The organism is Streptomyces sp. NPDC088762 (genome assembly GCF_044750905.1).
In the GTDB taxonomy this organism is placed as follows: domain Bacteria; phylum Actinomycetota; class Actinomycetes; order Streptomycetales; family Streptomycetaceae; genus Streptomyces.
This window is the reverse complement of the sequence record NZ_JBIVKT010000008.1, coordinates 54,202-168,688: the sequence shown is the minus strand read 5'-3', so window position 1 is coordinate 168,688 and position 114,487 is coordinate 54,202. Positions and strand designations below refer to the sequence as shown.

The 114,487-nt window shown below is 72.3% G+C and carries 103 protein-coding genes and 1 pseudogene (1 of these 104 cut by a window edge); 70 read left to right on the top strand and 34 right to left on the bottom strand.

Annotated elements, in window-relative coordinates; all coding sequences use genetic code 11:
• The first annotated feature begins 9 nt into the window (after positions 1-9).
• From ACIP5M_RS20170 to ACIP5M_RS20155, 4 genes are all read left to right on the top strand, one after another.
• Positions 10-195: an SPOR domain-containing protein gene (locus tag ACIP5M_RS20170; RefSeq protein WP_401198812.1), complete on the top strand. Its 186-nt coding sequence runs from the start codon at positions 10-12 to the stop codon at positions 193-195.
• 27 nt (positions 196-222) lie between these two features.
• Positions 223-729, top strand: a complete 507-nt coding sequence (locus ACIP5M_RS20165) for a (deoxy)nucleoside triphosphate pyrophosphohydrolase (protein WP_401198810.1) — start codon at positions 223-225, stop codon at positions 727-729.
• A gap of 154 nt (positions 730-883) precedes the next feature.
• Complete coding sequence (locus ACIP5M_RS20160) at positions 884-1,312, top strand: ATP-binding protein (protein ID WP_401198808.1); 429 nt, start codon at positions 884-886, stop codon at positions 1,310-1,312.
• A gap of 157 nt (positions 1,313-1,469) precedes the next feature.
• On the top strand, positions 1,470-4,079 hold the full coding sequence (locus ACIP5M_RS20155) for a SpoIIE family protein phosphatase (protein WP_401199082.1): 2,610 nt from the start codon (positions 1,470-1,472) through the stop codon (positions 4,077-4,079).
• A 136-nt stretch (positions 4,080-4,215) separates the two neighbouring features.
• On the opposite strand, the gene ACIP5M_RS20150 is transcribed toward ACIP5M_RS20155, so the two are convergent.
• The 6 genes and pseudogenes from ACIP5M_RS20150 to ACIP5M_RS20125 all read right to left on the bottom strand — a co-directional run bounded on the left by ACIP5M_RS20150 (position 4,216) and on the right by ACIP5M_RS20125 (position 10,637).
• The gene (locus tag ACIP5M_RS20150; protein ID WP_401198806.1) at positions 4,216-4,812 is read right to left on the bottom strand and encodes a PspA/IM30 family protein; all 597 of its coding nucleotides are present in this window, start codon (positions 4,810-4,812) and stop codon (positions 4,216-4,218) included.
• A 31-nt stretch (positions 4,813-4,843) separates the two neighbouring features.
• Positions 4,844-6,693, bottom strand: a pseudogene (locus ACIP5M_RS20145) (TPM domain-containing protein).
• 97 nt (positions 6,694-6,790) lie between these two features.
• Positions 6,791-7,567: a succinate dehydrogenase/fumarate reductase iron-sulfur subunit gene (locus tag ACIP5M_RS20140; protein ID WP_401198804.1), complete on the bottom strand. Its 777-nt coding sequence runs from the start codon at positions 7,565-7,567 to the stop codon at positions 6,791-6,793.
• The gene (locus tag ACIP5M_RS20135; RefSeq protein WP_401198802.1) at positions 7,564-9,480 is read right to left on the bottom strand and encodes a fumarate reductase/succinate dehydrogenase flavoprotein subunit; all 1,917 of its coding nucleotides are present in this window, start codon (positions 9,478-9,480) and stop codon (positions 7,564-7,566) included. Before ACIP5M_RS20135 ends, ACIP5M_RS20140 begins: the two co-directional genes overlap by 4 nt.
• Before the next feature lies 1 nt (position 9,481).
• The gene (locus ACIP5M_RS20130; protein WP_401198800.1) at positions 9,482-10,306 is read right to left on the bottom strand and encodes a hypothetical protein; all 825 of its coding nucleotides are present in this window, start codon (positions 10,304-10,306) and stop codon (positions 9,482-9,484) included.
• A gap of 109 nt (positions 10,307-10,415) precedes the next feature.
• The gene (locus tag ACIP5M_RS20125; protein WP_401198798.1) at positions 10,416-10,637 is read right to left on the bottom strand and encodes a hypothetical protein; all 222 of its coding nucleotides are present in this window, start codon (positions 10,635-10,637) and stop codon (positions 10,416-10,418) included.
• 346 nt (positions 10,638-10,983) lie between these two features.
• Here ACIP5M_RS20125 and ACIP5M_RS20120 point away from each other — a divergent pair, with 346 nt between their 5' ends.
• The 21 genes from ACIP5M_RS20120 (at position 10,984) to ACIP5M_RS20020 (ending at position 36,590) form a co-directional block, all read left to right on the top strand.
• Entirely contained in the window at positions 10,984-13,428 is a 2,445-nt protein-coding gene (locus ACIP5M_RS20120) for an ABC transporter family substrate-binding protein (protein WP_401198796.1), read from the top strand.
• A gap of 343 nt (positions 13,429-13,771) precedes the next feature.
• A complete protein-coding gene (gene typA, locus ACIP5M_RS20115) occupies positions 13,772-15,676 on the top strand; it encodes a translational GTPase TypA (RefSeq protein ID WP_362594844.1) in 1,905 nt (634 codons plus the stop codon).
• Positions 15,677-16,127: 451 nt separating this feature from the next.
• A complete protein-coding gene (locus ACIP5M_RS20110) occupies positions 16,128-17,747 on the top strand; it encodes an ABC transporter substrate-binding protein (RefSeq protein ID WP_401198794.1) in 1,620 nt (539 codons plus the stop codon).
• Positions 17,748-17,843: 96 nt separating this feature from the next.
• Complete coding sequence (locus tag ACIP5M_RS20105; protein WP_401198792.1) at positions 17,844-18,791, top strand: ABC transporter permease; 948 nt, start codon at positions 17,844-17,846, stop codon at positions 18,789-18,791.
• Positions 18,784-19,740 carry an ABC transporter permease gene (locus ACIP5M_RS20100; protein WP_401198790.1) on the top strand — a complete coding sequence of 319 codons (957 nt, stop codon included), beginning with the start codon at positions 18,784-18,786 and terminating at the stop codon, positions 19,738-19,740. The genes ACIP5M_RS20105 and ACIP5M_RS20100 overlap by 8 nt, the downstream gene beginning before the upstream one ends.
• 13 nt (positions 19,741-19,753) lie before the next feature.
• A complete protein-coding gene (locus tag ACIP5M_RS20095; protein WP_401198788.1) occupies positions 19,754-20,809 on the top strand; it encodes an ABC transporter ATP-binding protein in 1,056 nt (351 codons plus the stop codon).
• On the top strand, positions 20,802-21,848 hold the full coding sequence (locus tag ACIP5M_RS20090; RefSeq protein ID WP_401198786.1) for an ABC transporter ATP-binding protein: 1,047 nt from the start codon (positions 20,802-20,804) through the stop codon (positions 21,846-21,848). Before ACIP5M_RS20095 ends, ACIP5M_RS20090 begins: the two co-directional genes overlap by 8 nt.
• Positions 21,849-21,989: 141 nt before the next feature.
• On the top strand, positions 21,990-22,934 hold the full coding sequence (locus ACIP5M_RS20085) for a GNAT family N-acetyltransferase (protein WP_401198784.1): 945 nt from the start codon (positions 21,990-21,992) through the stop codon (positions 22,932-22,934).
• Positions 22,935-23,040: 106 nt separating this feature from the next.
• Complete coding sequence (locus ACIP5M_RS20080) at positions 23,041-24,675, top strand: ABC transporter substrate-binding protein (protein ID WP_401198782.1); 1,635 nt, start codon at positions 23,041-23,043, stop codon at positions 24,673-24,675.
• 71 nt (positions 24,676-24,746) lie between these two features.
• A complete protein-coding gene (locus ACIP5M_RS20075) occupies positions 24,747-25,670 on the top strand; it encodes an ABC transporter permease (RefSeq protein ID WP_401198780.1) in 924 nt (307 codons plus the stop codon).
• A gap of 163 nt (positions 25,671-25,833) precedes the next feature.
• A complete protein-coding gene (locus tag ACIP5M_RS20070) occupies positions 25,834-26,757 on the top strand; it encodes an ABC transporter permease (RefSeq protein ID WP_401199080.1) in 924 nt (307 codons plus the stop codon).
• 12 nt (positions 26,758-26,769) lie between these two features.
• A complete protein-coding gene (locus ACIP5M_RS20065; protein WP_401198778.1) occupies positions 26,770-27,753 on the top strand; it encodes an ABC transporter ATP-binding protein in 984 nt (327 codons plus the stop codon).
• Entirely contained in the window at positions 27,746-28,822 is a 1,077-nt protein-coding gene (locus tag ACIP5M_RS20060; RefSeq protein ID WP_401198776.1) for an ABC transporter ATP-binding protein, read from the top strand. Before ACIP5M_RS20065 ends, ACIP5M_RS20060 begins: the two co-directional genes overlap by 8 nt.
• A 328-nt stretch (positions 28,823-29,150) precedes the next feature.
• The gene (locus ACIP5M_RS20055) at positions 29,151-29,345 is read left to right on the top strand and encodes a hypothetical protein (RefSeq protein WP_266934435.1); all 195 of its coding nucleotides are present in this window, start codon (positions 29,151-29,153) and stop codon (positions 29,343-29,345) included.
• 65 nt (positions 29,346-29,410) lie between these two features.
• Positions 29,411-30,307 carry an N-acetyl-1-D-myo-inositol-2-amino-2-deoxy-alpha-D-glucopyranoside deacetylase gene (gene mshB / locus ACIP5M_RS20050; protein WP_401198774.1) on the top strand — a complete coding sequence of 299 codons (897 nt, stop codon included), beginning with the start codon at positions 29,411-29,413 and terminating at the stop codon, positions 30,305-30,307.
• Positions 30,304-30,687 (top strand): DUF6113 family protein, encoded by a 384-nt coding sequence (locus ACIP5M_RS20045; RefSeq protein WP_401198772.1) that lies wholly within the window; start codon positions 30,304-30,306, stop codon positions 30,685-30,687. Before mshB ends, ACIP5M_RS20045 begins: the two co-directional genes overlap by 4 nt.
• 344 nt (positions 30,688-31,031) lie before the next feature.
• Entirely contained in the window at positions 31,032-32,963 is a 1,932-nt protein-coding gene (locus ACIP5M_RS20040; RefSeq protein ID WP_401198770.1) for a peptidoglycan binding domain-containing protein, read from the top strand.
• 151 nt (positions 32,964-33,114) lie between these two features.
• Positions 33,115-34,053, top strand: a complete 939-nt coding sequence (locus ACIP5M_RS20035; protein WP_401198768.1) for an ABC transporter ATP-binding protein — start codon at positions 33,115-33,117, stop codon at positions 34,051-34,053.
• Positions 34,050-34,790 (top strand): ABC transporter permease, encoded by a 741-nt coding sequence (locus ACIP5M_RS20030; RefSeq protein WP_401198766.1) that lies wholly within the window; start codon positions 34,050-34,052, stop codon positions 34,788-34,790. The genes ACIP5M_RS20035 and ACIP5M_RS20030 overlap by 4 nt, the downstream gene beginning before the upstream one ends.
• Positions 34,791-34,800: 10 nt before the next feature.
• On the top strand, positions 34,801-35,976 hold the full coding sequence (locus ACIP5M_RS20025; protein ID WP_401199078.1) for a sensor histidine kinase: 1,176 nt from the start codon (positions 34,801-34,803) through the stop codon (positions 35,974-35,976).
• Positions 35,973-36,590, top strand: coding sequence for a response regulator transcription factor (locus tag ACIP5M_RS20020; protein WP_401198764.1), 618 nt, complete (start codon positions 35,973-35,975; stop codon positions 36,588-36,590). Before ACIP5M_RS20025 ends, ACIP5M_RS20020 begins: the two co-directional genes overlap by 4 nt.
• A gap of 473 nt (positions 36,591-37,063) precedes the next feature.
• Here ACIP5M_RS20020 and ACIP5M_RS20015 read toward each other — a convergent pair whose 3' ends face one another.
• Entirely contained in the window at positions 37,064-37,855 is a 792-nt protein-coding gene (locus ACIP5M_RS20015) for a transglutaminase-like domain-containing protein (protein ID WP_401198762.1), read from the bottom strand.
• Positions 37,852-38,838, bottom strand: coding sequence for a GNAT family N-acetyltransferase (locus ACIP5M_RS20010; protein ID WP_401198761.1), 987 nt, complete (start codon positions 38,836-38,838; stop codon positions 37,852-37,854). The genes ACIP5M_RS20015 and ACIP5M_RS20010 overlap by 4 nt, the downstream gene beginning before the upstream one ends.
• A 117-nt stretch (positions 38,839-38,955) precedes the next feature.
• Between ACIP5M_RS20010 and fdxA the strand changes: the two genes are divergently transcribed.
• Positions 38,956-39,285 carry a ferredoxin gene (gene fdxA, locus ACIP5M_RS20005; protein ID WP_030713714.1) on the top strand — a complete coding sequence of 110 codons (330 nt, stop codon included), beginning with the start codon at positions 38,956-38,958 and terminating at the stop codon, positions 39,283-39,285.
• Positions 39,286-39,401: 116 nt separating this feature from the next.
• A complete protein-coding gene (gene dapC / locus ACIP5M_RS20000; RefSeq protein ID WP_401198759.1) occupies positions 39,402-40,520 on the top strand; it encodes a succinyldiaminopimelate transaminase in 1,119 nt (372 codons plus the stop codon).
• Between the two features lie 76 nt (positions 40,521-40,596).
• Here dapC and ACIP5M_RS19995 read toward each other — a convergent pair whose 3' ends face one another.
• Together ACIP5M_RS19995 and ACIP5M_RS19990 are read right to left on the bottom strand one after the other, a co-directional pair.
• Complete coding sequence (locus ACIP5M_RS19995; RefSeq protein WP_401198757.1) at positions 40,597-40,965, bottom strand: ATP-binding protein; 369 nt, start codon at positions 40,963-40,965, stop codon at positions 40,597-40,599.
• A gap of 365 nt (positions 40,966-41,330) precedes the next feature.
• Entirely contained in the window at positions 41,331-42,317 is a 987-nt protein-coding gene (locus ACIP5M_RS19990; protein WP_401198755.1) for a hypothetical protein, read from the bottom strand.
• An 86-nt stretch (positions 42,318-42,403) separates the two neighbouring features.
• Between ACIP5M_RS19990 and dapE the strand changes: the two genes are divergently transcribed.
• Positions 42,404-43,498: a succinyl-diaminopimelate desuccinylase gene (dapE, locus tag ACIP5M_RS19985; RefSeq protein WP_401198753.1), complete on the top strand. Its 1,095-nt coding sequence runs from the start codon at positions 42,404-42,406 to the stop codon at positions 43,496-43,498.
• Here dapE and ACIP5M_RS19980 read toward each other — a convergent pair.
• Positions 43,495-44,721 (bottom strand): RNA-guided endonuclease InsQ/TnpB family protein, encoded by a 1,227-nt coding sequence (locus tag ACIP5M_RS19980; RefSeq protein WP_401198751.1) that lies wholly within the window; start codon positions 44,719-44,721, stop codon positions 43,495-43,497. The two genes, dapE and ACIP5M_RS19980, sit on opposite strands and share 4 nt — an antisense overlap.
• Positions 44,722-44,912: 191 nt before the next feature.
• Between ACIP5M_RS19980 and ACIP5M_RS19975 the strand changes: the two genes are divergently transcribed.
• Positions 44,913-45,758, top strand: a complete 846-nt coding sequence (locus tag ACIP5M_RS19975) for a TIGR00730 family Rossman fold protein (protein WP_401198749.1) — start codon at positions 44,913-44,915, stop codon at positions 45,756-45,758.
• Positions 45,759-45,832: 74 nt separating this feature from the next.
• On the opposite strand, the gene folP is transcribed toward ACIP5M_RS19975, so the two are convergent.
• Positions 45,833-46,693: a dihydropteroate synthase gene (gene folP / locus ACIP5M_RS19970; protein WP_401198747.1), complete on the bottom strand. Its 861-nt coding sequence runs from the start codon at positions 46,691-46,693 to the stop codon at positions 45,833-45,835.
• A gap of 76 nt (positions 46,694-46,769) precedes the next feature.
• Between folP and ACIP5M_RS19965 the strand changes: the two genes are divergently transcribed.
• Together ACIP5M_RS19965 and ACIP5M_RS19960 are read left to right on the top strand one after the other, a co-directional pair.
• Entirely contained in the window at positions 46,770-47,120 is a 351-nt protein-coding gene (locus ACIP5M_RS19965; protein ID WP_401198745.1) for a DivIVA domain-containing protein, read from the top strand.
• Entirely contained in the window at positions 47,117-47,716 is a 600-nt protein-coding gene (locus tag ACIP5M_RS19960) for a DNA-3-methyladenine glycosylase I (protein WP_401198743.1), read from the top strand. Before ACIP5M_RS19965 ends, ACIP5M_RS19960 begins: the two co-directional genes overlap by 4 nt.
• On the opposite strand, the gene ACIP5M_RS19955 is transcribed toward ACIP5M_RS19960, so the two are convergent.
• On the bottom strand, positions 47,713-48,516 hold the full coding sequence (locus ACIP5M_RS19955; RefSeq protein ID WP_401198741.1) for an enoyl-CoA hydratase/isomerase family protein: 804 nt from the start codon (positions 48,514-48,516) through the stop codon (positions 47,713-47,715). The genes ACIP5M_RS19960 and ACIP5M_RS19955 overlap by 4 nt on opposite strands.
• A gap of 332 nt (positions 48,517-48,848) precedes the next feature.
• Between ACIP5M_RS19955 and ACIP5M_RS19950 the strand changes: the two genes are divergently transcribed.
• On the top strand, positions 48,849-49,016 hold the full coding sequence (locus tag ACIP5M_RS19950) for a DUF3117 domain-containing protein (RefSeq protein WP_003966491.1): 168 nt from the start codon (positions 48,849-48,851) through the stop codon (positions 49,014-49,016).
• Positions 49,017-49,683: 667 nt separating this feature from the next.
• On the opposite strand, the gene ACIP5M_RS19945 is transcribed toward ACIP5M_RS19950, so the two are convergent.
• Positions 49,684-50,346: an O-methyltransferase gene (locus ACIP5M_RS19945; protein WP_401198739.1), complete on the bottom strand. Its 663-nt coding sequence runs from the start codon at positions 50,344-50,346 to the stop codon at positions 49,684-49,686.
• 178 nt (positions 50,347-50,524) lie between these two features.
• Between ACIP5M_RS19945 and sigE the strand changes: the two genes are divergently transcribed.
• The 5 genes from sigE (at position 50,525) to ACIP5M_RS19920 (ending at position 54,904) form a co-directional block, all read left to right on the top strand.
• Positions 50,525-51,304 carry an RNA polymerase sigma factor SigE gene (gene sigE / locus ACIP5M_RS19940; protein ID WP_401198737.1) on the top strand — a complete coding sequence of 260 codons (780 nt, stop codon included), beginning with the start codon at positions 50,525-50,527 and terminating at the stop codon, positions 51,302-51,304.
• A complete protein-coding gene (locus ACIP5M_RS19935) occupies positions 51,301-51,972 on the top strand; it encodes a zf-HC2 domain-containing protein (RefSeq protein ID WP_401198735.1) in 672 nt (223 codons plus the stop codon). Before sigE ends, ACIP5M_RS19935 begins: the two co-directional genes overlap by 4 nt.
• 74 nt (positions 51,973-52,046) lie before the next feature.
• The gene (locus ACIP5M_RS19930) at positions 52,047-53,459 is read left to right on the top strand and encodes a trypsin-like peptidase domain-containing protein (protein ID WP_401198733.1); all 1,413 of its coding nucleotides are present in this window, start codon (positions 52,047-52,049) and stop codon (positions 53,457-53,459) included.
• Between the two features lie 57 nt (positions 53,460-53,516).
• Positions 53,517-53,951, top strand: a complete 435-nt coding sequence (locus ACIP5M_RS19925) for a sec-independent translocase (RefSeq protein ID WP_401198731.1) — start codon at positions 53,517-53,519, stop codon at positions 53,949-53,951.
• 137 nt (positions 53,952-54,088) lie between these two features.
• Positions 54,089-54,904 carry a hypothetical protein gene (locus ACIP5M_RS19920; RefSeq protein WP_401198729.1) on the top strand — a complete coding sequence of 272 codons (816 nt, stop codon included), beginning with the start codon at positions 54,089-54,091 and terminating at the stop codon, positions 54,902-54,904.
• Between the two features lie 89 nt (positions 54,905-54,993).
• Here the strand turns inward: ACIP5M_RS19920 and ACIP5M_RS19915 are convergent, their stop codons facing one another.
• From ACIP5M_RS19915 to ACIP5M_RS19905, 3 genes are all read right to left on the bottom strand, one after another.
• Positions 54,994-56,109, bottom strand: a complete 1,116-nt coding sequence (locus ACIP5M_RS19915) for an Mrp/NBP35 family ATP-binding protein (protein WP_401199076.1) — start codon at positions 56,107-56,109, stop codon at positions 54,994-54,996.
• A 96-nt stretch (positions 56,110-56,205) separates the two neighbouring features.
• Complete coding sequence (locus ACIP5M_RS19910) at positions 56,206-56,805, bottom strand: DUF1003 domain-containing protein (RefSeq protein ID WP_401199074.1); 600 nt, start codon at positions 56,803-56,805, stop codon at positions 56,206-56,208.
• A gap of 100 nt (positions 56,806-56,905) precedes the next feature.
• Positions 56,906-58,180, bottom strand: a complete 1,275-nt coding sequence (locus ACIP5M_RS19905; RefSeq protein ID WP_401198727.1) for a magnesium transporter MgtE N-terminal domain-containing protein — start codon at positions 58,178-58,180, stop codon at positions 56,906-56,908.
• 179 nt (positions 58,181-58,359) lie between these two features.
• Between ACIP5M_RS19905 and ACIP5M_RS19900 the strand changes: the two genes are divergently transcribed.
• Positions 58,360-59,145, top strand: coding sequence for a hypothetical protein (locus ACIP5M_RS19900; RefSeq protein ID WP_401198725.1), 786 nt, complete (start codon positions 58,360-58,362; stop codon positions 59,143-59,145).
• A gap of 160 nt (positions 59,146-59,305) precedes the next feature.
• Complete coding sequence (locus ACIP5M_RS19895; RefSeq protein ID WP_401198723.1) at positions 59,306-59,740, top strand: hypothetical protein; 435 nt, start codon at positions 59,306-59,308, stop codon at positions 59,738-59,740.
• Positions 59,741-59,793: 53 nt separating this feature from the next.
• On the opposite strand, the gene ACIP5M_RS19890 is transcribed toward ACIP5M_RS19895, so the two are convergent.
• Positions 59,794-60,306, bottom strand: coding sequence for a hypothetical protein (locus ACIP5M_RS19890; RefSeq protein ID WP_401198722.1), 513 nt, complete (start codon positions 60,304-60,306; stop codon positions 59,794-59,796).
• Between the two features lie 31 nt (positions 60,307-60,337).
• The gene (locus ACIP5M_RS19885; RefSeq protein ID WP_401198720.1) at positions 60,338-61,453 is read right to left on the bottom strand and encodes a magnesium and cobalt transport protein CorA; all 1,116 of its coding nucleotides are present in this window, start codon (positions 61,451-61,453) and stop codon (positions 60,338-60,340) included.
• 375 nt (positions 61,454-61,828) lie between these two features.
• Between ACIP5M_RS19885 and ACIP5M_RS19880 the strand changes: the two genes are divergently transcribed.
• The 4 genes from ACIP5M_RS19880 (at position 61,829) to ACIP5M_RS19865 (ending at position 64,784) form a co-directional block, all read left to right on the top strand.
• A complete protein-coding gene (locus tag ACIP5M_RS19880) occupies positions 61,829-62,413 on the top strand; it encodes a suppressor of fused domain protein (RefSeq protein ID WP_401198719.1) in 585 nt (194 codons plus the stop codon).
• A 72-nt stretch (positions 62,414-62,485) separates the two neighbouring features.
• Positions 62,486-63,130, top strand: coding sequence for a DUF6758 family protein (locus ACIP5M_RS19875; protein ID WP_401198717.1), 645 nt, complete (start codon positions 62,486-62,488; stop codon positions 63,128-63,130).
• 81 nt (positions 63,131-63,211) lie between these two features.
• A complete protein-coding gene (locus ACIP5M_RS19870; RefSeq protein ID WP_401198715.1) occupies positions 63,212-64,075 on the top strand; it encodes a PHP domain-containing protein in 864 nt (287 codons plus the stop codon).
• A gap of 103 nt (positions 64,076-64,178) precedes the next feature.
• On the top strand, positions 64,179-64,784 hold the full coding sequence (locus ACIP5M_RS19865; RefSeq protein WP_401198714.1) for a MarC family protein: 606 nt from the start codon (positions 64,179-64,181) through the stop codon (positions 64,782-64,784).
• 80 nt (positions 64,785-64,864) lie between these two features.
• Here the strand turns inward: ACIP5M_RS19865 and ACIP5M_RS19860 are convergent, their stop codons facing one another.
• From ACIP5M_RS19860 to ACIP5M_RS19850, 3 genes are all read right to left on the bottom strand, one after another.
• The gene (locus ACIP5M_RS19860) at positions 64,865-65,017 is read right to left on the bottom strand and encodes a hypothetical protein (protein ID WP_366858777.1); all 153 of its coding nucleotides are present in this window, start codon (positions 65,015-65,017) and stop codon (positions 64,865-64,867) included.
• 97 nt (positions 65,018-65,114) lie between these two features.
• Entirely contained in the window at positions 65,115-65,969 is an 855-nt protein-coding gene (locus ACIP5M_RS19855) for an alpha/beta fold hydrolase (protein ID WP_401198712.1), read from the bottom strand.
• Between the two features lie 110 nt (positions 65,970-66,079).
• A complete protein-coding gene (locus ACIP5M_RS19850) occupies positions 66,080-68,098 on the bottom strand; it encodes a DEAD/DEAH box helicase (protein ID WP_401198710.1) in 2,019 nt (672 codons plus the stop codon).
• Positions 68,099-68,545: 447 nt separating this feature from the next.
• Between ACIP5M_RS19850 and ACIP5M_RS19845 the strand changes: the two genes are divergently transcribed.
• Positions 68,546-69,304 (top strand): ferritin-like fold-containing protein, encoded by a 759-nt coding sequence (locus ACIP5M_RS19845; RefSeq protein WP_401198708.1) that lies wholly within the window; start codon positions 68,546-68,548, stop codon positions 69,302-69,304.
• 90 nt (positions 69,305-69,394) lie between these two features.
• Here the strand turns inward: ACIP5M_RS19845 and ACIP5M_RS19840 are convergent, their stop codons facing one another.
• From ACIP5M_RS19840 to ACIP5M_RS19825, 4 genes are all read right to left on the bottom strand, one after another.
• Positions 69,395-69,697: a hypothetical protein gene (locus ACIP5M_RS19840; protein ID WP_401198706.1), complete on the bottom strand. Its 303-nt coding sequence runs from the start codon at positions 69,695-69,697 to the stop codon at positions 69,395-69,397.
• Positions 69,698-69,828: 131 nt separating this feature from the next.
• A complete protein-coding gene (locus ACIP5M_RS19835; protein WP_401198704.1) occupies positions 69,829-70,056 on the bottom strand; it encodes a DUF3107 domain-containing protein in 228 nt (75 codons plus the stop codon).
• 137 nt (positions 70,057-70,193) lie between these two features.
• Entirely contained in the window at positions 70,194-70,832 is a 639-nt protein-coding gene (locus ACIP5M_RS19830; RefSeq protein ID WP_382647025.1) for a TetR/AcrR family transcriptional regulator, read from the bottom strand.
• Positions 70,833-70,957: 125 nt separating this feature from the next.
• Entirely contained in the window at positions 70,958-71,173 is a 216-nt protein-coding gene (locus tag ACIP5M_RS19825) for a hypothetical protein (protein WP_401198702.1), read from the bottom strand.
• A gap of 132 nt (positions 71,174-71,305) precedes the next feature.
• Here ACIP5M_RS19825 and ACIP5M_RS19820 point away from each other — a divergent pair, with 132 nt between their 5' ends.
• From ACIP5M_RS19820 to moeZ, 7 genes are all read left to right on the top strand, one after another.
• Complete coding sequence (locus ACIP5M_RS19820; RefSeq protein ID WP_401198700.1) at positions 71,306-72,274, top strand: alpha/beta fold hydrolase; 969 nt, start codon at positions 71,306-71,308, stop codon at positions 72,272-72,274.
• Between the two features lie 5 nt (positions 72,275-72,279).
• Positions 72,280-73,701, top strand: a complete 1,422-nt coding sequence (locus ACIP5M_RS19815; RefSeq protein WP_401198698.1) for a DUF3152 domain-containing protein — start codon at positions 72,280-72,282, stop codon at positions 73,699-73,701.
• A gap of 226 nt (positions 73,702-73,927) precedes the next feature.
• Positions 73,928-75,514 (top strand): DUF3492 domain-containing protein, encoded by a 1,587-nt coding sequence (locus ACIP5M_RS19810; protein WP_401198696.1) that lies wholly within the window; start codon positions 73,928-73,930, stop codon positions 75,512-75,514.
• Between the two features lie 167 nt (positions 75,515-75,681).
• Positions 75,682-76,737 carry a hypothetical protein gene (locus ACIP5M_RS19805; RefSeq protein WP_401198695.1) on the top strand — a complete coding sequence of 352 codons (1,056 nt, stop codon included), beginning with the start codon at positions 75,682-75,684 and terminating at the stop codon, positions 76,735-76,737.
• A complete protein-coding gene (locus ACIP5M_RS19800) occupies positions 76,734-77,747 on the top strand; it encodes an NAD-dependent epimerase/dehydratase (protein WP_401198693.1) in 1,014 nt (337 codons plus the stop codon). Before ACIP5M_RS19805 ends, ACIP5M_RS19800 begins: the two co-directional genes overlap by 4 nt.
• On the top strand, positions 77,735-78,499 hold the full coding sequence (locus ACIP5M_RS19795; RefSeq protein WP_401198691.1) for a spherulation-specific family 4 protein: 765 nt from the start codon (positions 77,735-77,737) through the stop codon (positions 78,497-78,499). Before ACIP5M_RS19800 ends, ACIP5M_RS19795 begins: the two co-directional genes overlap by 13 nt.
• Positions 78,500-78,575: 76 nt before the next feature.
• Positions 78,576-79,754 carry an adenylyltransferase/sulfurtransferase MoeZ gene (moeZ, locus tag ACIP5M_RS19790; RefSeq protein ID WP_401198689.1) on the top strand — a complete coding sequence of 393 codons (1,179 nt, stop codon included), beginning with the start codon at positions 78,576-78,578 and terminating at the stop codon, positions 79,752-79,754.
• Between the two features lie 91 nt (positions 79,755-79,845).
• Here the strand turns inward: moeZ and ACIP5M_RS19785 are convergent, their stop codons facing one another.
• On the bottom strand, positions 79,846-81,453 hold the full coding sequence (locus tag ACIP5M_RS19785) for an alpha/beta hydrolase (RefSeq protein WP_401198688.1): 1,608 nt from the start codon (positions 81,451-81,453) through the stop codon (positions 79,846-79,848).
• A gap of 379 nt (positions 81,454-81,832) precedes the next feature.
• Positions 81,833-84,625 carry a lysylphosphatidylglycerol synthase domain-containing protein gene (locus ACIP5M_RS19780; protein ID WP_401198687.1) on the bottom strand — a complete coding sequence of 931 codons (2,793 nt, stop codon included), beginning with the start codon at positions 84,623-84,625 and terminating at the stop codon, positions 81,833-81,835.
• 140 nt (positions 84,626-84,765) lie between these two features.
• Here ACIP5M_RS19780 and ACIP5M_RS19775 point away from each other — a divergent pair, with 140 nt between their 5' ends.
• The 5 genes from ACIP5M_RS19775 to nudC all read left to right on the top strand — a co-directional run bounded on the left by ACIP5M_RS19775 (position 84,766) and on the right by nudC (position 95,075).
• Complete coding sequence (locus ACIP5M_RS19775; protein ID WP_401198685.1) at positions 84,766-85,134, top strand: MGMT family protein; 369 nt, start codon at positions 84,766-84,768, stop codon at positions 85,132-85,134.
• Between the two features lie 198 nt (positions 85,135-85,332).
• Positions 85,333-88,950 carry an ATP-dependent helicase gene (locus ACIP5M_RS19770; protein WP_401198684.1) on the top strand — a complete coding sequence of 1,206 codons (3,618 nt, stop codon included), beginning with the start codon at positions 85,333-85,335 and terminating at the stop codon, positions 88,948-88,950.
• A 35-nt stretch (positions 88,951-88,985) separates the two neighbouring features.
• Positions 88,986-92,636 carry a UvrD-helicase domain-containing protein gene (locus ACIP5M_RS19765; protein WP_401198682.1) on the top strand — a complete coding sequence of 1,217 codons (3,651 nt, stop codon included), beginning with the start codon at positions 88,986-88,988 and terminating at the stop codon, positions 92,634-92,636.
• A gap of 10 nt (positions 92,637-92,646) precedes the next feature.
• Positions 92,647-94,050 carry a dipeptidase gene (locus ACIP5M_RS19760; protein ID WP_401198681.1) on the top strand — a complete coding sequence of 468 codons (1,404 nt, stop codon included), beginning with the start codon at positions 92,647-92,649 and terminating at the stop codon, positions 94,048-94,050.
• A gap of 77 nt (positions 94,051-94,127) precedes the next feature.
• A complete protein-coding gene (gene nudC / locus ACIP5M_RS19755; protein WP_401198679.1) occupies positions 94,128-95,075 on the top strand; it encodes an NAD(+) diphosphatase in 948 nt (315 codons plus the stop codon).
• A gap of 86 nt (positions 95,076-95,161) precedes the next feature.
• Here nudC and ACIP5M_RS19750 read toward each other — a convergent pair whose 3' ends face one another.
• Positions 95,162-95,422, bottom strand: a complete 261-nt coding sequence (locus ACIP5M_RS19750) for a mycoredoxin (protein ID WP_401198677.1) — start codon at positions 95,420-95,422, stop codon at positions 95,162-95,164.
• 203 nt (positions 95,423-95,625) lie between these two features.
• Between ACIP5M_RS19750 and ACIP5M_RS19745 the strand changes: the two genes are divergently transcribed.
• The 5 genes from ACIP5M_RS19745 to ACIP5M_RS19725 all read left to right on the top strand — a co-directional run bounded on the left by ACIP5M_RS19745 (position 95,626) and on the right by ACIP5M_RS19725 (position 99,496).
• Complete coding sequence (locus tag ACIP5M_RS19745; RefSeq protein ID WP_401198675.1) at positions 95,626-97,791, top strand: ATP-dependent DNA helicase UvrD2; 2,166 nt, start codon at positions 95,626-95,628, stop codon at positions 97,789-97,791.
• Positions 97,792-97,971: 180 nt separating this feature from the next.
• Positions 97,972-98,283: a hypothetical protein gene (locus ACIP5M_RS19740; protein ID WP_401199072.1), complete on the top strand. Its 312-nt coding sequence runs from the start codon at positions 97,972-97,974 to the stop codon at positions 98,281-98,283.
• A 197-nt stretch (positions 98,284-98,480) separates the two neighbouring features.
• Complete coding sequence (locus ACIP5M_RS19735; RefSeq protein ID WP_215013586.1) at positions 98,481-98,852, top strand: WhiB family transcriptional regulator; 372 nt, start codon at positions 98,481-98,483, stop codon at positions 98,850-98,852.
• Positions 98,849-99,178: a hypothetical protein gene (locus ACIP5M_RS19730; protein WP_401198674.1), complete on the top strand. Its 330-nt coding sequence runs from the start codon at positions 98,849-98,851 to the stop codon at positions 99,176-99,178. Before ACIP5M_RS19735 ends, ACIP5M_RS19730 begins: the two co-directional genes overlap by 4 nt.
• Before the next feature lie 111 nt (positions 99,179-99,289).
• Positions 99,290-99,496, top strand: coding sequence for a hypothetical protein (locus tag ACIP5M_RS19725; protein ID WP_401198672.1), 207 nt, complete (start codon positions 99,290-99,292; stop codon positions 99,494-99,496).
• A gap of 45 nt (positions 99,497-99,541) precedes the next feature.
• Here ACIP5M_RS19725 and ACIP5M_RS19720 read toward each other — a convergent pair whose 3' ends face one another.
• Both ACIP5M_RS19720 and ACIP5M_RS19715 read right to left on the bottom strand, forming a co-directional pair.
• A complete protein-coding gene (locus ACIP5M_RS19720; protein WP_401198670.1) occupies positions 99,542-100,870 on the bottom strand; it encodes an ABC1 kinase family protein in 1,329 nt (442 codons plus the stop codon).
• A gap of 82 nt (positions 100,871-100,952) precedes the next feature.
• Entirely contained in the window at positions 100,953-102,095 is a 1,143-nt protein-coding gene (locus ACIP5M_RS19715; RefSeq protein ID WP_401198668.1) for a ThiF family adenylyltransferase, read from the bottom strand.
• A gap of 154 nt (positions 102,096-102,249) precedes the next feature.
• On the opposite strand from ACIP5M_RS19715, the gene ACIP5M_RS19710 reads away from it, so the two are divergent.
• The 4 genes from ACIP5M_RS19710 (at position 102,250) to ACIP5M_RS19695 (ending at position 106,132) form a co-directional block, all read left to right on the top strand.
• Positions 102,250-102,846, top strand: a complete 597-nt coding sequence (locus tag ACIP5M_RS19710) for a M48 family metallopeptidase (protein ID WP_401198666.1) — start codon at positions 102,250-102,252, stop codon at positions 102,844-102,846.
• Between the two features lie 117 nt (positions 102,847-102,963).
• Positions 102,964-104,658, top strand: coding sequence for a TerD family protein (locus ACIP5M_RS19705; RefSeq protein WP_401198664.1), 1,695 nt, complete (start codon positions 102,964-102,966; stop codon positions 104,656-104,658).
• A gap of 20 nt (positions 104,659-104,678) precedes the next feature.
• A complete protein-coding gene (locus ACIP5M_RS19700) occupies positions 104,679-105,359 on the top strand; it encodes an AIM24 family protein (RefSeq protein WP_401199071.1) in 681 nt (226 codons plus the stop codon).
• Positions 105,360-105,376: 17 nt separating this feature from the next.
• Positions 105,377-106,132 (top strand): AIM24 family protein, encoded by a 756-nt coding sequence (locus ACIP5M_RS19695; protein WP_401198663.1) that lies wholly within the window; start codon positions 105,377-105,379, stop codon positions 106,130-106,132.
• A gap of 82 nt (positions 106,133-106,214) precedes the next feature.
• Here the strand turns inward: ACIP5M_RS19695 and ACIP5M_RS19690 are convergent, their stop codons facing one another.
• The gene (locus tag ACIP5M_RS19690; protein ID WP_401198661.1) at positions 106,215-106,745 is read right to left on the bottom strand and encodes an NUDIX hydrolase; all 531 of its coding nucleotides are present in this window, start codon (positions 106,743-106,745) and stop codon (positions 106,215-106,217) included.
• Entirely contained in the window at positions 106,742-108,151 is a 1,410-nt protein-coding gene (locus ACIP5M_RS19685; protein ID WP_401198659.1) for a zinc-dependent metalloprotease, read from the bottom strand. The genes ACIP5M_RS19690 and ACIP5M_RS19685 overlap by 4 nt, the downstream gene beginning before the upstream one ends.
• Positions 108,152-108,343: 192 nt before the next feature.
• Here ACIP5M_RS19685 and ACIP5M_RS19680 point away from each other — a divergent pair, with 192 nt between their 5' ends.
• From ACIP5M_RS19680 to ACIP5M_RS19665, 4 genes are all read left to right on the top strand, one after another.
• Entirely contained in the window at positions 108,344-109,522 is a 1,179-nt protein-coding gene (locus tag ACIP5M_RS19680; protein WP_401198657.1) for an SDR family oxidoreductase, read from the top strand.
• A 230-nt stretch (positions 109,523-109,752) separates the two neighbouring features.
• Positions 109,753-110,214, top strand: coding sequence for a molybdenum cofactor biosynthesis protein MoaE (locus tag ACIP5M_RS19675; RefSeq protein ID WP_401198655.1), 462 nt, complete (start codon positions 109,753-109,755; stop codon positions 110,212-110,214).
• A gap of 191 nt (positions 110,215-110,405) precedes the next feature.
• On the top strand, positions 110,406-110,612 hold the full coding sequence (locus tag ACIP5M_RS19670; protein ID WP_401198653.1) for a hypothetical protein: 207 nt from the start codon (positions 110,406-110,408) through the stop codon (positions 110,610-110,612).
• Positions 110,613-110,728: 116 nt separating this feature from the next.
• The gene (locus ACIP5M_RS19665) at positions 110,729-111,820 is read left to right on the top strand and encodes a PDZ domain-containing protein (protein WP_401198652.1); all 1,092 of its coding nucleotides are present in this window, start codon (positions 110,729-110,731) and stop codon (positions 111,818-111,820) included.
• A 39-nt stretch (positions 111,821-111,859) separates the two neighbouring features.
• Here the strand turns inward: ACIP5M_RS19665 and ACIP5M_RS19660 are convergent, their stop codons facing one another.
• The gene (locus ACIP5M_RS19660; protein WP_401198650.1) at positions 111,860-112,420 is read right to left on the bottom strand and encodes a PPA1309 family protein; all 561 of its coding nucleotides are present in this window, start codon (positions 112,418-112,420) and stop codon (positions 111,860-111,862) included.
• Positions 112,421-112,557: 137 nt separating this feature from the next.
• Here ACIP5M_RS19660 and ACIP5M_RS19655 point away from each other — a divergent pair, with 137 nt between their 5' ends.
• A protein-coding gene (locus ACIP5M_RS19655) for a UPF0182 family protein (protein WP_401199069.1) crosses the window boundary here: on the top strand, positions 112,558-114,487 show its 5' portion. The gene runs 962 nt beyond the window's last position; 1,930 of the gene's 2,892 nt are visible here — the first part of the coding sequence; its start codon is at positions 112,558-112,560; its stop codon lies beyond the right edge, outside the window.

The window sequence follows — 114,487 nt, the reverse complement described above, 5'->3', positions numbered from 1 at the left end:
TGAAACGCGATGAACGACAGCGGTGCCCTGCTCCCGTGGCTGGTCATACGTCAGGACGACAACGGCAACCGCTACCGGGTGGGCCGGTACGCCACCCGGGCCGAGGCCCAGAAGGTCGTCGACAGCCTCGGCGACAGAGGACACAAGCAGCTGTACTGGGTCGAGCGGATCGGTCAGACCGCCACGATGAACTGAGCATCAGCCTTGCCATAGGCTCCGCCCATGACGGTACGAGTGGTCGTGGGCGGAGCCCTTTGTCATGAGGGGCGCCTGCTGGCCGCCCGCCGCAGCGCACCCCCTGAGCTGGCCGGACGCTGGGAGCTGCCGGGCGGCAAGGCCGAGCCGGGTGAATCCGTCCCCGAGGCGCTGGTGCGCGAACTGCGCGAGGAGCTCGGCGTCGAGACCGAGCCGCTGGAGCGGATCCCGGGGGAGTGGCCCCTGAAGCCCGGTCTCGTGCTGCACGTGTGGACCGCCCGGCTGCTGTCCGGGGTGCCCGCGCCGCTGGAGGACCACGACGAGCTGCGCTGGCTCGCGCCCGAGGACCTGGAGTCCGTGGACTGGCTGGACCAGGACCGGCCCGCGGTCGCCGAGGCCGGCCGCCGGCTGCGCGCCGCCGAAGCGGGCGAAGGCGAAGCAGTCGAAGTCAAAGCAGCCGAAGCCAAAGCGGGCGAAGTGGAAGCATCCGAAGCAGCCGGTGCGGCCGACGGCGTCGGCGCCGGGGGCGCGTGACGCTCATGCTGTAGGCCGTCTGCGCCACAGTGCGCCGGTGCGTGGGGGACCGAGTGGTACGCCGCCTCGAATATCGGGTATGTCGCTATTAATCCCTATCTCGTCCCCCTTTCGTTGCAGACGAACCGGACTGGGGTCGCTGCTGGCCCGGGAAGTGATCGGCGTGATCGACACAGACGGTGAATGCGCCGAGTGGGCCTTCCCCGCCGAACCCGGTGCCGTCCGCACCGCCCGACACGCCGTGCGCGGCACCCTCAGGGCCTGGGGCCTGGAGGCCGTCGGCGATGTGACCGTCCTGCTGGTCAGCGAGCTCGTCACCAACTCCCTGCGCTACGCGTCCGGCCCCATCGGGGTGCGGATGGAACGGCGGAATCCAGCCGCCGACGACCGGGCGGGCGGCCCCGCGCTGCTCGTGGAAGTTTCCGATCCGCTTCCGGATCCGCCCCGCGAGCGCATCGCGAAGCCCAGCGACGAGGGCGGCCGCGGACTGCACCTCGTCGCCGTCTCCTCGCAGCGCTGGGGGACCCGGCACGGGAAGTCGGGCAAGACTGTGTGGTTCGAGTTGGCACTTCCTGGTGAGTAACAAGGGGAAGGGTGGCCGTCCGTCGCACGAGGTGGCTAAAAACTAACGGGACCTTTTTGTGATCGTGAACGCCGTGCCGTCAGGGGCCGTGTGCTGAATACTGCGGTCATGGCCGGTCCGGTTGCGGTGAGCTGGAGGGGACGGTCGCGTGAGCGAGATACCTGCGCAGGCACATCAGGCCGACGTGCCTCGGGAGACATGGCACGACTCCCTGTGGCACAGCAGTCCGCCTGGCTCGATATATGACTACATAAAGGTCGCGTCGTTTTCGATCGGGCCCGACGGGCTCATCGACCAGTGGAGTCTGCGCGCCGAGGACCTCTTCGGGCTGACGGCCGCACAGGCGGTGGGGCGCGATCCGGTCGAGGCCTTCATGCCGTCCGAGCTGCGTGCCGACGCCCACCGCAGGGTCTCCGAGATTCTCGACGGCAAGGAATGGACGGGCCTGATCCCCTTCCGGATCCCGGGCGGCAACGGCGCGCACGGCGTGGCCGAGATCTATGTGATGCCCACCCAGACCGAAACCGGCGAGCGGGCCGCGCTGTGCGTCGTCGTCGACGTCCGCGCCCTGCGGCAGATCGAATCCGATCTGGCGGCCTCGCAGGCCATATTCGGCCAATCCCCTTTCGGCTTCCTGCTCTTCGGTACCGACCTCACCGTGCAGCGGGCCAACCGCCGCTTCGCCACCGTCTTCGGCGGATCCGCCGAAGAGCACCGGGGCCGTACGGTCCACGACTACCTGCCGCCGCACGAGGCCGACCGGATGGCCGAGGCCCTGCGCCGCGTGCTGGAGACCGGGGACTCGGTCACCGACCTGAGGATCACCGGAGCCGCCCCCGGCAGCCGGGAGGACCGGCACTGGTCCATCAACCTCTACCGCGTGCACGGCGGCACCGGCCGCCCCGTGGGCATCGCCGGCATCGGCACCGACGTCACCCGCCGCCACCTCGCCGCCCGCGAGGCCGCCGGAGTCCGCCGCAACCTCGCCCTGCTCAACGAGGCCGGGCACCGCATCGGCAACTCCCTGGACCTGGAGACCACCGCCCGCGAACTCCTCGACGTCACCGTCCCGGGCTTCTGCGACCTGGCCGCCGTCGACCTCTACCAGGGCCTGCTGCTCGGCGACGACGACCGGCCCGCCCGGCCGCAGGGCCCCGGGGTCCCCTCCCTGCCCGGGCAGGGCGCCGGACGGGCCCCGTCCGCGCCCCTGCGCAGGGTCGCCTTCGCCTCGGCCGTCTCGGACGCCCCCCTGTCGGGGACGGGCGCCCCGGTCTCCGTGGGGGACATCCACCGCTACCCGGCGGCGTCGCCCGGTGCGCTCGCGCTGCGGACGGCGCGCCCGCGGCTGATCGAGGGCGGCGGACCGGACGGGCTCGTCCAGTCCACGCTGGTCGTACCGATGGTCGCCCACGACACGGTGGTCGGGCTCGCCCAGTTCTCCCGTACGAAGGGCAGCGAGCCCTTCGGCGAACGGGACCGGGCCGTCGCGGTCGAGCTGGCCGCGCGGGCCGCCGTCTGCATCGACAACGCCCGGCTGTACCGGCGCGAGCACGAGCGGGCGCTGATCCTCCAGCGCAGCCTGCTGCCGCCCGGGGATCCCGAGGCCGCCGGCCTGGACATCGCCTGCCGCTACCTGCCGGGCAACGCGGCCACCGAGGTCGGCGGGGACTGGTTCGACGTCATCGAGCTGCCCGGGCACCGTACGGCGCTGGTCGTCGGCGACGTGATGGGGCGCGGGCTGCGGGCCGCCGTCGCGATGGGCGAACTGCGGACCGCGGTACGGACCCTCGCGCTGCTGGACCTCGAACCGGCGGAGGTGCTGTCGGCACTGGACGAGATCGCCCGCGGGCTCGGCGCCCCCGGCGGCTCCCAGCAGGCCTCCCGGGCCGCCCTGCACTCGCGGGACGCGGACCGCTCGGAGGTGTACCTCGCCACCTGCGTGTACGCCGTCTACGACCCGGTGACCCGGCGCTGCACGATCGCCAACGCCGGCCACATGCCGCCGGTGCTGGTGGAACCCCCGGAGGAGGGCGGCGCCCCGCGGCCCGCACTGCTGCTGGAGGTGCCGCCCGGGATGCCGCTGGGGGTGGGCGGGGAGCCGTTCGAAGAGGTCGAGGTGGAACTGCCGGAGGGGGCGCTGCTCGCCCTCTACACCGACGGGCTGGTGGAGTCCCGCGACCACCCGCTGGAGGAGGGTCTGCGCGGTCTCCGCGAGGCCCTCGCGGACCCGGTCCGGCCGCTGGAGGACGTCTGCGACCACGTACTGAACACCCTGGACACCCGGCACGGGGAAGACGACATCGCGCTGCTGATGGCGCGGGTCCAGGGCCTGCCAGTGGACGCCGTCGGCGACTGGCAGCTGCCGCGCGAGGCCCGCTCGGTGGGCCGGGCGCGGGAGCTGGCACGGGCCAAGCTGCCGGCGTGGGGCCTGGAGGGGCTGCTGGACACGACGGAACTGCTGGTCAGCGAGCTGGTGACGAACGCCCTGCGGTACGGGGAGGGGGAGATCAGGCTGCGGCTGCTGCTGGACCGCACCCTGGTGTGCGAGGTGTGGGACGCGAACCTGGTCCAGCCGCGGCGCAGGCGCGCCCGTGACACGGATGAGGGCGGGCGCGGGCTGCAGCTGGTCGGGCTCCTCTCCGCCGGCTGGGGCACCCGCCGCACCCACCGCGGCAAAACGGTCTGGTTCGAACTCCCGCTCCCCGGCGCCACGGCGGAGTCGGTCACCGAACTCTCGGCGGAGCAACTCCTGGACATGTACGGCTGACCCCCGGCGCCCGGCGCGCCCGGGCACATCCGGCCCCGCCGGCGTTCGAGGCGCGGGTCCGGGCAGGGCCCGGGGAACGGAGGAAGGGCGGGTCGGGGACGGCTCCGCGCAGCGGCGCCCCGGCCACCAGGGGGAGTCAGGCAGGCCCGCCTGACTCGAGGGTGGCGAGGCGCGCCTCGATTTCCGAGGCCTTGCCCAGGTCGTCCAGGGCCTCGAACTGTGCGTCCAGCATCGTGTTCTGCGCCTGCGCGGTCTTCGCCCGGGCCACCAGCTCGTCCCGCTTCGCCTGGAGTTCCGTCAGTTTGTCCTTCATCGACTCCAGGCCGGACTTCAGCTCGTCCACGACCACCGTCTGGGCCGCGATCGCCGGCTGCGCCGTCTGAGCCTCCCTCCCCGACTGGATCTGCCGGCCGAGCGCCACCTTCGCCAGGTGGTCGAACCTGTCCGCGTCCGCCGCGCCCGCCGCCCGCAGTTCGTCGGCCTTCCTGCTCGCGGCCCAGGCCTTGTCGCCCCACTCCGCGGCCGCCTCCACGTCCTCCTTGTGGTCCGCCTGCAACAGCCGCAGGTTGCCGATCGTCGTCGCGACCGCCTGCTCCGCCTCCGAGATGTTGTTCGAGTAGTCGCGGATCAGCTGGTCCAGCGTCTTCTGCGGGTCCTCCGCCTGGTCCAGCAGGGCGTTGACGTTGGCCTTGGCGAGCTGGGTGACGCGTCCGAGGATGGTCCGCATGCTCATGTCGGATCCCTTCCTGGTGGGGAGGACACGGTCAGAAGCGGCCGCCGCCGCCCATGCGGCCACGGGTGCCGACTCCGCCGAAGGCGCCGGGTCCCGCGCCCCCGCCGAAGGAGCCGGGTCCACCGCCCCCGCCGGAGCCGCCCCGGGAGCCGCCACCCCGCAGGAGTTCGCCGAGGATGATCCCGCCGAGCACCGCGCCGCCCCGGCCGCCGCCGGCGGAGCGGCCGCCGTACGGGTCCCGGTAGCCCCGTACGTCCTGTTCCGCCCGTTCCTGCGCCTCTCGCGCCAGCGCGTCCGCCCGCTGCGCCTGCGCCAGTGCGCCCGCCGGGTCGGATCCGGCCAGCGACCGCGAGCGCTCCAGGTGCCGCTGCGCCTCCGCCAGCCGGGTGCGGGCCTGGCTGCCGACCGCGCCCCGGCTGGTGGTGATGTAGTCCGCGGCCGCGCCGATCGCGCTGCGCGCCGCGAGCGAGGCCTGGTCGAGCAGGGCCGCCGCCCGCTGCCGGCCCGACTCCCGCTCCCGCGCACCGGCCAGGGCCGCGTCCAGGGCCGCGTCGGCCTCCTCCACGCGCCGCAGGGCGTCGAGCGGGTCGTACCGGCCGGCCTCCTGCTCCTGCCGTACGCGGGCCACTACCGCCTCCGCCCGGCCGATCCGGCCCTGGAGATCGGCGGGGGACACCTCCGCCGGCGTCCCGCTCAGCAGACCGCGCGCGTCGGCGAGGTCGGTGTCCGTCTCGGTCAGGGCGCCCGGCAGCTTGCCGGCCGCCTCCGCCAGCTCCTGCGCGCGCCGCTCGACCGCGTCGACCAGGGTCGCGGCCTGGTCCACCGCGCCCTCGGCGGCGCGTACGTGCACGGCCGCCCTGCCGTTGTCGCCGCCGTCCAGGGCCGCGCGGGCCTCGCCGAGGTGCGTGGTGGCGAACAGCAACCGGTCCTTGGCCCGTTCCGCGTGGGAGGCGACCGGCGCGGCCGCGGAGTCCGCGTACCGCCGCGTCAGCGCGGTCAGGGTCGCCTCGGCCGTCGTGGTCCGCCCGGTCAGCTCCCGGAACTGCGCCCCACGGTCGCCAGCGCCTGCGGGGCGTTCTTCTCCAGGTCCCGCAGCCGGTCGAAGTCCGCCGACCGGGCGTCCAGCCGCCGGTTCGCCTCCGTGCACCGGGCGACGATCTCGTCCAGCATCCGGCGCCGCGCCGCGTCGTCCTCCGGGTGGGCGTCGTCGAGCTGCTGCCTCAGCCGGAAGGCCTGAGTCAGCTCGCCCTTCGCGTACTCCACCGCCTCGGTGAAGGGGGACACCGCCTCGTCGCCGAACTGGGCGGAGGCGAAGCCGAGTTCCTCGGTGCTCGTGCGGACGGAGTCGTCGGTCTCCACCAGCAGCGTCTTGGCCCGGGCGTCCAGTTCCGGCAGCGGCAGCCGGTCCGGTGCCCCTTCGGGCCAGCCCGGCCCGGTCGTCGTACCGCGGCCGGCGGCGCCGATCACGGCCTCCCTGCGCTTGCGGCGGCGGTACGCGTACGCCCCGAACGCCCCGGCCGCGCCGACCGCGACGACCGGCAGCACGTAGTCCCCGGCGCCGCCCGACCCGTCCCCCTCGCCGCCGGGATCGGCCGGGCCGGGGGTGATGGCGGGCACGGGCACGGGCAGCCCGCCGTGCACGGCGTCGTAGCCCCGGGCCGCGCCGATGGCGACGCCGGCCCAGTCGTTCTGCCTCAGGGCCGGCTCGATGGCGGTCCGGGCGACGGCCGCCTCGCGGTCGCCGAGCGCCCCGACCCGGTCGGTGATCTGCCCCTGCTGCGACAGGGTGACGGGATCCTCCGCCCGTGCCGGCGGCGCTCCGGCCAGGCCCCAGCCGCCGAGCGCCAGCAGCCCGGCGGCCAGCGCGAGCCCGGCCCGTATGCGCGTGTCGCTTCTCGTCCTACTTCTCGGCGGGATCACATGGGGGAGGGTATGGGCGGTTTTGCCACCCCGCACCCGGAGTGATCACCGCCCGCCCCTACGGGGTCTCGGTGCGCCGCCGGATCTTGTTGCCCAGCCACACCAGCGGGTCGTACTTGCGGTCCACCGCCCGTTCCTTCAGCGGGATCAGGGCGTTGTCGGTGATCTTGATGCCCTCGGGGCAGACCTCCGTACAGCACTTGGTGATGTTGCAGTAGCCGAGCCCGTGCTCCTCCTGGGCCGCCCGCTTGCGGTCCAGGCCCGCCTCCGACGCCGCGTCCAGGGGGTGCATGTCCAGCTCCGCCACCCGCATGAGGAAGCGCGGGCCCGCGAAGGCGGTCTTGTTCTCCTCGTGGTCACGCACCACGTGGCAGGTGTCCTGGCACAGGAAGCACTCGATGCACTTGCGGAACTCCTGCGAGCGCTCCACGTCGATCTGCTGCATCCGGTAAGCGCCCGGCGCCACCCCCGCCGGCGGGACGAAGGCCGGGACCTCGCGCGCCTTGCGGTAGTTGAAGGACACGTCCGTCACCAGGTCGCGGACGACCGGGAAGGCCCGCAGCGGGGTGATCGTGATCGTCTCCGACCGCTCGAAGGTGGACATGCGCGTCATGCACATCAGCCGGGGCCGGCCGTTGACCTCCGCGCTGCACGAGCCGCACTTGCCCGCCTTGCAGTTCCAGCGCACCGCCAGGTCCGAGGCCTGGGTGGCCTGGAGCCGGTGGACGATGTCCAGGACCACCTCCCCGTCGTGCACCTCGACCGTGAAGTCCCGCAGGTCCCCGCCCTCGGCGTCGCCCCGCCAGATCCGGAAGCGTGCGTCGTAGGTAGTCACTGGAAGAGCTCCTCTTCGGCGAGGTACTTGGCCAACTCTTCCTTCTCGAACAGCGCGAGCAGGTCGGGTCGGATGGGGTCGGTGCGGGTCCGGACCAGGGTGATCCGGTCGGCCGCGGGATCCGCCGGGACCGGGTCGACGGGACGGCACAGCAGGTTCACCGGGCGCCAGTCGCGCTCCATCGCCGGGCAGTCCTCGCGGGTGTGCCCGCCCCGGCTCTCGGTGCGCTCCAGGGCCGCGCGGGCCACGCACTCGCTGACCAGCAGCATGTTCCGCAGGTCCAGCGCCAGGTGCCAGCCCGGGTTGAACTGCCGGTGCCCCTCGACCCCGGCGCGCGCCGCCCGTACGCGCAGGGCGGCCAGCTTCTCCAGGGCCTCGGCCATCTCGCCCTCGCGGCGGATGATGCCGACCAGGTCGTTCATGGTCGTCTGGAGCTCCTGGTGGAGGGTGTACGGGTTCTCCGCCCCGTCCTCCGCGTGGAAGGGGGCCAGGGCCTCCTCGGCCGCCGCGTCGATCGCGGCCTGGGTGACCGCGGGGCGTACGCCGGCCCCGGAGGCGTACTGCGCCGCGTGCAGGCCGGCCCGGCGGCCGAAGACCAGCAGGTCGGAGAGGGAGTTCCCGCCGAGGCGGTTCGAGCCGTGCATTCCGCCCGCGACCTCGCCCGCGGCGAAGAGCCCCGGAACGCCGACCGTCGCGGCGGTGTCCGAGTCGACCGCGATGCCGCCCATCACGTAGTGGCAGGTCGGGCCGACCTCCATCGGCTCCGCCGTGATGTCCACGTCCGCCAGCTCCTTGAACTGGTGGTACATGGAGGGCAGCCGCCGCCTGATCTTCTCCGCCGGCATGCGCGTGGAGACGTCCAGGAAGACCCCGCCGTGCGGGGACCCGCGGCCGGCCTTCACCTCGGAGTTGATGGCCCGGGCCACCTCGTCGCGCGGCAGCAGCTCGGGGGGACGCCGGTTGTGGTCCGGGTCCTCGTACCAGCGGTCGCCCTCCTCCTCCGACTCCGCGTACTTCTCCTTGAACACGTCGGGGACGTAGTCGAACATGAACCGCTTGCCCTCGGAATTGCGCAGCACCCCGCCGTCGCCGCGCACGGATTCGGTGACGAGGATGCCCTTCACCGACGGCGGCCAGACCATGCCCGTGGGGTGGAACTGCACGAACTCCATGTTCAGCAGGGGTGCGCCCGCGAGCAGGGCCAGCGCATGGCCGTCGCCCGTGTACTCCCACGAGTTCGAGGTGGTCTTGAAGGACTTGCCGATCCCGCCCGTGGCCAGGACCACCGCCGGGGCCTCCAGGACGAAGAAGCGGCCGGTCTCGCGCTCGTAGCAGAAGGCCCCCGAGACCCTCTCCCCGTCCTTCAGGCTGCGGTCTTTCAGGACCCGGGTGACCGTGCACTCCTGGAAGACCTTGAGCCGGGCCTCGTAGTCCCCGTACTCCTTGAAGTCCTCCTGCTGGAGCTGGACGATCTTCTGCTGGAGGGTGCGGATCAGCTCCAGGCCGGTGCGGTCCCCCACGTGCGCGAGGCGCGGGTACTCGTGCCCGCCGAAGTTGCGCTGCGAGATCTTCCCGTCGGGTGTGCGGTCGAAGAGCGCGCCCCAGGTCTCCAGCTCCCAGACCCGGTCCGGGGCCTCCTTCGCGTGCAGCTCCGCCATGCGCCACTGGTTGAGGAACTTGCCCCCGCGCATCGTGTCGCGGAAGTGGACCTGCCAGTTGTCGCCCTCGTTGACGTTGCCCATGGAGGCGGCGATCCCGCCCTCCGCCATGACGGTGTGGGCCTTGCCGAAGAGGGACTTGCAGATCACGGCCGTACGGGCGCCGCGCTCGCGGGCCTCGATCGCGGCCCGCAGCCCGGCGCCGCCCGCGCCGACCACCACGACGTCCCACTGCTGCCGTTCCACTTGAGCCATCTCAGAAGATCCTCGGGTCGGTGAAGGCGCCGCTGGCCACCAGGTACACGTAGAAGTCGCACAGGGCCACGCTGATCAGCGAGGCCCACGCCAGCAGCATGTGGCGGGCGTTGAGCCGGCTGACCCAGCCCCACAGCCGGTAGCGCACCGGGTGCTTCGAGAAGTGCCTGAGCTTGCCGCCCATGATGTGGCGGCAGGAGTGACAGGACAGCGTGTAGGCCCAGATCAGCACGATGTTGACGACGAACAGCAGCGTCCCGAGGCCCATGTGCCCCCACGCGTAGTGCTCGTCGCGGAAGGTCAGCACCGTGTCGTAGGTGAGGATGCCCGCGACCGGCACCGCCGCGTAGAAGAAGTACCGGTGCATGTTCTGGAAGACCAGCGGGAAGCGGGTCTCACCGGTGTACGTGGCGTGCGGCTCGGCGACGGCGCAGGCGGGCGGTGAGGCCCAGAAACCCCGGTAGTAGGCCTTGCGGTAGTAGTAGCAGGTCAGGCGGAAGCCGAGCGGGAAGACCAGGATCAGCAGCGCGGGGGACAGGCCCCACCAGCTGCCGAAGAGGTCCCAGTTGGGGCCGCCGCGCATCTCCTGGCAGTTCTCCGCGAGGCACGGGGAGTAGAACGGGGAGACGTACGGGGCCGCGTAGTAGTCGGCGTTCGCGAAGGCCCGCCACGTCGAGTAGACGACGAAGGCGAGCAGCCCGGCCGCGGTGCCGGCGGGGGCCAGCCACCACCGGTCGGTCCGCAGGTGCCGGGCAGCGATCGCGGCCCGGGAGGCGTCGTGGACGCCGCCGGGCCGCTGCTGGGGTGGTTGTGTTCCTGTGGCCAAAGGGGACTCCGGGTGGAGTGATGAGGGGTGGCCCAGGAGGCCCGGCCGCGTACGGCCGGGCCTGATGGGTTCAGCGGGGTCGGATGGCTGCGCCGGGACGGCTGCCGGGTCAGGGGGCGCGGCGGTCGCGTGCGCCCAGGCCCTCGTCGTCGGTGTCCGTCCACAACGCGTTGTCGTACGGGGTGTCCGGGATGGTCACCATCCGGGACGGGTCCGGCGCCGCGGCCGGACTCGGCTTCTGGCGCCGGGCCTGCTGTTCCAGCTGCTCGACCTTGCGGGTCAGCTCGTCCAGGTTGCGCCTCACGGCGCTCAGGTCGTCTTGCAGGGACATGATTTGCCCTCACTTCCGCGGGGTGCGGTGGCAGCGCTCATGTGCGCCTGCGAGTGTCGCGCTTCGCGTCCCCGGTTGTGAAGGGACGTGCAGCGATTGCGGGCGCGCAGGCGTGAACTGTGCGCCCCTCCCTGCCCCCCATTCTCATCCCTCTCCCGGGGGAACGCCCGTCGGCGCGCAAGCGGGATTGGTCCGCACGGGTGGGGTTCGCGGCGTGGCGTGAGGCTGCTGCGGGGGGCACGGCCGCGTGTCGATTTCAGTGGGTTCCGGCACCCGGTGTGATCAGCTCCATATACCGCCGAACGTGATCATGCTTCCCCCACGCCCCGCCCCGGAGGTACCACCCATGTCCCAGAGAAGGCGCAGGTCCTTGGCGCTCCTGACCTCGGGAGTCCTCGCACTGCCGCTCCTCACGGGCTGCGGCGCGGGCGACGACGAGGGAGGCCCGGTCGCCGCCGGCCAGGACATCGCGACGACGGCCCGCGACAAGGTCGCCGACGGGGGTGTGCTGCGCTGGGCGGTGGACAGCCTCCCGGAGACCTTGAACACCTTCCAGGCCGACGCGGACGGCACCACCAGCCGGATCGCCGGGGCCGTCCTGCCCCAGCTGTTCGTGCTCGACGCCAAGGGGCGGCCGGTGGCCAATCCCGATTACCTGGAGAAGGCCGGGATCGTCGAGCGGGAGCCCAAGCAGGTCGTCCTGTACAAGCTGAACCAGCAGGCGGTGTGGAGCGACGGCCGGGAGATCGGCGCGGCAGACTTCGTCGCCCAGTGGCGGGCGCTGAACGGCAAGGACTCGGCGTACTGGACGGCCCGCAACGCCGGGTACGAGCGGATCGAGAAGATCGAGCGGGGCAAGACCGACCTGGAGGTCAAGGTCACCTTCGCCAAGCCGTACTCCGACTGGCGGTCCCTGTTCACCCCGCTCTACCCCAAGCAGGTCATGGGCACCCCGGACGCCTTCAACGAGGGGGCCCGCGGCACCCTCAAGGTCACCGCCGGGCCCTTCGGCCTCGGGGCGATCGACAAGAAGACCGGCACCGCCGCGCTGACCCGCAATCCGCGCTGGTGGGGCCGGCCGGCGAAGCTGGACACGATGGTGCTGACGGCGGTGCCGAGGGCCGACCGGCCGGCCGCGCTGGCAGCCGGGAAGCTGGACCTGGCGGAGATCGACCGCGCGGGCGCCGACCGGATCGCGCTGGCCCACCGGGACGCGGCCGCCCAGGGCGGCGGCCGGGGCGCTCAGGGCGACCGGGCCGGCCAGGGCGTGGTGGGCTCCGGCGGCGCCCCGGCGCCGGGTCCGGGCGCCGCGATGACGCCGGCCGAGGCCACGCTGTCCTGGGCCACCGCCTTCGGCGCGGACGAGGCCAAGGCGGCGGCGGAGAAGGAGAACCGGCTCAAGCACGCCGAGGCGGTGAAACGGTACGCCGACGAACAGAACGCCCTGCGGGCCTTCACCGTGCGCAAGTCGCTGGAGCCGGCCTACACCCAGCTGGCGATGAACGGGGCCTCCGGCCCGCTGGCCGACGAGCGGGTGCGCCGGGCGGTGGCCCGGGCCCTGGACCGCAAGGCGCTGGCCGAGATCGTACTGAAGCCGCTCGGCCTGCCCGCCAAGCCGGTGGGCAGCCATCTGGCGCTGGCCGGGCAGCAGGCGTACGCGGACAACAGCGACGCCCTCGGCGGCCAGGACACCCAGGCGGCCCAGGCCCTCCTCGCGGACGCGGGCTGGCGCCGCGGCGGCAAGCTGACCGAGCCGCCGGCCGCCAAGGCCGGCCCCGAGAGCGCCGAGGGCGGCCAGGACGACGGGAAGACCCCGTCCGGCCCGGGCACCGGCAACGACGGCCTGTACATCGTGGGCCAGGACGACGAGCGCAACGGCGACCACGGCGGCACGCACGGCAGCCGCCCCGAGGGCCCGGAGGGCCACAGCGGCGACGGGGTCCTGGCGGGGCTCCCGGTGGACGGCCCCGACGGCGAGATCGTCGACGCCGACGCGTTCGCCGGGGCGGCCCGGGACCTGCTCTCCCCGGTGCTGGCCCCCGCCCCCTTCGCGGCCCGGCAGCAGGCGTCCCTGCTCGCCCAGGCCGCCGCGGCGGGCCCGCTGGGCACCGCGGACTCCGCGGCCGCCGACGACGGCAAGCGCGGCCCGGCCCTCGACGGCGAGGGCGCCGAGTCCGCCAAGCCCTCCGCACCCCCGGCGAAGCAGGCCGTCCGCACCTCCGGATCCATGCTGGCCAAGGACGGCAAGGCGCTGAACCTGCGCTTCGTCCTTCCCGCCGGACCCGGCTCGGAGGCCCTGCGCACGGTCGGCGAGCGGATCGCCCTGATGCTCCGGAAGGTCGGGGTGAGCACCGAGATCACCAAGGTGGCCGACGAGAGCTTCTTCAAGGACCACATCGCCTCGGGCCAGTACGACCTGGCCCTCTACTCCTGGCCGGCGACCGCCTACCCGGCGACCGACGCCCGCCCGATCTTCGCCAAGCCGGAGCCGGCCGCGGACGGCTCGCTCCTCGTCGAACAGAACTACACCCGGGTCGGCACCGACCACATCGACCAGCTCTTCGACCAGGCGCTGGGCGAGCTGGACGAGGAGCAGTCCCGGGAGCTGATGCGCAAGGCGGACGCCCGGATCTGGGCCGCCGCCGGATCCGTCCCCCTCTACCAGCGCCCGGAGCTGGTGGCCGTCAAGCCCGCCCTCGTCAACGCGGGCGCCTTCGGCCTCGGCGCCCCCCGCTACCAGGACATCGGCTGGAAGAAGCCGCCGAGCGCCAACGACAAGGCGAAGAAGTAGCGGCCGCACAGGAGAAGACAATGTGGTGACAAAGCGGGGCCTGTCAGGTTGACCCGCGGGTCACAACCTCAGATGTGACTCAATTCGCTTGCCCGCCGGATTCCCGGCGGGCAAGGTCGTGGACACCCGTTGACCCGCATGAACACCGGTACGACCGGCGGCCCGCGCACCCCACCCCGCGCGGGCCACCACTCATTCGTCCGGCCTCTTGACAGACCCCCCGGCAGGCAGTTCCCGCCACGCGACGTACCATGGGGTAAGGCCGTGGCAGGTTTTCGCCCGGTCGAGGCGCGCGTGCCGGACCGTACGCGACGCCATCCACGATCCCGGGAGAAGCGCCGAAGTGCCCACGCGCCACGACATCCGTAACGTCGCCATCGTCGCCCACGTCGACCATGGCAAGACGACCATCGTCGATGCCATGCTCAAGCAGGCCGGTGCCTTCGCCGCCCACCAGCAGCTCGACGACCGCATGATGGACTCGAACGACCTGGAGCGTGAGAAGGGCATCACGATCCTCGCCAAGAACACGGCGGTGAAGTACCACCCCAAGGACGGCGGGGCCCCGATCACGATCAACATCATCGACACCCCCGGCCACGCCGACTTCGGCGGTGAGGTCGAGCGCGGTCTGTCGATGGTGGACGCCGTCGTTCTGCTGGTGGACGCCTCCGAGGGTCCGCTGCCCCAGACCCGCTTCGTCCTGCGCAAGGCCCTGCAGGCGAAGATGCCGGTCATCCTGTGCATCAACAAGACGGACCGCCCGGACTCCCGGATCGACGAGGTCGTCAACGAGACGTACGACCTCTTCCTCGACCTGGACGCGGACGAGGACCAGATCGAGTTCCCGATCGTCTACGCCTGCGGCCGTGACGGCGTCGCCTCGCTGACCAAGCCCGAGGACGGCACCGTCCCCGCGGACAGCGACAACCTGGAGCCGTTCTTCTCCACCATCCTCGAGCACGTCCCGGCCCCGGTGTACGACGAGGAGGCCCCCCTCCAGGCCCACGTCACCAACCTGGACGCCGACAACTTCCTCGGCCGCATCGCGCTGCTCCGCGTCGAGCAGGGCGAGCTGCGCAAGGGCCAGACGGTCGCGTGGATCAAGCGCGACGGTTCGATCTCCAACGTCCGCATCACCGAGCTGATGATGACCGAGGCGCTCACCCGCAAGCCGGCCGAGGTGGCGGGCCCGGGTGACATCTGCGCGGTGGCCGGTATCCCCGACATCATGATCGGCGAGACCCTGGCGGACCCGGAGAACCCGATCGCCCTGCCGCTGATCTCGGTGGACGAGCCGGCGATCTCCATGACCATCGGTACGAACACCTCCCCGATGGTCGGCCGCGGCGGCACCGGCAAGGGTGCGGACGCCAAGTCCGCGGTCAAGGACCGCAAGGTCACCGCCCGCCAGGTCAAGGACCGTCTGGACCGCGAGCTGATCGGCAACGTCTCGCTGCGCGTCCTCGACACCGAGCGTCCCGACGCCTGGGAGGTCCAGGGCCGTGGTGAGCTCGCGCTCGCCATCCTGGTCGAGCAGATGCGCCGCGAGGGCTTCGAGCTGACCATCGGCAAGCCGCAGGTGGTCACGCAGGAGATCGACGGCAAGGTGCACGAGCCGGTCGAGCGCATGACGATCGACGTCCCCGAGGAGCACATGGGCGCCGTCACGCAGCTCATGGGTGTCCGCAAGGGCCGCATGGACAACATGTCGAACCACGGCTCCGGCTGGGTGCGCATGGAGTTCGTCGTCCCGTCCCGTGGCCTGATCGGCTTCCGTACGGAGTTCCTGACGAACACCCGCGGTACGGGCATCGCCCACTCGATCCACGAGGGTCACGAGCCGTGGTTCGGCCCGCTGGTCACCCGCAACAACGGTTCGCTGGTCGCGGACCGCGCGGGTGCGGTCACGCCGTTCGCGATGATCAACCTGCAGGAGCGCGGTGTCCTGTTCACCGAGCCCGGCACCGAGGTGTACGAGGGCATGATCGTCGGCGAGAACTCGCGCTCCGACGACATGGACGTGAACATCACCAAGGAGAAGAAGCTCACCAACATGCGTGCGGCTTCCGCGGACAACACGGAGAACGTGATTCCGCCCCGCAAGCTCTCCCTGGAGCAGTCCCTGGAGTTCTGCCGCGACGACGAGTGCGTCGAGGTGACCCCGGAGGCCGTCCGCATCCGCAAGGTCGTCCTGGACCAGAAGGAGCGCTCGCGCACCGCGTCGCGCGCCAAGTCCGCCAAGTAGTACCCGGCTTCGTCCCAGTCGCCGCTAGGGCGGCGGCCGGGTTGGCCGAAAGATCGCAGAGCGCAGCAGCCCCTCCCTTCACGGAGTCCGTGAAGGGAGGGGCTGTTCGCTTTTGTCAAGCGGATTGTTGCGTTCTGGTGTCCGCATACCGACCGTGACGCACCGGAAGTTGAGCTAACAGTCCGTTTCGCACGTGTCTGTCTCCTATCCGTTTGTCCGGATTTCGGGTTTTCGACATGCGGCGATGTTGTGAAAACGAGACCACTTAAGTGTGGTTTACGGTCTGGGCGTCCCTGAGGATGGCTCCATTGAGCTCGGGTCAATGGGTCACGCGCTGTGGGGAGCGCCGACTCACGAGCACACACGATGGGGCCGGAATTCGCTGTCAGGGGTGTCAGCGGGCGCCGGGCCCTTCACGTATCGACAGTGACTCCTGAGGAGGCAATTACCCATGCGCGGAGCAACGAGCGCCAAGTGGGTCGTGGGTGCCGTCATCGTGGCGATGGCGGCTACGGCTTGTGGTACCGGCAGCGACGACGCCAAGAGCGGCGGCGGCAACATCACCGTCCAGCTCGGCGAGCCGCAGCACGGCCTGGTGGGCCAGAACACCGCCGAGTCCGAGGGCGCCGAGGTCCTGAACGCGGTCTTCACCGCGCTGGTCTCGTACGACAACAAGACCAACGAGCCGCAGCTGGCCGCTGCCGAGTCCATCACCACCACGGACTCGAAGACCTGGACCATCAAGGTCAAGGACGGCTTCACCTTCCACAACGGCGAGAAGCTCGACGCGCAGTCGTTCGTCCGTGCCTGGAACTGGGGCGCCAACCAGGAGAACGCAGCCGAGGGCATGCCGTTCTTCTCGAAGATCGAGGGCTCGGACGAGCTGGCCCCGGGCAAGGACAAGAAGCCCACCGCCAAGGAGCTCAAGGGCCTGAAGATCGTCGACGAGATGACCTTCACCGTCACCCTGAAGGAGCCGTTCTCCCAGTTCAAGACGATGCTGGGTTACAACGCCTTCTACCCGCTGCCGAAGGCGTTCGAGGCGGACCCGAAGGCGTTCGGCGAGAACCCGATCGGTAACGGCCCCTTCCAGATGGACGGTGCCTGGGAGCACAACAAGCAGATCAAGGTCAAGCGGTACGACAAGTACCCGGCCGAGGGTCGCGCCAAGCTCGCGGGCGTCACCTTCAAGATCTACGACAACCTGGACACCGCGTACAACGACCTGCGCGCCGACTCCATCCAGATCACGGACAAGCTCCCGGTCTCGGCGATGGCCAGCGTCTCGCAGGAGTTCGGCGACCGCTACATCTACAAGCCCGAGTCCGGCGTCGGCTACATCGGCATGCCGATCGCGCAGAACCCCGAGGCGTTTGGCAAGGTCGAGATCCGCAAGGCGATCTCGATGGCGATCGACCGGGACGCGATCACCAAGACCATCTTCAACAACACCCGCAAGCCGGCGGACGACTTCGTCAGCCCGATCATCCCGGGCTACCGCAAGGGCGCGCTCGGCGAGGCCGGCACGTACAACCCGACCAAGGCGAAGGAACTCTTCACCCAGGCGGGCGGCGTCCCCGGCAACAAGATCGAGCTCGGCTACAACGCCGACGGCGGCCACAAGGAGTGGATCGAGGCCGTCGCCAACCAGCTGAAGACGAACCTGGGCGTCGAGGTCACCGCCAAGCCGTTCACCAAGTTCGGCGAGATGCTGGACGACCTGGGTGCCTCGAAGTACAAGGGCGCCTTCCGTATGGGCTGGGTCATGGACTACCCGGCCATGGAGAACTACCTCCGTCCGATCTTCTCGAAGGTCGCGATCGAGAACGGCTCCAACTACGGCCACTACGTGAACGAGGAGTTCGAGACCCTCCTCGACAAGGCCGACAAGTCCGCTGACGCCGCCGAGGGTCAGAAGCTGTACCAGCAGGCCGACGACATCCTCGTCAAGGACCTGCCGTACATCCCGGTCTTTACCTACATGTCTTCTTCGGCCTACTCCAAGACCGTGAAGAACGTCGAGGTCGACGCCCAGGGCCGCATGGACCTGGCCAAGGTCGAGCTCAACTAACACCCCTCTTCACACTTAAGGGGAACCCGGGGGCGGGCAGGCGGAATCAGGTTTCCGCCTGCCTGCCCTTTCCCCCTGCTCTTTGCTGGAGGTCTGATGGGCCGCTACCTCATCCGCCGACTGATACAGGCGATCCCTGTACTCCTCGGTGCCACATTCCTGATCTACTTGCTCACCTTCAAGATGCCGGGCGCCGACCCGATCCAGCTGCTCGCGGGTGAGAAGAAGGCAGACCCCATCGTCTCGGCGATGCTTCGTCAGAAGTACCACCTCGACGACCCGTTCCTTCTGCAGTACTGGAACTACATCACCGGCGTCCTCCAGGGCGACCTCGGTGAGACCCTGACGGGCCGCAAGGTCATCGACATGTTCTCCGAGGCGTTCCCCTACACGGTGAACCTCGCCCTCGTCGCCTTCGTCATCGAGGCCATCGTCGGCGTCCTGGCCGGTGTCATGGCCGCCCTGCGCCGCGGGAAGTTCCTGGACCAGCTGGTCCTGATCTCCACCCTGATGGTCATCTCCATCCCGGTCTTCGTCACCGGCTTCGTGCTGCAGCTGACCCTCGGCGTCCAGCTCAAGAACAGCTGGGGCATCGACTTCTTCCCCGTCTCCTTCAACGAGCACGACGGCATCCGCGCCTACCTGCTCCCGGCGTTCGTGCTCGCCTCCACCTCCCTCGCGTACGTGGCCCGGCTGACGCGCACCAGCCTCATGGAGACGATGCGCGCCGACTACGTGCGCACCGCGACCGCCAAGGGCCTGCCGCGCCGCCGCGTCGTCATGAACCACGCGCTGCGCAACGCGCTCATCCCGATCGTCACCTTCCTCGGCGCCGACCTCGGTTCGCTCATGGGCGGCGCGGTCATCACCGAGCGGATCTTCAACATCCACGGTGTCGGCGGTCTGCTCGCGAAGTCCGTCTACCTCAAGGAAGGCGCGGTCGTCGTCGGCGGTGTGACCATCCTGGTCCTCGTCTACCTCATCGCGAACCTTCTCGTGGACCTGCTCTACGCCGTGCTCGACCCGAGGATCCGCTATGCGTGACACAACTACGGTGGAGGACTCGATGACCGACACCCAGCTCGCCGGAGCCTCCGCCGGCGCCGCGGCCCCCGAGGGCGACGGCAAGAAGAAGAAGGAGCGCGAGGCCAGCCTCTGGTCCGACGCGGTCAGCGACCTGCGCCGCAACCCGGTCTTCATCATCGGTGCGCTCCTCGTCCTGTTCATGCTGGTCGTGTCGGCCGTACCGAGCCTGTTCACCTCCATCGACCCCTTCGCGGCCGGCTCCTGCCAGCTCGGGGACTCGCTGAAGAAGCCCAGCGCGGACCACTGGTTCGGCTTCGACATCCAGGGCTGCGACGTGTACGCCCGTACGGTGTTCGCCGCACGCAACTCCGTGATCGTCGGCATCGTCACCACCGCGCTGGTGATCATCGTCGGCGGTTCGCTCGGCCTGCTGGCCGGCTGGGTCGGCGGGATCACCGACAGCATCCTGTCCCGCTTCACCGAGATCTTCTTCGCGATCCCGCTGCTGCTCGGCGGCATGCTGATCATGTCCGCCCTGCCGGGCAACGCCTGGACCGTCTCGATCGTGCTCGCCACCCTCGGCTGGCCGCAGATCTTCCGCATCATGCGGTCCTCGGTGCTGCAGAACAAGAACAACGACTACGTGGTCGCCGCCCGCGCCCTCGGAGCCGGCACCATGCGCATCACCCTGCGGCACATCCTGCCGAACGCCATCGCCCCGGTCATCGTGGTCGGCGCGATCAGCCTCGGTGTGTACATCTCCGCCGAGGCGGCCCTGTCGTACCTCGGCATCGGTGTCCAGCCCCCGCAGATCTCCTGGGGCCTGATGGTCAGCGACGCTTCGGTCCGCTGGCTCCAGGCACCCCACGTGCTCCTCTTCCCGGCCGCCGCGCTGAGCATCACGGTGCTCGCGTTCATCATGGTCGGCGACGCGGTGCGCGACGCCCTCGACCCGAAGCTGCGCTGAGGAAGGGCGTACGTTGACCATCATCGACAAGACCTCGAACGTCCCCGCGCCCCGCTCGGCGCCGGAGGGGACCCCCCTGCTCGAAGTGCGCGACCTGCACGTCGAGTTCCACACCCGCGACGGAGTCGCCAAGGCGGTCAACGGTGTCTCGTACTCCGTGAACGCCGGCGAGACCCTCGCCGTCCTCGGCGAGTCCGGCTCGGGCAAGTCCGTGACGGCGCAGGCCATCATGGGCATCCTCGACATGCCTCCGGGCAAGATCCCGCACGGCGAGATCCTGTTCCAGGGCACCGACCTGCTCAAGCTCCCGGCGGAGGAGTTCCGCAAGGTCCGCGGCCAGAAGATCGCCATGATCTTCCAGGACGCGCTGTCCTCGCTGAACCCCGTCCACACCGTCGGCGCCCAGCTCGGCGAGATGTTCCGCGTCCACCGCGGGATGTCCAAGAAGGACGCCACGGCCAAGGCCATCGAGCTCATGGACCGGGTGAAGATCCCCGCCGCCAAGGCGCGCGTGGGTGACTACCCGCACCAGTTCTCCGGCGGTATGCGCCAGCGCATCATGATCGCCATGGCGATGGCCCTGGAGCCCGACCTGATCATCGCCGACGAGCCCACCACGGCTCTCGACGTGACGGTCCAGGCCCAGGTCATGGACCTGCTCGCGGAGCTCCAGCGCGAGATGAACATGGGCCTGATCCTGATCACCCACGACCTCGGCGTCGTCGCCGACGTCGCGGACAAGATCGCCGTCATGTACGGCGGCCGGATCGTCGAGAACGCCCCGGTCCACGAGATCTACAAGCGCCCCGCGCACCCGTACACCCGCGGCCTGCTCGACTCGATCCCGCGCCTGGACCAGAAGGGCCAGGAGCTCTACGCGATCAAGGGCCTGCCGCCCAACCTGCTCAACATCCCCTCGGGCTGCGCCTTCAACCCGCGCTGCCCCAAGGCACAGGACATCTGCCGTACGGACGTTCCCGTCCTGCACCAGGTGACCGAGCAGGACGGCACCGAGCTGCCCGGCCGCGGCAGCGCGTGCCACTTCTGGAAGGAGCAGATCCATGGCTGAGCTCACCAAGCCCAAGGGCGAGCCGATCCTCCAGGTGCGCAACCTGGTCAAGCACTTCCCGCTGACCCAGGGAATCCTGTTCAAGAAGCAGGTCGGCGCGGTCAAGGCCGTCGACGGCGTCTCCTTCGACCTCTACCGGGGCGAGACCCTCGGCATCGTCGGCGAGTCCGGCTGTGGCAAGTCCACCGTCGCCAAGCTGCTGATGAGCCTGGAGAAGGCCACCGCCGGCGAGGTCTTCTACAAGGGCCAGGACATCACCAAGCTGTCCGGCAAGGCCCTCAAGGTCGTCCGCCGCAACATCCAGATGGTGTTCCAGGACCCGTACACCTCGCTGAACCCGCGCATGACGGTCGGCGACATCATCGGGGAGCCCTTCGAGATCCACCCCGAGGTGGCTCCCAAGGGCGACCGGCGCCGCAAGGTCCAGGAGCTCCTGGACGTCGTGGGCCTGAACCCGGAGTACATCAACCGCTACCCGCACCAGTTCTCCGGCGGCCAGCGCCAGCGCATCGGCATCGCCCGCGGCCTCGCGCTCAACCCGGAGATCATCATCTGCGACGAGCCGGTCTCCGCGCTCGACGTGTCGGTGCAGGCGCAGGTCATCAACCTGATGGGGAAGCTGCAGGACGAGTTCGACCTGTCCTACGTCTTCATCGCGCACGACCTGTCGATCGTCCGGCACATCTCGGACCGCGTCGGCGTCATGTACCTGGGCAAGATGGCCGAGATCGGCTCCGACGCCGAGATCTACGAGCACCCGACCCACCCGTACACCCAGGCGCTGCTCTCCGCCGTCCCGGTCCCCGACCCGGACGCCCGCGAGGGCCGCGAGCGCATCATCCTCACCGGTGACGTGCCCTCCCCGGCCAACCCGCCGTCGGGCTGCCGCTTCCGCACCCGCTGCTGGAAGGCCGAGGAGAAGTGCGCCACGGAGGAGCCGCTGCTGGCGATCCCGACGCGCTTCCAGGGTGCCGACACCCCGGCCGCGCACGAGTCGGCGTGCCACTTCGCGGAGGAGAAGGCCGTCCTGGCCGTCTGACCCCGAAGAGCCGTAGGGCGTTCCAGGGCGCCCGGTACCGAAGTCTCCGGTACCGGGCGCCCTGCCGTTTTTCCGCAGGGCCTGGAGGCGCTTGCCGAAAGGGAGTTGCACGCGCGTCCCGCGCCCCCGGAGACTCGGCGGATGCGAGAAACGCACCCGCTGACCGTTCGGCCCGCCGGACCCGGGGACGCGTCCGACATCTGCGCCCTGCTCAACGCCGTCGACGTGATCGAGACCGGCCGCCCCGACACCGACCTCGGTACGGTCGAGGCGGACCTCAACCACCCCGGCACCGACCTGGCCACCGACTCCTGGCTCGCCTTCCAGGACGGCCGGCTCGTCGCCTGCGCCCTCGTCTGGACCGACTCCGGCCCGGGCGGCGTCGACGGCGACCACTACGTCCTGCCCGCCCACCCGCAGGCTGCCGTCCGGCTGCTGGAGCTCATGGAGGGCCGGGCCCGCGAGCTGGCCGCCGGGGCCGCGCAGGGCCGGCTGCGGCTCCGGCTCAACATCGAACCCACCCTCGACCTCTCCCTGCTCACGGCGCGCGGCTACCGCGCCGTGCGCCGCCACCACGTCATGACCCGCGCCCTCGCCCCGGCAGCCGACCGCGCCCCGGCCCCTCCTCCCGGACTGACCCTGCGCCACTGCGGCACCGACGAGGCCGACCGGCGCCGGGCCCACGCCCTGGTCGAGGAGACCTTCGCGGCCCACTTCGGGCACGTGGAGCGCGCGTACGAGCCCTGGCTCGACCACCTCGACGCCCGCACGCTCGACTGGTCCCTCGTGTGGATCGCCTCCCTGCCCGGCGAGGGCGACGTGGGCGTCCTGCTCACCCGGGACGACCGTACGACCATGGGCTGGCTCAGCCGCATCGGCGTACGGGAGGACCTGCGCGGCCGCGGCATCGGGGGCTACCTGCTGCGCCACGCCTTCGCCGTCTACGCCGCCCGCGGCCGCGACACCGTCGGCCTCGGTGTGGACACCGGCAACGAAACCGGCGCACTCGCGCTCTACGAGGCGCACGGCATGCGCCTGCACCACGCCATCGACACCTGGGAGCTGCCTTTGCACCCGCAGGGGTGACAGCGGCGTGACGGGCGGGTGCAATTGGGGCAACCGGGAGTGTGTGAACCCGCACTTGGGGTGACAGTGACCCCAAGCGAGTCCCGGGACCCTAGGAGGCACTCCCATGCGCGGAGCCACCCACGCCAAGTGGGCCGCATGTGCCGTGGCCGTCGCCCTCACGGCGACGGCCTGCGGCGGCGGCGACAGCGACAGCGGCGGGGGCGGGGGCGGCGCGGCGATCGTCAGCTCCTCGTGGGGTGACCCGCAGAACCCGCTGGAGCCGGCCAACACCAACGAGGTGCAGGGCGGCAAGGTCCTCGACATGCTCTTCCGGGGCCTGAAGCGGTACGACCCCAAGACCGGCGAGGCGAAGAACTTCCTCGCGGAGAAGATCGAGACGACCGACAGCCAAAACTTCACGATCACGCTGAAGGACGGCTGGAAGTTCAGCAACGGCGAGCCGGTCACGGCCGAATCCTTCGTCAACGCCTGGAACTACGCGGCGGACGTGCGCAACAAGCAGAACAACGCACCGTTCTTTGCGGACATCGTCGGCTACGAAGCCCTGCACCCGACCGCGGGCGAACCCAAGTCCAAGACGATGACCGGCCTGGTCGTCAAGGACCCCAAGACCTTCACCGTCGCGCTGAAGCAGAAGTTCTCCACCTGGCCCGAGACCCTCGGCTACCAGGCCTTCTCCCCGCTGCCCAAGGCCTTCTTCGACGACCACGCCGGCTGGCTGAGCAAGCCCGTGGGCAACGGCCCCTACAGGGTGGAGTCGTACACCAAGGGCACCGGCATGAAGCTGCGCACGTGGGACGGCTACCCCGGTGAGGACAAGGCGCAGAACGGCGGCGTGGACCTCAAGGTCTACACGGACAACAACACCGCCTACACCGACCTGATCTCCGGCAATCTCGACCTCGTCGACGACGTCCCGGCGCAGCAGCTGAAGAACGTACAGAACGACCTCGGCGACCGCTACATCAACCAGCCGGCCCTCATCATCCAGACCCTCACCTTCCCGCTGTACGACCCCCAGTGGAACAAGGAGGGCATGGAGAAGGTCCGCCGCGGCATCTCCATGGCGATCAACCGCGACGAGATCACCAAGCAGATCTTCCGGGACACGCGCACCCCGGCCAAGGACTGGACCTCACCCGCCCTCGGCGACAAGGGCGGCTTCGGCTCCACGCTCTGCGGCGACGCCTGCAGGTACGACCCGGCCGCGGCCAAGAAGCTCATCCAGGAGGCCGGCGGGCTGCCCGGCGGCAAGGTCACCCTGACCTCCAACGTCGACACCGGCTCGCACCGCGACTGGATGGACGCCGTCTGCAACAGCATCAACAACGCGCTGGGCGAGGGTCCGTCCTGCACGGTCAACCCCATCGGCACCTTCGCGGACTTCCGCAACCAGCAGAGCTCCTTCAAGCTGACCGGCCCCTTCCGCTCCGGCTGGCAGGCCGACTACCCCCTGATCCAGAACTTCCTGCAGCCGCTGTACTACACGGGAGCCTCCTCCAACTACGGGAAGTTCAGCAGCCCGGAGTTCGACAAGCTCGTCGACGAGGCCAACCAGGAGAGCGACCCGGCGAAGGCGATCACCAAGTTCCAGGACGCCGAGAAGATCCTCGCCGAGCAGATGCCGTCCATCCCGCTCTGGTACCAGAACGGCAGCGCCGGCCACTCGGAGCGGCTCTCGGACGTCGAGCTCAACCAGTTCAGCGTCCCGGTCTACAACCAGATCAAGGTGGGCTGACCGCCCGCGGATCGTACGGATCCGGGCCCCCCGCTCCCGCCGGGGGGCCCGCCGACACCCTGGAGCTCTCCATGGGACGCTATGTGATCCGGCGGCTGCTCCAGATGATCCCGGTGTTCATCGGCAGCACGTTCCTGATCTTCTTCATGGTCTACGCGCTCGGCGACCCGGTCGCGGCCCTCTTCGGCGACAAGGCCCCCGACCCCGCCACCGCCGCGCGCATCCGCAAGGACCTCTACCTCGACCGCCCCCTGTGGGCGCAGTACCTCCACTACATGGGCCAGGTCTTCCAGGGCGACTTCGGCACCGCCTTCAACGGCCAGAAGGTCACCGAGCTGATGGCCTCGTCCTTCCCCGTCACCCTGCGCCTGACCCTCGTCGCGATCGTCATCGAGATCCTGGTCGGCATCACGCTCGGCGTGATCAGCGGACTGCGCCGGGGCAAGGCCATCGACACCTCCCTGCTGGTCCTGACCCTCGTCGTGATCTCGGTGCCCACCTTCGTGACGGGCTACCTGCTCCAGTTCGTCTTCGGCTTCAAACTGCAGTGGGTCCGCTCCACCGTTTCCCCCGACGCCCCCTTCAACGAGCTGATCCTGCCCGGCGTCGTCCTCGCGCTCGTCTCCCTCGCCTACGTCACCCGGCTCTCGAGGACCTCCATCGCCGAGAACGTCAAGGCCGACTACGTCCGCACGGCCATCGCCAAGGGCCTGCCGCGCCGCCGGGTCATCACCCGCCACCTGCTGCGCAACTCCCTGATCCCGGTGGTCACCTTCATCGGCACCGACATCGGCGCCCTCATGGGCGGTGCCATCGTCACCGAGCGGATCTACAACATCCACGGCGTCGGCTACCAGCTCTACCAGGGCATCCTGCGCAACAACTCGCCCACGGTGGTCGGCTTCGTGACCATCCTCGTCATCGTCTTCGTGCTGGCGAACCTGCTCGTCGACCTGCTCTACGCGGTCCTGGACCCGAGGATCCGTTATGCGTGAGCCCGACCCCGACCCCGACCGTCCCGGCCTGCCCGAGCGCCCCGCGGCCCCCGCCCGGCCCGAACGCGCGGAGCGGGCCCAGAGCCCGGACAGCCACAGCCGCTACGACCCGCTCCAGCCCGGCGACCGCGAGGCGATCGCCCCCACCGGCCAAGGGGGAGCCATGGACCTCGCACTGGACGAGGCGGAGAGCCTGGAGAAGGCGCTCGACCCGCCGCCCGGAGCGGCCGGCCCCGGCGAGAAGGCCCGCTCGCTGTGGTCGGACGCCTGGCACCAGCTGCGCCGCAATCCGGTCTTCGTCTTCTCCGGGCTGCTGATCCTCTTCCTCGTCGTCATCGCGATCTGGCCGCAGCTCATCGCGAGCGGTGACCCGCTCCGTTGCGACCTGTCCAAGTCCCAAGGCGGGTCCGCCCCCGGCCACCCCTTCGGCTACGACACCCAGGGCTGCGACGTGTACACCCGCACCGTCTACGGCGCCCGCGCCTCCATCACCGTCGGCGTCTGCGCCACCCTCGGCGCCGCCCTGCTCGGCTCCGCGCTCGGCGGGCTCGCCGGCTTCTTCGGCGGATGGGGCGACGCACTCCTGTCCCGGGTCGCCGACATCTTCTTCGGCATCCCCGTGATCCTCGGCGGCCTGGTCTTCCTGTCCGTGGTCACCAGCACCACCGTCTGGCCCGTGGTCGGCTTCATCGTGCTGCTCGGCTGGCCCCAGCTCGCCCGCATCGCCCGCGGCTCGGTGATCACCGCCAAGCAGAACGACTACGTCCAGGCCGCACGGGCCCTGGGCGCCGGCAACGGCCGGATGCTGCTGCGGCACGTGGCGCCGAACGCCGTCGCCCCCGTGATCGTCGTCGCCACCATCGCGCTCGGCACCTACATCGCCCTGGAGGCCACCCTGTCCTTCCTCGGCGTCGGCCTGCGCCCGCCCACCGTCTCCTGGGGGATCGACATCTCCAACGCCGCCTCACAGATCCGCAACGCCCCGCACATGCTCCTCTATCCGGCCGGCGCGCTGAGCCTGACCGTGCTCGCCTTCATCATGCTCGGCGACGCGGTGCGCGACGCCCTCGACCCCAAGCTGCGCTGAGGAGCCCCGCACATGCTGCTCGAAGTCCGCGACCTGCACGTGGAATTCAAGACGCGCGACGGAGTCGCGAAGGCGGTCAACGGCGTCGACTACTCGGTGGACGAGGGCGAAACCCTCGCCGTGCTCGGCGAATCCGGCTCCGGCAAGTCGGTGACCGCCCAGGCGGTGATGGGCATCCTCGACACGCCGCCCGGCCGGATCACGGGCGGCGAGGTCCTCTTCAAGGGCCGTGACCTGCTGAAGATGAAGGAGGACGACCGGCGCAGGATCCGCGGGGCCGACATGGCCATGATCTTCCAGGACGCGCTCTCCTCCCTGAACCCCGTGCTGAGCGTGGGCGCGCAGCTCGGTGAGATGTACGAGGTCCACCGCGGGACCTCCCGCAAGGACGCCAGGGCCAAGGCGGTCGAGCTGATGGACCGGGTGAAGATCCCGGCGGCCAAGCAGCGGGTGGGGGACTACCCGCACCAGTTCTCGGGCGGCATGCGCCAGCGCATCATGATCGCGATGGCGCTGGCCCTGGAGCCCTCGCTGATCATCGCCGACGAACCGACGACGGCCCTGGACGTCACGGTCCAGGCCCAGGTGATGGACCTGCTGGCCGAGCTGCAGCGCGAGCTGCGCATGGGCCTCATCCTGATCACCCACGACCTGGGCGTCGTCGCCGACGTCGCGGACAAGATCGCCGTCATGTACGCGGGCCGGATCGTCGAGGCCGCCCCCGTCCACGAGATCTACAAGGCCCCCGCCCACCCGTACACGCGCGGACTGCTGGACTCCATCCCGAGGCTCGACCAGAAGGGCCAGGAGCTGTACGCCATCAAGGGCCTGCCGCCGAACCTCCTCGCCATCCCGCCCGGTTGCGCCTTCAACCCGCGCTGCCCGATGGCGCGCGAGGTGTGCCGTACGGACGTCCCGCCGCTCTACGAGGTGACCGACTCACCGGTGCCCCGGACCAGCGCCTGCCACTTCTGGAAGGAGTGCCTCCATGCCTGAGTCCCTTCTCGAAGTGAAAGACCTGGTCAAGCACTACCCGCTGACCCGGGGCATCGTCTTCCGCAAGCAGATCGGCGCGGTCAAGGCCGTCGACGGGGTCTCCTTCGACCTGCGCGCCGGTGAGACCCTGGGCATCGTCGGCGAATCCGGCTGCGGGAAGTCCACCGTCGCCAGGATGCTGGTCAACCTGGAACGGCCGACGGCGGGCGCGATCTCGTACAAGGGCGAGGACATCACCAAGCTGTCCGGGCGCGCCCTCAAGGCGGTGCGCCGCAACATCCAGATGGTGTTCCAGGACCCGTACACCTCGCTGAACCCGCGCATGACGGTCGGCGACATCATCGGGGAGCCGTACGAGATCCACCCCGAGGTCGCCCCGAAGGGCGACCGGCGGCGCAGGGTCCAGGAGTTGCTGGACGTGGTCGGGCTCAACCCCGAGTACATCAACCGCTACCCGCACCAGTTCTCCGGCGGCCAGCGCCAGCGCATCGGCATCGCCCGCGGCCTGGCCCTGCGCCCCGAGGTCATCGTGGCCGACGAGCCGGTCTCCGCACTGGACGTCTCCGTGCAAGCCCAGGTGATCAACCTGCTGGAGCGGCTCCAGAACGACTTCGACCTGTCCTACGTGTTCATCGCGCACGACCTGTCGATCGTGCGGCACATCTCCGACCGGGTCGGGGTCATGTACCTGGGCCGGATCGTCGAGATCGGCTCGGACACGCAGATCTACGACCACCCCACCCACCCGTACACGCAGGCCCTGCTCTCGGCCGTGCCGGTGCCCGATCCGGAGGCCCGCGCCCACCGCGAGCGGATCATCCTCTCCGGCGACGTGCCCTCCCCGGCCAACCCGCCGTCGGGCTGCCCCTTCCGCACGCGCTGCTGGAAGGCCCGGGAGCGGTGCGTGGTGGAAGTGCCGCTGCTCGTGGTCCCCGAGGCCTTCCCGTCCGGGCCGGCGGCGCATCCCTCCGCCTGCCACTTCGCGGCGGAGAAGCAGGTGGTCCCGCACTCGGAACCGCCGCCGGGGCCGCCGCCGGGGGCGCCGCCCGCTCCGCTGACGAAGGACTGACGGACCGATCATTTTTCGCCACCCGTGGATATGCCACGCCAACGCCGTTCACACGGGGGCAACTTGGCCGTTTCCGCACCGAGATGCAGGGCATGCAGCCTGGATGACGTGCGGCCGTGCGGGCGCCGACCGCCGGCCGGAGGGGCGTACAGGCCCCCCGGCCGGCCTCCCCCGTGACCCCGTCCGTGCGCGGCGTGCGCCCCTCGTGCTGCCGGATTTCGATCGATGCGCTGGCACGGATAGTTATGATCCGTAGCGCACGGTGGGTATGACTCCTGCCGAGCACGAATCGCGTACCGATGTCCGCTCGACGTGGAGGTGAAACGCCGTGGCACTCTCGATCTCGGCCGTGGTGCTGCTGGCGATCATCGTATTCCTGCTGGTCCGGAGGTCGGGCCTGAAGGCGGGACACGCGGTGGTCTGTGTGCTCCTCGGTTTCTACCTGGCGAGTTCCACCGTCGCCCCGACGCTCAGCCAACTCACGTCCAACGTGGCCAGCATGATCAGTGGGCTGAAGTTCTGAGCCCGCCTCCAGGGGGTGCCCGGCCGGTCGGTCCCGACCGGCGGGACACCCCCTAGGCTGGGCCCATGAACGGTCTTCCCGCCCGTCGTCTGCTCCTCGTGCACGCACACCCGGACGACGAGTCGATCAACAACGGCGTCACCATGGCCAAATACGCGGCCGAGGGCGCCCACGTCACCCTGGTGACCTGCACCCTCGGTGAGGAGGGGGAGGTCATTCCGCCCGGGCTCGCCCACCTGGCGGCCGACCGCGACGACGCGCTGGGCCCCCACCGCGTCGGCGAACTGGCCGCCGCGATGGCCGAACTGGGCGTCACCGACCACCGGTTCCTCGGCGGCCCCGGCCGCTTCCGGGACTCCGGGATGATGGGCGCCCCGCAGAACGACCGGCCGGAGGCCTTCTGGTCCGCCGACGTGGACGAGGCCGCCGCCCACCTCGTGGAAGTGATCCGGGAAGTGCGCCCGCAGGTGCTCGTCACCTACGACCCGGAGGGCGGCTACGGCCACCCCGACCACATCCAGGCCCACCGCGTCGCCATGCGCGCCGCCGAACTGGCCGCGGAGTCCGCCTACCGTCGCGACCTCGGCGAGCCGCACGCGATCGGGAAGGTCTACTGGAACCGCGTGCCCCTCTCGGTGGTCGAGGAGGGCTTCGCCAAGCTGCGCGCGGCCGGGGACGCCGCGCCCTTCCCGGGGCTGGCCTCGCCGCAGGACGTGCCCGGGGTCGTCGCCGACGAGCGGATCACGGCCGAGATCGGCGCCCCGGAGGAGTTCGTGGCGGCGAAGGCGGCCGCCATGCGCGCCCACGCCACCCAGATCGCTGTCGACGGGCCCTTCTTCGCCCTCTCCAACGACCTGGCGCAGCCGCTGTTCGCCCGTGAGTACTACGAACTCGTCGCGGGCCGCCCCGGCGCTCCGGCGGGCGAACGCGAGCACGACCTCTTCGCGGGGGTGACGGCGTGAGCGCGGCGCTGACGCCCGGGCGGATCGCCGCGTGCCTCGGCCTGCTGGTCGCGGGCGCGCTGACCGGCACGGCCGGCTGGCTGGTCGTCGACCTGTGGTTCCCCGGCGGCCTCGTGCTCGGGCTGCTCGCCGTCCTCGGGCTGTTCCTCGGAGGGCGGATCGCCCTCGGCGTCGGGCTCGGGGTGGGCGGGGCCGCGGCCGGCTGGTTCCTCTCGTACGTGGTGCTCGGCCTTCCGCGTCCCGAGGGGGATTTCATCCTCAGTTCTGCCGGAATGGGTATGTACGCATACCTTTTGGGGGGAACGGTCTTCGCTGTGATGTGCGCCACGATGCGCGGGCCGCTGGACCGGCCGGTTTCGGCCGCCCGTCCCGCCAAGTGACGTGGTGTCGGACCCCGTCGGGGGACCGGACTGCGGGGGCGCGCGGGGGGATCGGGGGGCGCTCGGAGACCGTTGGGCGGGCGCTATGAGGAATCCCTGATTCCCCGGGGTCAGTTGCGCACGGGCGGCGGCCAGTATGGTGGACGGGCCGCCGAGCTGCCCGCGCACGGTATGACGGGCGGCGGAGCCAACCGGGAGAAACTGCCTTGAGTCGTGAAACTGACAGTTCGTCCTCCGGGCCCCAGGGGCGCGGTGGAGCCGCCTACCCCTCGGGTACGCCGCCGTATGGAACCGGCCAGTACCCGTCCACGGACACTGCGGCGCACACCCCGGAGGAGAACGCTGTGACCTCGAAGTCGTCCACGCCCGATTCCGACGGGCCCAAGACCGAGACCACCCTGACGACCCGGATCCGGATCAACATCCCGGGTTCGCGGCCGATCCCGCCGGTGGTCGTCCGCAAGGCCGTGGGCAACGGCTCCGGCCCGGCGAGTGCCGAGCCCGAGGCGCGTCCGGCGGCCCCGCAGGGCCCCGAGCCGGCGTACGGCCCCGGGCGGGGCCCGGAGCCCGCGCCCGCGCAGCGGCCGAAGCCCGTGCCGACGCGGATCCAGGCCGAGGCGGAACCGGCCGCCCGAGACCAGGGCGGCCCGGCCGACGCCGAGGCGCCCGCCAGCAACTGGTTCGCTCCGCGCAAGGCGCCCACGCCCGCCCCCTCCCCGGCGCCCACGCCGCCGCCCGCTCCGGGCCCGGGCGCCGGCAGGGGCGCGCCCCCGGCTCCGGGCACGGGGGCCGGCCCCGCCGGTCCTGCGGCTCCGGGCGCCCGGGCGGGTGCCCCGCAGCCTCCGGCTCCGGTTCCCGGCGCCCGCGTGGGCGGCCCGCAGCCCCCGGCCGGGCCGGGCGCGGGTTTCGCACCGCCCGTCCGCACGCCCGCCCCGCCGGCCGCCGACTACGGCCAGGGCTTCGCCCAGGCCCCCGCCGGCCCCGGGGCCCCGCGCCCCGGCGGCCCGGGCGGCCCGGGTGTCGGCGCGACCCAGGGCTTCCCGGCGTACGGCTCCGGCCAGGAGGACGCCGGCCCCGTCACCGAGGCGTTCCCCGTGTACGGCACCCCGCCGGGCGGCACCCCGACCGGCCCCGCCGGCCCTGCCGGGCCCACGGGCGGCCCCGGCTTCGGGACCGGGCCCGTCGGCGCCCCCCTCCCCGAGGACGCGCCGCGCTGGCCCGGCCCCGAGGTGTCCGGCCCCGGCCCGGTACGGCCCTCCGTAGCCGCCCCCCGGCCCGAGCCCGCCGCCGCGCGCCCCGCGCCCGCACAGCAGAAGGGCACCGCCAAGCCCGCCAAGAAGGGCCGCTCCAAGCTGGTCCTCCTCGGTGGCGGCCTCGTGGCCCTCGTCGGCGTGGCCTACGGCGCCGGGCTGCTCCTGAACCACTCCGACGTCCCCAAGGGCACCACCGTGCTCGGCGTCGACATCAGCGGCAGCCGCGACGAGGCCGTGACCAAGCTCCAGACGGCCTTCGGCACCCGCGCCTCCGCCCCGCTGCAGCTCAGCGTCGGCGGCAAGCAGGTCGAGCTGAAGCCCGAGAAGGCCGGCCTGTCCCTGGACATGCAGACCACCGTCCGCAACGCGGCCGGCAGCGACTACAACCCGATCACCGTCATCGGCTCCCTCCTGGGCAACGAGCGCAGGGCCGACGCCGTGATGCCCGTCGACGAGGAGAAGCTCCAGGTCGCGCTCCAGGAGCTCGCGGGGACCGCCGGCACGGCCACCGAGGGCACCATCAAGTTCGACACGGGCAAGGCCGTGGCCGTCCCCGGCACCCCCGGCACCACCCTCGACGCGGACGCCTCCGCCGAGAAGGTCACCCAGGCCTTCCGCGACATGGTCGCCGACGGCAAGGCCGCCGTCGTGGAACTCCCGGTCACCACCAAGGCCCCGGCCATCGACCAGGCCGAACTGGACCGGGCCATGAAGGAGTTCGCCGAGCCCGCGATGTCCGCCAACGCCGTCGTCAAGATCGGCACCAAGTCCGTCCCCTTCGGCAGCAAGACCCTGCCGAAGATCCTCAGCATGCAGGCGGTGGACGGCCACCTCGTCGAGAAGTTCGACCTCGAAGCCCTCAAGGAGGGCTACGGCAACGCCTTCGACGGCATCCTGATCACCCGGGGCACCGGCGCCAAGACCCCGGTCACCCCGCAGGACGTGGCCGGCGCCCTCGGCAAGGCCCTGCGCGGCAAGACCACCGCCGAGCGGACCGTCGTCGTCGACACCAACGCCGGCTGAGCGGCCCCACCGCCGGACCCGACCGTGCCCCCGCCCCGGCCCCAAGGCCCGGGGCGGGGGCACTGTCACGTCCGCCGTATGACATCCGTCATCACGCACCCACGACGGCCGACACTGCCGCGCGAGGCCCCGTGCGGGCGAACCTTGGGCCATGACGACGACCACTGCGACACGCACCGCGCAGCCCGCCACCGACACCGTGGTGAGCTTCGAGAACGTGACCAAGAGCTACGGCACGGTCCGTGCGGTCGACGGCCTCTCCCTCGCGCTCCACCCGGGCGAGACCGTCGCGCTCCTCGGCCCCAACGGCGCCGGCAAGTCCTCCACCCTCGACCTCCTCCTCGGCCTGCGCCCCGCCGACTCCGGCTCCGTACGGCTCTTCGGCACCACCCCGCGCGAGGCCGTCGCCGCCGGCCGGGTCGGCGCGATGCTCCAGAGCGGCGGCCTGATGGAGGACGTGACCGTACGCGAACTCGTTGCGCTCGGCTGCGCCCTGCACCCCCGCCCGCACCCGGTCGACGAGGTGCTGGCCCGCGCCGGGGTCTCCGACATCGCCGGCCGTACGGTCAACAAGCTCTCCGGCGGCCAGGAGCAGCGCGTCCGCTTCGCCCTCGCCACCTGCGGGCACAACGACCTGATCGTGCTCGACGAGCCGACCACCGGCATGGACGTGACCGCCCGCCAGGCCTTCTGGGCCACGATGCGCGAGCAGGCCGCCCAGGGCCGCACGGTGCTCTTCGCCACCCACTACCTCGAAGAGGCGGACGCGATCGCCGACCGGGTGCTGGTCCTCAACAAGGGCCGCCTGCTGGCCGACGGCACCGCCGCCGAGATCAAGGCCCGCGCCGGCGCCCGGAGGATCTCCTTCGACCTGGACGTCCAGGACGCCGTGGACGAGCAGGTGCTCCGCGCGCTGCCCGCCCTCCGGTCCTGCGAGCGGCACGGCACGACCGTGCGGCTCCAGTCCTCCGACGCCGACGCGACCGTGCACGCCCTGTACGCGCTCGGGCTCTACCCCCGCAACCTGGAGGTCGCGGGCCTCGGCCTGGAACAGGCCTTCATCGCCCTCACCGAGGAGGCCTCCCAGTGAACGTCCTGATCAAGCTCGAGATCACCCGCGCCCTGCGCAACAAGAAGTACCTCTTCTTCACCGTGCTCTACCCGGCCGCCCTCTTCCTGATGCTCGGCGGCACCCTCGACGGCACCACCGCGGTCATGGGAACCGAACTGACCATGCCCGCCTTCTACATGGTCGCCATGGCCTCCTTCGGAGCCCTGACCGCCGTCCTCATGGGCAACAGCGAACGCATCGCCAAGGAGCGGGAGAAGGGCTGGGTCCGCCAGCTGCGGCTCACCGCCCTCCCCGGCCGCGCCTACGTCCTCGCCAAGACGGCCGGCGCCGGCGTCCTCTCCCTCCCCTCCATCCTGGTCGTCTTCGCGGTGGCGGCCGCCGTGAAGGACGTACGGTTCGAGGCCTGGCAGTGGCTCGCCCTCACCGGCGCCATCTGGGCCGGCAGCCTCGTCTTCGCCGCGCTCGGCGTGGCCATCGGATACCTGGCCGGCGGCGACAACGTCCGCCCGATCACGATGCTGTTCTACTTCGGCCTGTCGATCCTCGGCGGCCTGTGGATGCCCACGGCCGCCTTCCCGCAGTGGCTCCAGACCCTCGCGAGCTGGCTCCCCACCCACGCCTACGCCGGCCTCGGCCAGGCCATCGAGCTCGGTGGCGCGCCCCACGCCAAGGACGTGGCGATCCTCGCCGTGTACTTCGTACTGTTCACCGGTGCCGCCGCCTGGCTGTACCGCAAGGACTCACTGAAGGCATGAACCCGTGGCGCTGACGAAGGCAGATGAGGACCGGGGTTTCCCCGAGATCGCCAAACGGCCGGAGAGCCGGGCCCAGAAGGTGGTGAAGGCCCTCTGGATCAGCATCTGGCTCTTCTACCTGAGCGCGCCCGTCACCGACCTCGTCAGCGGCGGACACGGCCGCGGGGCCCGGCTGCTCGGAGGCCTGGGACTCGCGGCGTTCGTCGCCTGGTACCTGGTGCTGGTCTTCCGTACCGTCCGGCAGATGGCGGTCCCCCGGGTCCTGCTCTCCCTGGTGGTGCTCGCCACGCAGGCCACGGTCCTGTCGCTGAGCCTGGGCCGCGAATGGCTCGTGCTCTTCGTCTACGTGTCCATCTCCTCCGGCGCCGCACTGCCCGGGGAGATCTCCCGCTGGACGGTCCCCGGAGCGACCGCCCTGATGACGGCCACGGCCTTCGCGGTCCCGGGCGGCGACGCCTATCTGGCGGGCCTGCTCATCCCGGCCCTGATGGGCGGCTTCGCGATGGTCGGCGTCCGCGCGATGATCCGGACCACCATGGAACTGCGCGAGGCCCGGGCCACCGTGGCGCAGCTCGCCGCCAACGAGGAACGGCTGCGGATGGCCCGCGACCTGCACGACCTGCTGGGGCACTCGCTGTCGCTGATCACGCTCAAGAGCGAGCTGGCGGGGCGGATGCTGCCCGGGCAGCCGGAGGCCGCCGCCCAGCAGGTCGCCGACATCGAGCGGGTCAGCCGGCAGGCCCTGGTCGACGTACGCGAGGCGGTGAGCGGCTACCGGCGGCCCACCCTGCCCGGTGAACTCGCGGGCGCCCGCACCGCGCTGGCGGCGGCGGGCGTGGTGGCCGACCTCCCGCCGGAGCCGGCGGACGGCCTTGCGCCGCAACTCCCGGAGGAGGCGGAGTCGGCCCTGGCCTGGTCCCTGCGCGAGGCGGTCACCAACGTGGTCCGGCACAGCGGGGCGAAGCGGTGCACGGTCACGCTGACCGACCGCCAGACCCTGGCGGGCCGTTTCGTGGAACTGACGGTGGCGGACGACGGCTCGGGCGGCCCGGCCGCGCCGGCCGGCAACGGCCTGACGGGCCTGACGGAACGCCTGGAGGCGGTCGGCGGCAGCCTGTCGGCGGGCCCGGCCGGCAAGACCGGCTTCCGGCTGGTCGCCCGCGTCCCCCTAGGATCGGACTCATGACGGCAGCCCCCATCCGCATCCTCCTGGCGGAGGACCAGTCGATGGTCCGCGAGGCCCTCGCCGCACTGCTCGGACTGGAACCGGACATCGAGGTCCTGGCGCAAGTCGCCCGCGGCGACGAGGTGGTGGAGGCGGCCCGCGCACACGACGTGAACGTCGCGCTGCTGGACATCGAGATGCCGGGCCTGACCGGCATCGAGGCGGCGGCGGCCCTCCGCTCGGCCCTCCCCGGCATCCGGATCGTCATCCTGACCACCTTCGGGCGGCCCGGCTACCTGCGGGGCGCGATGGAGGCGGGCGCCTCGGCCTTCCTGGTCAAGGACGCGCCGGCCGCGCAGCTGGCGGAGGCGGTACGCAAGGTCCTGGCGGGGGAGCGGGTCATCGACCCCACCCTGGCGGCGGCGGCGCTCGCGGAGGGCGCGAACCCGCTGACCGACCGCGAACGGGAGGTGCTCCGGGCGGCGGAGTCCGGCGCGACCAACGCCGAACTGGCGGCGCGGCTCCATCTCTCTCCGGGCACGGTCCGCAACTACCTGTCGACGGCGATCCAGAAACTGGCGGCGCGCAACCGCGCCGAAGCGATCCGCGCAGCCCGCGACAAGGGCTGGCTCTAGCCCCCGGGGCTCCGCCCCAGCCCCCGCGCCTCACCCGCCGGCGAGGCCGGTTTGCCTCCGGCGGCGCCTCAAACGCCGGCGAGGCTGGATTTCGGCTGCTGCCGTCCGCTGGGTGCGGCTGAAGTGCCGACAGGGCACCTTGGCGGCCCGGGCCCGTCCAGCCCCGCCGGCGTTTGAGGCGCGGGTCTGGGCGGAGCCCAGGAGTCTGAGCCGCACGGGCCGGACGGCAGTGGGCACCTCCAGCCTCGCCGGCGTTTGAGGCGCGGGTCTGGGCGGAGCCCAGGAGTGCCAGCCGCACGGGCCGGATGGCAGCGGCCCCCTCCAGCCTCGCCGGCGTTTGAGGCGCGGGTCTGGGCGGAGCCCAGGAGTCCCAGCCGCACGGGCCGGACGGCAGTGGGCACCTCCAGCCTCGCCGGCGTTTGAGGCGCGGGTCTGGGCGGAGCCCGGGGGCCCCGCGCAAGCGGTAACCCGGGTCAGTTCAGCAGAGCGCGAGCGGAAACGGCCTCGGCGCGGATCCGGGCCGCCGTCGCGGAGTCCACCGCGTCCACCACCCCCGCGTACGCGTCGAGTTCCGCAGCCCCCTCCTGGAAGGAGCCCCGCTCCACGAGCAGCCGCGCCCGCTCGTACCGCAGCGACGCGGGATGGGAGGGGAGCAGCAGCGACAGCTCCAGCGCCCACAGGGCGACCCCCGACTGCTCCGGCCGGGCCGAGGCCCACGCGCGGATGTTGTTCAGGATCCGCAGCACGATGTCCAGCGTCCGCGCAGGAGTACGAGGCGCCGCCGCCAGCTCCGCCGGCCCCGCCCCCAAAGACGCGCCGCCCGCGAACGGATCCACCACCACGCCCTCCTCCGGGTCGCCGAAGCCCACCACGAAGTGCCCCGGCAGTCCCAGCCCGTACACCGGAGCCCCCGCCCGCCGGGCGACCTCGAGCCAGACCACCGACAGGAGGATCGGCAGGCCGCGCCGCCGCCGCAGCACCTCGTGCAGCAGCGAGGACGACAGCTTGTCGTAGTCCGCCGGGGTGCCGTGGAAACCGAGCTCCCCGCCCAGCAGCCGCGTCACCGCCGACGCCCACGCCCGCCCGCCCCGCAGCCCGTACGGCAGCATCCCGGCCAGCCGGTCCAGCTCGATCTGCGCCCAGTCCAGCCCCCGCTCGTCCAGCTCCGGATCCGCCTCCATCGCCAGCAGCAGGCACAGCAGCGACAGGTCCGGCCGCTCCGAGCGCGCCTCCGCCGCGAACCGCTCCCGCGAGGACGGGCTCACCGCGCCGCCCGGTAGTGGTGGTAGGCGTGGTGCGTCACGAAGCCCAGCCCGTCGTACAGGCCGCGCGCCCCCGCGTTGTCCGTCTCCACCTGGAGCCACGCCGCCGAGGCACCCTCCTCCAGCGCCCGCCGCGCGAGCGCCGCCATCACCGCCGTCGCCAGCCCCTCCCGCCGGTGCGCGGGATCGACCGTCACCGCCGCGAAACCGGCCCACCGGCCGTCCACCACGCACCGCCCGATCGCCCGGCCGCCGGCCAGCGACGCGAACCACACCGACGGCCCGGCCACCAGTACCCGCCGTGCCACCTCCGGGTCGGTGACCTTCCCGTAGCGCCCCAGCCACTCCTCGTCCGGGGTACGGGTCAGACGTACGGCCCCGGCCGCGGGCGCGTCCACGTCGCCGACCGGTGCCAGCGCCCCGGTCCGTACCTCCGCCGACACCTCGGCCGCCCAGCCGCGCCGTTCCAGCTCCGCGATCAGCAGCTCCTGGGTGCCGACGGCCCCCGTCGCGGCCTGCACATACGCCGGAAGGTCCCGTTCCGCGTACCAGGAGGTCACTCGCGCGAGTGCATCGTCCAGCGGTATCCCCGGCTCGCCGACCGGCAGCACCGAATTGGCCCGCCGGGTGAACCCGGCGGCCGCCCGCAGCGTCCACTCGCCCAGCCGCTCGCTCTCCAGCGGCTGCCAGGACCGCGCCGCGACCCGCGCCAGCTCCTCGAAGGAGGCCGCGGGGCCCCGCCGACGGGCCGGCGCGGCGGGCACGACCTTGCCCGCCACCAGCGAGGATTCCGCGATGCGGACGGACTTGCCGTTCTTTTGTGTGATCAGCAGCACACCTTCGGTCCAGGATGTGAGAACCCCTACCGTGTCCATGAACGCGGGTGCCCCGCCCGGCCCGTGCTCCACCCGTCGTACGGAGACGCGCTTACCCACGTCAGCTGGGGTAATACGGACCTCCAGCAGTCCACCGGCAGTGATTTCCACAGCTCTGTCCGCCCCTCCTGTTCGGATCGTGCCCGGGAACGGAGATACTAGGTGCGGGCATCGACGACGCCGCGCTCCCGCGCGATATGGAAAGCCCTACCGAGGAGGAACGAGAGCGTGACCTACGTCATCGCGGAGCCTTGTGTCGACGTCAAGGACAAGGCATGCATCGAAGAGTGCCCCGTCGACTGCATCTACGAGGGCCAGCGGTCCTTGTACATCCACCCGGACGAGTGCGTCGACTGTGGTGCGTGTGAGCCGGTCTGCCCGGTCGAGGCCATCTTCTACGAGGACGACACTCCGGAAGAGTGGAAGGACTACTACAAGGCGAACGTCGAGTTCTTCGACGAGCTCGGTTCGCCCGGTGGCGCTTCCAAGCTGGGCCTGATCGAGCGCGATCACCCCTTCATCGCTGCGCTGCCCGCCGGCATCAACGGCGAGCACTGACCTTTTCAGGCAGACGCGCCCCTCGGTCCCGTACGGCCTTCCCGCCGCACGGGACCGAGGCGTTTTCCGACCCGCACCCCCGCCCCGAACCGGCACTCAGAGAGAGCAGAGACACCGTGGCCGCAGTATCCGACCGTCTTCCCGCCTTCCCCTGGGACAAGCTGGAGCCGTACAAGGCCACGGCGGCGGCCCACGCGGACGGCATCGTCGACCTGTCGGTCGGCACCCCCGTGGACCCGGTGCCGCAGCTGATCCAGCGGGCCCTGGTCGAGGCCGCCGACTCCCCGGGCTACCCGACGGTGTGGGGCACGCCCGCCCTGCGCGACGCGATCACGGGCTGGCTGCGCGGCCGCCTCGGCGCGAGCGCCGCCGGGCACCGCAACGTCCTGCCGGTCGTCGGCTCCAAGGAGCTGGTGGCCTGGCTGCCGACCCAGCTGGGCCTGGGCGCCGGCGACAAGGTGGCGTACCCCCGGCTCGCCTACCCGACGTACGAGGTCGGTGCGCGGCTGTGCGGCGCCGAGGCCGTGGTCTACGACGCTGAGACATTTGCGAGTGACCCCGCGGGCACGGAGCTCGACCCGGCCGGCGTTAAGCTGCTGTGGCTCAACTCCCCCTCCAACCCCACCGGAAAGGTCATCCCGAAGGAAGACCTGGTCCGGATCGTGGCCTGGGCGCGCGAGCACGGCATCCTGCTCTTCAGCGACGAGTGCTACCTGGAGCTGGGCTGGGAGGCCGAGCCCGTCTCCGTCCTCCACGACGACGTCTGCGGCGGCTCGTACGAGGGCATCGTCGCCGTCCACTCCCTCTCCAAGCGGTCCAACCTGGCCGGCTACCGCGCGGCCTTCATCGCCGGCGACGCGGACGTGCTCGGCGAGCTGCTGGAGATCCGCAAGCACGGCGGCATGATGACCCCTGCCCCCGTGCAGGCGGCCACCGTCGCGGCGCTCGGCGACGACGCGCACGTCGAGGAGCAGCGCGCCCGCTACGCCGCCCGGCGCACGGCGCTGCGCGCGGCCCTGGAGGCGCACGGCTTCCGCGTCGAGCACAGCGAGGCCAGCCTCTACCTGTGGGTGACCCGCGACGAGCCTTGCTGGGAGACGGTCGCCTACCTCGCGGACCTGGGCATCCTGGTCGCGCCCGGCGACTTCTACGGCGAGGCGGGCGCGCGGTTCGTGCGCGTGGCCTTCACCGCCACCGACGAGCGGGTCGAGGCGGCCGTCAAGCGGCTCGGCTGACCGTCCGAACAGCCCGAAGGGGCCGGGAGTTCGCGCTCCCGGCCCCTTCGGCGTTCACCCGACGGCTCTACGGTGATCAGCCGCCGAGCGGCAGGCCACCGGGCAGCCCGCCGAGACCACCCGGCAGTCCGCCCGGCAGGCCCTCGCCCAGGGCGGGCAGCGTGCTCGCCGGCAGCTCCTGCGCGGCGGGCAGCTCCTGGGTGGCGGGCAGGCCGCCCAGCAGGCCGCCCGCGGTGCCGGCCACGTCGGCGGCGGGAGCGGCCGCGGGGACGGCCTCGACGGCGCTGCTCGCGGTGTCCGTGGCCACGTGCGTCGCTGCCGTGGCGGCCGCGGCGTCGGGGGCGTCCGCGGCGCTGGCCGCGCCGGCCGCACCGACCACGGGCGCTGCCCCGGCTGCGAGGAGCAGCGCGGCACGGGCGATCCGACGGGTCAGGGGGAGGGACATGATGCTCCTAAGCGGTAGCGGCTGAGTACGCCGTGTACAACCGCTCAGGGGGCGGGTGGAGTTGCGGAGGCGTTAGGTAAAGGATGGGCAACGCATCTTTTAATCGGCTTCCGCGACAAGCGCATTGGATGCGCGCTCACCAGGCGTTCTGTGCCTCCCGGCCCCCCGCCGCCGACCGCGGCAGCCACCCCCGCAGGAGTGACGCCTCGTACGCCCGGCCGGACTGTTCCCGGGCCGTGTCCTCGAAGTCCCGCCGCCTGCGCGGCGTGGTCCGGCCCGCACGCTCCCCGGGTCGTGTCGTCAAAATCCCGCCTGGCCGGAGGGGCCCGCCCTTCGGGCGGCCGGCGCCACTGTGACGACACTCCCTAGCGGGCGATGAAGATCCGCACCTCGCCCGGCCCCGCGTTGTGCGGGTCCCCGTCGCCGTCCTTGGCGCCGGTGCCGCCCTTGAACTGCCACTCGTCGCCGTCCCGGCCCGAGACCCACCCGCGCATGCCGTACGAGACCCGCGCGATGCCCAGCTCCCGCGCGTGCGCCACCGCCCAGTGCGCCATCGCCCGGCCCCGGCGCGCCTCGGCCGCCGCGCCGCCCTCCGGCTTCAGCTGAACGCTGACCTCGGCCTCCCGGATCGGGCGGCCGGGCGCCGACCGGCCGCCCGGCGCCCCGTCCCGCACCTCGTGCAGCGCCTCCTTGCCGAAGGCCCGCTCCAGCTCCGCCTTGACCTTCGCCGGATCGCCCGGCGCCGCAGGGGCCGGCCCGGAGCACGTCAGCGTGGCCGTGCCGTTGTCGCCGAAGGCCGCCGTCACGACCGTCGCGTCCGTCTCGTGCTTCGCGTACGCCTGCGGGAACCCGCTGAGCTGTACCTTCTGCGCGGCCACCGTCAGCGGGAGCCGCGTGTACCCCTTGATCTCGGCGAGCCGGTCGTAGAAGATCCCGGCCGAGTACACCGGGTCCATGATCTGCTCCGGGGTCCCCCACCCCTGCGAGGGCCGCTGCTGGAACAGCCCGAGCGAATCCCGGTCCCCGTGGTCGAGATTGCGCAGCGCCGACTCCTGCATCGCGGTGGCCAGCGCGATCGTCACGGCGCGGTCCGGCAGGCCCTTGGCGATCCCGACCGCCGCTATCGTCGCGGCGTTGGCGGCCTGCTCCGGAGACATCTCGTACGACTGCACGGTGCCCTCGGAGGCCGAACCCGCCCCGGTCGCCCTGGCCGTGCAGTACGGGGCGCCCATCCCGCCGTTGGAGTACCGCTGCACGGCGAAATAGCCGATCACCGCGATCAGGACGAGCAGACCGAGGCCCATACGGGACAGCCTGCGGCGACGGGGGCGAGGATCACGGGTCTCGGACACGCGGCCCACCGTACTTGAGGCATATGACGCGTCCACCGTCCGGACGCACCAGGCTGCGCCCCGGCCCGGGGCGTTAGGGTCGGTTCATGCCCGAATCCGAGCTGGACCTCACCCTGGACGCCGCCGAGCTGACCGCCCGGCTCGTCGACATCCCCTCCGTGAGCGGCGACGAGAAGGTGCTCGCCGACCTCGTGGAAAGCGCCCTGCGGGGCCTGCCCCACCTCACCGTGGACCGCTTCGGCAACAACGTCGTGGCCCGCACGCGGCTCGGCCGCGCCGAGCGCGTCGTACTCGCCGGCCACCTCGACACGGTGCCCATCGCCGACAACGTCCCCTCCCGCCTCGACGAGAACGACGTGCTGTGGGGCTGCGGCACGACCGACATGAAGTCCGGTGTCGCCGTACAGCTGCGCATCGCTGCGACCGTGCCCGAGCCGAACCGGGACCTCACCTTCGTCTTCTACGACCAGGAGGAGGTCGCCGCCGACCTCAACGGCCTCGGCAAGGTCGCCGCGGCCCACCCCGACTGGCTGGCCGGAGACTTCGCGGTGCTCCTGGAGCCCTCCAACGCCGAGGTCGAGGGCGGCTGCCAGGGCACCCTGCGCGTCCTGCTCCGCACGAAGGGCGAGCGCGCCCACTCCGCGCGCAGCTGGATGGGCTCCAACGCCATCCACTCCGCGAGCCCGATCCTGGCCCGGCTGGCGGCGTACGAGCCGCGCAGGCCGGTCATCGACGGCCTGGAGTACCACGAGGGCCTCAACGCGGTCCGCATCGAGGGCGGCGTCGCCAACAACGTCATCCCCGACGCGTGCACGGTGACGGTCAACTTCCGCTACGCCCCGGACCGCAGCGAGGCCGACGCCATCGCCCACGTCCGGGAGGTCTTCGCGGACTGCGACATCGACGAGTTCGTCGTGGACGACTCCTCTCCCGGAGCCCTCCCCGGCCTCTCCCACCCGGCCGCCGCGGCCTTCATGGAGGCCGTCGGAGGCCAGGCCATGCCCAAGTTCGGCTGGACGGACGTCTCCCGCTTCAGCGCCCTCGGCGTGCCGGCGGTCAACTACGGCCCGGGCGACGCCCTGCTGGCCCACAAGGTCGACGAACGGGTCGAGACGAAGGCGATCCTGCACTGCGAGGAACGACTCCGCGCCTGGCTGACCTCGTCACCTGCCCGTCCCTAAGGGGCAAGGCTTGCGTTGCGGCGCATCACTGGCTGTGGTGCGCTGCCCGCGTCCGGCCATCTCTCGATGGCTGGGGCCGGTGACGGGGCCCCGCGTCGCCACACCATCTGCGCGCGTGCGCGGATGTTGCGGGAGCCGTTGCGGTCTGCGTGATCAACGAATCCGCAGGACCGGCACGCGAACAGGGCTTGTGACACCCGGTTCGCTTTGTCCATGTGCCGGCACTGGGAGCAGGTGCGCGAGGTGTACGCCGGGTCGACGTACACGACGGGCACGCCTGCCCGGCGGGCCTTGTAGGCGATGAACTCTCCAAGCTGGGCGAAGGCCCACGAGTGGAGCGTGGCCCGTTGGGGCTTGCGGAGCCGTGCCCGCACGCGGATGCCGGTCAGGTTCTCCAGACCGATTCCGCGTCCGGTGCGTTCAGCCTCGGCCACGATGTGTTTGGCGATTTTGTGATTGATGTCCCGGGTGCGCCGGGCCTCTTTGCGGCGGCGGCGCCGGATGCGCCGCCGTGCGGCCTTGGTGCCTTTGCGCCGGAGTTTGCTTCGTAGGTACCGCTCACGCTTCCTGAGGCGGTTGAGCTGCCGTCCTGCCATGATCTCGCCGTCGCTCGTCGTGGCGATGTTCACGATGCCCAGGTCCACGCCGAGGAAATCCGTGGGATCCGCATTCGGGGCGGCCTCGGGCACCTCGCAGGTGGCGGAGAGATACCAGGAACCATCGCGATGAATCAGATCCGATTCGCCTCGGCGGTACGCGGCGATCGTCTCCAGCTGCACGGCGCTACCCGTGTAGGACACCCCCTTGAGCCGCCCGCCGGTGGTCCAGATCGAGACGGTGCGCGACTCGGTCTGCCAGGACAGCATGCGGTCGTCGTAGGGCTGAGCAGCCTCCGCACGGAAGGCGAGCGGCCTTTCCGTCGCGCGCCGGCGGTGCGCTGAGCCTGGCAGTCCGAGGTTCCCTGCTCGTGTGTTCGAGATGAGCGTGGCGTATGCGTCGGCAACCTTCTTGATCACGTGCTGGGCGGCCTGCGCGCCCAACCCCCAACGGGCTTTGACCTCGCAGTACGTGTGCTTCCGCAGGTCGAAATTCCGGAAGACCTTCCGGTCGAAGGCTGACTCCGCCACCCATGAGGCCGCTTCGTTGCATGCGTGCAGGGTCAACGCCAGTGCCGACGCCTGGGAGGGCGTCGGCAGGAGCTTGACCTGCACCACCAGCTTCATGAGACGTGAAGCTATGCGGCCGTGCGCCCGTGCGTTCGCCGCTCTTCCGCTCCCCACCGGTTTTGGTGAAGAGCGGGGCGTCTGTTCGTTTCGCGAGTCCGTCCGGCCACGCCAGTAACCCGCCGAGTTCCGATTTTCGTCACTCCCCTGTGTCTACCCTTGGCCGAACGATCAGCAGGAGGGAGCACATCATGGGCAACCACCGCAATTCCGACGGGTACGCCCGTCGCCGGCCCGAGGAGCAGCAGCTCGGGCCGGTGCTGAGGAGGCGGAGCCAGGTGCAGGCGGGCAGTACGACGGACCAGCGGCTGCTGGATTCGGCCGGGCCCTCCGAGTGGGTGCACACCGATCCCTGGCGGGTCCTGCGCATCCAGTCGGAGTTCATCGAGGGCTTCGGCACGCTCGCCGAGCTGCCGCCGGCCATCAGCGTGTTCGGCTCGGCCCGCACCCCGGTGGACTCGCCGGAGTACGACGCGGGCGTGCGGATCGGGCGCGCGCTCGTCGACGCCGGTTTCGCCGTGATCACGGGCGGCGGCCCGGGCGCCATGGAGGCCGCCAACAAGGGCGCGCGGGAGGCCAACGGCATCTCCGTCGGCCTGGGCATCGAGCTGCCGTTCGAGCAGGGGCTGAACGAGCACGTCGACCTGGGGCTGAACTTCCGCTACTTCTTCGTCCGCAAGACGATGTTCGTGAAGTACAGCCAGGGCTTCGTGGTCCTGCCGGGCGGGCTCGGCACGCTGGACGAGCTGTTCGAGGCGCTGACCCTGGTGCAGACCCGGAAGATCACCCGCTTCCCGATCGTGCTGTTCGGCACGGAGTACTGGAGCGGGCTCGTCGACTGGCTGAAGAACACGGTGATCGCGCAGGGCAAGGCCTCCGAGTTCGACCTGCTCCTCTTCCACGTCACGGACGACGTGGAAGAGGCGGTGACGCTGGTCAGCAAGGAGGTCGGCGAGGGCTCCAACGAACGCGCCGCCCTCGGCGCCACCGAGGAACTGGCCCGGGAGGCCGGCGACCAGGGAGGGTCGCCGAAGTAGCGCCGGCCGGCCGAAGGCCGGTCAGGCGGCCTCGGGCCACCCGACCCGGGGCCGCCGCCCGGCCGGCGGGGCGGTCAGGCCAGGCCGCGGCGGGCGACCGCCGGGGGCCGGTGGCCCTGGATCGAGCGGACCATGTCGAGGATCTGGAGGGTTTCCGCGACCTCGTGGACGCGGTAGACCTGCGCGCCCAGCCAGGCCGAGACGGCCGTCGTGGCCAGCGTGCCCAGCAGGCGCTCCTTGACCGGCTTGTCGAGGGTCTCGCCGACGAAGTCCTTGTTCGACAGGGACACCAGGACCGGCCAGCCCGTCGCCGTCATCTCCTCCAGCCGGCGCGTGGCCTCCAGGGAGTGGCGGGTGTTCTTCCCGAAGTCGTGGCCCGGGTCGATCATGATCGCGTCGCGCCGGACGCCGAGCGCCGCGGCCCGCTCCGCGAGGCCGACCGTGACGCGCAGGATGTCGGCCATGACGTCGTCGTACGCGATCCGGTGCGGGCGCGTGCGCGGCTGCGCGCCGCCCGCGTGGGTGCAGACCAGGCCGGCCCCGTGGCGGGCGGCCACCTCGGCGAGCTTCGGGTCCACCCCGCCCCACGCGTCGTTCAGGAGGTCGGCCCCGGCTTCGCACACGGCCTCGCCGACCTCGTGCCGCCAGGTGTCCACGCTGATCACCACGTCCGGGTGGCGGCGCCGCACCTCGGCCACGAAGCCGACGGTGCGCCGGGCCTCCTCGGCCGCGTCCACGTGCTCACCCGGGCCCGCCTTGACCCCGCCGATGTCGATGATCGCGGCGCCCTCGGCCACCGCCTGCTCGACCCGGTCCAGCGCCGGCTCGTCGCGGAACGTCGCGCCCTGGTCGTAGAAGGAGTCCGGCGTCCGGTTCACGATGGCCATGATCACCGGCTCGTGGGTGTCGAACTCGCGCCTGCCCAGTCGCAGCATCCTGCTCTTTCCTCCTTCGGCGACCCTTGCGCCTCGCTTGCGACCTTAACCTGGTGGCCGGAGTCTCTCAGGGGAGTTGATCGTGTTCTTCTTCTTGATGATCGCGCTGGTCGTGGTCGTGGCAGCGGTCACCCTGGCGGTGATCGGCGGCGGCTCGGAGGCCGTCCTGCCGGAAGCGGAGCCGGACCGGGTGGCCGACGGGCTGCCGGAGACCCGGCCCGTCACGCGGGCGGACGTCGACGCGCTGCGGCTGCCGGTCGCCCCGCGCGGCTACCGGATGGCCGAGGTGGACGACGTACTGGAGCGGCTGGCCGCGGAGCTGGCCGAGCGGGACGCGCGGATCGCGCAGCTGACCGCGGGTGCGGCGGCCGCCGCGGGCGCCCCGGCCGACGCCCCCGTCGACCTCGTCAAGCGGGGTGACGCATGAGCGGCACGCTGGCGGGAGCGGACGGGCGGCTGCGCTGCCCCTGGGCGCTGGCGACGGAGGAGTACGTCCTCTACCACGACACGGAGTGGGGCCGTCCGGTCCACGGGGACGACGCCCTGTACGAGCGGCTGTGCCTGGAGGCCTTCCAGTCGGGGCTGTCCTGGCTGACGATCCTGCGGCGGCGGGAGGGATTCCGTAAGGCCTTCTCGGACTTCGGGATCGCGAAGGTGGCCGCCTTCGACGAGCGGGACGCGGAGCGGCTCCTCGCCGACGAGGGGATCATCCGCAACCGGGCCAAGATCGAGGCGACCCTGGCCAACGCCAAGGTCCTGGCCGGGTGGAAGCCGGGCGAGCTGGACGAACTGATCTGGTCGTACGCCCCGGAGGAGCCGGGCCCGGCCCCCAGGGCGATCACCGAGGTCCCGGCGGTCACCCCGGAGTCCATCGCCCTGGCCAAGGCGCTGAAGAAGGCGGGCATCCGGTTCGTGGGTCCGACGACCGCCTACGCCCTGATGCAGGCCTGCGGGCTGGTCAACGACCACCTGGCCGACTGCACCTCGCGCGAGCCCGGGCCCGGGCTGATCCGTACCCCCTAGCGCCCCAGGTACTTCGGCGGCTGCTTGGTGAGGAAGGCCTGGACGGCGATGGAGTGGTCCTCGGAGGCGCCCGCGCGGGTCTGGAGGACGTCCTCGTGGGCCAGGGCCTCGGGAAGGGAGTGGGCCGCGCCGTACGCCAGGGACTCCTTCAGCGCGGCGTACGCGACGGTGGGGCCCGAGGCCAGCGCGCGGGCCACGGCCTCGGCCTCGGCGTGCAGGGAGTCCGAGGGGACCAGGCGGTTGGCGATGCCGAGCTCGTAGGCCTCCTGGGCCTTGACCGAGCGCGGGAAGAGCAGCAGGTCACTGGCGCGGGAGGCGCCGATCAGCCGGGGCAGGGTCCAGGAGACCCCGGAGTCGGCGGTGAGCGCCACCCCCGCGAACGCGGTGGTGAAGGAGGCGGTGTCCGCGACGACCCGGAAATCCGCCGCCAGCGCGAACCCGAAGCCCGCCCCGGCCGCGACGCCGTTCACCCCGGCCACCACCGGCTTCGGCATTTCGGTGAGGGCCCGCACGATCGGGTTGTAGTGCTCGGAGACCGTGCTCATCGTGAGGGAGGAGCCGCTCTCGCGGTCCGCCGCGAGGTTCCCGATGTGCTCCTTGAGGTCCTGGCCCACGCAGAACGCCCGGTTTCCGGCGGCGGTGAGCAGGACGGCCCGGACCGCCGGGTCGGCGGCCGCCGCCTGGACCGCGTCGCGCAGGGCGACCTTGGCCTCGGTGTTCATGGCGTTCATCGCGTCGGGGCGGTTGATCGTGACGGTGGCGAGTCCGTCGGTCACTTCGTAGAGCACGCTGTCGGCCATGGCAGGGGGTCCCCCTTCGTCGCGGGATGGCTACCGGCCGGTATCGGCCGGTGCAAGGGCCAGCATGGCGGACCGCGCCGCATGCGCACATGTGATGTGCGTCAAAGAAAGCGGAGGCCGTACTCCGGGTGCGGCGGCGAAGTATCGCAGGCGGGTCCCCGAAATGAGTGGTTTTGGTCGAGCGCGTTGCCGAAGCGTTCACTGCCGATGTTGGTCATCGGGTCCTGACATGCGGGATAATGGCCGGGAAGCAATGTGTTCGATGCCGGGTTCCAGGCGCCTGAATGGGGCCGTCGGCTGACGATGAGCTGGTTTCAGGAAGGGGAACGAGCATGGCGGCCATGAAGCCGCGGACGGGCGACGGCCCGCTCGAGGTCACCAAGGAGGGGCGGGGCATCGTCATGCGCGTACCGCTCGAGGGCGGCGGTCGGCTTGTCGTCGAGCTGACCCCCGACGAGGCGGACGCCCTGGGTGACGCCCTGAAGAAGGTCGTCGGCTAACAGCGTCGGCACCATCTGCATTTCGCAGTCTGCATTCTCTGCACTGCCCCGGCCGCGCCAAGCGGCCGGGGCAGTGTTGTGTCCGCGTACGGGTCGGCCTGCGCGGGCCGAGGACCCGGCCGGCCGGCCCGCCTTCCCCCCCCGGGCCCCGCCCGCTCGCGGGCGGCACCCATCCCGCGCGCGAACCCTGGACTACCCGGGTGGGCTCTGGGACCGTCGGTGTGCCCCCGCGCGTGCGGGGGGAGGGTGCCCGCCGTCCCGGGGGCGGGGGAAACCAGGAGGACGTGGGGTCCGTGGCGGAGGTCTGGGTCGTGGGGCTCGTGGCGACGGGGTTTCTGGTGGCCTTGATCGCCGTCGTGGAGAAGGCCAGGAACAGGCCCGCACGGAAGCCCGGCCGGGGGGAGCCGAGTGCACCGCGGCGGGACGAGGGCGAGAGCTGGGTCACGGGCGGCGCGGTGGCGGGCTTCGGCGGTTGGAGCCCCGGCCAGAACGCGTCGACCGACGGTGACTCGTCGTGCGACGGGAGCTCCGCCTCCTGCGGGGGCGGTTGCGGCGGGTGCGGGTGCGGCGGGTGACCCCAGATGGGCGCGCTGTCCGGGTTGCGAACGTCCAGGGCGCGACGGCCGGCCCGTAGGGGTGACCACGCTCCGGACCCGTAAGAGATCCTCTAGCGCCGGACGGCGCACAGGAGGCCGTCGCCCACCGGGAGGAGGGCCGCCTCCAGGGCCGGGCTCTCCCGGACGCTGCGCAGCAGCTCGCGGACGCGGAGCACCTCCACGGGCTGGGCGGAGGAGTCGACCGTACGGCCGTCGGAGAAGACCCCTTCGAAGCAGACGAGTCCGCCCGGGCGCAGCAGGCGCAACGATTCGGCGAGGTAGTCGAGGGACTCGGACGGGTCCCCGTCGCAGAAGACGAGGTCGTACCCGCCGTCGGCGAGACGGGGCAGTACGTCGAGTGCGCGGCCGGGGATGAAGCGGGCGCGGTTGCCCGCGAAACCGGCGGCGCGGAAGGCCTGGCGGGCGAAGGCCTGCCGGTCGGGCTCGGGATCGACCGTGGTCAGCACCCCGTCGGGGCGCATGCCGTGCAGGAGGTGGATGCCGGAGACGCCGGTCCCGGTGCCGATCTCGGCGACCGCCTTGGCGTCCGCGGTGGCCGCCAGCAGGCGCAGCGCAGCGCCGGTGCCGGGGGAGACGGAGCGCAGGCCCGCTTCCCTGGACCGGTCGCGGGCCCATCGCAGAGCGTCGTCCTCGGCGACAAACGCGTCGGCGAACGCCCAGCTCGTCTGCCGGTTGCCGGTAATGACCCTCTCCTGTCCCCATAGTTGGCGCAACGGTGACTGTATCCGTTGACGTCGGGAACCCGCAGATGGGACCGGGCGTTGTGAAGGGTGGAGGCGGGGTCAGAAGGGACGGCGCCGGGCAGATCGACGGCAAGACCCCTTCCGGGACCCAAGATCCATGCAAAGTTACTGCAAAAATGCTTATCCAAAGCTGACGGAGGGGGTGGCTATGGTAGGGACTCCACTGGACACCACCAGAGCCGACAGGGGAGGTGCGGCTGCGCCTGTGGATCGTGGGGGCGTACTGAGACGCCTCTTCTGGTCGGCGGGTGAGCCGAAATCCGTGACCTACATTGCTGACCGCTTCCACACCGCCGACACCGCAACCACCGCGACCTTTGCCGCCGATGCGGGCTCGCAGGCGTGGACCCCTCCCTCGTGGGAGGAGATCGTCAGCACGCACAGCGCGCGGGTGTACCGCCTTGCCTACCGTCTGACGGGCAACCAGCACGACGCCGAGGACCTGACCCAGGAGGTCTTCGTCCGCGTCTTCCGCTCGCTGTCCACCTACACGCCCGGCACGTTCGAGGGCTGGCTGCACCGCATCACCACGAACCTGTTCCTGGACATGGTCCGCCGCAAGCAGCGGATCCGCTTCGACGCGCTCGGCGACGACGCCGCCGAGCGGCTGCCGAGCCGTGAGCCCTCCCCGCAGCAGGTGCTGCACGACACCCACTTCGACGCGGACGTGCAGCAGGCGCTGGACACCCTGGCTCCCGAGTTCCGCGCGGCCGTGGTGCTGTGTGACATCGAGGGCCTGTCGTACGAGGAGATCGCCGCCACGCTCGGCGTGAAGCTCGGCACCGTGCGCAGCCGTATCCACCGGGGCCGTTCGCACCTGCGCAAGGCGCTCAAGCACCGGTCTCCGGAGTTCCGCGCGGAACAGCGCGCGCTGGCCGGGGTGGCGGTGGGCGCGCCGGGCGCCGGGGGAGAGGGCGGAGCCGAGTGAGCGGCGTCAGTCCGTCCCCCGCCGAACAGCACCTGGGCGACCGGCTCGCCGCCCTCGTGGACGGCGAGCTCGATCACGACGCGCGCGAGCGGGTCTTGGCCCACCTGGCCACGTGTGCCAAGTGCAAGGCCGAGGCCGATGCCCAGCGCCGTCTGAAGACCATGTTCGTGGAGAGCGCGCCGCCGCCCCTGTCCGAGGGTCTGCTGGCGCGGTTGCAGGGGCTGCCGGGTGGTGGCCCCGACGGGCCGTCCGGTCCCGCGGGTCCCGCAGGACCGCGCGGGCGGCAGGGTTCCGCCGGTGCCGATCCCTTCGCCTCGTTCGCCTACGGCCTGCCGGCCGCAACGCCGCGGCAGGAGGGCTTCCGGATCCACGAGGTGGGCCGGCCGCGCCGCCGCTTCGCCTTCGTCGCGGCGGGAGCCGTATCGCTGGCCGCGCTCGCGCTGGGGGGTGCGCTGCCCCTGGAGGCCGTGGATCCGAACGCTCGGGGGGAGTCTCCCGCGCCCGCCTCCCGGCCAGGTCCCGCGGTGTCCGTGGCCGATGCGTCCGTGCGCGACCGGGTGCCCACGCCGGCCGCCGTCCCGACCCTCCTGTCGACCGCCGCGACCCCGCTCCCGCCGCTCCACCCCTCCCCGCCGAGCTCGGCCCGCCCGGTCTCCCTGCTGCGCTGACCGACACGACACCTGACACCCCCTGAGCCTGGTTGAATCTGCGGCACATGCGCACGAGGACGCGGGGAGCGCCCATGGCCGACAGGCAGCACACCGATCCGGCTCCGCAATGGTGGAGCCGGCCCCAGGGCACGGCGGACGCCGCACGCGGCGAAGGAGTCCCCGCCCCGCGGCCCGAGGCCGGGCCCGGGGAAGGCGCCGACGTCCGGCCGGAAGCCGAACCCGGAGCCCGGGCCGAAGTCCACCCCGAAGTGCGGCCCGAGGACCGGGCCGAGGGCGCCGGCGAGCAGCCCGCGGAGGACTCCGGTCCGCGGGAGGTGCGGTACGACCCCTGGGGCGACCAGCCGTTGCAGGCCGTGGACCGAGGCAGGCCCCAGCGCGGATTCCGCTTGTGGCAGGTGGCGGCCCTCAGCCTGGGTACGGCCCTGCTCGCCGGCGGGATCGGCGGGTACCTCGGCGTCCTCGCCGAGCGGCAGAGCAGCACCCGGCTCGAGCTGCCCCAGGCCGCGGTCGCCGCCGACAAGGGCCGCGCGCCCGAGAGCGTGGCGGGCATCGCCGCCACCGCGCTGCCAGGGGTGGTGACGCTGCACGTGCGCGGTGAGAAGAGCAGCGGGACGGGTACCGGCTTCGTCCTCGATCCCCAGGGGCACATCCTGACCAACAACCACGTGGTCGCCGACGCCAAGGAGATAGCGGTCACCTTCAGTACCGGCGAGAGCGTCACCGCCGAGCTGGTCGGCCGGGATTCCGGATACGACCTGGCCGTGGTCAAGGTCAGCGGGGTCCGCGGGCTCCGGCCGCTGAGCCTCGGGAACTCCGAGAACGTGAAGGTCGGCGACCCGGTGGTGGCCATCGGCGCCCCGTTCGACCTCTCCAATACCGTCACCGCCGGCATCATCAGCGCCACCGGCCGGCCCGTCACCGCCGGCGGCGACAAGGGCGACGGCAGCGACATCAGCTACGTCGACGCCCTCCAGACCGACGCCCCGATCAACCCCGGCAACTCCGGCGGCCCCCTCCTCGACGCCCAGGCCCACGTGGTCGGCATCAACAGCGCCATCCGGGGCGCCGACAAGGACGGCGACGGCGCCGAGGGCGTCCGCCAGGGCGGCTCCATCGGCCTCGGCTTCGCCATCCCGATCAACCAGGGCAAGCGCGTCGCCGAGGAGCTGATCCGCACCGGCCGCGCCACGCACCCCGTCATCGGCGTCACGCTCGACATGCAGTACACGGGCGACGGAGCCCGGGTCGGGGACAAGGGCGAGGACGGCAAGCCCGCGGTCGTCGCCGGCGGGCCGGGCGCCCGCGGCGGGATCAAGCCCGGCGATGTGATCACCAAGGTGGACGGCGTACGGGTGCACGGCGGCGACGAGCTCATCATCAAGATCAGGGCCCACCGGCCGGGCGATCCGCTGACCCTCACGGTGCTGCGCGAGGGCCGCGAGCGCACGCTGGAAGTGGTGCTCGGATCGGCGAACGGCTCGTAAGGGCACTGGGGTACCGTGTGTCCGGGCCCGCAGTGAAGAGAGCCGAGGAGCGGCAAGGTGTTCAACGACATAGGCGCACTCGAACTGGTCACGATCGTGGTGCTCGCCATTCTCGTCTTCGGGCCTGACAAGCTGCCCAAGGTCATTCAGGACGTCACGGGCGTCATCCGCAAGATCCGCGCGTTCTCCGACAGCGCGAAGGCGGACATCCGCTCCGAACTCGGCCCGGAATTCAAGGACTTCGAGTTCGAGGACCTGAATCCGAAGACCTTCATCCGCAAGCAGCTGACCGAGAACGAGGACCTCAAGGAGATCCGCAGCAGTTTCGATCTCCGCAAGGAGCTGAACGACGTCACCGACGCCGTCAACAGCAAGGAGACGGACTCCGCCCCGGTCGCCACGCCCGCCGACCCCGCCGGTTCCGACCTGCTGAAGAAGCCCGCGGCCCCGGTCTCCGAGCAGCGCGCCCGGTTCGACGCCGACGCCACCTGAGGCGCGGCCTGCCCGGCGATCCGCGGTCGGGTGGCTATCCTCCATGAGTCCGGATCCGGGACGCCCAGGGTGGGGGTCCCCCCAGCGCAGCTAGGGGGAGGGTCGGTTCGGACCCCACGGAACGAGAGGCCGCTCAGATGGAGACGACGAGCAGTAGCCGGGTCGGGGCGCAGACCGCAGAGGCGCCCGCCCCGGCTGCCGAAGGACCCGCGCAGGACGCGCAGGACGTGCAGGACGTGCAGGGCGCGCCGGACCTTTCCGACGCCCAGCCCGCCCAGGAGGCGCAGACCACGCCGACGCCCGCCGCGCAGACACCCGCGGCCGCGCAGCCGCAGGAGCCCACCGCGCCGGTCCCGGCGGCCCGCCGGACGGCGGACGGATTCCTGGCCGCCGACTTCCCCTGGTACGGGCTGGACGGGGCCTTCACCGGCCCCCGCTGGCTCATGCAGGTGGGCACCGCCGCCGACGGAACGGTGGAGCACGGCTCCACGGGCCACGGCGACGAGCCCTCCGCCCGGGGTGAGATCGCCACGGGCGAGAAGGAGCGCTTCGCGGTGGTCATCACGGTCGCGGACAACCCGCTGCGCCGCAGCGCAGACGGCACCGGCACCCTGGAGGCCACGTCGGTCTCCTCGGCCGCCTGGCTGGCCGGCTCCGGGCTGCTGGCCTACAGCTGGCCCGGCCAGATGGACCACTCCCTGCGCAGCGACTGGCTCGACCAGCAGACCGAGGCCGCGTGGGAGCTCGCCGACGATCTCGGGGGCCCGGACTGGTCGACGCTGTCGCTGCCGGTGGACGGGGAGCCGACGGCGTTCCACTACCGTGAGTCGGAGTTCGGGTGGGTGCTCGCCGGTTCCACCGGGAAGGGCGTTCACCTCGGCGCCTACGGGCGGGGGATGAGCGCCTACGGGCTCGGGTTCTCGGCCATCGCGGATCTCGGTACGTACGAGTAGCCCTGCGGGTACGGGCGGGCAAGCAGAAGGGCACCGCCGGTCGGCGGTGCCCTTTCACGCTGCACGGCCCGCGCGGGCCGGTGACCGGGTCAGAACTTGTTGCGCGGGGTGATGCCCAGCGACATGCCCGAGAGGCCGCGGGCGCGGCCGCCGAGCTTGCCCGCGATGGCGCGCAGGGCCGCGCCGGCCGGGGAGTCCGGGTCGGACAGGACGACGGGCTTGCCCTCGTCGCCGCCCTCGCGCAGCCGCACGTCGATCGGGATCGAGCCCAGCACCGGCACCGTCGCACCGACCGTCTTGGTCAGGCCGTCGGCGACCTTCTGGCCGCCGCCCGAGCCGAAGACGTCCACCATCTCGTCACAGTGCGGGCAGGGCAGACCCGACATGTTCTCGACGACACCGACGATCTTCTGGTGCGTCTGCACGGCGATCGAGCCGGCCCGCTCCGCGACCTCGGCCGCGGCCTGCTGCGGGGTCGTCACGACCAGGATCTCCGCATTCGGCACCAGCTGCGCCACGGAGATCGCGATGTCACCGGTGCCCGGCGGCAGGTCCAGCAGCAGCACGTCCAGGTCGCCCCAGAACACGTCCGCCAGGAACTGCTGCAGCGCCCGGTGCAGCATCGGACCGCGCCACACCACCGGCGCGTTGCCCGGGGTGAACATGCCGATGGAGATGACCTTCACGCCGTGCGAGGACGGCGGCATGATCATGTTCTCGACCTGGGTCGGACGGCCGTCGACACCGAGCATGCGCGGCACGCTGTGTCCGTAGATGTCCGCGTCGACCACGCCCACCTTCAGGCCGTCGGCCGCCATGGCCGCGGCCAGGTTGACCGTGACCGAGGACTTGCCGACGCCGCCCTTGCCGGAGGCGACCGCGTACACGCGGGTCAGCGAGCCCGGCTTGGCGAAGGGCACCTCGCGCTCGGCGGTGCCGCCGCGCAGGGTGGCCGCCAGCTCCTTGCGCTGCTCGTCGCTCATCACGTCCAGCGTGACGGCGACCGAGGTGACGCCCGAGACCCGCTCCACGGCCTCGGTGACGTTCTTGGTGATGGTCTCCCGCATGGGACAGCCCGACACGGTGAGGTAGACGGTGACGGCGACCGCGCCGCCGTCGCCGATCTCCACCGATTTCACCATGCCGAGTTCGGTGATCGGCCGGTGGATCTCGGGGTCGTTCACCGTCGCCAGCGCGTCCAGGATCGCGTCCTGCTCAGGCACGGCGGCGGCGTCCGCGGAGCTTGTGTCGATAGCCATGCCCCGATGGTACGGCTCGGTAGCACGCCGCAGGAAAGCCCGTCAGCGGTCGCCTTCGTCACGTTCCTGCGGGAATAGCCGCCGCTCGTCCATCTCCTTGATCAGGTCCTGGAACTCGGACCGGATCCAGTCGCGCGTGGCGACCTCGCCCAGACCCATCCGCAGGGCCGCGATCTCCCGGGTCAGGTACTCGGTGTCGGCGATGGAGCGCTCGTTCTGCTTGCGGTCCTGCTCCAGGTTGACCCGGTCGCGGTCGTCCTGCCGGTTCTGCGCGAGCAGGATCAGCGGAGCGGCGTACGAGGCCTGGAGCGAGAGCATCAGCGTCAGGAAGATGAACGGGTACTGGTCGAACCGCAGGTCGTCCGGCGCGAAGATGTTCCACAGCACCCAGACGATGATGACCAGGGTCATCCAGACGATGAACCGGCCCGTCCCCAGGAACCGCGCCACCCGCTCCGACAACCGCCCGAAGGCCTCCGGGTCGTACTCGGGCAGCAGCCGCCGCCGGGCCGCCCGGGGCAGGTCCAGCCGCGCCCGCGAGCGGGTCAGCGCGCTCGCCCCGGACGCGCCGGCCGCCTTCGCCCGCTCCGCCCGCTCGGCGCGTTCCACCCGCTCCCGGACCCGCTCGGCGGCCTCCTCCATGCGGTCCGCAAGACCGTGCTCGCGCGCCTGACGGCCCTGCTCGCGCCGCTCCCGCAGCTGCTCGCGCCGCCGCTCGCGCGACTGGTCGCCGCGCCCCCGTTCAGTGGCCACCCACGACCTCCTCGGAGTGGTGGAAGTCGGTCTCGCGCCAGTCGTCCGGCAGCAGGTGGTCCAGTACGTCGTCCACCGTCACCGCGCCCAGCAGCGAGCCGCTCTCGTCGACCACCGGCACCGCCACCATGTTGTACGCGGCCAGGTAGCTGGTCACCACGGGCAGCGAGGCGTCCGGCCGCAGCGGCGCCAGGCCCGTGTCCACGATCGAGCTGACCAGGGTGAACGGCGGGTCCCGCAGCAGCCGCTGGAAGTGCACCGTGCCCAGGTACTTGCCCGTGGGCGTCTCGTCCGGCGGCCGGCACACGTACACCTGCGCCGCCAGCGCCGGCGACAGGTCCGCCTGCCGTACGCGGGCCAGCGCGTCGGCGACCGTCGCGTCCGGCCGCAGCACGATCGGCTCGGTGGTCATCAGACCGCCCGCCGTGCGCTCCTCGTAGGACATCAGGCGCCGCACGTCGGCCGCGTCGTCCGGCTGCATCAGCGTCAGCAGCCGCTCCTTGTCGTCCTCCGGCAGCTCCGAGAGCAGGTCGGCCGCGTCGTCCGGATCCATCGCCTCCAGGACGTCGGCGGCGCGCTCCTCCTTCAGCTTCCCGAGGATCTCCACCTGCTCGTCCTCCGGCAGCTCCTCCATGACGTCCGCGAGCCGGTCGTCGTCGAGGGCGTTGGCCACCTCGGCGCGCCGCTTCGGCGACAGGTGGTGCAGGACGTTCGCCACGTCGGCCGGGCGCATCTGCTCGAAGGTGGCGACCAGGTTCTCGGCGCCCTGCCCGTGCTCCTCCAGGGAGAAGCCCGTCACCGCGGACCACTCCACGGTCAGGGTCTCGCCGCGCCGGCGCAGCGCCCCCGACTTGCCCTTCCGTACGAAGATCTTGTCGATCTCCCAGTCCCGGCGGGCCGGGAGCTGCTGGATGGCCACGTCCAGGACGGTGACCTCCTCGCCGGTCGCGGTCAGGGTGACCCGCCGGTCCAGCAGCTCGCCGAGGATCAGCCGCTCGGTGGGACGCTGCTCGAAGCGCCGCATGTTGACGACGCCGGTGGTGATGACCTGCCCGGACTCCACGCCCGTGACCCGGGTCATCGGCAGGAAGATCCGGCGCCGGCTGACCACCTCGACCACCAGGCCCAGCAGCCGCGGCGGCCGGCCGCCCACGCGCAGCATCGCGACAAGGTCGCGGACGCGGCCGACCTGGTCGCCGTTGGGGTCGAAGACGGGCACACCCGACAGATGCGAGACGAAGATCCGCGGGGCGCCACCAGCCATCCGAGCGCCTCCAGACGCGTGCATCAACAGTCCTGCCGACCCTCAGGCTAGCCCGTGCCCCCGGCAAGCGTCCTGGTGGGGCGGTCCGGGCGGGGTGCCCCCGGGGGGTTGAGGGCCGTGGCCCCACAGGCGGGTACGCTGCCTGCTGCCCGCCTGTGACCGACGAGAGGCACCCGCCCGTGACCGCCTACTTCCCCGCCGCGAGGCTGCGCCGGGCCGCCTTCATCGGTGTGCTGTGCGCGGGACTCGCCGTGACCGCCACGGGCTGCGGGGACGACCCCGACGAGGGGACGAACGGGGTCGGCAAGCTCACCGCGGACAAGATCGAGGAGAAGGCGAAGGCCGCCGCCACCGAGGCGGACTCGGTGCACCTGTCCGGCACGCTGGTGAGCGGCGGCAAGACCTTCACCCTCGACATGCGGCTGAAGTCGGACGGCGGCACCGGCGAGGTGAAGTCCCAGGACGACACCTTCCAGCTGCTGCGGGTGGGAGAACAGCTGTACCTGAAGGCGAGCGCCGCCTTCTGGGGCAAGTCCGACTCGGCCGGCAAGCTCGGCGACAAGTACGTGAAGGTGCCGGAGGGGGACCCCTCCTACAAGCAGTTCCGCGGCTTCACCGACATGGACGTCCTGCTGGACGGGCTGCTCGGCCTGGAGGGGAAGCTCGCCAAGGGCTCCTACACGAAGGTCGGCCACACCCGCGCGGTCCAGGTCACGGCGGACGAGGGCAGGGGCGGCAAGCTCTCGGTTTCCCTGGAGGGAACGCCGTACCCCCTGCTGATGGAGCGCGCGGGCGGCGCCGGCCGGGTGGAACTCGCCGAGTGGGGCAAGACCTTCCCCCTCGACCCGCCCGCGCAGGACCAGACCGTGGACTACGGCTCCCAGCTCCCGACGACGAAGGACCAGAGCGGCGACCCGGCCCCCTCCAAGGGCACGGGCCAGGGCTCGAACCCGACGAAGCCGTGACCCGCTAGGGGTGTCCGGCGGCAGGGCAACCGGGTTTCGGCCCTCCGTGGCGGTGTCAAGTCCCGAAATCCCGGTGCATGACCCCGCCGGGTGCGTCCGGCCTACTGGAAACAGGCGGGGCGCCACACGGTGCCCCCGACGACGAGCCGGAGGCCAGACCATGACGCGCAAGATCCGTAAGAACTCCGTACGCCTGAGCATCGCGGCGATCGTTGCCTCGGCCGCAGCGGTCACGGGAGGCGTCGTCCTCCCCGCCTCGGCGGCGATGGCTGCTCCCACGGCCGCGGTGAGCGCGGCCCCGGCCGTCGACGACGCGGACGCGGATGTCGTCGCCCCCGACGACGACGTCGCTCCCACCGACGACGACATCGCCGACGACGACATCGACACCGACGCGACCATGCGTGTGGACACGATCCTCGAGGACGGCATCAACCCGCCCGAGGGAGCTGACGACCCCGACTGGGTCGACACGGACGCGACCGTCGAGGTGGACAGGCTCCTCGAGGACGGCATCAACCCCCCGGAAGGGGACAGCAACCCCGACGGTGAGTTCGACCCCGACTACGGCACCACGGGCGACGGCGGCGAATGAGGACGGCCAGGGCCGTGACCGGACGAGCGGACGGGTGGTCCCGTAAGACACCCTTAGCCGCGAGCGGCCTTCTTGCGCTTCAGCAGCAGCTTCGGCAGGCCCGCCGGGATCGCGCGGCGGGTCACGGCCGGGGAGGGCAAGGGGGCCGCGGCCAGCGAGCCGCCGGGGAGGACCGAGACCGCCGCGGGCTCCAGGCGCAGCAGCCGGCACTCGCGGGCCCAGCGGTCCGTCATCTCCTCCGAGTCGGGGGCGTTCAGGCGCTTCCCCTTGAGTTCGGCGACCGCCGCCTCCCACGCCTCGCTGCGGGGCGCGAGTTCCCGTACGGTCGCCGTCCAGGCCACCAGCCGGCCGCCCTTGTCCTTGCTCCGCACGGTCACCTCGGCCGCGGCGCCGTCCGCCAGGCCCGGGAAGGGCTGCTCGCCGGGGCCGTCGCCGAGCACGTGCGCCGCGCCGTCCACCCAGGCGTGCCAGAGGGCGCGGTCCGCTCCGGCGCCGCGGACCCAGATCAGGCCGGACTTCTTGGTGGCCTCCTCGACGAGGGCCAGGTCGAGCGTGCTGAGAGTCATGCGGACAGGGTAGGGGGTCCGCCGCCGGGCGCTACAGCCAGCCGTGGCGGCGCAGCGCGCGGTGGATGGTGAAGCAGATCCCGACGATCGAGGCCATCACCATCGGATAGCCGTACTTCCACTGGAGCTCGGGCATGTGCTCGAAGTTCATCCCGTACACCCCGCAGATCATCGTCGGCACGGCGATGATGGCCGCCCAGGAGGTGATCTTGCGCATGTCCTCGTTCTGCGCGACCGTCGCCTGCGCGAGGTTGGCCTGCAGGATCGAGTTCAGCAGCTCGTCGAAGCCCACCACCTGCTCGTGCACCCGCGCCAGGTGGTCGGCCACGTCCCGGAAGTACTTCTGGATGTCCGGGTCCACCAGCCGCATCGGCCGCTCGCTCAGCAGCTCCATCGGACGCAGCAGCGGCGCGACCGCCCGCTTGAACTCCAGCACCTCGCGCTTGAGCTGGTAGATGCGGCCCGCGTCGCCGCCCCGCGTGACGCCCTTGGCGGGGCCGGCGAAGACGGCGCTCTCCACCTCGTCGATGTCGTCCTGCACGGCCGCCGCGACCGCGATGTACCCGTCGACGACGTGGTCGGCGATGGAGTGCAGGACCGACGAGGGACCCTTCGACAGGAGCTCGGGGTCGTCCTGGAGCCGGTGGCGCAGCCCCTTGAGGGAGCCCTGGCCGCCGTGCCGGACGGTGATGACGAAGTCGGGGCCGGTGAAACACATCACCTCGCCGGTCTCCACCACCTCGCTGGTGGCGGTCAGTTCGGCGTGCTCGACGTAGTGGATCGTCTTGAAGACGGTGAACAGGGTGTCGTCGTAGCGCTCCAGCTTCGGCCGCTGGTGCGCGTGCACCGCGTCCTCCACGGCCAGCGGGTGCAGCCCGAAGGTGGCGGCGATCCCGGCGAACTCGGCCCCGGTCGGCTCGTGCAGGCCGATCCAGACGAAGCCGCCGTCCTCACGGACCCGGCGGATCGCCTCACGCGGCGTCAGACACACCGGACCGAGCACGCGCCGGCCGTCGCGGTACACGGCGCAGTCGACCACCGCACTGCTCGCCGACGGATCGCGGGTCGTGTCGTATCCGGGCTGAGCGGCGGTGGACTTGCGCAGCGACGGGCGGACGGCCGCACGCAGGTAGGGCAGCATCGACATGGCAGGCTCCTTCGCACGCACGGCCGTGGACCGTACGGGTGGGAGACCCTCCACCGCGGCGGGCAGGGCAGGCCCGGCAGGCGGAAGGAACAGGACGGGAGGACAACGTTCTGCCGTCGCTCTTCTACTGATCAGAAGATCAATGGGGGCGGGAGACGCCCGTCACAGAAGTGGAAGAGCGATTGGTACTGCACGATCGACTTCGGTCCATTGCAGCCCCACCTCCTCCGGCCGGTCCCCCTTGAGGGACGTCCTGTCTCCGGAGCCTTGAAACGACGCTTCTGCGTGCGGCCCCGAACAGCTGTCAACACTATCAGCCGACGGATGGTCAAGACCCGCCCTTTACCCGCCTGATACGAGTTCTATGCTCGCTGCATGGCAGAAATTCTGGCCCTCGTCGAGGCCCGGCTGCGCACCGCGTTCGGCGAACCCGACGCACGCGCCGCCGTCACCTTCCTGGGCACCGACCGCATCGAGGTACTCCGCTTCGCCGAGGGCGACCTCGTGCGCTACGCGACCCTCGGGATGTCCGCGCACCCGATGACCGACCCGACCGACATGGTCGCCGACCCCGTACGCGGGCCGCGCGCCGAGCTGGTGCTGACCGTACGGGGAGGACTCGCGCCCACCGACAAGCTGCTCAGGCCGCTCGCGGTGCTGGCCGCCTCGCCGCAGGTGGAGGGGCTGATCGTGGCCCCCGGGGCCTCGCTCGACGTGGGCGAACCGCTCTGGGAGGGCGCGCCGTTCAGCACCGTCCTCGTGGCGGAGCCGGGGGGACTGGTGGAGGACCTTGAGCTGGACGAGCCCATGGATCCGGTGCGGTTCCTCCCGCTCCTGCCCATGACGGCGAACGAGGCGGCCTGGAAGCGGGTGCACGGCGCGGCCGCCCTGCAGGAGCGCTGGCTCGCGCGCGGCACGGATCTGCGGGATCCTCTGCGTACCGCTGTCGCACTGGACTGAGACCGGCACCGGCCGCCCGGACGGGTGATCGCGTCTTGACGGGGCGCCGGGCGGGGAGGAGCGTGGCTTCCTATGAGGGGCGAACCAAGTTGCCCGAAGTGCGGTGGCCGGGTCAGGGCGCCCGGTCTCTTCTCCGACTCCTGGCAGTGCGAGGTGCACGGCGCTGTCCACCCCCTGCAACCGCCCATCCCGCCGAGCGTCGAGGGCCTCGGCGTGGTCGTGCACCGGGCGCGGGTGCCCGTGTGGATGCCGTGGCCGCTGCCGGTGGGGTGGCTGTTCACCGGTGTCACCTCCGCCGGTGACGACCGCACCGGGGGCCGGGCCACGGTGGTGGCCTGCTCGGGTCCCGGCCCGCTCGGCGGCATGGGCGAGATGCTGCTGATCGCCGAGGAACTCGGCGTCGGCCTGGGCGCGCGGTTCGCGGGGATCGACGGCCCCGACCCCGGCGCGCACATCGACGTATCGGCCCCGCCGCACGCCAAGGTGGTCGCGGCGGGTCGTCCGACGCCGCTGTGGCACCTGGACGGGATCCCCGACGACCGGGCCGTCTTCGCCGGCGAGGCGCGGGGCCTGTGGCTGTGGGCGGTCGTCTGGCCGGAGCAGTCCGGGCTCCTGCTGTACGACGAGCTCATCCTCACCGACCTGCGCGAGGCGGGAGCCGAAGTCGAGCTCCTGCCCTGCGGTGCCCTGAGCCCGCGGATCCTCGGCCCGGTCTGACCCTCCGGCCGCTGACGTGGGGGCTCTTCGGCCCGGTTATCCTGGAGTGCCCCCCGTCCGACCGACCCCTGGAGCCAGGCTGTGCGCATCGACCTGCACACCCACTCCACGGCCTCCGACGGTACGGACACCCCCGCCGAGCTGGTGCTGGCCGCCGCGGCGGCGGGGCTGGACGTGGTCGCCCTGACCGACCACGACACCGTGGGCGGATACGCCGAGGCCATCGCCGCGGTGCCCGCCGGGCTGACGCTGGTGACCGGGGCGGAGCTGTCGTGTCGCCTCGACGGGGTCGGGATGCACATGCTCGCGTACCTCTTCGACCCCGAGGAGCCCGAGCTCGCCCGTGAGCGGGAGCTCGTCCGGGACGACCGGACGCCCCGCGCGCAGGCCATGGTCGGCAAGCTCCGGGCGCTCGGCGTGGACGTCACCTGGGAGCAGGTGGCGCGGATCGCCGGCGAGGGCTCGGTCGGGCGGCCGCACATCGCGACGGCGCTGGTCGAGCTGGGCGTCGTACCCACCGTGTCGGACGCCTTCACGCCCGACTGGCTCGCCGACGGCGGCCGCGCGTACGCCGAGAAGCACGAGCTCGACCCCTTCGACGCCATCCGCCTGGTCAAGGCGGCCGGCGGTGTCACCGTCTTCGCCCACCCCGCCGCCGTCAAGCGCGGTCAATGCGTACCCGAGGCCGCGATAGCCGCGCTGGCCGCCGCCGGCCTGGACGGCATCGAGGTGGACCACATGGACCACGACACCGCCACCCGTGCGCGGCTGCGCGGCCTGGCGGCGGACCTCGGGCTGCTGACCACCGGCTCCAGCGACTACCACGGCAGTCGCAAGACCTGCGGCCTCGGGGAGTACACGACCGACCCCGAGATCTACGGCGAGATCACGCGCCGCGCGACCGGGGCCTTCCCCGTGCCGGGCGCCGGCGGACGCGAGCGCTGAGCCGCTTCCGTCCCCCTCGCGACAGGGCCCCTTCGGAACAGGCCCTCCTGGGCGTCCCACCGCCTCTTCTTCGCACCACCCCTCTCTCCTGCAAGGCCTCACTGTGTTTGATTTCGCTGTCTTCGGATCCCTTTTTCTCACGCTTTTTGTGATTATGGACCCGCCGGGGATCACGCCGATCTTCCTCGCCCTGACCTCCGGACGCGCCGCCAAGGTGCAGCGACGCATGGCTTGGCAGGCCGTCTGCGTGGCCTTCGGTGTCATCGCCGTCTTCGGCGTCTGCGGTCAGCAGATCCTGGACTACCTCCACGTCTCCGTCCCGGCCCTGATGATCGCCGGTGGCCTGCTGCTCCTGCTGATCGCGCTCGACCTGCTCACCGGCAAGACCGACGAGCCGAAGCAGACCAAGGACGTGAACGTCGCCCTCGTCCCGCTGGGCATGCCCCTGCTCGCCGGGCCCGGTGCGATCGTGTCGGTCATCCTGGCCGTGCAGAAGGCCGACGGGGTCGCCGGCCAAGTCTCCGTCTGGTCCGCGATCATCGCCATGCACGTCGTGCTGTGGATCACGATGCGCTACTCGCTCGTGATCATCCGGGTCATCAAGGACGGCGGCGTCGTCCTCGTGACGCGGCTCGCCGGCATGATGCTCTCCGCGATCGCCGTCCAGCAGATCATCAACGGTGTGCTCCAGGTGGTCCGCGGCTCCTGACCCGCGCCCGTCCATGCGAACGCCCCCGCACCGGGATCGGTGCGGGGGCGTCGGCGTCGTTGTCGTAGCGGTGCAGAGCGTCAGGAGGACGCACTCTCGGCCGGTCGGATCAGAATGCGCTGGCCTACGGCGGCCGCCTGCTGCACGATCCGGTTGACGGAGGCCGCGTCCACGACGGTGCTGTCCACGGCGGTCCCGTCGACGTCGTCCAGGCGCAGAATCTCGAAGCGCATGGCTTCTCCCTTCGTCAGTGTTCTCCTTGCACTGGTTCAACGAAGTGTAGGAGACAAACATTCCCTACGCTAAAGAAATTTTTTCACTCGCTAAGTACTAGCGGGGGCAGGAGTCCCAGAAGGCGGCCAGCGCACCCGCCGTGACCTGCGGATTCTCCGCATTGGGGGAGTGCTCGGCGGACGGTACGACCACCCGCTCGGCGCCCAGCCGACGTGCCATGTCGTCCATCAGCGGGACCGGCCACGCGTAGTCGACCACCCCGGACAGGACCAGCTTCGGCAGCGCGACCGCCGCCAGCTCGGCCACCCGGTCGGGCTCGGAGATCAGCACCCGGCCGGTGACGATCAGCTGCTCGGGGACGGTCGCCAGCCACCGCGCGCGCAGGAACTCCATCAGCTCGGGGGAGTCCGGGAGGGCGTCCTCCGGGTCGTGGGACCGCATCGCCGCCCAGATCCCGGCCATGTCGTCGCCCATCGCCTCCAACGCGGCGACCAGCAGTTTCGTACGGGCCTGCTGCTCCTCGGAGATCGCCGCCGGGCCGCTGCTCATCAGGGTGAGGGAAGCGAAGGGGGCGGGATCGCGGAGCACGGCGGCGCGCGAGACCAGCCCGCCGAGCGAGTGGCCGACCAGGTGGACCGGGCCCCCGCCCAGCGCCGCGGCCTGGGCCAGGACGTCCAGCGCCAGCTCCTCCAGGGCGTACGCCGACTCCTCGCGCGGCCCCGGGGTCTCGTACTGGCCGCGGCCGTCGACGGCGACGGCCCGGTAGCCGGCGGCGGAGAGGGGTTCGAGGAGGGCGATGAAGTCCTCCTTGCTGCCCGTGAAACCGGGGACGAGCAGGGCGGTCCCGCGGGCCGGCTCGCCCGCCTCGTGCACGGCGAAGTCGCCGCGGGCGGTCGGGAGGCGGTGGGCGCGGGCGGCGGCGGGCAGGGTGAGGCGCGGCGGCTTGCTCATGGGGCCGAGGTTACCGGCCCGTAGGTCCCGCGTGGAGCCCGGCCGCGGACGCCGACGGCCCCGGCCCCCTCGAAAGGGGCCGGGGCCGTCGGAGCGCTCAGGACGGGGGCTTACGCCTCCGGCGCCTGGGCGGCCTTGCGCGGGCGCGTGGTCCGGCGGGCCTTGACGGGCTCGACGGGCGGGGCCATCTGGAAGTCCGGCTCGGGGGCCGACGGCGCCACGACCCTGCGGGTACGCCGCGGCTTGACCGGGACCTCCTCGACGGCCACGACGACCGGGTCGGCCACGATCGGAGCCTGCGTGGCCTTGCGGGCACGGGTGCGCTTCGGCTTGGCCGGGGCCTCCTCGGCGACCGCGACCGCGTCGGCCACGGGGGCCTCGGCGACGGCGGTCTCGGTGGCGGCCGGAGCGGCGGCGGCCTTGCGGGTGCGGGTGCGCTTCGGCTTGGCCGGGGCTTCCTCGGCGATTGCCTCCGCGGCCGGGGCATCGGCCACAGGGGCCTCGGCCACGGCGGTCTCGGTGGCGACCGGAGCGGCGGCGGCCTTGCGGGTGCGGGTGCGCTTCGGTTTGGCCGGGGCCTCCTCGGCGACTGCCTCGGCGGCCGGAGCCGGAGCCGCAGCCACCGCGACCGGAGCGGCCTCGACGACCGCGACCGCCTCGACGGCCTGAGCCGGTACCGCGCCCACACGGGTGCGGCGGCGGCGCGGCCTGCGCGGCTCCTCGGCGGCCGGTGCCACGGCGGCCTCGGGGGCCTCCGCCACCGGGGTGGCGGCCGGGGCCTCGGCGCCCAGCTCGGCACCGCCGCGGGTGCGGCGACGCTGGCGCGGGGTCCGCGTACGGGCCGGACGCTCCTCGGTCACGACGGCGGAGGAGGCAGGACCACGGTCGCGGCCGCCACGGCCACCGCGGCCGCCGGTCTCGCCCAGGTCCTCGAGGTCCTCGGCCTTCAGGCCGGCCCGCGTGCGCTCGGCGCGCGGCAGGATGCCCTTGGTGCCGGCCGGGATGTTCAGCTGCTCGTACAGGTGCGGGGACGTGGAGTACGTCTCCACCGGGTCGTGGAAGTCCAGCTCCAGCGCCTTGTTGATCAGCTGCCAGCGCGGGATGTCGTCCCAGTCGACGAGGGTGACGGCGATGCCCTTGTTGCCCGCGCGGCCGGTACGGCCCACCCGGTGCAGGAAGGTCTTCTCGTCCTCCGGCGTCTGGTAGTTGATGACGTGGGTCACACCCTCGACATCGATACCGCGCGCGGCGACGTCGGTGCACACCAGCACGTCGACCTTGCCGTTGCGGAACGCGCGCAGGGCCTGCTCGCGGGCGCCTTGGCCCAGGTCGCCGTGGACGGCGCCCGAGGCGAAGCCGCGCTTCTCCAGCTGCTCGGCGATGTCGGCCGCCGTGCGCTTGGTACGGCAGAAGATCATGGCCAGGCCGCGGCCCTCGGCCTGGAGGATGCGGGAGACCAGCTCCGGCTTGTCCATGTTGTGTGCGCGGAAGACGTGCTGCGCGATGTTGGCGACGGTCGCGCCCTCGCCGTCCTCGGAGACGGCGCGGATGTGCGTGGGCTGCGTCATGTACCGACGGGCCAGGCCGATGACCGCGCCCGGCATGGTCGCCGAGAACAGCATGGTCTGACGCTTCGGCGGCAGATAGTTCATGATCTTCTCGACGTCGGGCAGGAAGCCCAGGTCGAGCATCTCGTCGGCCTCGTCCAGGACGAGCGCCCGGACGTGCGACAGGTCGAGCTTCTTCTGCCCGGCCAGGTCGAGCAGGCGGCCGGGGGTGCCGACGATGATGTCGACGCCCTTCTTGAGCGCCTCGACCTGCGGCTCGTACGCGCGGCCGCCGTATATGGCGAGGACGCGGACGTTGCGGACCTTGCCCGCGGTCAGGAGGTCATTGGTGACCTGCGTGCACAGCTCGCGGGTCGGAACCACCACGAGGGCCTGCGGGGCGTCGGTCAGCTGCCCGGGCTCGGCCCTGCCCGCCTCGACGTCCGCGGGGACGGTGACCCGCTCCAGCAGGGGAAGGCCGAAACCGAGCGTCTTGCCGGTTCCGGTCTTGGCCTGGCCGATGACGTCCGTGCCGGAAAGGGCGACGGGGAGGGTCATCTCCTGGATCGGGAAGGGGGACACGATGCCGACGGCCTCGAGGGCTTCGGCGGTCTCGGGGAGAATCCCGAGGTCACGGAACGTAGTCAGGGTGCTGCCTCTTCTGTGAGACGCGGCGCGAGGCGGCGAGGGGGGTCGTACCGTGCCGTGCTTGCAGTACTACGACGTACGAAGCTGCGCGGGACCACTAGCCTTCGCTCAGGCGCATCTGCCGCTGAGGGGGCCCCTCGTAAGAGGCGGTACGCATGAACGTACGCACCACAGCGAGGGCGGTCGGTTGGAGCCGATCGGGCCACCGACCGGGCATCCTCATTCGGATGGCCCGCCGAGTATCCGGCAGGCGCATTACCACTGTACCCCGGAATCGCGCAGGTGTGTCGGGCGAATTCACCACAGCGGCGTGTTTAGGTGGACCGACAGCGAGTCGACGGGGAGACTCGCCGCGCCTTTCGGCGGGCTATTGTGCGGTGCATGTCGACCGTTGAAAACGCCTCGCCCGCCGACGACAGCACCTCCGCCGACGCGGCGGGCATCGCCGCCCAGGACTGGGCGACCGCCTCCGCCTCGCCGCAGTACCGGGCCGCCGTCGTGGACCTGCTCGGCGCGCTCGCGTACGGAGAACTCGCGGCGTTCGAGCGCCTCGCCGAGGACGCGAAGCTCGCGCCCACCCTCGAGGACAAGGCCGAGCTCGCCGCCATGGCCTCCGCCGAATTCCACCACTTCGCGCAGCTGCGCGACCGGCTCGCCGCGATCGACGCCGAGCCCACCGCCGCCATGGAGCCCTTCGCCAAGGGCGTCGACGACTTCCACCGCCAGACCGCGCCGTCGGACTGGCTGGAGGGCCTGGTCAAGGCGTACGTCGGTGACTCGATCGCCAGCGACTTCTACCGCGAGGTCGCCAGCCACCTGGACACCGACACCCGCGCGCTCGTCGTGGGCGTGCTCGACGACACCGGTCACGGCAACTTCGCCGTCGAGAAGGTGCGCGCCGCGATCGAGGCCGACCCCCGCGTCGGCGGCCGCCTCGCGCTGTGGGCGCGCCGGCTGATGGGCGAGGCCCTCTCGCAGGCCCAGCGCGTGGTCGCCGAGCGCGACGCACTCTCCACCATGCTGGTGGGCGGTGTCGACGGCATGGCGGCGGGCTTCGACCTGGCGGCCGTCGGCGAGATGTTCACCCGCATCACCAAGGCGCACACCAAGCGGATGGCCGCCCTCGGCCTCGCCGCCTGACGCAGGCGCAGGCGCAGGCGCAGGCAACCCGGACGCACGACGGCCCCCGCAGCGCGATCACGCGCTCGGGGGCCGTCGTGCGTCTACGGGTCAGCCCCCGGACGGGAGCGAAAACGGAGTCCGGTGGGAGGGCCTGCGGGGCCCGGAGGCCGGCCGGAGCAGCAGCGACACCACCACCGCCGACACCAGCACGGCGCCGAGGAAGGTGGCCGTGAGGGTGTTGTGCCCGGGGCCGAGCGCGAAGTGCATCAGATACGCCCCGAACAGCGCCCCCAGCACGCCGCTGACCAGCACCACTCTCACCGACGGCAGCCTGCGTGCGAGCACTCGCGCGGCTGTGGCGGAAAGTGCGAGGCCCAGCAGAGCGGAGCCGAGCGCTTCCATCAGCAGCATGGGGGTCCCTCCCATACGTCAGGGCAAAGCGGGTCACTGCCGTCCTACCCGAAGCGGAAGACAGAGAAACGGCCTGGTGGATTCAACCACCAGGCCGTTCCGCACAGTTCTCGGCACTCGGTGCCGCCGCGTCAGAGCGCGCCGAAGCCGACCTTGCGCACGCTCGGCTCGCCGAGGTCCACGTAGGACAGGCGGTCGGACGGCACCAGGACCTTGCGGCCCTTGTTGTCGGTGAGGCTCAGCAGCGGCGTGTTACCGGACAGAGCGGCGGCGACGATGCTCTCCAGCTCCTCCGCGCTCAGGTCGCTCTCCAGCACGATCTCCCGGGGTGCGTGCTGCACGCCGATCTTGACCTCCACGGCTTTGTCCCTCCGACGATCCGGTTCGCGCGATCAGCCGCGCCGTACGCGGTCCACATTAGCCCGGAGAGGGGACGGGAACCGCGTGGAGCGGACACGCTGGCAGCGAACACCGGCCGCAGCGCGCCGCCGGACGGTCAGCCCTCGCTGCCGTGCAGCGGGAAGCCCGCGATACCGCGCCAGGCGAGCGAGGTCAGCAGGCCGACCGCCGTGTCCCGGGCCACCGGGCTCTCGCTGGACAGCCAGTAGCGCGCCACGACCTGCGAGACACCGCCCAGGCCCACGGCCAGGAGCATCGACTCGTCCTTGGACAGGCCGGTGTCCTCGGCGATGACGTCGGAAATGGCCTCGGCGCACTGGAGCGAAACCCGGTCGACGCGCTCGCGCACGGCCGGCTCGTTCGTCAGGTCCGACTCGAAGACCAGCCGGAAGGCGCCGCCCTCGTCCTCGACGTACGCGAAGTAGGCGTCCATCGTCGCGGCCACGCGCAGCTTGTTGTCCGTCGTCGACGCGAGCGCGGTGCGCACGGCCAGCAGCAGCGATTCGCAGTGCTGGTCCAGCAGCGCCAGGTAGAGGTCGAGCTTGCCCGGGAAGTGCTGGTACAGCACCGGCTTGCTCACTCCGGCACGCTCGGCGATGTCGTCCATCGCCGCCGCGTGGTAACCCTGCGCGACGAAAACCTCCTGAGCCGCGCCCAGCAGCTGGTTGCGCCGGGCTCGGCGCGGCAGTCGCGTGCCCCGCGGACGCGCTGCCTCGGTCTGCTCGATGGCTGTCACGCCGCCTCCCACTTTCTCTAAGAACACAGTGCGCTCTGCGCCGCGCCGCCATCGTACTTTTCGGTAACCGAATGTGGAGGGTTCAAGCCCAGTTTTCTCGCGGTACGGACCGCCGGAGGCGCTGGTCAGCGGTAGTCGTCCTCGTCCAACGGCACCACCCGGGCCTGCTCGGCCGCGTCACCGTCGGCAGCCTCCTCCCGTGGGCGACCGGTGGCCGGGTCATCCTCGTCCGGCCGCAGTTCGGCCAGCTGCTCCGCCACATCCGCCTCGGGCGCTTCCGCGTCCACGGCTTCGGGAAACCGCTCCCGGAAGGTGTCCGGCTCCGCAGGGTCGACAGTCATTCCGCTCCCCTCGCTTCCGTTGTGCTCACTATGAGCCTAGGAGGATCGCGGATACCCCGCTATACGGATCCGTAAGCATCTGTGACCGCGAACACAACAGGACCGGCGTGATCCTCTCGTAACATTGCCCGCATGTCTTCGACCGAGCTGCCGGGCGTACGGTCCACCGCAGAGCTGTCCTCCCAGGTGGAGGGCGTCCGAGTGGCCGACGGGGAGCAGCTGCGCACCGTCGCGCTGCCGGGGCTGGAACTCGCCGTGCGGGTACGCCCGCCCGTCCGTACCGGCCTGCCGCCCGCGCTGTTCGTCCACGGACTCGGCGGTTCCTCGCAGAACTGGTCCGACCTCATGGCGCAGCTCGCGGACACCGTCGACGGCGAGGCCCTCGACCTGCCCGGCTTCGGCTGGTCCCCGCCGGCCGCCGACCGGGACTACTCGGTCACCGCCTTCGCCCGCGCCGTCATCCGGTACCTCGACGCCGCCGGGCGCGGCCCGGTCCACCTCTTCGGGAACTCCCTCGGCGGCGCGGTCTCCACCCGCGTCGCCGCCGTCCGCCCCGACCTCGTGCGCACCCTGACGCTGGTTTCGCCCGCGCTGCCCGAACTGCGCGTGCAGAGGTCGGCCGTGCCGACCGCGCTGCTCGCCCTGCCCGGCGTGGCGGCCCTCTTCGGCCGGCTGGCGCAGGGTCTGACCGCCGAACAGCGCACCAGGGGGGTGACGGACCTCTGTTACGGAGACCCCGCCCGGGTGACACCGGAGGGCTTCCGTCACGCCGTGGAGGAGATGGAACGGCGGATGGCCCTGCCGTACTTCTGGGACGTGATGACCCGTTCCTCGCGCGGCATCGTGGACGCCTACACCCTGGGCGGTCAGCACGGACTGTGGCGCCAGGCGCAGCGCGTGCTCGCGCCGACCCTGCTCGTCTACGGCGGCAAGGACCTGCTCGTCTCGTACCGTATGGCGCGCAAGGCCGCCGCGGCCTTCCGGGACTCGCGGCTGCTGACCCTGCCCGAGGCGGGGCACGTGGCGATGATGGAGTACCCCGAGGTGGTGGCCGCCGCCTTCCGGGAGCTGCTCAGGGACACCGAAGACGGCAGAGGCTGAGGACCGTGGGACGACATAGTCGCAAGGCCCCCGCTCCTGCCCCGGCGCCGGCGCCCGCGGAGCCCGACCCCCTCCCGTACGACGCGTTCGAGGTCTACGACACCTACGGGAGTCACGACACCCACGGGAGCCACGAGACCTACGAGGCCTTCGACGCGTTCGGGACCCACGGGGAACCCCGCGTTCGGGCGTGGCCGGAACCCACCGTCACCCACCAGGGGTACGTGCACCAGGAGCCGCCCGTCCCCGGCGGCCATCCCGAGCCGTACGAGCCCGGCGGCGCCCGAGGGACCCGCGCCGGCGCCAACGCCGGCGCCGTGTACGGGGACTGGCGCGGGGTGCCGCGCACCCGCGGCGCGCACCCGGCCGCCGCCGTCCTGGACACCGACACCCCCGCCTTCGGCACCCCCGCGGTGGGCTTCCCGCAGATCACCCTGGAGCCGACGCCCGCGCCGCCGCCCTCCCGGGTTGCCGGGCCCGCGCCCGACGCCGTCACCTCCACCGGCTCCCACCGCCGGGTACCGGGACCGCGCAAACCGGCCGACGCCGCCGTGCCCGTGGCGGCGGCGGAGCGGCCCGGGCCGGGGCGCGGCCGGAAGGTCCGGACCTACACCGGCATGGCCGCCGCGGCCGTCACCACCGTCCTCGCCGTCGCCGTCGCCGTCCAGGTGGTCTCCGACGGGGACGGCGCCCCGCACGCTCCGCTCGCCGCCAAGGACGACGGCCGGGCCGACGCCGCCGCCCACCGGCCCGACGGCGCAGCGGCGGCGCCGGGAGCGGCCGCCCCGGCGCCGTCGGCTTCCGCGTCCGCTCCCGCGCAGGAGCTCACGTACGAGCAGAAGATGGCCCAGCAGCTGCCGATCGACGAGAAGCTCACCGGGCCCGGGACCTTCGACACCGTGCCCGGCTTGGCCAAGGCCCCCGGCAAGGGCAAGGTCGTGCGCTACCGGGTCGACGTCGAGCAGGGCCTCGGCCTGGATCCGCAGCTCTTCGCCGAGGCCGTCCACCGCACCCTCAACGACGACCGCAGCTGGGGGCACGGCGGGACGAAGACCTTTGAGCGGGTGCCGGGCGGCGAGGCCGACTTCGTGATCACCCTGGCCAGCCCGGGGACCACCGGGGCCTGGTGCGCCAAGTCCGGGCTCGACACCACCATCGACAACGTCTCCTGCGACTCGGCGTCCACCGACCGCGTGATGATCAACGCGTTCCGCTGGGCCCAGGGCTCGGCGACGTACGGCCCGGACCAGATGTTCGCCTACCGCCAGATGCTCATCAACCACGAGGTCGGCCACCGCCTCGGACACGGCCACGTCAATTGCCGCACCCCGGGCGCGCTCGCGCCCATCATGCAGCAGCAGACCAAGTCCCTCGACATCGACGGCGTCCAGTGCAAGCCCAACCCGTGGGTGTACCCGGGGAATTGACGGGGCAGGAGGTGTGCACGTGACACCACCCTCCAACCACCGGCCCGCCACGCTTTCTTAGCGTGCTCGAACGCGAACCGTGCGGGAAAGTTACGACTCTTCACCCCTTCCGGTGGCGCGACGGACAACCGTCCGCCGCGCCTTCGGCATATCCGCTTGAGTTCTCCCGCGGCGGGTCACCGGACCGACGGCGACCGCCCTGAACGGGAGATCGGGGGTGCCACTCGTGCGGATCGGACTACTCACGGAGGGTGGTTATCCGTTTGCCACGGGAGAGGCGAGGCTGTGGTGCGACCGGCTCGTGCGCGGGCTCCCGCAGCACGAGTTCGAGCTCTACGCACTGAGCCGCAGCGCCGAGCAGGAACGCGCACGGGTCCCGCTGCCGGAGCACGTCACCGCAGTCCGGACCGCCCCCCTGTGGGCCCCGGCCGACGACGGGCGGACGTACTCCCGGCGCGAGCGCCGGCGGTTCGCCGACTGCTTCGGGGAGCTGGTCCGCGGGATCTGCGCCGGCGAGGCCGGGGCCTTCGCCACCGGGCTCTACGGGCTCGCCGAACTCGCCCGCGAACAGGGCGGGCTGTACGCGGCCCTGCGCTCCGAGTCCGCGGTGCGGCTGCTGGAGTCCGCGTGCCGGGCCCCCGGCGCGGGCCGGGCCGTACAGGCGGCGCAGGTGCCGGACCTGCTGGAGTCCGTGGACGAACTGGAGCGCATGCTGAGGCCGCTGTCCCTCGACTGGTACGAGGAGCCCGGGCCCGGCGGTCTCGGCGCGGTCGACGTCTGCCACGCGGCCGCGGGCGGCGTCGCGGCGCTCCCCGGACTGCTGGCCAAACGCTTCTTCGGAGTCCCGCTGCTGGTCACCGAGTACGGGGTGCAGCTGCGGGCGCACTACCTGGACCACCGGCCCGGTGCGCGGCCGGCCGTACGGGCCCTGCTCGCGGCCTTCCACATCCGGCTCGCCGGCGAGATCTACGACCGGGCCGACCTGCTGACCCCGGGCAACGCGCACGCGCGGCGCTGGCAGGAGCGGTGCGGGGCCACCCGGGACCGGGTGCGGACCGTCTACCCGGGGATGGAGGCGGACCGATTCGCCACCGTCGGGGAGGCCGTGGACGGAGGAGACCCCGACACCCTCGTGTGGGTCGGCCGGATAGAGCCCGCCAAGGACCTCATCGCCCTGCTGCACGCCTTCGCCGAGATCCGCAGGGCCGCACCGCAGACGCGGCTGCGGATCTTCGCCACCGCCGCGGCCCCCGGCTACCTCGCCGACTGCAGGGCCCTGGCGGCGCAGCTGTTCCCGGACGAGGCCGCCGACGCCCTCACGGTGGGGGAGAGCCCCGTCACCTTCGAGGAGATCGGCGGTCCCGACGTGCCGTCCCCGGCGGAGGCGTACGGGGCGGGGCGGGTCGTCCTGCTGTCCTCCGTGATCGAGGGCTTCCCGATCACCCTGGTCGAGGCGATGTTCTGCGGGCGGGCCACCGTGTCCACGGACGTGGGTGCCGTGTGCGAGGTCATCGGGGGCACCGGGCTGGTGGTCCCGCCGCGCAACCCGCGGGCCCTCGCCGAGGCCTGCCTCTCGCTGCTGGGCGACCCCGATCGCGCCCGGCGACTGGGGGCCGCCGCCCGGGCGCGGGCCCTGGAGCTGTTCACCGTTGAACAGAACGTGGCCGCCTTCCGGGAGATCTACCTGCGGCTGCTGGCACGCGGCTCCGCCCGCCCGGACGGGGACGTTCCCTTTGCCCAGCCCCCGGAGGCCCGTGTGCCGGGGCACTGGACCACGCCCACGTGGGCCCCCGTCCCGGAGGCGACCGCATGACCACCTCTTTTCCAGCCTCGCCGGCGTTTGAGGCGCGGGGTCCGGGGCGGGGCCCCGGCGGCGGCGCCGCACCTGCGATGCCGTCCTCCGGTGGTGGGTTCGGCGCGGCGCCGTTGCCGGGGGCGCTGCCCCCGGACCCCCGCGCCTCAAACGCCGGCGAGGCTGAAATGGCCCCCGCCGAGGCTCGAGTCGCTCCCGGCGAGGCGGGAGGCGCCCCCGGGGAGGGGGAAAGGGCCCTCGGCGGGTCCGGGTGGGCCGCCCCCCGCTCCGAGGGGGCGCGGCAGGACACCCCCGTAGCGACGCCGCAGGCGGCCCGGCGGCGGGCCAAGGGCGACCCCGTCAAGGCGCTGCTGCACCGGCACCGGGAGTTGTGCGAGCGCGCCGTCGACCCGCTGGAGATCGCCGCCGGGCTGGAGGCCCACGGGGTCACCGACCGCACCGCCGCGCGCTTCCGGCACCGGGACGTCTTCTCGCTCGCCGAGGAGATGTACGCCCGTACCCCGAGAGGGGAGGCCCCCGCCGCCGCCCAGCCGCCGGCCCGGGCCTCCGCCTTCCGGGGGTTCGGGTACGCCCTCCTGCCCGGCGCCCTCGCCGGAGCGGCGGCCGCCGCCGGGCTGCCGTGGGCCGGGTCCGCCGCCGTGGCCGTGACCGTCGCCGCCCTCGTATGGCCCGGCCGGGCCGCCGCCGGCCGGTTCCCCTACGCCGCGCACCTGCTCGCCGCGGCCGCCACCGGCTGGGCCGCGTACCGCCACGGCACCGCGCTCGCCGTCGGCCTCGCCCTGGCCGTCGCCCCCGGCCACCTGCTCGCCGCCGCCTTCGCCGCCCGCGCGACGGCCCGGCTCGCCGGGAGCCGCGCCCTGGAGGACTTCGCCGACCGGGCCCGGCCCCTCCTCCTCGCGGCCGTCGCCGCGTTCACCGCGGCCGCCGCGGGGGCGGCCGCGCTCGCCGGAGCACCGCTCACCGCGGCCGTACCGCTCGCCCTGGTGCTGTTCCTGACCCGGCTCCTGCTGCGCCACGGAGCCCACCGCGGGCCCGTCGCCGCCGCTCTGGCACTCGCCCTCGTCCCGGCTCCCGCGGCGGTGTCCGCCGCCGCGGCGGGACTCCTCGTACACGCCGTCCTCGCGCTGTCCCGCGCATCCGCCCATGCGCGGCCCCATCCACCCACTCGCAAGGAGAAACAGAAGATGACCGGCCAGCCAACCGACCAAGGGGCCACGCGATGAGGGTGCTGCTGATCGGAGCCAACGGATACCTCGGCCGCTACGTCGCCGACCGACTCCTCGCCGACCCGGCCGTGCAGCTCACCGCGCTCGGCCGCGGGGACGACGCCGACGTGCGCTTCGACCTCGCCACCGGCAGCCCCGGCGCGCTCACCCGGTTCCTCGACGCCGTCCACCCGGGCGTCGTCATCAACTGCGCCGGCGCCACCCGCGGCGGGGCCCGGGAGCTGACCCGGCACAACACGGTCGCCGTCGCGACCATCTGCGAATCGCTGCGCCGCAGCGGCTGCGGGGCCCGCCTGGTCCAGCTCGGCTGCGCCGCCGAGTACGGACCCAGCCAGCCCGGGTCCTCGACGGCGGAGGACGCCGTCCCGAGACCCGGCGGGCCGTACGGGGTCAGCAAGCTGGCCGCCACCGAGCTGGTGCTCGGCTCCGGACTGGACGCCGTCGTCCTGCGGATCTTCTCGCCCGTCGGCCCCGGCACCCCCGCCGGATCCCCCCTCGGCCGGCTCGCCGAGGCCATGCGCCGCGCCATGCAGTCCGGCGATGGGGAGCTCAAGCTCAGCGGCCTCGGCGTGCAGCGCGATTTCGTGGACGTACGGGACGTGGCGCGGGCCGTGCACGCCGCCTCCCTCTCGGCCGCCCAGGGCGTCGTCAACATCGGCACCGGCCGCGCGGTCCGGCTGCGCGACGCGGCCGCCGTCCTGGCCCGGGTCGCCGGATACGGGGGCGCCCTGCACGAGCTGGACGTGCCGCACGGCGGACCGCAGCAGCACGCGCACCCCCACCCCGGCCGCCCGGCGGGGCTCGCCGCCATCGGGTCCCCCCGTTCCGAGGTGACGGCCGAGCAGCTGGCCGCCGCGGCCCCGCCCCCGTACCCCTACCCCGACGGCTGCGGGGCCTGGCAGCAGGCCGACGTCCGCACCGCCCGCGACCGCCTCGGCTGGCGGCCCCGGATCAACCTGGAGGAGTCCCTCGCGGACATCTGGATGGAGGCGGCGTGCCGCATCTGACCACCCCGCCGGGGGCCGCGACCGCCGCCGCGACCGAGGCCGGCCGCCTCGGTCTCGGCGTCCCCGGCTACGCGCACCCGCTGCTCGCCCCCGTCGAGTGGGCCGAGCTGACCCGCCCTGGCACCCCGCTGCACTGGGCCGTGCTCAACGTCACGGACGGTCCGGGCGGCCGGCCCGACCCGCACTGCACGGAGGCGGCGGCGAAGCTCCGCGGCGCCGACGGCGCGGGTCCCCGGCTCCTCGGTCATCTCGCGATGAGGGACGGCGAACGGACCTTCGGGGAGCTGGTCTCCGACGCCCACCGCTTCCGCGACTGGTACGGGGTGGGCGGCTTCTACCTCGCCGACGCCCCGGCCGGGCAGGCGGAACTGGCCTCGGTGCGCCGCGTCGCCGACACCCTGCGCGGCCTCGGCGAGGACATCCGGATCGTGCTCGGGCACGGTACGCATCCGTACGAGGGCTACGTGGAGGCCGCCGACCAGCTGGTCACCTTCTCCGGGGCCTGGGCCGACTACCGCTGGTCACAGGTGGCGGAGTGGACCGCCGACCATCCGGCGGAGCGGTTCTGCCACCTCGTCCACGGGGTGCCCCGGACCCACCTGGAGGAGGCCATGCGGATCGCCCGCTGGCAGGGCGCGGGCACCATCTGGTTCACCGACCGGCGCGGGGCGGCGGACCGGGATCCGTGGGCCTCAATGCCCGCGTACTGGGACGAAATCGTCTCACGTATCGGGACAGGTGTCTTGGAATGAAGACGGGCGTGGCAGTGTTACGGGATAGAACAACCTACAAATTCCCCGCGTCCGCGGGGATGACCCTGGAGTCCCCGTGTCGCTGCCACCCCTGGTTGAGCCAGCTGCTGAGCTCACCGTTGACGAGGTCCGCCGGTACTCGCGTCACCTGATCATCCCCGATGTCGGGATGGACGGCCAGAAGCGCCTGAAGAACGCCAAGGTGCTGGCCGTGGGCGCCGGCGGCCTCGGCTCGCCCGCCCTCATGTACCTCGCCGCGGCCGGTGTCGGCACGCTGGGCATCGTCGAGTTCGACGAGGTCGACGAGTCGAACCTCCAGCGCCAGATCATCCACAGCCAGGCGGACATCGGCCGCTCCAAGGCCGAGTCGGCCCGCGACAGCGTCCTGGGCATCAACCCGTACGTGAACGTGGTCCTTCACGAAGAGCGGCTCGAAGCCGAGAACGTGATGGAGATCTTCAGCCAGTACGACCTCATCGTCGACGGCACGGACAACTTCGCCACGCGCTACCTGGTCAACGACGCCTGCGTCCTGCTGAACAAGCCGTACGTATGGGGTTCGATCTACCGCTTCGACGGCCAGGCCTCGGTCTTCTGGTCCGAGCACGGCCCGTGCTACCGCTGCCTCTACCCGGAGCCCCCGCCGCCGGGCATGGTCCCGAGCTGCGCCGAGGGCGGCGTGCTGGGCGTGCTCTGCGCGTCCATCGGGTCCATCCAGGTCACCGAGGCCATCAAGGTCCTCACGGGCGTCGGCGAGCCGCTGGTCGGCCGTCTGATGATCTACGACGCCCTGGAGATGCAGTACCGCCAGGTCAAGGTCCGCAAGGACCCCGACTGCGCGGTCTGCGGTCCGAACGCGACCGTCACCGAGCTCATCGACTACGAGGCCTTCTGCGGCGTCGTGTCGGAGGAGGCCCAGGAGGCGGCCGCCGGTTCGACGATCACTCCCAAGCAGCTCAAGGAGTGGATCGACGACGGCGAGAACATCGAGATCATCGACGTCCGCGAGGTCAACGAGTACGAGATCGTCTCGATCCCCGGCGCGCGGCTGATCCCCAAGGGCGAGTTCCTGATGGGCACCGCCCTCCAGGACCTGCCGCAGGACAAGCGGATCGTCTTGCACTGCAAGACGGGTGTCCGCAGTGCGGAAGTCCTCGCGGTCCTGAAGTCCGCGGGCTTCGCGGACGCGGTCCACGTCGGCGGCGGCGTCATCGGCTGGGTCCACCAGATCGAGCCCGAGAAGCCGGTCTACTAGTCACACGAGGAAGGGGCCGTACCGCACAGGCGGGACGGCCCCTTCCTCGTGTCTGCGTGGCTGCGTGTCTGCGTGTCTGCGTGCCCGGGCTTCAGGCGCCGAGCGGCTGCGGCGGCGCCACGGGGGATTCCGATTCCGCCGGGCTCTGCCCCGGAGCGGGAGCGCAGACGGTGTTGGCGCCCGGCATCTTCCCGTCCAGCAGGTAGGAGTTCACCGCCTGCTGCACGCAGGAGTCGCCGCTGTTGTAGGCGCCGTGGCCCTCGCCCTTGTACGTGAGCTCCACGCCGACGCCGGGGCCGAGCCGCTCGACCATCTTGCGGGCGCCCTCGTACGGCGTGGCCGGGTCCCCGGTGTTGCCGATCACCAGGATCGGGGCGGATCCGGGGGCGGACACGTCCGGGGTCTCCCAGGCGCCCGCGACCGGCCAGCCGGTGCAGCTCATCATCGCCCAGCCGAGGAAGTCCCCGAAGACGGGCGAGGCCGAACGGAACGCCGGCAGCTTGGACTTGGTCTGCTCCAGCGTGTAGCGGTCCTTGGAGTCCGCGCAGTTGATCGCGGTGTTCGCGGCGCCGATGTTGCTGTAGCGGCCGTGCTCGTCCCGGCCGTTGAGCGCGTCGGACAACGCGAGCAGCAGCTGCCCCTGGCCGCCTTCGGCCTCGTCCAGCCCCTGCTCCAGCAGCGGCCACAACTCCTTGGAGTACAGCGCCTGGGCGATGCCGTTGGTCGCGGCGGTCTCGGTCAGCTTCCGGTCGCCCGCGCCCGGGATGGGCTTCGCGGCCAGCTCCTTCTGGAGCTTGATGACGTTCGCCTCGATCTCCTTGGCCGTGCTGCCCTGGAGCCGGCACTCGTCACCGCGGTCCACGCAGTCCTGGGCGAAGTTGCCGAGGGCCAGCTGGAAGCCGTTCGCCTGGCCCAGCGCCCCCTCCTCGGAGGTCTTCGTCGGGTCGACGACGGCGTCGAAGACGGCCCGGCCCACGTTCTTGGGGAAGAGGTGGGCGTAGACCCCGCCGAGCTCGGTGCCGTAGGAGATCCCGAAGTAGTACAGCTTCTCGTCGCCGAGGGCCTGGCGGATGCGGTCCAGGTCGCGGGCGGCGTTCGAGGTCCCGACGTGGGGGAGGAGGTCGGCGGAGTTCTTCTCGCAGGCCTTCTGATAGGTGCGGATGTTGTCGACGAAGTCCTTCTCCTGCGCCGGGGTCGCGGGCGTGGAGTCCTGGGCGTAGTACGCGTCCAGCTGCCTGTCGTCCTCGCAGCGGACGGGGGCGCTGCGGCCCACCCCGCGGGGGTCGAAGCTGACCAGGTCGTACCGGGCGCGCAGGGCCTCGTACTCCTTGGCGGCGCCGGGGAGGGTGCTGATGCCGGAGCCGCCGGGCCCGCCGAAGTTGAAGACCAGCGATCCGATCCGGTTCTCCTTGTCGCGGGCCCGGGCGCGGATCAGCGCGATCGGGATCGTCTCGCCCTCGGGCTTCGCGTAGTCGAGCGGGACGTCGAGGGTGGCGCACTGCCAGTCCTTGGGCGGGGCCTGGCCGCCGCCCTCCAGGGCGGTGGGGGCCTCACAGGCACCCCACTTGAGGGGCCGGACCTCCTTGGTGCCGTCGGCCTTCGTCTTCTTCCCGTCGCCGTCGTCGGAGCACGCCCCGGTGGTGAGCAGCGCGGCCGCGACGGCGGCGGTGACGGTGACCCGCAGGACTTTTCTCGGCATGCCCCCATCCTCTGCGCCCTTCCCCCGGCCCGCCCCCGCGCTGACCCATCCGGGGGGTCCGGTCCAGGTTCCGGTGGGGACGGGTGTGTGCCGGGGCGCCCCCGCAGGGCGCCGAACACTGTCCCGCAGAACTGCCCACCCCCTGGCCACGTTCGGCGCCCGAGGAGGTGCCCCGGCGCGCACCCGCCCCCACCGGAACCGCCCCCGCGGCGGGAGCCCAGAGGGCAGGTCGGCGGAGGATTACGCGGCGCGGCGCACCCGGCCAGGGCAGTTCAGCCTCGCAGGCGTTTGAGGCGCGGGTTCGGGCGGAGCCCGGGAGCCCCGCAGGGCACCCCCGGCCGTCGGGCCCGGAGCCCCGACCCGCGTACCGAGCCGGAGGCTAGATCGCTTCCTTGCGGGTCAGGAAGTTGAACGACACCCACCCCGGCAGGACCGGCAGCCAGAACACCATCAGGCGGAACAGCAGCACCGCCGAGATGGCCACCTCCTTCTCCAGGCCCGCCGCGATCAGACCCAGCGTCAGGGTGGTTTCCACCGCGCCGATGCCGCCGGGCGTGGGCGCCGCCGAGCCCAGGGCGTTGCCCGCCAGGAAGACCACCGCGATGCTCGCGAGGCTGATGTCGGTGCCGCCGCCGAAGGCCCGGATCGACGCGTCCAGGCACAGCACGTTGCACACGGTCAGCAGCAGCATCCCGCCGATGCCCGTTACCAGCTTCTTCGGCCGCTGCAGTACGTCCAGCATGCGCGGCACCACACCCGCGAACAGCGCCCGCACCCGCGTGACCACGAACTTGCGCAGGAAGGGCACCGCCGTCACCACCAGCACCAGCACCGCCACCGTCAGCAGGCCGGCGATGACGGTTCTGGACGGGGTCATCTCCGGGGTCTTCTCGGTGCCCGTGAGGTAGCCGAAGGCCAGCAGCAGCAGGATGTGGCTCGCCAGTCCGAACAGCTGCGAGGCGCCGACGCTCGCCACCGCGAGACCCGGCCGGATCCCCGCCCGCTGCAGGAAGCGCGTGTTCAGGGCGACACCGCCGACCGCCGCCGGCGCGACCAGCTTCACGAAGGACCCGGCCACCTGCGCGACGACGGTCCGCACGAACGGCACGCGTTCGGGTACGAAGCCCAGCAGGCTCATCGCCGCCGCGACGTAGGTGAGCGCCGAGAACGCCAGCGCCGCCCCCACCCAGCCCCACTCCGCCTCGCCGACGATCGTCCCGAAGTCCACGTGGGCGAGCTGCGTGAGCAGGAAGTACGCGCCGAACGCGCCCGCGATGAACGACACCAGCGTCCGCGGCCGGATCCGCTCCAGCCGGGCCGGCTCCACCGGCGCCTGCGGCCGGATCAGCAGCACCTGGCCGCGGATCTGGCTCAGCAGGTCCTCCTCGCGGGCGTCCTCGAGCGCGTCGTCCAGCGCCTTCTTCTCGGCCTTCCGGTCGGCGGCCGACGAGGCCGGCGTGGCGGCGCCCGCCTCGCGCGCCGCCTTCGCCGCCCGCGAGGACTCCAGTACGGCCTCCCGCTGCCGCTCGGCCCGCTCCCGGGCCAGTTTGCGCAGCGTCGCCCGCGTGGAGCGGCTCAACGCGATCGGCTGGAGCAGCGGCAGGCAGTCCGCCACCGCGTCCGGGCCGAGCACCGACACCGCCGAGGCCACCGCCCGCTCCGCGCCGACGCGCAGGCCGAGGGTGGTCAGCAGCTGCGCGATGTCCATCCGGAGCACCAGATCGCCGGCCGCGATCTCGCCGCCCCGCAGGTCGGTGAGGATGACCGTGCCGGAACGATCCACCACCAGCGCGTCCCCCGTGAGCCGCCGGTGCGCGATCCGCCGCGACTGCAGCGCCCGTACCTGCTCCCACGCGTTGCGCGTCAGGTCGTCGGTGATCTCCTCGTCGGCCAGGGCGTCCAGGGTCCGGCCGCCCAGGTGCTCGTACACGAGCATCACGGCGTCCGGGCCGAGCTCGGAGGTGGCGATCAGTTTCGGCGCGTTCGCCCCGGCCGCGATGGCGGCGTACGCGAGCAGTGCCTCCTGCTCCAGTGCCTGGCGCAGCGACTGCAGGCTGCGCCGGGTGGTGATGCCGCGCAGGGTGAGCCGGCGCCAGACCCGGTAGAAGAAGCCCTGCGCCTGCTGCTCGCGGTCCACGACCGTGACGTCGAGCGGGGGGCCGTCCTCCAGGGTGACGTGGTAGCGCCGGCCCCGGTCGCCGGTCTCGGAGGCCTCCGGGCCGTCGTTTGTCTCGGCGCGCATCGCGCTGACCGGCTGGAAGCCGACGCGGCGCAGTCCCGCGAGGAGGTTCTGCCCGGTGGGGCGCACGTTGGGGGAGCCGACGGCGTACAGCGTCCCGTAGGCGACGCTCCAGCCGATCAGCACGGTCAGGATGATCGAGAAGGGCGTGGTGTAGCCGCTGACCAGCATGGTGAACGCGTCGAGCAGCAGGACCACCCACAGGGCGACGCGCCAGTGCGGTCTGCGGGTCATCCCGACGGCGCACATGTACGCGATCACGGGCGCGAGGTAGCCGTGCACCGGGTCGGTCAGGGCCCCGCCGGCTCCCGCGGAGCGGGTGAGGGCGTCCTGGATGGTCTCGGGGGCGGCCTGCGAGACCCACAGGTCGGTGGCGAGGGTGACCCCGTGCGCGAGGACGGCGGCGAGCACGCCGTCGGCGATGCGCAGTCCGTCGCGCTTGATCAGCCGCTCGATGGCGAAGGCGACGGGGAGCAGCAGCACCGCGATGCTCGACACCAGCGCGGCGACCTTGATCAGCAGATCGGGGGCCTGGCCGGTGCCCTTGTTGATGTCCTCTTCCAGGCCGACGGTGGTGCCGTGGGCGAAGGCGGCGATGCCGAGCACGACGGCGATGCCGAGGATGCCGACGAGGAGGCGTACGAGGTCGGACGGCCGGTGGACGCGGGCGGCGAGCAGCGGTTCGTCCACCTCGAGCCGGTCGGCGGCCGTGGGGGCGTGGCCGTGCGGACCGGCCTCGGGCGCGCCGGCCTCGGGACCGGCCGCCGGACCGGCCTGCGGGGCGCGCCGCGGACCGTGCTCCGGATCGCGCCGCCCCTCGTGTTCCGGACCGCCCCGGGGACTGTGCTCCGGACCGTCGTCGGGGCGCGCGTCGTCGTCCGCCGTCGCGCCGTCCGGAGGGCTCACACCCTGCTCCTTCGTCGTCACATCCATCTCTTCTTGATCACGTATCACCAGTCACCGCCCGGAAGATGGTGGCACGGACCGACCGGCGAGCGGGGCATCAGGGTGCGAGCCGGTGCGGAACCGTGCCCTCCGTCGGCGGGCCGCCGACGTGCTGCACCATGGGCCGGATGAGCGAGGAGCTGCCCGCGTACGCGGAGCGAGTGCTGGACGCGGCCGAGCGGATTCCGCCCGGCCGGGTGATGACGTACGGGGACGTGGCCGAATGGCTCGGCGAGGGAGGACCGCGCCAAGTCGGCCGCGTCATGGCCCTGTACGGGGGAGCCGTGCCCTGGTGGCGCGTGGTGCGGGCGGACGGCGTACCCCTGCCCGGCAGCGAGCGGCGCGCCCTCGAGCACTACCGCGCCGAGTCCACCCCGCTGCGCACGACGGCGGCCGGCGAACCCCGGCTGGACATGCGCCGGGCCCGCTGGGACGGGAACGGCGGCGACGGTGGCGGCGGGGGCCGCGACGGGGAACGCGACGAGGTTCACACCTGACAGCTTCCGCCATGCGAGGCCCGCACGGGCGGTCGAGCGGACGTGCGAAGGACCGTACGGGGGACCCGGAGGGACTGCGCGGGGTCGTCCGCTTGCCGTAGCGTTGCCTCTTCGACTCCGGCCGGGGCTCCGCCCGCGGCCGTCGCGGCAGACCCCCTCGCAGCACAGACAGACCCACCAGGACCGGCACTTCACGTGATGACCTCTTCCTCCGACCGCACCGAGCGGCGGCGTACGCGGACCCTTGACGCGTACCGCCTCGTGCGCACCGGGCCGGGACGGGTGGATCCCCCTGTTCTGGACGCAGCCCAGCGGGCGGTGGTTGACCACACCGCCGGACCACTGCTGGTCCTGGCCGGACCGGGCACCGGGAAGACGACCACCCTCGTCGAGGCCGTCGCCGCCCGCGTCGAGGCGGGCACGGACCCCGCCCGCATCCTCATCCTCACCTTCAGCCGCAAGGCCGCCGTGGAACTGCGTGACCGGACCGCCCTGCGGCTCGGCGGCGCGCGGGCTCCGCAGGCCACCACCTTCCACTCCTTCTGCTACGGCCTGGTCCGCGCCCACCAGGACACCGACCTCTTCGCCGATCCGCTGCGGCTGCTGTCCGGCCCGGAGCAGGACGTGATGGTCCGCACCCTGCTGGAGGGTCAGCGCCGCCTCGGTTCCGCCCGCGCCATCCGCTGGCCGGACGACCTGCGCGCCGCGCTGACCACGCGCGGCTTCGCCGACGAGGTCCGGGCCGTGCTCGCCCGTGCCCGAGAGCTGGGCCTGGGCCCGGCCGCGCTCGACTCCTTCGCGACCCGGATCGGCCGCCCGGACTGGAAGGCGGCCGCGGCGTTCCTCTCCGAGTACCTGGACGTCCTGGACATGCAGGGCACGCTGGACTACGCGGAACTGGTCCACCGCGCGGTCCTCCTCTCGGAGCGCACCCCGTCCCTCGCCTCCTCCTACGACGCGATCTTCGTGGACGAGTACCAGGACACCGACGCCGCGCAGCTGCGGCTGCTGCGGGCCCTGACCGGCCCCGGCGGCACGCTGGTCGCCTTCGGCGACCCGGACCAGTCGATCTACGCCTTCCGCGGCGCCGACATCAACAACATCCTGGATTTCGAGTCCGCCTTCCCGGGCGCGGCCGTCCACGCGCTGACGGTGGGCCGCCGCTCGTCCTCGGCGCTGCTCGCCGCCACCCGCCTCCTGACGACCCGCATGCCGGTTCCCCGGCTGCCCTCCGCGGCGGTCCGCGCACACCGGAACCTCGCAGCGGTACGGGAGGGCGGCCGGGTCGAGGTCTTCACGTACCCGACGGCCGGCGCCGAGCTCGACAACATCGCCGACATCCTGCGCCGCGCCCACCTGGAGGACGGCGTCCCCTGGCAGGAGATGGCCGTCCTGGTCCGCTCCGGCGGCCGCACCCTCCCGGCGATGCGCCGCGCCCTGATCACGGCGGGCGTCCCGGCCGAAACCGACGGCTCGGACACCCCCCTGCGCCACGAACCCGCCGTGGCCCCCCTCCTGACGGCCCTGCGCATCACCGCGACAGCCGCCCTCCCCGCGCCCCCGCCGGCGCCCGCCGCGGTCGACCTGGCCGTGCCGGCCGCCGACCCGGCTGCACCGGAGCAGCCGGCCGAGTCCGTCCTGCCCGTTCGCGAGCCGGCCGCCACCGGCCTGCCCGGCACCCCGGGCGCCGAGCCTGACTCCTTCGCCCAGACACCGACGGCGGATCCCGCTTCGCCCACGTCCGATGCGCCCGCCGGGCCCGGCCCGGCCGCCGGTGGGCTGCCCGCCGCGGGCGGGGACCCGGCGGAGGCCGACGGCGCCGCAGGCGCGGACGTGGACGAGTTCGCCCACCTCGTTGGGGTGGATGGGCGGGGAACACCCCCCGGCCCCGGCCGGCAGGCCGACCCCGCCGACTCCTCCGGGGGTCCGGGGCCCGACCCCGAGAACCCCGACGACCCAGCCGGAGGCGTCACGGTCGAGGCCGCCCTCGAGCTGCTCGGCTCGCCCCTCGGCGGTATGGACGCCGCCGACCTGCGGCGGCTCGGCCGTGCCCTGCGCGACGAGGAGCGCGCCGCGGGCGTCAAGGTGCCCGCGCCCTCCGACGTCCTGCTCGCCCGCGCCCTCGCCGAGCCCGAGCGGCTCGTCGCCCACGACCCCGCCTACGCCCGCGGAGCGCAACGCCTCGGCCTGCTCCTGCGCAAGGCCCGCGAGCTGCTCCAGGGCGGCGGCACCGCCGAAGAGGCGCTGTGGATCCTCTGGGACGGCACCCCCTGGCCCGACCGGCTGGAGCGCAGGGCCCGCCGCGGCGGCGCGGCCGGCCGCAACGCCGACCGCGACCTCGACGCCGTCTGCGCCCTCTTCGACACCGCCGCCCGCGCCGAGGAACGCACCGGCGGCCGCGGCGCCCTCAACTTCCTCGAACAGCTCGAGGCCGAGGACATCGCCGCCGACACCCTCACCGCCCGCGCCACCCGCCGCGACGCGGTCCGGCTGATGACCGCCCACCGTTCGAAGGGCCTGGAGTGGTCCCTCGTCGTCGTCGCAGGCGTCCAGGAGGGCCTGTGGCCGGACCTCCGCCGCCGCGGTTCCCTCCTCGAAGCGGACCGCATCGGCCACGACGGCCTCGCCGAGCCGCTCACCCCCGGCGCCCTCCTCGCCGAGGAACGGCGCCTGTTCTACGTCGCCGCCACCCGCGCCCGCGACCGCCTCGTCGTCACCGCCGTCAAGGCCCCCGCCGAAGACGGCGACCAGCCTTCCCGTTTCCTCACCGAACTCGGCGTGCCCCCGCGCGACATCACCGGCCGCCCCCGCCGCCCCCTCGCGGTCCCCGCGCTCGTCGCCGAGCTGCGTGCCACCACCGTCGACCCGGACGCCTCGCCCGCCCTGCGCGAGGCGGCCGCCCGGCGCCTCGCCCGCCTCGCCGCGCTCACCGACGACGAGGACCGCCCCCTGGTGCCCGCCGCGCACCCGCAGCGCTGGTGGGGCCTGTACGAACCCACCCGCAGCAGCGTCCCGCTGCGCGACCGCGACCGCCCCGTCGCCCTGTCCGGCAGCGCCCTGGACCAGCTCGCCAACACCTGCTCCCTGCAGTGGTTCCTCGGCCGCGAGGTCAAGGCCGACACCCCCTCCACCGCCGCCCAGGGCTTCGGCAACGTGGTCCACGTCCTCGCCGACGAGGTCGCCTCCGGCCGGACCCCCGCCGACCTGGCCGTCCTCATGGAACGCCTCGACTCCGTCTGGGACGCCCTCGCCTTCGACGCCCCCTGGAAGTCCCACCAGGAGAAGGACAACGCCCGCGCCGCGCTCGAACGCTTCCTGCGCTGGCACACCACCGACCGCGGGGGCCGGGCCGCCGTCGCCACCGAGCACGAGTTCGACGTCACCCTCGAAGCGGGTGACCACACCGTCCGGATCCGGGGTTCCATGGACCGGGTCGAATCGGACCCGCAGGGGCGTGCGTACGTCGTCGACTTCAAGACCGGCAAGGCCGCGCCGACGAAGGCGGAGGTCGCGCGCCACCCCCAGCTCGCCGTCTACCAGCTCGCGGTCCGTGAGGGCGCCGTCGACGAGGTCTTCGACGGAGTGCGCCCCGCGCCCGGCGGCGCCGAGCTCGTCCAGCTCCGCCAGGGCGCCGCCGACCCCAAGATCCAGGCGCAGGAGCCGCTCGACGGGCAATGGGTCGGCGATCTGCTCGCCACCGCCGCCGGGCGGGTCCTCGACGAGCGCTTCGCGCCCGTCACGGGCCGACAGTGCGACCACTGCTCCTTCCGCAGCGCGTGCAGCGCCCGCCCCGAAGGCCGCCAGACGGTCGAGTGAGCGGGGATGTCGGTCCGGGCGGCTAGCCTTTTCGGGTGTCCGCGCGTCCGTCCCTCCTCACCGACCCCGAGCAGCTCAAGGAGCTCCTCGGCATCCCCTTCACGCCCGAACAGCTGGCCTGCGCCACCGCCCCGCCCGCCCCGCAGGTCATCGTCGCGGGCGCCGGCTCCGGCAAGACCACGGTCATGGCCGCCCGCGTGGTCTGGCTGGTCGGCACCGGCGCGGTCGCGCCCGAGCACGTCCTCGGCCTGACCTTCACCAACAAGGCCGCCGGCGAGCTGTCCGAGCGCGTACGGGGAGCCCTCGCGCGGGCCGGCATCACCGACCCGGACCCTTCGCCCGCCGACGCCGAAGCGGCCGGCGGCGAACCGCGGATCTCCACCTACCACGCCTTCGCCGGCCAGCTGCTCAAGGACCACGGCCTGCGCATCGGCCTGGAGCCCAGCGCCCGCCTCCTCGCCGACGCGACCCGCTTCCAGCTCGCGGCCAAGGTGCTGCGCGAGGCCCCCGGCCCGTACCCCTCCCTCACCAAGTCCGTCCCCGACCTGGTGGGCGACCTGCTCGCGCTCGACGCGGAGCTCTCCGAGCACCTCGTCGAACCGGACGCGCTGCGCGCGTACGACACCGACCTGCTGAACACCCTCGCCGGCGTCAAGCTCACCAACGACGACCTGCGCAAGGTGCCGGAAGCCGTGCGCGGCCGCCTCGAACTGCTGGAGCTCGTCGGCCGCTACCGCGCCGCCAAACGCTCCCGCGACCTGTTCGACTTCAGCGACCAGATAGCCCTCTCCGCGCGGCTCGCGACCACCCGCCCCGAGGTCGGCGCCCTGCTGCGCGAGGAGTTCCGGGTCGTGCTCCTGGACGAGTACCAGGACACCTCCGTCGCCCAGCGCCTGCTGCTCTCCGGGCTCTTCGGCGGGGGCACCGGCCACGCCGTGACCGCCGTCGGCGATCCCTGCCAGGCCATCTACGGCTGGCGCGGCGCCTCCGTCGCCAACCTCGACGACTTCCCCGAGCACTTCCCGCACGCCGACGGAACCCCCGCCACCCGGCTCTCGCTCAGCGAGAACCGGCGCAGCGGCGGCCGCCTCCTCGACCTCGCCAACGGGCTCGCCGCCCCGCTGCGCGCGATGCACGAAGGCGTCGAGGCGCTGCGCCCGGCGCCCGACGCGGTGGGCGCCGGCTTCGTCCGGACCGCCCTGCTGGAGACGCACGCCGAGGAGCTGGAGTGGCTCGCGGACTCGGTGGCGCACCTCGTCCGCACCGGGACCGAGCCCCGCGAGATCGCCGTACTGTGCCGGTCCGCCGGTGACTTCGCGCGGATCCAGGCCGTCCTCGTCGACCGGGACGTGCCCGTGGAGGTCGTCGGCCTGTCGGGGCTCCTCCACCTCCCCGAGGTCGCGGACCTCGTCGCCGTCTGCGAGGTCCTCCAGGACCCGGGCGCCAACGCCTCCCTCGTCCGGCTCCTGATCGGCCCGCGCTGGCGGATCGGCGCCCGGGACCTGGCCCTGCTGGGCCGCCGCGCCCGGCTGCTGGTGGGCCGCTCGCCCGCCGCCGAAGCGGACGCGGACCCCGACGAACGGCTCGCGGCAGCCGTGGAGGGGGTCGACCCGGTCGAGATCGTGTCGCTGGCCGACGCCGTGGAGACCTTCCTCGACGGCGCCGGTTCGGCCCCCGACGACCTGCCCTTCTCGGCGGAGGCCCGGGTCCGCTTCGCGCACCTCGCCCAGGAACTGCGCGACCTGCGCCGCTCCCTCGCCGATCCCCTGATGGACGTCCTGCACCGCGTGCTGTCCGCAACGGGCCTGGAGGTGGAGCTGTCCGCGTCCCCGCACGCCCTGGCGGCCCGCCGCCGCGAGACGCTGTCGAACTTCATGGACGTCGCCGCCGGCTTCGCGGCCCTGGACGGCGAGGCCTCGCTGCTCGCCTTCCTGGCCTTCCTGCGCACGGCCGCCCAGTACGAGAAGGGCCTGGACCACGCCCTGCCCGGCGGGGAGAACACGGTCAAGGTCCTGACGGCCCACAAGTCGAAGGGCCTGGAGTGGGACGTGGTCGTCGTGCCCGACCTCTGCGCGGGGTCCTTCCCGAAGGACAAGGCACCCGAGGCCTGGACCTCGTACGCGAAGGTGCTCCCGTACGAGCTGCGCGGCGACGCGGCCACCCTGCCCGAGGTCCCGGCCTGGAACTCGGCGGGCCTCAGGGCCTTCAAGGCGGCCCTGAAGGACCACAAGGCGACCGAGGAACTCCGCCTCGGCTACGTGACCTTCACCCGCCCCCGCTCCCTCCTCCTGGCCTCGGGCCACTGGTGGGGCCCGACCCAGAAGAAGCGCCGCGGCCCCTCCGCCTTCCTGACCGCCCTGTACGAGCACTGCGCGGCCGGGTTCGGCGAGATCGAGGCCTGGGCGGACGAGCCGGCCCCCGACGCGCAGAACCCGGTCCTCGCCGACGCCTCCACCCCGGACCACTCCTGGCCCCTCCCGCTGGACCCCCACTCCCTCCGCCTCCGCCGCGAGGCGGCAGCCCTGGTGGAGTCCTACCTGTCGGCCCCACCCCCGCAGGAGGACGACCCCTACCTGTGGCCCCCGGCCTGCGAGGAACCGTCCTACGACGACGCCCCCGCCGACAGCCCGTACCGGGACGCCGAGGACCCGTGGGTGGGTGAGTCCTGGGCGGCGGAGCCCCCGACCCGCGCGGTCGCCGCAGCCGTGCCCGCGCCCGGTCCGGCAGCCTCCGAAGACCCTTGGGCGGGTGAGGCCTGGACCGCGGAGCCCCCGCCCCACGAGGGCGGCCGAGCCGTGCCCGGTGCCGGGGCGGACGCCGAGGACCCCTGGGCGGGCGAGCCCTGGGCGGCGGAGCCCCACCCCGCCCGCCCGGTCCGGGGCGGGGCCCCGTACGTCCCCGGTCCCCCGAGCGAGGGCCCCCGACAGGAGACCGGCAGCCCGCGCGGGAGCGCAGCGGCACCCCTCAGCCCCGAAGAGGCCCGCGCCATCGCCTCATGGGACCGCGACCTCGAGGCCCTGGAGGGCGAGCTCCGCCGTGCCCGCGCCGCCGTCCGCGACGTCGAGCTCCCCGCCGCGCTCTCCGCCAGCCAGCTGCTCCGCCTCGCCGCGGACGAGCCCGGCTTCGCGCGCGAGCTCGCCCGCCCCATGCCCAAGCCGCCCCAGCCCGCCGCCCGCCAGGGCACCCGCTTCCACGCCTGGGTCGAGTCCCGCTTCGACGAGCTCCCGCTCCCCCTCCTCGACGTCCTCGACCCGGCGACCGAGCTCCCCGGCTCCGACCAGGAGGTCGCCGACGAGGCCGACCTCGACGCCCTCAAGGCCGCCTTCGAGCGCAGCCCGTACGCCGACCGCCCGCCCCACCGGATGGAGGCCCCGGTCCAGCTCACCCTCGCCGGCCGGGTCATCCGCGGCCGGATCGACGCCGTGTACAAGAACGCCGACGGCTCGTACGAGATCGTCGACTGGAAGACCGGCCGCACCACCGAGGCCGATCCCCTCCAGCTCGCCGTCTACCGCCTGGCCTGGGCCGAAGCCACCGGAACCCCCCTCGACCAGGTCACCGCGGCCTTCCTCCACGTCCGCAGCGGCCGCGTGATCCGCCCCCGCAACCTCCCCGACCGCGCCCGCCTTGAGCGGATCCTCCAAGGCGAACCGGGCCCGGACGGTGCCCACCAGGTGGACAGCTAGGCTCGTGGGCATGAGCCACACCCCGCCGGACAGCGTCGTCCGCACGTACATCGACACCCACCGCGCCGCCTTCCTCGACGACCTCGCCGAGTGGCTCCGCATACCCTCCGTCTCGGCGCAGCCCGAGCACGCGGGTGACGTACGCAGCAGCGCGGAATGGCTCGCCTCGAAGCTCAAGGAGACCGGCTTCCCGGTGGCGGAGGTCTGGGAGACCGCAGGCGCCCCGGCCGTCTTCGCGCACTGGCCGGCCGCCGACCCGGCCGCCCCCACCGTCCTCGTCTACGGGCACCACGACGTCCAGCCCGCCGCCCTCGCCGACGGCTGGCACACCGACCCGTTCGAGCCGGTGATCCGCGACGGCCGCATGTACGGCCGCGGCGCCGCCGACGACAAGGGGCAGGTCTTCTTCCACACCCTGGGCGTACGCGCCCACCTGGCGGCCACCGGCGCAGCCGCCCCCGCCGTGCACCTCAAGCTCCTGATCGAGGGCGAGGAGGAGTCCGGCTCCCCGCACTTCCGCGACCTGGTCGAGCGCGAGGCGGAGCGCCTCGCCGCCGATGTCGTGATCGTCTCCGACACCGGCATGTGGTCCGAGACCACCCCCACCGTCTGCACCGGCATGCGCGGCGTCGCCGACTGCGAGATCGACTTCCACGGCCCGGACCAGGACATCCACTCCGGTGCCTTCGGCGGGGCCGTGCCCAATCCGGCCACCGTCGCCGCCCGCCTGGTCGCGGCCCTGCACGACGCCGACGAGCGGGTCACGATCCCCGGCTTCTACGACAACGTCACGGAGCTCACCGACGCCGAGCGCCGGCTGATCTCCGAGCTGCCCTTCGACGAGGCCGAGTGGCTCCGTACGGCCAAGTCCCACGCGGCCGCGGGCGAGAAGGGCTACTCCACCCTGGAGCGGGTCTGGGCCCGCCCGACCGCCGAGGTCAACGGCATCGGCGGCGGCTACCAGGGCCCCGGCGGCAAGACCATCGTGCCCGCCTCCGCACACCTGAAGCTTTCGTTCCGCCTGGTGTCCGGGCAGGACCCGTACGAGATCGAGGCGGCCGTCACGGACTGGGTCGCGGCCCGCGTCCCGGCCGGAATCCGCCACTCCATCACCTTCGGCGCGCCGACCCGACCCTGCCTGACCCCGCTGGACCACCCGGCGCTGCAGTCGGTCGTACGGTCCATGGCCCGCGCCTTCGGGCAGGAGGTCCGCTTCACCCGCGAGGGCGGCTCGGGGCCCGCGGCCGACCTGCAGGACGTCCTGCACGCGCCCGTCCTCTTCCTCGGCATCTCCGTCCCGTCCGACGGCTGGCACGCGCCGAACGAGAAGGTCGAGCTGGACCTGCTCCTCAAGGGCGTCGAGACGACGGCCTACCTGTGGGGCGACCTGGCCGCCCACTGGAAGCCCGCCTGACCACCGACCGCCCCACCCCGTGCCCCGCACGCACCACCCGAGTCACCGAGCCTGCCTTGTCCCACCCACCGGGGGAGTTGGAAGTACCTGTGAGCACCCAAACCGAGCGCCCACTCTCGCTCACCGCGCCCAGCGGAATCGACCGGGCCGCGCACCACCGCCTCGACGAGGCCTGGCTCGCCGCCGCCTGGAGCCACCCGACGACCCGCGTCTTCGTCGTCTCCGGCGGCCAGGTGCTGATCGACGACACCCCCGACGGGGGGACCGGCATCGTGATGACCCCGGCCTTCGAGGCCCCGGTCACCGAGACGCACCGCTACTTCCTGGGCACCGACGAGGACGGCGTACGGTACTTCGCGCTGCAGAAGGACTCGCTGCCCGGCCGCATGGACCAGTCGGCCCGCCCGGCCGGCCTGCGCGAGGCGGGGCTGCTGCTGAACCCGCGCGACGCCGGGCTGATGGTGCACGCGGTGGCCCTGGAGAACTGGCAGCGAATGCACCGCTTCTGTTCCCGCTGCGGCGAGCGCACCGTGGTCGCGGCGGCCGGGCACATCCGCCGCTGCCCGGGCTGCGGCGCCGAGCACTACCCGCGCACCGACCCGGCCGTGATCATGCTGGTCACGGACGACCAGGACCGCGCGTTGCTCGGCCGCCAGGTGCACTGGCCGGAGGGGCGGTTCTCCACCCTCGCCGGTTTCGTGGAACCCGGTGAGTCGATCGAGCAGTCGGTCGTCCGCGAGGTGTGGGAGGAGGCGGGCGTCAGGGTCGGCGAGGTCGAGTACGTGGCCAGCCAGCCGTGGCCCTTCCCGTACAGCCTGATGCTGGGCTTCACGGCCCGCGCCACCACCTCGGAGATCAACGTCGACGGCGAGGAGATCCAGGAGGCCCGCTGGTTCTCCCGCGAGGAACTGCGCGAGGCGTTCGCATCGGGCGAGGTCATCCCCCCGTCCGGCATCTCCATCGCGGCCCGCCTGGTCGAAACGTGGTACGGCCGGCCCCTCCCGAAGCCGGCCCCGGCCGCCTGACGGCGCCGCAAGCGGCGGGCCCGCGGGCCCTGGAACGCAGAAGGCCCCCGCCGGAGCGGGGGCCTTTCTGTCGACGCGGAGGCCGGTCAGACGGCGAGCGCCTGCTTGACCTGGGCCAGGCTGGGGTTCGTCATGACCGACTCGCTGCCCGCCTGGGACACCACGAGGACGGTGGGAACCGTCTGGTTGCCGTTGTTCGCCTTCTCGACGAACGCCGCGGACTCGGGGTCCAGCTCGATGTTGATCTCGTTGTAGGCGATGCCTTCCCGGTCCAGCTGGGACTTCAGCCGGCGGCAGTAGCCGCACCAGGTCGTGCTGTACATCGTCACGGAACCCTTGTCCTGCATGCTGCGGTCTCCTCTGTGGGGTCTCGGCGGTCTCGGGGGCCCCGCCGGCCGCGGGGGCCTCGGCGGTCCGAGTAGTCGAACGTACGGCACGGCGCCGCCATTCCCGCACACGGTGTGACGGACCGGTGTGACAAGTACGACGGACCCGGGCGGTCTGTGGACAAGTTTCCCGCCCGACCCACGGGACCTGGCAGCATGGCGGGGTGACAGCAGCAACGCACTCCTCATCCTTCCCCGCCGCCGCCGACCCGGCGGACGCGGTGCTCCTGGGCCTGGACCCGGAGCAGCGCGAGGTCGCGACGACCCTGCGCGGACCGGTGTGCGTGCTGGCCGGCGCCGGCACCGGCAAGACCCGGGCGATCACCCACCGCATCGCCTACGGCGTCCTGTCCGGGCGGCTCATGCCGGCCAGTGTGCTCGCCGTCACCTTCACCAACCGCGCCGCCGGCGAGATGCGCGGCCGGCTGCGCGGCCTCGGCGCCGGCGGGGTCCAGGCCAGGACCTTCCACTCCGCAGCCCTGCGCCAGCTCCAGTACTTCTGGCCCAAGGCGGTCGGCGGCGAGGTCCCCCGGCTGCTGGAGCGCAAGATCCAGTTCGTCGCCGAGGCCGGCGCGCGCTGCCGCATCCGGCTCGACCGGGGCGAGCTGCGCGACGTCACGGGTGAGATCGAGTGGGCCAAGGTCACCCAGACCGTGCCCGCCGACTATCCGGCGGCCGCCCTGAAGGCGGGCCGCGAGGCCCCCCGGGACATGGCCGAGATCGCCCAGATCTACGGGACGTACGAGCAGCTCAAGCGCGACCGCGGCATGATCGACTTCGAGGACGTGCTGCTCCTGACCGTCGGCATCCTCCAGGACCGCCACGACATCGCCGAGCAGATCCGCGCCCAGTACCAGCACTTCGTGGTCGACGAGTACCAGGACGTCAGCCCGCTCCAGCAGCGGCTGCTCGACCTGTGGCTCGGCGAGCGCGACAGCCTCTGCGTCGTCGGCGACGCCAGTCAGACGATCTACTCCTTCACCGGCGCCACCCCCGACCACCTGCTGAACTTCCGCAACCGCTACCCGCAGGCCACCGTCGTCAAGCTGGTCCGCGACTACCGCTCCACCCCCCAGGTGGTCCACCTGGCCAACGGCCTGCTGAAGCAGGCCAAGGGCCGGGCCGCCGAGCACCGCCTGGAGCTGGTCTCCCAGCGCGAGCCCGGCCCCGACCCGGTCTACGCCGAGTACCCCGACGAGCCCGCCGAGGCCGAGGGCGTCGCCCGGCGGATCCGCGACCTGATCGCGGCGGGCGTGCCGGCCGGCGAGATCGCCGTGCTCTTCCGCATCAACGCCCAGTCCGAGGTCTACGAGCAGGCCCTCGCCGACGCCGGAGTCCCCTACCAGCTGCGCGGAGCCGAGCGGTTCTTCGAGCGCCAGGAGGTCCAGAAGGCCATCCTCGCGCTGCGCGGAGCCGCCCGTTCCGGCGGGAACGACCCGCTGCTCGACGACGTCGTGGAGCTCGGCTCCCAGGTGCGGGCCGTGCTCAGCTCCACCGGCTGGTCCACCGAGCCGCCGGCCGGCTCCGGCGCCGTCCGCGACCAGTGGGAATCGCTCGCCGCGCTGGTCCGGCTCGCCGAGGACTTCGCCCGCGCCCGGCCCGGCGCCACCCTGGCGGACCTCACGATCGAACTCGACGAGCGCAAGGCGGCCCAGCACGCCCCGACGGTCCAGGGCGTCACCCTGGCCTCGCTGCACGCGGCGAAGGGCCTGGAGTGGGACGCCGTGTTCCTCGTCGGCCTCACCGACGGCATGATGCCGATCACCTACGCCAAGACCGACGAGCAGGTCGAGGAGGAGCGCCGGCTGCTCTATGTCGGCGTCACCCGGGCGCGCTTGCACCTGACCCTCTCCTGGGCGCTCTCCCGCGCTCCGGGCGGCCGGGCCTCCCGACGCCCCAGCCGCTTCCTGAACGGGCTGCGGCCGGGCTCCGCGGCCCCGGGAACGGGGCCGGGCGGCGTGGCCGAGCGGGGAGCCCGCAAGCGCGGCCGCCGAGGCCCCGCGTTGTGCCGGGTCTGCGGCAAGACCCTGACCGAGGCCGGCGAGATGAAGCTGATGCGCTGCGAAGAGTGCCCTTCGGACATGGACGAAGGGCTCTACGAGCGGCTGCGGGACTGGCGCGCGGTCCAGGCGAAGGCCCAAGGCCTGCCCGGCTACTGCGTCTTCACGGACAAGACGCTGATGGCGATCGCGGAGGCCGCACCCTCCGAGGAGGGGGAGCTCGCGATGATCTCCGGAGTGGGCGTCCGCAAGCTCGAGCGGTACGGCGCCGACGTCCTGGCCATCTGTGCAGGTCAGGAGCCCGGGGCTGAGGATCCTGACGACGCGTAGAAACTCGTCGGAAAAATAGTTTGCACATGCCCAGCGAAGCCCCATAGGTTCTTAGCAACGGAAACGGTGGCTTCTCCGAAGCCCCTGATCCGTGCTGTACTTATCCGAATACGCATGGGACAGGCCCCCGGGCCCCCGTCCCCGAGACGCCGAGAGGAGGCGAGACCAGTGACCAGCTTCATGACCAGCACCATCAAAATGACCGATCGCTCGGTCGTCGCTTCCTGCCTGCTCGGTTCCGTCTCCCTCCGGGGTACCGGTCTGTCCGCGATCGCCGCTGACAGCCCCGCCCTGGCGATCCTTCCGGTCCGCGAGCGCAATGAGCGACCGACCCAGGCACCGGTGGCAGTAATGGCAGCAGAAGCGCAGGCGCATGGCGCCTATGGATTTGCGGCCGCAGCCGGTGCCGGAGCCAAGACGAAGACGACGAAGCAGCAGCACCACCTGATGTGGGCCTTCCGTGGGCTCGAACCCTGGAGTGATCCAGTCTGATCGCATGATCAGACCGGCGCCTTCAGGGCCGCGGAACCCCACCCGGGATCCGCGGCCCTTCTGTTTGTCCCCGAACGGGGACGACGCAGCGAAGGGGCCTCGGGACTGGCATTACCAGTCGGTGTGAGAACGAAGCCCAGCCGCACCCGGCCAACCGGCCGGAACGACTAGCCGACCAAGACGAGGAAGAAACCACCGTGCAACTCGAAGCGCACGCCCCGTCCGTACCGCAGACCCAAACGATCTCCCCGCCCGCAGTCCCGGAGGACCACGCCTTGACCCCGCTCACCGCGCTGACCGCGCTCGACGACGCCATCGAGAACCTCGGCGTCCCGGTTCCCTGCCGCACCTTCGACCCCGAGGTCTTCTTCGCCGAGTCCCCGGCCGACGTCGAGTACGCCAAGTCCCTGTGCCGGACCTGCCCGCTGGTCGAGGCCTGCCTCGCCGGGGCGACCGAGCGCCGCGAGCCCTGGGGCGTCTGGGGCGGCGAGCTCTTCGTCCAGGGTGTCGTCGTCGCCCGGAAGCGCCCGCGTGGCCGTCCGCGCAAGAACCCGGTTGTTGCGGCATGACCGCCCTCGGAACCATCGACCGCCCCCTCACGCACGACCCCCTGAAGCAGGCCCTCATGACCGCCTACACCACGAGCGAGCAGCCGCACGGCTCCGCCCACGCAGACTTCATCACCGCCGGCGCGATCACCTCGCGTCAGAACAGGACCCGCGAAATGCAACTCATCCCAGAAGCCCTGGCCCGTGCCCATATGGACGACCGCATGCGTGAGGCCGACGCCGAGCGTCACGCCCTGCGCCTGCTGGCCGCCCGCCGCATGCAGCGGCGAGCCGAGCGCGTCTCGCTGCGCGCCCGGCGCGCGCTGGCCATGGCCGTCATGCACTAAGGGCTGACGACCGTCAGACAGGCAACTCCCGGGGGGACCGGTCCGAACGGACCGGTCCCCCCGGTGCGTTGCGCGAGGCCGTCCACCCCTTACGGGGATATCGTCGTGGAGGTGGAAAAGCCGAATCCCCGCCCCGCCCCTCCGGGACCCGAGGCCCAGCCCGTCATCTGCGCGCGCTGCGGCACACAGTCTCCCAACGGCCCCCCGCCCACCTGGACCTGCTCGGTGGAGAACGGGACGAGAGAGTACTTCTGCGTCGACTGCGCCCGGGCGAACCTCCGGGCGATCGAGGGCAGGCTCGACTCCTCCTGGTGGTGAGCCGACACTCCGATCACTGCGCTCCGCGCACTCCGCGGCGCCGGTTCACCCCTCGGACGGGAACCCGGGCAGCCAGGAGTCCAGTTCGTCGCGCAGCCGCACGGTCGCGCCCAGCTGGCACAGCACACCGATGGTGCTCAGCGTCACTCGGTGGATCAGCAGGTAGGAGGGCGGCAGATTGATCTGCCGGCCCAACTGGTGCGCGGGGGAGCGGGGATCGGCGATCCGTGCCGCCTGGCCGCGCAGCCACGGCCGGGTGAAGGTGAACTCCTCGGCCTCGGCGGGCTCGATGATCGGCTTCAGGTAGTCCAGCACCGCGTCGGGGTCCAGATCGATGGACTCCTTCACGAACCCCTCGGCGCGCAGGTGCCCGTAGACCCCCTCGGCGTCACCCTCCAGCGTCATCCGCAGCGACCGGCCGATGGGCTCGGGCCAGCCACCGGGAAGCCGGTCGACCGTGCCGAAGTCCAGGACGCCCAGTTGCATCCGGCCGTCCGGCCCGGATATCAGCCGGAAGTTGCCCGGGTGCGGATCTGCGTGCAGCAGCCCGGTGCGCGCGGGGCCGGAGAAGAGGAAACGGGCCAGCAGCTGTCCGGCGCGGTCGCGCTCCTCCTGCGTGCCGTCGGCTATCACCTCCGACAGCGGGGTCCCCTCCATCCACTCGGTCACCAGCACCTGGTCGCCCTGGTGCACGACGTCCGGCACGACCACGTCCGGGTCGTCCTCGAAGGCGTCCGCGTGCGTCCGCTGCGCTTCCGCCTCCAGCTCGTAGTCGAGTTCCTCCTCGACCCGGTCGCGCAGCTCCTTGATCAGGGGCTTGATCTCCATGCCGGGTATCAGCGGCCCCAACAGCCCCGCGAACCGGCCCAGCTGCTTCAGGTCCGACAGCAACGCCTCGCCGGCCCCCGGGTACTGGACCTTGACCGCCACCTGCCGGCCGTCGTGCCACACCGCCCGGTGTACCTGCCCGATGGACGCCGCCGCGGCCGGCTTGTCCTCGAACTCCTCGAACAGGTCCCGCCAGTCCGCACCGAGCCGGTCGGCCAGCACCTGGTGCACGGTGGCCGCGGGCAGCGGTGGCGCCGCCTCCTGGAGTTTGGTCAGCGCCGCCCGGTAGGGCCCCGCGACCTCCTCGGGCAGCGCCGACTCGAAGACCGACAGGGCCTGCCCGAACTTCATGGCACCGCCCTTCAGTTCCCCGAGGGTCCGGAACAACTGCTCGGCCGTCCGGTTCTGGAGCTCGCGCGCCACGATCTCGGCGGACTTGCCCCCGATCCTCTTGCCCAGCCCCCACGTGGCCCGGCCCGCGAAGCCGAGCGGCAGCGCGGCCAGCTTGACGGTACGGGTGACCGCCTTCCGGGGAAGATCAGACATACGCCCCTCCAAGTCCCGAAGCTGCGCCGCATGCGGCGGTTTCAGCAAGGCCCCCGCCAACCCGACAGCCCAGTGCATCCTGTCATGGCCCTCCCGGCCGGTCCGCTCCCGATCCTCCTCCCGACCGCTCCAGCGCCGCTGGACCGTCGGCGCTCGCCCCACACGGGCAGTCCGGGTGGGCGCGGAGGGGGTTCGGCTCCCAGTGGAGGGTCGGGAGGGCGGCCTCCCAGCGGGAGGCGGTGGACGCCGGCAGCCGGCCGTCGAGGAAGGACAGCGCGTGGGCCGCGGCCAGACCGGCCACCGCGGTGGACAGGCCCAGGTCGCAGGCGCCGTGGGCTCTTCGGCGGTGGGCCGAGCGCCACTGCACCAGCATCCGCGGCCAGGCAGGGTCCAGGTCCACCCGGACGCGCTCCATGCACCCCGCACAGGCCGTCACCCCCGGCAGGACCAGCGGCCCCACCAGCCCGGTGCCCTCCAGCACCCCCGCGTACAGGTGGGGGATGCCCGTGGCGACCCAGCCGGCTGCCGTCTCCGGATCGGGGGCCCAGGCCTGCAGCCCGTCGCGGGGCGCGACCACCACCAGGGCGAGCCCGGGCTCCGGCCCCTCGGCCTCCCCGGCCCGCGGGGCCCGTCCCGGGGTGCAGTCGCGCACCAGTTTCCCCGCGGCCTCGGCCCGCAGCCGGCCCACGCTCGCGGGCCCCAGGCCGCCCGGGGCCACATCCGCCGGCTCCGCCCGGCCCCCGTCGAGCACGTCGACCCCGCCCACGCCGGCTCCCGCCAGGACCGCGGCGATCAGCGCGCCGACGCGGCCGCTCCCGCGCACCTGGACCCGTACGGCCCGGCGCGCGGCCATGCCCCGCAAGTCACCGCCCGGCTCCCGGTGGACCAGCGACAGCGAGCCCAGATCGGGCGCCAGCCGCTCCAAGGCCTCCGGCCGCTTGCGCAGCGCCTGGGCCCGCGGGCCGCCCGCCGTGGCGTCGTCGAGCAGCCCGGCCCCCGCCAACCGCCGGACCAGTTCGTCGGCCTGGCCGTCCGGCAGCCCCATCCCCGAGGCCTCCGCCCGTAACAGGTCCATCCCCCGCGTCCCGTCGATCCGGTCGATGAGCGCACCCGTCGCCGTATCGACGGGGCCGAGCGCCACCGCGTGCGCGGGCGTCACCCCGAACTGCACCGTCTGCATATCCCGCCAGGCCCGCGCCAGTGCCGGCTTCACCTTCGGATACATGACCGCCCCCATTCGCTCTTTCCTCCGCGTTCTGCGTTCCTCCGCCACAGTGCCCGTCCGCCGAAATCCGTGCAGAAATTTGTCCACAGGCGAGGGGTATTAGGCATATGAGATGGAGAAAAGGGGTGTTCCGTGGACCCGCTGTGAATCGATCATGTTCGAAGCCTGGACGCGCGGGACTTCCGCCACGGCCAACGGGTACGGTCGTGGCGTGTCCGCCGACCCACCGCAGCGCGCCGTAGAAGTCCGCCGGAGCGCGCGCCGCCGCAGGACCGTATCCGCCTACCGCGAGGGTGACCGTACGGTCGTCCTCATCCCTGCCCGGATGTCGGAGGCCGAAGAGCAGCGCTGGGTGGGCGTCATGCTCGACAAACTGGCCGCCCAGGAGAGCAAGCGCACCCTCGGGGACGCGGAACTCACCGAGCGCGCCGAGCGTTTGTCCGACCAGTACTTCAGCGGCCGCGCCCGCCCCCGCTCGGTCCGCTGGGTCACCAACCAGAACACCCGCTGGGGCTCCTGCACCCCGGCCGAAGGCAGCATCCGCCTGTCCCACCGCCTCCAGGGGATGCCGGAGTACGTGGTCGACTACGTGCTCCTGCACGAGTTGGCGCACCTCCTCGTGCCCGGCCACGGCCCCCGCTTCTGGGAGCTGCTGGAGGCCTACCCCCGCACCGAGCGCGCCCGCGGGTACCTGGAGGGCGTGGTCGCGGCCGAGCGGCTGCCGAAAGTGCCCGCCACCCGGGACGAATAGCCGCAAGTGACGCAGCGTGATGTGTACCGGGTCGGTACCGGCTTGGCCGGATGTCGGCAGTTGCCGTTAGCCTGAGCGGCACGCATTCACAGTCGGGATGGGGGACGGTCGTTACGTATGGCCAGGGAATTCCAACGCGGCCACAAGGCCAAGATCAGTGATCTGACAGCGGGCACCGATCTGTACGTGGGCGTGCAGATCGCCGGGCCCGGACTCACCTTCGACATCAGCTGTTTCGGGCTCGACGCGAACGAGCAGCTGTCGGACGACCGCTACTTCGTCTTCTTCAACCAGCCGAAGTCGCCCGAGGAATCCATCCAGCAGCTCGGCGCCCAGTCCGGCGACACCGAATCCTTCCGGGTCACCCTGGACCGCATTCCGGCCTCCATCCACAAGCTGTCCTTCACCGCCACCATCGACGGCGCCGGGCAGATGTCGCAGATCGGGCCGGGCTACATCCGGATCGTCGCGGGTGGCGAAGAGGTCGTCCGGTACGCCTTCAACGGCTCGGAGTTCACCACCGAGCGGGCCGTCATGCTCGGCGACTTCTACCTCAAGGACGTGTGGCGCTTCGCGGCCGTCGGCCAGGGCTTCGACGGCGGGCTCGAGGCGCTGCTGAAGAACTTCGGCGGCGAGGTCGCCGAGGAGCAGCAGCCGCAGCAGCAGGTCCCGCCGCAGGCGGCGGCCGCGCCCGGCTTCGCCCCGCCGGCCCAGGGGGCCGCCCCCGCCCCCGCCCCCGCCTTCGGCGCCCCGGCCCCGCAGGCCCCGCAGCCCCCGGCCCCGGCACCCGCTCCGAACTTCGGCGCGCCCGCCCCGGCCCCGCAGGCTCCGCAGCCCCCCGCCCCGCAGCCCCAGGCGTACCAGCAGCACACCGCGCCCACCATGGCGGCGCCGCTCGCCCCGCCGGCCCCCGCGCCGTACGGCCAGCCGCCCCAGCAGCAGCCCCCGTACGGCCAGGCGCCCGGCCCGTACCCGGGCCAGACCCCGCCGCCCGCCCCGGCCCCCGCGCCCTACGGGCAGCAGCCGGGCTACGGCCAGGTACCGGGCCAGATGCCGGGCCAGGCCCCGGGACAGTTCCCGGGTCAGGTCCCCGGCCAGCAGCCGCCGTACGGCCAGCAGCCCGGCTACGCCCCGCAGGCCGCCGCCCCCGCGGCCGGTCTCGCCGCCGCTCTCCAGCCGTACAAGGAAGCCCCCACGGGCACCCGCTGGACCCCGCAGAACCAGCAGCTCATGCGCGTCGACCTGGCCATGGGCGGGCAGGCCGTCCTCGCCCGCCAGGGCAGCATGGTCCTCTACCAGGGCAAGGTCGACTTCAGCTACAAGGGCGCGGGCTTCGCCGGCCGCATCGTCGGCAACGCCACCGGCCAGGAGATGCAGCTCATGCGCTGCACCGGCCGCGGTCAGGTCTTCCTCGCCGAGAACGGCGCCCACCTGCACGCCATCGAGCTCCAGGGCGACGGGATCTGCGTCTCCGCCGAGGCCGTCCTCGCCTTCGACGAGTCGCTCCAGCACGAGGTCCGCCGCATCGAGGGCCACGGCATTCCCGGCGGCGCCCTGTTCACCATGCAGTTCCAGGGCACGGGCACGGTGATCGTCAAGACGCACGGCGTCCCGGTCGTCCTCCCCGTCACCCCGACCACCTTCGCGGACAGCAACGCCATCGTCGCGTGGTCCTCCGCCGCGCAGGTGATCCTGTCCAGCCAGGTCCGGCTCCGGCGCAACGCCTACCCCGGCCACAGCGGGGAGACCGTGAACCTCCAGTTCCGCGGCGCTCCCGGCAACTTCATCGTCGTCCAGCCGTACGAGGTCTGAGGGAGCCCGACATGAACGCAATGAACCAGCAGCTCGCGGGCTTCGCCCCGACCCCGGTCACGGCCCGCATGGAGAACCACGGCCGGGCCATGCTCAAGGTCGCCATGCAGAGCGGCCAGGACCTCTTCGCCCGGACCGGCTCGATGGTCGCCTACGAGGGCTTCGTGCAGTACGAGCCCAACCCGCCGGCCGTCCGCCAGATGGCCGCGCAGTGGCTCACCGGCGAAGGCGCACCTCTGATGAAGTGCACCGGCGACGGCCTGCTCTACCTCGCCGACTACGGCGCCGACGTCGTCGTCATCAACCTCAACAACGACTCGCTCTCGGTCAACGGCACCAACCTGCTCGCCTTTGACGCACACCTCCAGTGGGGCGTCGAGCGGGTCAAGGGCCTCGCCAAGTTCGCGGGCCAGGGCCTGTTCAACGTGGAGATCGCGGGCACCGGCTGGGTCGCGATCACCTCGCGCGGCACCCCGATCGTCGTCGACTGCGGCCGCGGCGAGGACGAGACGTACGTCGACCCCGACGCGCTCGTGGCCTGGTCGCCGAACCTCAAGGTCAAGGGGAAGCGCAGCTTCAAGGCCTCGTCGATGATCGGCCGGGGCAGCGGGGAGGCCTACCAGATGGCCTTCTCCGGTCAGGGCGTCGTCGTCGTACAGCCCAGCGAGGACAGCACCGACCGGCTCCGGGTCCGGGGCTGAGGGGGAGCGGACAGATCATGCAGAGTTCACTTTTCGCCCACGCCGAGGCGCAGTCCCAGGAGCGGTACGCCGTCCAGAACCCGCAGATGCTGCGGGTTACCCTGAGCGGCTCCGACGACGTCCTCGCCCGCAAGGGCGCGATGGTCGCCTACCAGGGGATCGTCGACTTCGACGGCGAGTACCAGACCACCACCCAGCGCAACGCCCGCCGCCGCACCGGCGAGGGCCTGGACCTCATGCGCTGCTCGGGGCAGGGCACGGTCTACCTGGCCAACCTGGCCCAGTACGTGCACATCGTGGACGTGGACCAGGACGGCCTGACCGTCGACAGCAGCTATGTCCTGGCCATGGACTCCACGCTGCACCACGAGGTCATCGCGGTGGACAGCCAGTACGGGATCTCCGGCTCCGGCAAGTACCAGCTCAACATCACCGGCCGCGGCAAGGTCGCGCTGATGACCTCCGGCCAGCCGCTGATGATGCAGGTCACGCCGGACAAGTACGTCAACGCCGACGCGGACGCGATCGTCGCCTGGTCCACCTCCCTGCGGGTGCAGATGCAGGCCCAGACGCACTCCAGCGGCGTCTGGCGGCGGCGCGGCAACACCGGCGAGGGCTGGGAGCTGAGCTTCCTCGGCACCGGCTTCGCGCTCGTACAGCCCAGCGAGGTGCTGCCGCCGCAGAACGCCCAGATCGGCCAGGGCGCCGCAGCCCAGTTCGGCGTGGGCCAGCACGGCTCGCGGGCGCAGAACCAGAACAACGCCTGGAACTAGCCGTTCCGGACAGTACGGCGAAGGGGCGGTCCCGAGGAGGGGTCGCCCCTTCGCCACGTCACGCCGTCACGGCCGCCCGCGCCTACGCCCCCAGCCGCGCCAGGGTCGCCTCCATCAGCCGCACCACGGAGGTGTCGGCCACCGCCGCCACCTCCTCGTACGGGAACCAGCGCAGGTCCAGGGACTCCTCGCTGATCTCCGCCTCGGCACCGGCCGGGGCCAGCGCCGCGTACTGCACGTCCAGGTGCCAGTTGCAGGGCGCCGGGATCGGATGCCGGTCCAGGCGCACCGGGCCGCCCCCGAGCAGCGTCAGCCCGGAGGCGATGCCCGACTCCTCGCGGGCCTCGCGCAGCGCCACCTCCGCCAGGGTCGCGTCGCCGGACTCGCAGTGGCCGCCCATCTGCAGCCACATGCCGAGCTTCTTGTGCAGGGTCAGCAGGACGCGCCCCCGCTCGGGGTCGATCACCAGGGCGCTGCCCGTCACGTGTCCCGCCCCGCAGGGCTTGTAGACCCCGTCGGGATGGGCCGCCAGGTGCTCCAGGTAGAGGTCGCGCAGCTCCGGCTGGTCCTCGTAGGCCTTCAGTACGAGGACCGCGTCGTCGTGCAGGCTCACTTGTTCTCGTCGCCGTCCTCTTCGCGCTTCTCGGCGGCCTCGCCGAGCATCTTGTCCAGCTCCGAGAAGTCCAGGTGCTCGCGGTGCACGAAGCCGTCCGGGTCGTCCAGGTCGGAGGCGGTCGGCAGCATGTCCGGGTGCTCCCACAGCCCGTCGCGCCCGTCGACACCGCGCGCGTCGGTCAGCGAGGCCCACAACCGCGAGGCGTCGCGCAGCCGGCGCGGCCGCAGCTCCAGGCCGATCAGCGTCGCGAAGGTCTGCTCCGCCGGGCCACCCGAGGCGCGCCGCCGGCGCATGGTCTCGCGCATGGCGTCGGCCGAGGTCAGCCGGGGCTTGGCCGCCTCGTGCACGACCGCGTCCACCCAGCCCTCGACCAGCGCGAGCGCCGTCTCCAGGCGGGCCAGCGCGGCCTTCTGCTCGGGGGTGTCCTGCGGCTGGAACATGCCGCCCTGCAGCGCCTCCTGGAGCTGCTCCGGATTCGACGGGTCGATCTGGCCGACCACGTCCTCCAGCTTCGAGGTGTCGACCTTGATGCCGCGGGCGTAACCCTCGACCGTGCCGAACAAGTGCGAGCGCAGCCACGGCACGTGCGCGAAGAGCCGGGCGTGCGCCGCCTCGCGCAGGGCCAGGTACAGCCGCACCTCCTCCGGCGGCACGCCCAGGTCCTTGCCGAAGGCCTCGATGTTCAGCGGCAGCAGCGCGGCCTTTCCGGCCGGGCCCAGCGGCAGCCCGATGTCGGTGGAGCCGACGACCTCGCCCGCGAGGGTGCCGACGGCCTGGCCGATCTGCTGCCCGAACATGGCCCCGCCCATGGAGCGCATCATCCCGAGCAGCGGGCCCGCCATGGCCTGCATCTCCTCGGGCAGCACGCCGCCCATGGCCGCGCCGACCCGCTCGGCGACCGGGTCCACGAGCTCCTTCCACACCGGCAGGGTCGCCTCGACCCACTCGGCGCGGCTCCACGCCACGGCGGTGTTGGCCCCCGAGGGCAGCGAGGTCACGCCGTCCAGCCAGTGGTCGGCGAGGCGCACGGCCTCCTCCACGGCGGACTTCTCGGCGATGCCGACGCTCATGTCCTTCACGCCGTCCGCCGTGCCCTGCGCGACGGTCTGGCGGGCGATGTCCTTGGCCATGTCCCAGTTCACGGGACCGCCCTCGTAGCTGAGCATCTGGCCGAGCTGCTGGAAGGCCGCACCGAGGTCGTTCGGGTTCATCGCACCGAACATCGCGGCGAACGGATTCTCCGCGCCGCCGGGACCGCCCGCGCCGCCCGGCAGGCCCATGCCGGGGAACCCGAACGGATTCGCCGGGCCGCCCTGGCCGCCCTGATTGCCCTTCTTCTTGCCCTCGTCGCCGTTGTCCGGCTCCTCCGGCGGAAGGCCGAATCCGAATGGGGTGTCGCTCACGGGTTTCCTCGGCTCGTAGGGCCGCCGGCGGGAGCCGACGGGCGATGGTCCGACAACACACCAAGCGTAGACACCTGACCCCGCTTGCGGGCTCGGTGCTCCGCCGACTCCTGGGCTGCGGCAGGATGGACATCACCTGGTGGGTCCGCGTCACGGCGCGTCCCTACTGAAGACAACCGCTGGAGACGCCCGGTGAGTTCCCCAGATCCGCACCTTTCGGATGAGCGCAGCGCGCCGCTCGACCCCGATACCCGCCCCGACCACGGCGACGGCGCCCACGGCGTTCGCCAGCCGCGAAACCCGGCGGCGCCCCGCAGGAACAGCCCCGTGATCGCCGTGACCGGCGCCGCGACGGGAGTGGGCGCGGCCCTGGTGAGCCGCCTGGCCTCCTCCGACGAGGTCAAGCAGGTCGTGGCGATCGACGAGCGGCGCGGGGACTGCGCGGAAGCGCAGTGGCACGTCCTGGACGTACGGGACCCGGCGATCGCCGAGAAGCTGCGGGGCGCGGACGTGGTCGTCCACCTCGCCCTCGACCTGGACCTGGAGACCGACCCGGCGGCCCGTACCGCGTACAACGTGCGCGGCACCCAGACCGTGCTCACCGCCGCCGCGGCCGCCGGGGTGCACCGGGTCGTGCTGTGCACCTCCGCGATGGTCTACGGGGCCCTGCCGGACAACGACATCCCGCTCTCGGAGGACTCCGAGCTGCGGGCCACGGCCGAGGCGACGGGCGTCGGGGACCTGCTGGAGATCGAACGGCTGGGCCGGCGTGCCCCGCGGGCGCACCCCGGCCTCAACGTCACGGTGATCCGCCCGGCGGTCCTGGTCGGCGGCACCGACACCGCCCTGACCCGGTACTTCGAGTCCCCGCGGCTGCTCGTGGTCGCCGGATCCCGGCCGACGTGGCAGTTCTGCCACGTGGAGGACCTGGTCAGCGCGCTGGAGTACGGGGCCCTGGAGAAGGTCGAGGGCGAGCTCGCGGTGGGCTGCGAGGGCTGGCTGGAACAGGAGGAGGTGGAGGAGCTGAGCGGTATCCGCCGCATGGAACTCCCCTCGGCGGTCGCCCTGGGCGCGGCGGCCCGCCTGCACCGGATCGGCCTGACGCCGTCTCCCGCCGGGGACCTCGCGTACACGATGCATCCCTGGGTGGTCAGCGTCAGCGGGCTGCACGCGGCGGGGTGGCGGCCGCGCTGGACCAACGAGGAGGTCCTGGCCGAGCTGCTCCAGGAGGTGGCGGGGCGGCACACGGTGGCCGGCCGCAGGCTGGGCCGCAAGGACGCCGCGACCGCCGCGGGCGCCGCCGGTGCGACCGTGGCCCTGCTGGGCGCCGCCGCGGCGGTCCGCCGGGCCCGGCGGCGGCGCGGCCTCTAGGCTCCGGCGGGGCTTTCGGGGCTCCGCCCCAGGACCCGCGCCTCACACGCCGGCGGGGCCGGATTCGGCCCGCCCGGGCGAGGCTGATTCGGCCCGTCGGATGCGCAGAGACGAGGAGCAGCAGGGGCCGCGCCACCAGGGCTTCTCTGTAGGAGGCTCCCAAGCGGAGCGGCGCGGCACGGGTGAAAGAGCTATTTCGCCGCGTCAGCGGCTAGGGCACGATGGACCGTATGGCACCGCACTTCGATCACCCCGGCGAGCAGGCCGCTCAGGACCCGATCCGGCTGCTCGCGATCCGTGAGACCCCGCTTTCGATCGACGAGGTCTTCCAGGCCGTCGGCGACGATGCGACGGGCGGTACGACGCTCTTCGTCGGCACGGTGCGCAACCACGACAGCGGGGCGGACGTCGATTCGCTCGGCTACTCCTGCCACCCGACGGCCGAGGCCGAGATGCGCCGGATCGCCGAGCGCGTCGTGGCCAAGTACCCGGTCCGCGCCCTGGCCGCCGTGCACCGCGTGGGCGACCTGGCCGTCGGCGACCTGGCGGTCGTCGTCGCCGTGTCCTGCCCCCACCGCGGCGAGGCCTTCGAGGCCTGCCGGATGCTGATCGACGACCTCAAGCACGAGGTTCCGATCTGGAAGCACCAGACCTTCGCCGACGGCACCGAGGAGTGGGTCGGCGCCTGCTAGGGACTTCGACCAGGCTCCGTAAGACACGCCCTGGCGCCAACCCGGACCCCGCCCGCGGAGGCGCCCCCGGCAGGGGGTAGCCTCCACCCGTTCGGCCGCGCAACACGCCCTCGATTTGCGTAACCCCTTCCCGGGCACCAGCGTTGAAGCCACAACGAAACGTACGCACTTCGGGGTAGGGAGGCAGGCCCATGGCGTCTCTGGCGTGGTTGCTGATTCCGCTGTTCGCCGCGATCGGCGCGGGGATATGGGGCAGCTGGGCGGCTCGCGACCGCACGCAAGGCGACATATCCGAGCTCGCCGGATACGCCCGCTTCCGTGAAGCCATGGACAAGGCCGACACAGCAGACCAGACCAGAGCGAAGGCAGAGGCCCACTCCGGTTCCGACGCCGTCTGAGCGTCCCGTGAGAATCCTGCGGCCCACCTGAAACCCGTCTGAGACTTTCGCCCGCGGGCCCCGTACGGACCGGCCCCGGGGGCCGCCCGCCAGGGCCGTCCCGTACTGTCGGATCCATGCCACGCCGCACCGCGACGATGCTCGCCTCCACCCTCGTGCTGTTCGCGCTGCTCTGCGCAGGCTTCTTCATCAAGGTCCCGTACTCGGAGATGAGCCCGGGCCCGACCGTGAACACCCTCGGCGACTCGCACGGCGAGCCCGTCCTCAACATCTCGGGGCGCAAGACGTACCCGACCAGCGGTCACCTCAACATGACGACCGTCCGCGTCACCGGCGCGGACTACGACATGAACCTGCTGGAAGCGGTGTACGGGTGGCTGGCCGACGACAACATCGTCGTGCCGCACGAGAACCTCTATCCCGACGGCAAGACGGACGAGCAGTCCACCCAGGAGAACGCCGAGGAGTTCAGCCAGTCGCAGCAGAGCGCCAAAGTGGCGGCGCTGAAGCAGCTCGGCATCCCGGTCACCGCACGCGTCATCGTCGCCTCCGTGGTCAAGGACAGCCCCTCCGACGGGAAGCTGCACGCGGGCGACGTGATCAAGGCCGTGGACGGCGCGCCCGTCACCGCTCCCGAGGACGTGGCCAAACTCGTCACCAAGCACAAGCCCGGCGAGCCGGTCGAGTTCACCATCGTGCCCGCCGCGGAGGCGGCCGAGGCGGCGAAGGCGAACCGCGAGCCCACCGGATCCACCAAGGTCACGATCACCGCCGCCAAGGCGGAGGGCGACGGCCACGCCATCGTCGGCATCCGGGCCGGTACCGACCACACGTTCCCGTTCACGATCGACATCAAGCTCGCCGACGTGGGCGGCCCCAGCGCCGGCCTGATGTTCGCCCTCGGCATCGTCGACAAGCTCACCCCGGAGGACCTGACGGGCGGCAGGTTCGTCGCGGGCACCGGCACCATCGACGACGCGGGCAAGGTCGGCCCGATCGGCGGCATCCAGATGAAGACCATCGGCGCCCGCAAGGCCGGCGCCGAGTACTTCCTGACGCCCGCCGAGAACTGCGCCTCGGCGGCCAGGAACGTGCCCGACGGCCTGACGCTGGTGAAGGTCTCCACCATCGACGACGCCACGAAGGCACTGGAGAAGATCAGCAAGGGGGACCGGGCCGGGCTGCCGCACTGCAGCGCCACGCCCTGACCGGTCCGCCCCCGCCCGCACGCGGCTGCGAGAAGGCCGCTACGAGAAGGTCGCCGCCAGCGCCTCCGCCAGTCCGGGCACCAGGTTCCCGCCGGTGAGGACCTCCGTGGAGGAGTCCTTCTCGCGCAGCCGTACGGCCGACTCGCGCGAGCCGTCGCGCAGTACGGCCACCGTCAGCCGGACCTCCTGCCGCTCCGGGTGTCCGGCCACCCACTTCGCCAGCTGCTTGTCGCTCAGCCCCTCCGGTACGGAGGCCTCCGCGGACGGCGGCAGCATCAGCCGCTCGACCGTCAGCGCGCAGCCGACGACGGCGTCGGGCCAGGCGATGGTGCCCAGGAACTTGTCGAGCGGGGTCCCCGACGGGACCTCGTCCTGCTCGATCGGGGTGAGGGAGGACTTGCCGGCGTCGTCCTGGTCGAGGCCGAGCTGGCTCGCCAGGCGCGGCTCCTGCTTCTTGAGCCGGGCGGTGTCGACGAGCGCGAACAGCCGTGCGGGCTTGTCCCAGCCGAGTCCGGCCGCGTACTCGTCGATCTCGAGGCAGGCACGGGTCAGCGGGCTGGCCGCCATCGGCGTGCCGGGGGGAGGGGGAAGGTTGGACATGGACAACATCCTGCCTCCTTTCCACCCGATACCGGGAACTGACTAAAGCCTCAGTAAGTTGCATGAGTGGGCCCTACGATCGGGGGCCCGTTCATTACCAGACAGCGACTTTCGAGGTGCGCACCTTGGCTTTCCAGATGCCGGACCGCGGCGGAGGCCCTTCCGGGCCACGGATGAGAGTCGGCCGCCCGTCCCGGCGAGCCCGCACTCTCCTCATGACCCTGGGCGTGCTGGCCGTCCTGGCCATGCTCTTCATCATGTTCGCGGGCTTCTGGACCGACTGGCTCTGGTTCCGCTCCGTGAAGTACTCCAGCGTCTTCACCACCACCCTGTGGACCAAGATCGGCCTCTTCGCCGTCTTCGGCCTGCTGATGGCCGGTGCCGTGGGCCTCAACATCTGGCTGGCGCACCGGCTGCGGCCGCCGCTGAGCGCGATGTCGATGGAACAGCAGAGCCTCGACCGCTACCGGATGAGTGTCGCCCCGTACAAGAAGTGGCTGCTCCTGGGCATTTCCGTGCTTGTGGGCCTGATCGCGGGCGCGTCGGCGGCCGGCCAGTGGAAGACCTGGCTGATGTATGTGAACGGGGTGCCCTTCGGGCAGAAGGACCCCGAGTTCCACATGGACGTGTCCTTCTACACCTTCGACCTGCCCTGGTACCGCTTCCTGCTCGGCTTCGGCTTCGCCGCGGTCGTGCTGTCGGTGATCGCCGCGGCCGTCGTGCACTACCTGTACGGCGGACTGCGCGTGACGAGCCCGGGCGCCCGGGCCACCGCCGCGGCGACCGGGCACCTGTCGGTCCTGCTCGGCCTGTTCGTCTCCCTCAAGGCCGTCGCCTACTGGCTCGACCGGTACGGGCTCGCCGTGAAGTCCAGCGACTTCAAGGCGGCGGACAACTGGACCGGCCTGCGCTACGTCGACGCGAACGCCTACCTCCCGGCGAAGACGATCCTCGTCGCCATCGCCGCGATCTGCGCCCTGCTGTTCTTCGCGACGCTGTGGCGCCGGACCTGGCAGCTGCCCGTCATCGGGTTCGGCCTGATGGTGCTCTCGGCGATCCTGATCGGCGGGCTCTACCCGGCGATCGTGCAGAAGTTCCAGGTCCAGCCGAACGAGCAGGCCAAGGAATCGCCGTACGTCGAGAAGAACATCAAGGCGACGCGCGACGCCTACGGCATCGCCGCCTCCGAGGTGAAGGACTACCCGGGCGTACCGGCCGCGGGCACGGACAAGAACCAGCTGCGCAAGGCGGCCGACACGACCGCCAGCGTCCGCCTGCTCGACCCGAACATCGTCTCGCCGGCCTTCCAGCAGCTCCAGCAGGTCAAGGGCTACTACGCCTTCCCGTCCACGCTCGCCGTGGACCGGTACAGCGGGCAGGACACGGTCATCGGGCTGCGCGAGCTGAACATCGGCGGCATCCCGAAGAACAACTGGATCAACGACCACTTCAAGTACACGCACGGCTACGGCGTGGTCGCCGCCAAGGGCACCACGGTAGGTGACCAGGGCGCTCCGGACTTCACCCAGTCCGACCTCCCGTCCAAGGGCATGTTCGGCACGGACTTCGAGCAGCGCATCTACTACGGCGAGCAGACGAAGCAGTACTCGATCGTCGGCGGACCGCAGAAGGAGCTCGACTACTCCGACGACAAGGGCGAGAAGGAGACCAGCTACAAGGGCGACTCCGGCGTCAACCTCGACAACCCGTTCAACCGGGCCGCGTACGCGCTCACCTTCTCCGAGCCGCAGATCCTCTACTCCGGAGCCATCGGCGACGGGTCGCGGATCCTCTACAACCGCACGCCCAAGGACCGCGTCGAGGCCGTCGCGCCGTGGCTGACCATCGACGGGGCGCCGTACCCGGCGGTCGTGGACGGCCGGATCAAGTGGATCGTCGACGCGTACACGACGACCAACGGCTACCCGTACGCCTCGCGCACCACGCTGGGCCAGAGCACCGCGGACTCACTGACCAACAGCCAGCGCGCGGTCGTGGCCCAGGAGAACCAGGTCAACTACATCCGCAACTCGGTGAAGGCCACGGTCGACGCGTACGACGGCACGG

Coding starts and splice junctions, on each gene's coding strand:
- ACIP5M_RS20035 (WP_401198768.1), top strand. CDS start 33,115: ATGACGACGACCACTGCGACACGCACCGCGCAGCCCGCCACCGACACC.
- ACIP5M_RS20170 (WP_401198812.1), top strand. CDS start 10: ATGAACGACAGCGGTGCCCTGCTCCCGTGGCTGGTCATACGTCAGGAC.
- ACIP5M_RS20100 (WP_401198790.1), top strand. CDS start 18,784: ATGCGTGACACAACTACGGTGGAGGACTCGATGACCGACACCCAGCTC.
- ACIP5M_RS19855 (WP_401198712.1), bottom strand. CDS start 65,969: ATGAGCAAGCCGCCGCGCCTCACCCTGCCCGCCGCCGCCCGCGCCCAC.
- ACIP5M_RS20165 (WP_401198810.1), top strand. CDS start 223: ATGACGGTACGAGTGGTCGTGGGCGGAGCCCTTTGTCATGAGGGGCGC.
- dapE (WP_401198753.1), top strand. CDS start 42,404: ATGCCCGAATCCGAGCTGGACCTCACCCTGGACGCCGCCGAGCTGACC.
- sigE (WP_401198737.1), top strand. CDS start 50,525: ATGGTAGGGACTCCACTGGACACCACCAGAGCCGACAGGGGAGGTGCG.
- ACIP5M_RS19890 (WP_401198722.1), bottom strand. CDS start 60,306: ATGACTCTCAGCACGCTCGACCTGGCCCTCGTCGAGGAGGCCACCAAG.
- ACIP5M_RS20125 (WP_401198798.1), bottom strand. CDS start 10,637: ATGTCCCTGCAAGACGACCTGAGCGCCGTGAGGCGCAACCTGGACGAG.
- ACIP5M_RS20085 (WP_401198784.1), top strand. CDS start 21,990: ATGCGAGAAACGCACCCGCTGACCGTTCGGCCCGCCGGACCCGGGGAC.
- ACIP5M_RS19895 (WP_401198723.1), top strand. CDS start 59,306: ATGACGCGCAAGATCCGTAAGAACTCCGTACGCCTGAGCATCGCGGCG.
- ACIP5M_RS20080 (WP_401198782.1), top strand. CDS start 23,041: ATGCGCGGAGCCACCCACGCCAAGTGGGCCGCATGTGCCGTGGCCGTC.
- ACIP5M_RS19845 (WP_401198708.1), top strand. CDS start 68,546: ATGTCGACCGTTGAAAACGCCTCGCCCGCCGACGACAGCACCTCCGCC.
- ACIP5M_RS20065 (WP_401198778.1), top strand. CDS start 26,770: ATGCTGCTCGAAGTCCGCGACCTGCACGTGGAATTCAAGACGCGCGAC.
- ACIP5M_RS19780 (WP_401198687.1), bottom strand. CDS start 84,625: ATGGATGTGACGACGAAGGAGCAGGGTGTGAGCCCTCCGGACGGCGCG.
- ACIP5M_RS19675 (WP_401198655.1), top strand. CDS start 109,753: ATGGCACCGCACTTCGATCACCCCGGCGAGCAGGCCGCTCAGGACCCG.
- ACIP5M_RS20020 (WP_401198764.1), top strand. CDS start 35,973: ATGACGGCAGCCCCCATCCGCATCCTCCTGGCGGAGGACCAGTCGATG.
- ACIP5M_RS20120 (WP_401198796.1), top strand. CDS start 10,984: ATGTCCCAGAGAAGGCGCAGGTCCTTGGCGCTCCTGACCTCGGGAGTC.
- ACIP5M_RS19825 (WP_401198702.1), bottom strand. CDS start 71,173: ATGACTGTCGACCCTGCGGAGCCGGACACCTTCCGGGAGCGGTTTCCC.
- ACIP5M_RS19995 (WP_401198757.1), bottom strand. CDS start 40,965: ATGTCCCTCCCCCTGACCCGTCGGATCGCCCGTGCCGCGCTGCTCCTC.
- ACIP5M_RS20075 (WP_401198780.1), top strand. CDS start 24,747: ATGGGACGCTATGTGATCCGGCGGCTGCTCCAGATGATCCCGGTGTTC.
- ACIP5M_RS20070 (WP_401199080.1), top strand. CDS start 25,834: ATGGACCTCGCACTGGACGAGGCGGAGAGCCTGGAGAAGGCGCTCGAC.
- ACIP5M_RS19840 (WP_401198706.1), bottom strand. CDS start 69,697: ATGCTGCTGATGGAAGCGCTCGGCTCCGCTCTGCTGGGCCTCGCACTT.
- ACIP5M_RS19730 (WP_401198674.1), top strand. CDS start 98,849: ATGACCGCCCTCGGAACCATCGACCGCCCCCTCACGCACGACCCCCTG.
- ACIP5M_RS19750 (WP_401198677.1), bottom strand. CDS start 95,422: ATGCAGGACAAGGGTTCCGTGACGATGTACAGCACGACCTGGTGCGGC.
- ACIP5M_RS20060 (WP_401198776.1), top strand. CDS start 27,746: ATGCCTGAGTCCCTTCTCGAAGTGAAAGACCTGGTCAAGCACTACCCG.
- ACIP5M_RS19885 (WP_401198720.1), bottom strand. CDS start 61,453: ATGTCGATGCTGCCCTACCTGCGTGCGGCCGTCCGCCCGTCGCTGCGC.
- ACIP5M_RS19720 (WP_401198670.1), bottom strand. CDS start 100,870: ATGTCTGATCTTCCCCGGAAGGCGGTCACCCGTACCGTCAAGCTGGCC.
- ACIP5M_RS19820 (WP_401198700.1), top strand. CDS start 71,306: ATGTCTTCGACCGAGCTGCCGGGCGTACGGTCCACCGCAGAGCTGTCC.
- ACIP5M_RS19920 (WP_401198729.1), top strand. CDS start 54,089: ATGGAGACGACGAGCAGTAGCCGGGTCGGGGCGCAGACCGCAGAGGCG.
- ACIP5M_RS19950 (WP_003966491.1), top strand. CDS start 48,849: ATGGCGGCCATGAAGCCGCGGACGGGCGACGGCCCGCTCGAGGTCACC.
- ACIP5M_RS19930 (WP_401198733.1), top strand. CDS start 52,047: ATGGCCGACAGGCAGCACACCGATCCGGCTCCGCAATGGTGGAGCCGG.
- ACIP5M_RS19980 (WP_401198751.1), bottom strand. CDS start 44,721: ATGAAGCTGGTGGTGCAGGTCAAGCTCCTGCCGACGCCCTCCCAGGCG.
- ACIP5M_RS19860 (WP_366858777.1), bottom strand. CDS start 65,017: ATGCGCTTCGAGATTCTGCGCCTGGACGACGTCGACGGGACCGCCGTG.
- ACIP5M_RS19700 (WP_401199071.1), top strand. CDS start 104,679: ATGAACCAGCAGCTCGCGGGCTTCGCCCCGACCCCGGTCACGGCCCGC.
- ACIP5M_RS19670 (WP_401198653.1), top strand. CDS start 110,406: ATGGCGTCTCTGGCGTGGTTGCTGATTCCGCTGTTCGCCGCGATCGGC.
- ACIP5M_RS19740 (WP_401199072.1), top strand. CDS start 97,972: ATGACCAGCACCATCAAAATGACCGATCGCTCGGTCGTCGCTTCCTGC.
- ACIP5M_RS19880 (WP_401198719.1), top strand. CDS start 61,829: ATGGCAGAAATTCTGGCCCTCGTCGAGGCCCGGCTGCGCACCGCGTTC.
- folP (WP_401198747.1), bottom strand. CDS start 46,693: ATGCTGCGACTGGGCAGGCGCGAGTTCGACACCCACGAGCCGGTGATC.
- ACIP5M_RS19770 (WP_401198684.1), top strand. CDS start 85,333: ATGACCTCTTCCTCCGACCGCACCGAGCGGCGGCGTACGCGGACCCTT.
- ACIP5M_RS19875 (WP_401198717.1), top strand. CDS start 62,486: ATGAGGGGCGAACCAAGTTGCCCGAAGTGCGGTGGCCGGGTCAGGGCG.
- ACIP5M_RS19785 (WP_401198688.1), bottom strand. CDS start 81,453: ATGCCGAGAAAAGTCCTGCGGGTCACCGTCACCGCCGCCGTCGCGGCC.
- ACIP5M_RS19800 (WP_401198693.1), top strand. CDS start 76,734: ATGAGGGTGCTGCTGATCGGAGCCAACGGATACCTCGGCCGCTACGTC.
- ACIP5M_RS20105 (WP_401198792.1), top strand. CDS start 17,844: ATGGGCCGCTACCTCATCCGCCGACTGATACAGGCGATCCCTGTACTC.
- mshB (WP_401198774.1), top strand. CDS start 29,411: ATGAACGGTCTTCCCGCCCGTCGTCTGCTCCTCGTGCACGCACACCCG.
- ACIP5M_RS19665 (WP_401198652.1), top strand. CDS start 110,729: ATGCCACGCCGCACCGCGACGATGCTCGCCTCCACCCTCGTGCTGTTC.
- ACIP5M_RS19660 (WP_401198650.1), bottom strand. CDS start 112,420: ATGTCCAACCTTCCCCCTCCCCCCGGCACGCCGATGGCGGCCAGCCCG.
- ACIP5M_RS19960 (WP_401198743.1), top strand. CDS start 47,117: ATGAGCGGCACGCTGGCGGGAGCGGACGGGCGGCTGCGCTGCCCCTGG.
- ACIP5M_RS19910 (WP_401199074.1), bottom strand. CDS start 56,805: ATGGAGGAGGCCGCCGAGCGGGTCCGGGAGCGGGTGGAACGCGCCGAG.
- ACIP5M_RS19775 (WP_401198685.1), top strand. CDS start 84,766: ATGAGCGAGGAGCTGCCCGCGTACGCGGAGCGAGTGCTGGACGCGGCC.
- ACIP5M_RS19710 (WP_401198666.1), top strand. CDS start 102,250: ATGTTCGAAGCCTGGACGCGCGGGACTTCCGCCACGGCCAACGGGTAC.
- ACIP5M_RS19955 (WP_401198741.1), bottom strand. CDS start 48,516: ATGGCCGACAGCGTGCTCTACGAAGTGACCGACGGACTCGCCACCGTC.
- ACIP5M_RS19705 (WP_401198664.1), top strand. CDS start 102,964: ATGGCCAGGGAATTCCAACGCGGCCACAAGGCCAAGATCAGTGATCTG.
- ACIP5M_RS20135 (WP_401198802.1), bottom strand. CDS start 9,480: ATGGCTCAAGTGGAACGGCAGCAGTGGGACGTCGTGGTGGTCGGCGCG.
- ACIP5M_RS19805 (WP_401198695.1), top strand. CDS start 75,682: ATGGCCCCCGCCGAGGCTCGAGTCGCTCCCGGCGAGGCGGGAGGCGCC.
- ACIP5M_RS20150 (WP_401198806.1), bottom strand. CDS start 4,812: ATGAGCATGCGGACCATCCTCGGACGCGTCACCCAGCTCGCCAAGGCC.
- ACIP5M_RS20090 (WP_401198786.1), top strand. CDS start 20,802: ATGGCTGAGCTCACCAAGCCCAAGGGCGAGCCGATCCTCCAGGTGCGC.
- ACIP5M_RS19760 (WP_401198681.1), top strand. CDS start 92,647: ATGAGCCACACCCCGCCGGACAGCGTCGTCCGCACGTACATCGACACC.
- ACIP5M_RS20110 (WP_401198794.1), top strand. CDS start 16,128: ATGCGCGGAGCAACGAGCGCCAAGTGGGTCGTGGGTGCCGTCATCGTG.
- ACIP5M_RS19975 (WP_401198749.1), top strand. CDS start 44,913: ATGGGCAACCACCGCAATTCCGACGGGTACGCCCGTCGCCGGCCCGAG.
- ACIP5M_RS19905 (WP_401198727.1), bottom strand. CDS start 58,180: ATGGCTGGTGGCGCCCCGCGGATCTTCGTCTCGCATCTGTCGGGTGTG.
- ACIP5M_RS19695 (WP_401198663.1), top strand. CDS start 105,377: ATGCAGAGTTCACTTTTCGCCCACGCCGAGGCGCAGTCCCAGGAGCGG.
- ACIP5M_RS19715 (WP_401198668.1), bottom strand. CDS start 102,095: ATGTATCCGAAGGTGAAGCCGGCACTGGCGCGGGCCTGGCGGGATATG.